Below are 112,487 nucleotides of genomic sequence, written 5' to 3'. Positions count from 1 at the left end.
GGTCGCGGCGGTCGTACGTATGACATTCATCCAGGCAACGTTGCTGACTCAGTGCTCGCATTCCGCACGGGTCCAGAAGCAACGCTACCTGCAGCACGCATGCCCCCAATCGCACGCAGCGTCGTGCACATTGAAGGTCATGATCTGTTGGAACAGTGGATTGGTAGCGTAGTGAAAGCAGACGAGAGCAAGTACCCAGGCTCGACTAGCTGCGCTAATTAAAAATCAACCTGCGCCGCCTCGTAGCAATACAACGCTACGAGGCGGCGCATTTTTTTGTGCCGGCTAAGCTTCGTCGCCGCTATCAGCGCCTAGGCGTGTAGCAAGCGCATACAGTTCATTCTTGCGACGACCGGTAATTTCAGCTGCAAGTTTTGCAGCCTGTGATGCGCCAAGCTCCTGCATCAGCACACGCAAAATACGTGTGGCCTCTGCATCATCGGCATGTGCATCGCTAGCCTCAGCACCTTCCAACACCAAGACGAATTCACCTCGACTGCGGTTGCTGTCTTGCTTGAGCCATGCGGCAACTTCTGTCGCCGTTGCAGTAATGCTCTGCTCAAATAATTTAGTCAGCTCACGCGCAAGGCAAAGCTGACGCGTAGGAAACACTTCGGCAATCGCATCTACAGATTCACCGATGCGGTGACTGGATTCATAAAACATCAGCGTACGAGTTTCAGCCGCCAATGCTTTCAAGCGCACCGCGCGAGCCTGCGCCTTGGGCGGCAGGAATCCAATGAAGGTAAAGCTGTCAGTCGCGATACCCGAAATCGATAAAGCCGCAACAGCCGCGCAAGGGCCCGGGATCGTGATAACAGTGACGCCCGCAGCACGCGCGGCGCGCACCAGCGCAAAGCCGGGGTCGGAGATCAGCGGAGTTCCCGCATCCGAGACCAGCGCCAACGATTGCCCATTCTTGAGCGCCTGCACCAAGGTCGACGCGCTCTGATCTTCGTTGTGATCATGCAAGGCCACCATGGGCTTGCGGATATTGAACTGCGCCAGCATCGAGCCCGTGGTTCGGGTGTCCTCGGCACAAATGCGGTCCACACCGCCCAAAACTGCCTGCGCGCGCGGGGACAAATCACCCAAATTGCCGATGGGTGTAGCCACAACGTAAAGATGTCCTGCAACAACGGCGGGTGCGGTCATGGAGAAAGCCAGAAGGGGGTAGCGGGAACAGAGGCCATGTCATACTTTACCGCGTATGAACATTGATCTTCGCCCACGTCGCTTGCTCTTACTCGCTGGCACCCTGTTGCTGGCATTTTCTACGGCCATTCACGCGGAGCCGCCGCCGTACGCAGCGCATGTGGATAGCGCCCGTAAGGCTTCCTATGACGGGCATTACGCTGAAGCCTCACGCGCATTTGAGGAAGCGGCCAAAACCTCTTCCGCGCCCTTCACTGCTGAGTTCTTATTATCAGCCGCAGAAGCTGCGCTGAAATCGGGCGATTTTGCACGCGCTGAACTTCTCTGCACGCAAATCCCCAGCGGCTCTCTTGATACCACGCAAATGGCGCGACTGAACGCCGTTCGCGCAATTGCACAGAGCACCGCGCCGACCGATGCGACGCCAGCCACTGCGCCAATTGCTGCACCTACACCAGCCCCCGCCTTACCTTCCCTGCCCGCTGGCAATGGCCTCGCCCTGATTCTACCGCTGACTGGCGCTTTGGCGCCTACCGCAGAAGCCGTGCGTGATGGCTTTATGGCTGCGGCGCTGAAGAATTCGAATCACCTGCCTGTGCGCCTATACGATTCAGGCAACAGCAACGAAAGTGCATTGGCGGCCTATCAACAAGCGCTGCGTGAAGGCGCTAGTTTTGTAGTCGGCCCACTGCGCAAAGAATCGATTGCCGCAATTGCCGCGCTCGGCCAAATACAGGTGCCCGTGTTGGCGCTCAATTATCTGGATGAAGCCACGCGCGTACCGTCTAACTTTTTCCAATTTGGTCTTGCACCAGAAGACGAAGCGCGCGCGGCTGCAGAACATGCTGTTGCACAAGGCAAAAAATTTGCCGTCGCACTCGTTCCACAAACGGAATGGGGTGATCGTGTGTTCGCCGCTTTTGAGAAACGACTACGCGAACTCGGCGGCGGTGTGCGTAGATCAGCACGCTACAAAGTCGGCACCGTGGATTTCAGCAAAAGCATTCAAGGTCTGATGAAGCTGGAACCCGTACCAGTTCGCAACGACGGAGTTGCTCCACCACCTGTTACCAATAAAAAGGCTGTCGAACTGCGCCCTCGCGGCGACTTTGACTTCATATTCATGCCGGCACGCGCAAGCGACGCCCACATGATCTGGCCGCAGTTCCGCTTCTATCGCGGCACAGGTTTATCGATCTACGCCACATCAATGATCTATAGCGGAAGCGGCGATAGCGAACTCAGCAGCGTGAGTTTCTGCGACATGCCGATGATGCTGCAGGCGGATAGCACTTGGGCTGGCGTTCGTGCCGACGCAGCTGATTTGCCTGCGATCAAAACGCAGCCACGTTTGTTCGCACTCGGCTATGACGCCTACAACCTGGTCGGCTTGATGCAAAGCGGCAAGATTCAAACAGGCGCTGTGATTCCTGCGGCCAGCGGCGGCTTGGTGATGAGATCGAACGGCGCGATTAACCGCACGCTCAACTGCGCGCAGTTCCGCGACGGCGGCATCCGCGCTTCGGACGCATCTTCATCAGCACAATGAACGGTGCTGCTGCCGAAGATCTGGCGCTGCGACATCTGCAAGGCAAAGGTCTGAAGACCATTGCACGCAACTGGCGTTGCCGTGGCGGCGAACTTGATTTGGTTATGCGTGAAGGCGAAACGTTGGTAATTGCCGAAGTGCGCAAACGAAGCAGCGAAGCATTCGGCGGTGCAGCGGCTTCAGTCGATGCACGCAAACGCGAACGCATCATTCAGTCGACGCAACGATTCTTAGTCGAACATCCACAATTTCTTGATGCACCGGTGCGCTTTGATGTGCTGACGCTGGATCGTGCGGACAAGATCGAATGGATCAAAGCGGCGTTTGATAGCAATGACTGAGTCACTTTCGTCTACGGAGCTCAAAGCTTGTCGCGAAATTTTCGGCACCGATCGTTTTCTTACCGACCCCGCGGATTGTCTAGCCTATGGCTACGACAACAGCCGTCGCGTCGCAATGCCGCAAGCCGTGGCGTTTGCTGCGAACCACGACGAGATCGCGGCACTACTGCGCGTTTGCACTGAACACCGCATTCCGCTGACAGCGCGTGGTCGTGGCACCAATACCACTGGCGCATCTGTGCCTATCGCTGGCGGCATCGTACTGACGCTGGAGCGCATGAATCGCATCCTGCGCATCTCGCCCGGCGATCGCATGATTGAATGCGAAGCAGGCGCGCTCAATGGCGATATCCAAGCCGCAGCGGCTAAGCATGGTTTGTTCTGGGCGCCCGATCCAACCAGCGCGGGTTTTTCCAGCGTGGGCGGCAACCTCGCCTGCTCATCTGGCGGACCACGCGCAGTGAAGTACGGCACAGCGCGTGACAACGTACTCGGCCTGCGCGCGATCACCGGCACTGGCACCTCAATCAAGACTGGCTGCTACACCACCAAAGGCGTTGTCGGTTACGACCTCACGCGCTTGCTGATTGGCAGCGAAGGCACCTTGGCTGTCATCACAGAAGCAACGCTCAAGTTACTGCCTAAGCCTGAAGTCACACGCACGTTGCGTGCGGCGTATCGCGATGTGAAGTCTGCGGCGGAAGCTGTTGCACGTCTCATGGGTCAGCCGCAGATTCCAAGCGCTTTAGAGTTCATGGATGGCGATGCGGTGATGCTCGCGCAGCAGCATCAGGACAGCGGGGTTCCACAAGGAACAGGCGCCCTGCTACTGATTGAAGCAGACGGCGCACCCGATTCGATTGAATCCGCAGTGCGTGCAATCTCAGATGCCGCGCGTGGCGATGGTCTGATTGAGCTGCGCACAGCGGCATCATCTGCCGAAGCAGAAGCACTTTGGTCTAGCCGCAAAGCGCTATCGCCTGCCCTGCGAAAACTCGCGCCAAAAAAAGTGAATGAAGATGTCGCCGTACCGGTGACGCGACTGCCGGAACTCATCGATGGTCTTGGTGAGCTGTCGCGCCGTCACAGCATTCGCATCGTCAACTTTGGCCATGCGGGCAACGGCAATATTCACGTCAATCTCTTGGCCGATCCAAGTGACGCGATGCAAATGAAAGCGATTGAAGCTTGCCTGCACGATGTATTCAAACTCGTGCTGTCGCTAGAAGGCACCATCTCTGGCGAACACGGCGTCGGTATCGACAAGCGTGATTATGTCGGCTGGGAAATCGACGCTGACACTTTGGCGCTGATGCGCCAACTCAAGCAGGTCTTCGACCCGCAATCTATTTTGAATCCGGGCAAAACACTACCGCCCTGAATTAATCAGGGCGGCGTGCCCCTTCCTCAGGCTACTTTCTGGAACAAGTGGTAATAGGTATCCGCGAACCGAGGAATGCCGATCTGCAGATGCGGATCGTCAAACTTAGGCGCACGTAGTTCCTGCTTGTAGCCTGCCTCCTCCAGCAAATTCATGAAATCTTTTCTGCTGCGATCCGATTCAATGCTGAACAAATCATGTTCAGCGCCGAGTGGACCTTTATTCGGTGCAATCAGCAGCCAGCGAATATTCAGCTTGCTGACCATATTGAGCCACCAGCGAATAGCTTCGTAATTACATTCAGTAAAGCTGTGAATGTTTACGGCAACATCAAACTGCGGCATTGCTTCCAGCTTGTGTAATTCATCAAGCGCAACCGCACTGGCCCGCGACTCAGGCAAACCGCGATGCTTGAGGTAATACTCAGCGAGAAACGTCGACTCTGGCACTGCGTCTACGCAAACATAGGACTTCAGATTGGGCAGCGCTTCGCACATGCGGTGCGCAAGACGGCCATAGCCTGCGCCGATATCAAGCACGCGCAGATCAGGTCGATCAAACAAACCAATCTGACGATCAAGAAAATAAATCTCATTGATTGAATCCAGCAGATCGCGGCTCATGCCGTGGCGACCTTGGTACTGGAAAGTGTGGCAACCGAAAGCGCCGTCTTCGACCAGCGCCGGCAACAAGCGGCGATGATCAATCCGTTCGATATAGAGCGTGTTGGCGAAATAGCGCATTTCCGCATCACCACGCGACTGACGCACCTGCCAGAGGTAAGCGTTGTCACCACGGAAATTCAGCAGCTCGACATTGTCGTTAACAAAGCTGGTCGTCCAATGGCTGTGTGCGGCAACCGGATGGTTCAGCGCAGCGTAACGACGACGCAGGTCCTGCAAGCGTGGGTGATCGCCGCGCAGATATTCACGGGCACCCGCTGGAACCGCGCTTGGGGTAAACGATGAGCCGATCAGTGGTTCAATATCGAGCGTATCTACCTTGGTGATTTGGTAGCCACTCTTCTGGACCAGAGATTTGATGGTGTTTTTTACAGGCCGCGTGAGCTGCTGCAGCATTTTGGTCTCTCCTCATGCCGCTGAAGCGGCTTATGAAGAGAAAACGCGCCAAAACATGATCGGTTGACGCGATTTGAATCGCGTCAGCTATTTCACTAGCTTGAGATGCGACCTGCCACCTGCGGGCTTGGTCGGCGGCTTTGGAGGTTCGGTAGGCGACACAGCATCGTCTGGATTGGCGGTTTCTACTTCGCCAAAGACAATGCCTTCACCGTTCTCGCGCGCGAATACGGCAAGCACTGCGCCGCTCGGTACGGAGACTTCAAATGATCGGCCACTGAAGCGCGCTGAAAACCAGAACGGTTCGATTTCGAGATTGAGTCCCTGCACAGCCATCGGTGCGATATTGAGCGTGATGCGGCCTTCCTGCACAAACTCGAGCGGCACGACGACACCGGGGTAATCAGCGGCGACCAGCATATGCGGCGTGCAGCCGTTATCAGTCGCCCAGTCATAAACCGCGCGGATCAGATATGGGCGGCGCGAGCGTGAAGTGGGACGAGAATTCATTTGATAGTTTTTTGGAAAGCCGGGCGTGCAAACAAACGTTCGGCATAGCGAACAATGCCCGCAGCTTCTGGTGAAAGTTTAATACCGAGACCGGGCAGGCGATGAAACAGCACGGCCCAAGCAGTATCGACAAGGTTGTAATCCAAACCGAGAAACCAACCACGCATCGGAACCATGCGCGCACTGGTGGTGAGGTGTTCAGTCAGCGTTTTGCGCGCATTTTTGACATCGCCCTTGCCGGACAGCAGCAGTTCGACCAAGGGAAACAAATCATGCTCGATGCGCATCAACGCCATACGTACGCGCGCTTTGGCCGCAGGATCTGCTGGCATCAAACGCGGCGCCGGATAGCGTTCATCGAGGTATTCAACAATGACGCGCGCCGGGTGAATCACGGTATCGCGATCCGTCAGCGTTGGCAGCGTCAGCTGCGGGTTAAGCACCAGCAAATCTTCACTAGGCTTGCCCGGTGTCGTCCACTCAAGGCGCGCACCATCGACTTCTTTTTCTGCCAATACCAAGCGCGCCCAATGGCTCTGCAAAGTATCGCGCTCACAAAATAAGGTAACGCCCGCGCGCACTGCGGGTTTGTTTTCAGGGACAAACTTACTGCGTGCGCGTAGTGACATAGACCCGCTTCAGAAATAAAAACGCCGTTCAAGGTAACAACTTACCATGAACGGCGTTTGGGTAACGCAGGAAAGACTTAGTGAATGTCTTTCCAGAACTCTTTCTTGAGTGCGTAGAAGAGCCAGGTCAGCACCAACAAATACAGAATGACCTTAGGACCAAGCGCAACGCGCTGTGCGCGGCCTGGTTCTGCTGCATAGACCATAAAGTTGGTCAGGTCAGCGGTGAACTTCTTGTATTCCTCAGGCGACAGCTTGCCTGGCTGAGCCAGTTCAAGGCCGGTGCCGTGCGCTTCACCATGTGAAGCTTCAGCCTTGGCTTCCGACTTCACCTGCCAGCCCTGCAACTCCCACAACACGTGCGGCATTGAAGCGCCCGGCAGTACGAGGTTGTTCACGCCAACAGGACGTGACTCATCAACGTAGAAGCTGTTGAGGTAGCTATAAACCCAGTCAGCGCCACGAGCGCGAGTTTCAACGGTGAGGTCAGGTGGAGCCTGGCCAAACCACTGTTGCGCTTGCACAACTGGCATCGACGAAATGATGTGATCGCCGATCTTGTCGGTGGTGAACATCAGGTTCTTCTTGACCAGATCTTCGGGAATGCCGAGGTCCTGAGCAATGCGCGAGTAGCGCAGATGCTTCATCGAGTGACAGCCCGAGCAATAGGCCATGTAGTCACGAGCGCCGCGCTGCACGGAAGGCAGATTGGCGGTGTCTGGCGTAAAGGCAAACGGCAACGGATGGCCGCTATTAGCAAACGCCGAAGCCGACAGAGTCAGACCCGCGAGGGCAATAAATAGGCGCTTCATCCCGTCACCCGCTCTGGTTCTGGCTTAGTTTTGTCGATCGCCGAATACCACGGCATCAAGATAAAGAAGGCGAAGTAAATAAACGTGCCGATACGTGACAGCAGCGTGCCCATCGGTGATGGAGGCTGCAGGCCGAGGTAGCAGAGGACAACGAAGGCAACCGTGAACAGTGCCAGCGCAATCTTGAAGATCGGGCCCTTGTAACGAATCGACTTGACTGGTGAACGGTCGAGCCAAGGCAGTGCGAACAGAATCAACACCGCACCAAACATGCCGATAACACCCATCAGCTTGTCCGGAATCGCACGCAGAATCGCGTAGAACGTACCGAAGTACCAAGCCGGAGTGATGTGCTCAGGCGTGACCAGCGGATTAGCAGGAATAAAGTTCGGCTTCTCGATGAAGTAACCGCCGCCATCTGGAGCGAACAGCACAACGCCGAGGAAGATCATCAAGAACACGCCAATGCCGACCAGATCTTTCACCGTGTAATACGGGTGGAAGCCAATGCCGTCGAGTGGGATCTTGGTGACTGGATCTTTGTGCTTCTTGATCTCAACGCCGTCTGGGTTGTTAGAACCCACTTCATGCAGTGCAATCAAGTGAGCAACCACCAGACCGACCAGGATGAATGGCAGCATGATGACGTGGAAGGAGAACAGGCGGTTGAGCGTTGCATCCGAAGGGATGTAGTCGCCCTGAACCCAAACCACGATATCCGGACCGATCTTAGGAATAGCACCGAACAGCGAGATGATTACCTGAGCGCCCCAGTAAGACATCTGGCCCCAAGGCAGTACATAACCGCAGAACGCTTCGGCCATCAGCACGAAGAAGATCAGCATGCCGAAGACCCAGATCAGTTCGCGCGGTTTGCGATACGAACCATATAAGAGCCCGCGATACATATGCAGGAACACGACGATGAAGAACGCCGAAGCACCCGTCGAGTGCAGGTAACGAATCACGTTACCCCATGGCACGTCGCGCATGATGTATTCAACGCTATCCCAAGCCTGAGCAGCGTCAGGCTTGTAGTGCATCGTCAGGAAAATACCGGTGAGCAATTGGTTGACGAGCACAAGAAGTGCCAACGAACCAAAGTAGTACCAGAAGTTAAAGTTCTTCGGTGCGTAGTACTCGGTGAGATGATCTTTCCACAGCTTGGTCAGCGGGAAACGGTCATCGATCCAGCCGAGCACGCCCGTCGTCTTATGCGGATTGGGGACGATAGCCATTACGCCGCTCCCTGGTGATCTTCACCAATGGTGAGGGTGGTGTCATTGATGTACTTGTACGGCGGCACGACCAAGTTGGTCGGAGCAGGTACACCGCTATAGACGCGGCCCGACAAGTCGAACTTGGAACCGTGGCAAGGGCAATAAAAACCGCCCTGCCAGTTGCTATCGACGTCCGGTGCCGGATGATCCGGGCGGAAGGTCGGCGAGCAACCGAGGTGAGTGCAAGAACCCACCATGACCAGCCATTCAGGCTTCAGTGCACGGACTTCGTTCTTGGCATAAGCCGGTTGTTCCGACTCATTGGAGTTAGGGTCACGCAGATTGGCGTCAACCTTAGGCAGGCTGGCCAGCATCTCTGGTGTACGGCGGATAATCCAAACCGGCTTACCGCGCCAAGCCACAGTCAGTCTCTGACCGATTTCGACTTTGCTGATATCGACGGTAATTGGCGCACCTAGCGCCTTTGCCCGCTCGCTAGGACGCAGCGAAGCCAAAAATGGCCAAGCTGCTGCCGCTGTACCCACGCCGCCCACGGCTACCGTGGTCAGCGTCAGGAACCGGCGACGCCCGGCATCCACGCCTTCATTACTCATTGAACGATGCCCCTTGAAAGGAGATTAATGAAATTCGAGGCGGCGCCATCCGGTGCTTCGGTGGATGGACATGACTCCCCGTCATGATCCGCCTGCCTATCCCCGTAAGTATAACTATTGGCTTCGCTATCCGTAAGGCTTTTATTTGATAAGTCCGCTCATCGAGCGGTCAAATTTTGCTCAAACTCGGCGGCGAAACAGGGCGAGCAAGACCAGCAAGGCGCCCGCAAACCACAAGGGGCCATCACCCCAACGCACATAGGGGGTACGTCCGCTGCGAGGCTGCGCATTTACGCGCAAGGTTTCTTGTGTAAAGAACCCGGCCCGCGCTTGCAGGCTGCCGTCGGGTCCGATCAAAGCCGAGACACCGGTATTTGAGGCACGCAAAGTCACGCGACCCGTTTCCAGCGAGCGCATGCGCGCCATCGCCAAATGATGATCCGCAGCGATCGAGCGCCCGAACCACGCGTCGTTGGTGACACTGACAATCAGCGCGGCATTATCCGTGCTGCGGCGAAATTCATTGGCAAAGACATCTTCAAAACAGATCACAACACCGAGACGCTGCCCTTTCACAACAAACGGCGGGCGATCCGCAGCCGATGAGCTAAGGTCTGAATACGGCGTACCGAGTACATCCAACATCGGACGCAGCCAAGTCGGCACGGGAAAATATTCTCCGAACGGCACCAAATGATGTTTGTCGTAACGTCCTTGCACCGCGCCCAACCCGATCACGCTGTTGAAGTAGTGCATCGAGCCAGGCGGCTCTTCAATCAGCATGCCGGCGAGCAGCGTCGTACCGTTCTGCGCGAGTTGCTCGCTCAGCGGATCGAGGTACTCATCTTTGAGCAGATTGTAGGTTTGCGTTAACGGCGCTTCTGGCCAAACGATGAGATCCGCATCGCGCGCTTCGAGCGTCATTCCGCGATATCGCAACAGTGTCGGTAGATCCATCTCCGGCAGCCATTTCAAATCTTGCGAAACATTGCCTTGAATAATGGCGGCCTTCAGCGGCGCGCCAGAGGCCTGCGTCCATTGCTCAGGCCCCGGCAACAAAAATGTTGTCGCACTAGATAACAACACAACCGCTGCGACTACACGCTGCGAACGCGAGCCCACCAATAATTTGAACAGCGCGTAGGCCAACACAAGCAGCACTGCAGAAATACCATGCACGCCGATGATGGGTGCCAAGCGCTGCAACGGCGTATCGAGCGAAATATCGCCCAAGCTCAACCAAGAGAAGCCATCAAAAACGAGCGTGCCGCGCGCGAGCTCAGCCAACAAGAAAAGTGCGGGTAATGCGAGCCAGCCCACAGCGCGCTGCCAAAGTCGCAACCATGTTGCGAGGCCCATCGCCAACGCAAACCAAGGCGCCATATAAGCCGCAGACAAAGTCAGCAACAGCAACACGCCCAACCACGCGGGCGCGCCGCCGTAGATATGCGTGCTGATGTAAATCCAGTAAATGCCACTGAGGAAATGGCCGATGGCGAACAGCCAGCCCAACAGAGCGCTGCGTCGAATCGTTGTTCCTTGCAGCAGCGCGAACAGCGCGGCCAACGCAAGCAAGCTGATGGGCCACAAACCAAACGGCGCAAAGCCCAGCGTCGTGAGCACGCCAAGCAACAGGGCCGTGGTTTTATCGAAGCGACGTGCGCAGGATTTCAGCGACTGCAAAAATGCCATGGGTTTGCTATCCGCCAAATGAGGCCAGCCGTGTTCAGCTCGGCGAGATGGTTACCTGCAACATGTGCACACGACGACTATCGGCGCGCTGCACATTGAAGTTGTAACGCTCAATACGCACGCTCTCGCCGCGCTTAGGCATGTGACCGAAGCGGTTCATCACCAAGCCGCCAACGGTGTCGAATTCTTCGTCTGAAAATTCAGTGCTGAAGTAAGTGTTGAACTCTTCAATCGGCGTCAGGCCGTTAACCAAATAACGACGCTCGTCCTGCTTAAGGATATGCGCGCCTTCGACTTCATCGTACTCATCGTCGATGTCGCCAACGATCTGTTCCAACACATCTTCAATCGTGACCAAGCCAGCGATGCCGCTGTACTCGTCCACAACAAACGCCATGTGATTGCGGCCTTTGCGGAAATCTTTCAGCAGCACATTCACGCGCTTGCTCTCAGGCACATAAACCGCGGGACGCAGCATGCTGCCCAGATCAAACGTTTCAGGATTTGCGCCGGGCACACCTGAAGCGTACTTAAGCAAATCTTTGGCGAGCAAAATGCCCACAACTTCGTCTTTGGAATCACCAATCACGGGAAAGCGTGAGTGGCCTGACTCAACTACCACCGGCAACAACTGATCCAGCGTCCAGTCGCGTTCAACAACGACCATCTGTGCGCGCGGCACCATGATGTCGCGAACTTGTGTATCTGCGGTTTCCAGTACGCCCTGAAACATATTCAGCGCGTCGGCATCCATCAGGTTGGCGTCGCGCGCCTCGTCCAGTACCTCCAGCAAATCTTCGCGCGTGCGCGGTGCGCCCGCGAAACGATGCGTGATGCGATGCCACCAACGACTCAAGGCCGTGTCGTTGTGGTGCGAGTTGGTACTACTGGGGTCGTCGTTCATGTTTCCTGATAAGGATTGTTAAATCCTAATTTCCCTAAAATGCGGATTTCCAATTTTTCCATGGTTTCCGCGTCGTTTTGATTCTCGTGATCATGGCCCTGCAAATGCAGGCAACCATGAACCACCATATGCGCCCAATGGGCACGCACGGTTTTATTTTGTTCGCTGGCTTCGCGCGCAACCACTGGCGCGCAGATCACCAAATCTCCCAACACGCCGCTTTCGTCGTAACCAAACGACAGCACGTTAGTCGGCTTCTGTTTGTGACGATAGCGACTGTTCAGCGTTTCACTTTCTTCTTCATCAACAATGCGAATCGTCAGCGCGCCTTTCTTACGCAGGGCTGACTGCGCCCACAATCGCAAGCTCGTTGCCGCAGGAATACCGGCAGCAGGAACGCAGCGTTGAATGACGATCTCACTCATTGCCCAGCTTGCGCCTCGTGTATTTCGTAAGCTTCAACAATTGCCTGCACCAGCGGATGACGCACCACGTCTTCTTTCTTGAAGTGACTGAAGGCAATGCCCGGCACACCTTCCAGCACTTTCATCGTGTGCTTGAGTCCGCTCTTTTCATGGCGCGGCAAGTCGATCTGAGTGACGTCACCCGTCACCACTGCAACGCTGCCAAAACCAATACGCGTCAGGAACATCTTCATCTGCTCAACGGTCGTGTTCTGAGCTTCGTCGAGAATGATGAAGGATTCATTAAGCGTGCGGCCGCGCATGAACGCGAGTGGCGCAACTTCAATCACGCTCTTCTCAACGAGACGTGCGACTTTTTCGAAGCCGAGCATTTCGTACAGCGCGTCATATAAAGGACGCAGATAAGGATTGATCTTGTCTGCCATATCGCCCGGCAAAAAGCCCAGCTTCTCGCCCGCTTCCACCGCAGGGCGCACCAGCACAATGCGGCGCACGCGATCACGCTCCAGCGCGTTCACCGCACTGGCAACGGCCAAATAAGTTTTACCAGTACCGGCGGGGCCGATACCAAAGTTGAGATCGTGCGTCGCGATGCTTTTCAGATATTGCTTCTGATGCAGACTGCGCCCGCGCACCACGCCGCGCTTGGTGCGAATAACGATTTCACCGTGCGGCGCTTCTTCTTCAACCGCCATCGCGTCATCAATCTGATCGCCGAACTCAATCAGTGCCAGATGTACCGATTCGCTGGTGATCGTATCTTCAGCAGCCTGATTGAACAGTGCCGTCAGTACCGATTCACCACGCGTGACATCACGACGCGCGCCAACCAATTGATAGCGGTTGCCGCGATTGCGCACCTCAATGCCCAGACGTAATTCAACCTGACGCAGGTTGGCATCAAACGGACCATTGAGATTGGCTAAGCGCGGCGCGTCATCTGGCTCTAACACCAAATCAATACGCGCCTGCGTAGTTCGAGTTGGCGAACTCATGAGAGCAAACGTCCGCGCAATGAGTTCGGCTGCGTCTCGGTGATGTGTACATTCACCAGTTGACCGATCAGCGACTCAGGGCCTTCGAAGTTCACCATGCGATTGGTCGAAGTGCGGCCCGCAATGCGGCCCTGCCCACGTACCGATGGTTTCTCGACGAGAATTTGCTGCGTGGTGCCGACCAGATTCTGCTTGAACTCATCATCAATCTGACGAATGCGTGCTTGCAGAATATGGAGGCGGCGATTTTTTTCTTCCAGCGTGACGTTGTCACGCAGATTCGCTGCAGGCGTGCCAGGGCGCGGGCTGTAGACAAAGCTATAGGCGCTATCGAAACGCGCTTGAGCGATCAGATCCATCGTCTCCATAAAGTCATCTTCCGTCTCTGACGGAAAACCAACGATGAAGTCCGACGACAGCGCAATATCCGGACGCGCCGCGCGCACGCGACGAATCTTGTCCAAATACTGCGCCTTGGTGTAATTGCGTTTCATCATGCCGAGAATGCGGTCCGAGCCGGACTGCACAGGTAGATGCAAGTAATTGGCCAACTTCGGTTCATCCGCAAACGCATCAATCAGCGCGTCGCTAAATTCGTTCGGGTGCGAAGTGGTGTAACGAATGCGTTCGACGCCCGGAATACGCGCCAGATAATTAATCAGCAGTGCCAGATCGCAAAGATCGGCAGTGCCTGTCATCGGTCCGCGATAAGCGTTGACGTTCTGGCCGAGCAGCGTGATTTCACGCACGCCTTGCGCCGCAAGCTGTGCACATTCCACCAGCACATCATCCAGCGGACGGCTCACTTCATGCCCGCGCGTATAAGGCACGACGCAGAAAGTGCAGTACTTGGAGCAGCCTTCCATGATGCTGACGAACGCCGTCACGCCTTCAGCGCGTGGCTCCGGCATGCGATCAAATTTTTCGATTTCGGGGAAGCTGATGTCCACCGCTGGCTTATGGCTGGCGCGGGTTTCTTCCAACAGCGCAGGCAAGCGATGCAGCGTTTGCGGGCCGAACACCAAGTCCACATGCGGTGCTCGTGCGGTGATGGTCTCGCCTTCCTGACTCGCAACGCAGCCACCGACACCGATGATGCGACCCGGACGCTCGGTTTTCCAATCGCGCCAACGGCCAAGTTCAGAGAACACTTTCTCCTGCGCCTTTTCGCGCACCGAGCAGGTGTTCAGCAGGAGGATGTCCGCTTCTTCAGGGACTTGCGTTCGTTCATACCCGTGCGATTGCTTGAGCACATCGGCCATCTTGGACGAGTCGTACTCGTTCATTTGGCAGCCGTAGGTAATGAGGAACAGCTTTTTGGGCGGCAGGGTAGACATTAAAGCGCAGGACAAAACGGCCCACGATTATAGCTGATGGGTCATCCCAACTTTTTCAGCCAGTCTGAAATGCCCAATTCGATATCCTGATAAGCCGTTTGAAAAGCCGATGGCGGGCCCTGATAAGGATCTTCAACATCCTTATTTTCTCGCCATTTCAATATCTTATGAACGCGACCACGGAACTGCGGGTGGCGCGAATTGATCCAATTGCTATGCGACTGATCCAGCGTCAGCACTAGGTCATTGGCGGTCAGCAGCTCAACTGTCAGCTGCCGCGCGCGGTGCGCGCTCATGTCCAAACCATTGGCTGTGGCCACCAAACAGGCCGGTGGATCGGCCGGCCAGTTGACCATCGCACCGACACCGGCGGAGCTGATATTGAATCCACGACCGGCCAATTTCTCGCGCAGCATGTACTCCGCGATCGGGCTGCGACAGATGTTGCCGGTACAAACGACGATGATGTTTTTAAACACTTATGGAACCAGAATGAGTTTGCCAGTCGCTTTACGCTCCAGCATGTCTCGCAATGCTTTAGGAGCATCCGCGAGTGGATATTGTTGAGACACATGCGGTGTCATTTTGCCCTCCAAGAACCAGGCAAAGAGTTGCTGGAAATTTTCAGCACTGACTTTGGGTTCGCGCGCAATAAACGCGCCCCAGAACACGCCGACGGCTGAAGCGCCTTTGAGCAACAGACGATTCACCGCGACTTCTGGAATCGTGCCCGAGGCAAAACCAATCACCAGATAACGACCGTTCCAAGCGATGCTGGAGAAACACTCCTGCGCCAGATCACCACCTACCGGATCATAAATAACATCAGCGCCCTGCCCCTTGGTCAGCTTCTTGACCGCTTCTTTGAGGCTTTCTTTGGAGTAGTCGATGACTTCATCCGCACCATGCTCACGGCACAGCGCTAATTTTTCTGGCGAGCTGGCCGCAGCAATCACGCGCGCGCCCATTAATTTGCCGATCTGCACCGCAGAAAGTCCGACGCCGCCCGCTGCGCCCAACACCAGCAAAGTTTCGCCAGCCTTGAGCTGACCGCGCTGCTTTAGCGCATGCATCGAGGTGCCGTAAACCAACGGGAAACCTGCAGCCTGCGCGTGCGTCATGCCTTTGGGCAGACGAATCACCACATCGCCCGCAGCAACCACTTCTTCGGCATAGCCACCCACCGGCACAATCGCTGCAACTTCATCGCCCACTTTGACGTGCTGAACCTTGGCGCCAACTTCAGTCACCGTACCGGCCACTTCCGCGCCCGGAATAAATGGTGGCTCAGCCTTCATCTGGTACTTGCCTTGGATGATCAGCGTGTCGGGGAAATTAATGCCCGCAGCCTTCACTGCCACGCGCACTTCGCTGGGGCTTATAGGACGGCTTGGAACCTCTTCCAGAACCAAGGCTTCTGGAGGACCAAAGACTTTGCAAACAATCGCTTTCATTTAGATCTCGTTCTTTGTCACAGCGATGGAAGGAAATGTGGGCCCGAATCTTAAGTGATTCCTGCCAGTTCTATTTTTAGATTCTTTTAGTCGACCCAAACATTGCGGCTTAATCGCAATGCACAATAATGACCTCCAAACGAGTATAGTTCTCGTTAACTATCCAGCCCGCCTCCGGCCGGTGCTCAAAAAATGAGCACTAAAACCTCTGCGCCAGCCAATTCTTCTTCATATTTCTACCGTCCATTAGATGAGCGCCAACGACATAGAACCTAGCTGGAGTACCGCGGACAAGGTCGTCATGGGCTTCATCGTTGGGCTTCATGCTGCAGCGATCGGGTACTTCGCGTATGCGCCTGCGCCGGAGCCAGAACCTATTCCGGTCGTCATGCAGGTCTCGATGATCAGGCCAATCGACGAGCCTCCTCCACCAGAGCCCGAGCCGCCTAAGCCGCCGCCACCGATTCCGCCGCCACCGGTTAAAAAACCGCCGCCGCCGATTCCTGTTGAGCAGCCCAAGGTTGTTACGGAAGTACCAGTGCAGGCGCCAATCCCGCCACCTCCACCTGCTCCTCCGGCACCGCCACCACCGCCTGCTCCGCCGCCAAAGCCGAGCAACGCCACTTATCTGATTGCCAAGGTGATGGTGAAGCCGGTTTATCCGCGCAAAGCAATGCGTGATGGCATCGAAGGTAAAGTGACTATTCTCATCACGGTTGATGAGAAGGGCATCCCGATTGAAGCCAAGGTCACCAAGTCCAGCGGCAATTTTGATCTCGACAACGCAGCACGTAATGCTGCGATGAAGTACATATTCGTACCGCAGATATTCAACGGCGTCCCGGTGAGAAGCCAGGGTCTCCAAGATTTTGTATTTAACCTTAACGAAGGATAAGTCTCATGCATTCCACCTCCGCATTGACCCAAATGGGCTTCGGCCACTTGCTGCAAAACGCAGATCTGATCGCTTTGATCGTTCTGGCGCTGTTGCTGCTGATGTCCGTTGCGAGCTGGTACTACATCATCACCAAAAGCATCCGCGCTTATGGGGTGAAAGCTGAAGCCGACCGCGTCGTGCAAGCTTTCTGGGATGCTCCTTCACTGCGCGAAGGCGTGGCATTGCTTGAGAAAGAATCTCCAACCGAACCCTTCTCCAAGATTGCACTCGACGCCGCCAACGCAGCGATCCAACATGATCGTCACTCTGGTGGTCGTCTCGGCGCCAGCATGAGCCGTGGCGAATTCGTGGTGCGCGCACTCACGCAGTCGGTGAATCGCGAAAACGCCCGCCTTGAAGTGGGTCTCACGGTTCTTGCCACCACCGGCAACACCGCACCTTTCGTTGGTTTGTTCGGCACGGTGTGGGGCATTTACCACGCGCTGATCAAAATCGGCATGACCGGCGAAGCCTCACTCGACGCCGTTGCTGGCCCAGTTGGTGAAGCACTGATCATGACCGCGATTGGTCTGGCCGTTGCCGTTCCTGCAGTACTTGGTTACAACTTCCTCGTACGTAACAACCGCGTCATCGCTGGCAAGTTCGACAGCTTTGCGCATGACCTTGAGCAGTTCTTTGAAATCGGTGCGGGCGCCGCAGCCGAAGAGACGGAGAAACGCTAATGGCGTTCAGCGCTGGCGGAGGCCAGAACAACAACCAGCCCATGTCGGAGATCAACGTCACGCCGTTGGTCGACGTGATGCTGGTGCTGCTGATCATCTTCATGATCACGGCACCGCTGATGACGCACAAGATTCCTATCGACCTGCCGCAAGCATCGACGGTGAAGAATCCAGAAGAGCCCAACATCATCACGCTGGCGCTCACTGCTGACGGCAATCTGTACTGGAACGATATCGCCATCAGCAAGGAAGATTGGAAAGCCCGTATCGAGCAAGCCGCGACGCAAAAGCCGCAGCCTGAATTGCAGCTCCGCGCCGACAAGATCACGCAGTACCAAGTACTGGCCGAGATCATGGCCGACGCGCAAAACGCTGGCATCAACAAGATGGGCTTTATCACCACGCCCGTTAAAGGCAAAAAGTAAACATACGTAAAACTAAGCACAGTTAAAGGGCGGCCCTAGGGTCGCCTTTTTTTATGGGGGATTTATAAGCCTCAGTCGCGGTAAAGTGCCGCAGTGAATAGCGAAACAAATACTGCACCAGCGCATATTTCAAACGAGCCAGAAAGCACGGCTGCACCGCATTGGGCCGCATATTTTTTATCGCGCGTCTGGCCTTACATCGTCGCCATCAGCGCCGTAGTCGTCAGCACCGCCCTCTCCAATGCACTGGATATCTGGCTGAGCGTCGGCAGTCTTACGCTGATTTATCTCACCGGCGTGTTAATCGTGGCGATGCGACTCGGCCTTGGCCCTTCGCTGTTATGTGGCGTGCTCAGCTACGCGGCTTACTCGTATAGCTTCTCGCTGCCGCTGCACACTTTCCATCTCGCCAGCTCGCAAGATTGGTTAGACCTCGGCGCATTCATGGTCGCAGCGATGATCACGGGCACGCTGGCTTCGCAGGTGCGCAGTCAACTCAGCGTCATTCAAGAAACCGCGCGACAGAATCATCAGCTCTACGATTTCACTCGCGGCATCGCCAGCGCCATCAATCGCGAAAAATTGGCTGAGCTAGTTTGCCAACACGTTTCTGCAACACTGAATTGCAACACCATCATGCTGTTCGCAAACAGCGCAGATCATCTCGAAAGCTCGGCTAGCTCTGCACTCTCAAAGGCCGACGCTCAAGCAGCAAAACACTGCTTCACCAACCGCGACATCATCCGTGCAGAGAGTGGCTGGAGCTTTGTACCGCTCGCGGGCAGTAAACAAACCCTCGGTGTGTTGGGCATCAAACTGTCGACGCCACGTGCCACGCTCAGCCAAAATCTCACTTATTTGTTGCTGGCGATGCGCGACCAAGCCGTGATCGCCTTGGAGCGCATCAACCTCGCTGCGCACATGGAACAAGCGCAACTGCTCAAAGAAACTGAGCGCTTGCGTGAAGCCTTGTTGTCGTCGGTCTCACATGACCTGCGCACACCACTCGCCAGCATCATCGGTGCTGCGACAACATTGCGTGATCTCGGCAGCGAGCTGCGCGACAGTCAGCGACATGATCTGCTCGACACCGTCATCGACGAATCCAGCCGCCTCAATCGCTTTGTACAAAACCTGTTGGATATGACGCGCATCGGCTACGGCGCACTCAAACCGCGTGCAGCGTGGGTAGACTTGCGTGAGATTGTCGGTCCCGCGATTCGCTCACTAAGCAATGCTTATCCCGAGCATCGCGTCACGCTCGATATCAGCGATGCGCTGCCGCAAGTCTGGACCGACGCCGTGCTGCTTGAACGCGTGTTCTTCAATCTGCTCGACAACGCCGCCAAGTACGCACCCGCCAGCAAACCCATCACGCTCACCATCCGCGCCGAAGCGCGGCAAGCCCCAGGTCAAGCAATTATTACGATTGAAGATCACGGCCCCGGCATTCCGCCCGCCCAGCGCGAACAGGTCTTCGACATGTTCCATCGCGTGCAGCGCGGCGACACCTCGCCCGCTGGCACCGGCATGGGCTTGGCAATTTGTCGTGGTCTGATGTTGGCACTTGGTGGCAATATCGTTGTCCAAGCAGGCGCCACCACGGGCACCCGCATGATTCTTACCCTACCGCTCACAGCCGCAGAGTCCGTATGAAATCCTCCCAAATCCGCATTCTCATCGTCGACGACGAAGCCCAGATCCGCCGCTTTCTGCGCATTGCGCTGGAAACGCAGGGGTATGAAGTCATTGAAGCCGCCAGTGGCCGCGAAGGCCTGAGCCAGTTCGCTCAGCACCCGCCGCAACTTGTCCTGCTGGATCTCGGCCTGCCGGATCTCGACGGCAAACAAGTGCTGAAAGATCTGCGCTCACGCAGCAATGTGCCGGTCATGATTTTGTCGGTGCGTGAAGACGAGGATGAAAAAGTCGCCGCACTTGATGCAGGCGCTAACGACTACGTCGCCAAACCTTTTGGCGCTGCCGAACTCTCCGCCCGCATCCGCGCCGTACTGCGCGCGCACAACGGCCATCAAGCTTCGCAGCCCGTACTACGCTGCGGCGATCTCACCATCGACGTCAGCCGCCGCGAAGTCACCGCCGCCGGCAAAGCCGTAAAGCTATCGAAGAAAGAATTCGAAATCCTGCACCTACTCACCCACAACGCCGGACGCGTGCTCACGCACAGCTACATCCTGCATACCCTGTGGGGCCCAGAACACGAACACGACACGCAATACCTGCGCGTCTACGTCGGCCAGCTTCGTGCCAAACTCAACGACGATCCGGCCAAGCCGCATTACATCGCCAATGAACCAGGCGTGGGCTATCGCATGTTGGATCACGCGGTTTAACAACTAAGCTCCAAGGAAATCCATCGTGGCCAAAGAAGAGTTCATGCATCTGCAGCACAGCGAATCGGTTGTTGCGCAAATGGCTGCAACAATCTTTTCTGGCCTCATCCAGAAGCAAGAGTTGGGCGCAGCAAACGAAGATGCACTCGTAGAGAAATCAGTCGCCATTGCCATCAAGCTCGCCAAACGCACGGATGAGCTGGTTAAAAGCGATGAAGAGTGGGTGAAGAAAGAATCAGGCTCATCGTTCTTAGCGGGTTGAAGATTCGACCCGCCCCTACTGAATGAAAGAATTCGGCAGCTACGACTACATCATCGTCGGCGGTGGCACGGCCGGCTGCGCACTGGCCAATCGACTATCGCAGGACCCGGATGTTTCGGTGTTGTTGCTCGAAGCAGGCGGCAAGGACAACTGGATCTGGATCCACATTCCAGTCGGCTACCTTTATTGCATCGGCAATCCGCGCACCGACTGGTGTTATCGCACCGAGGCTGAACAGGGCTTGGGTGGGCGTTCGATTCTCTACGCACGCGGTCGCGTGCTCGGCGGCAGCTCATCCATCAACGCGATGATCTACATGCGCGGCCAGACGCGCGACTACGATGAGTGGGCGCAACTCAGTGGCGACGATTCATGGCGCTGGGATCAGGTACTGCCGCTGTTCAAGCGCAGCGAAGATCACTGGCGTGGCGGTGACGACTTTCATGGCAGTGGCGGCGAACTGCGCGTTGAACAACAGCGATTGCGCTGGGACATCCTTGATCGCTTTGCCGACGCCGCAGAGCAGGCCGGCATTCCACGCACTGCGGATTTCAATACAGGCGACAACAACGGCTCTGGAAAATTTGAAGTCACTCAGCGGCGCGGCGTCCGCTGGAATGCCGTCAAAGCCTTTCTACGACCCGCGCTGAAACGCCCCAATTTGCGCATCGTCACCGGCGCGCTGATTGACCAACTGAGTTTTAACGGCACGCGCGTCAGTGGCGTGAAATTTTCACTGGGCGGTGAGACCTTCCAAGCGTCGGCACGCATCGAAACGGTATTGGCCGCCGGTTCAATCGGCTCTCCAGCAATTTTGCAGCGCTCCGGAATTGGTAACGCAGATCAACTCGCAACGCTCGGCATCCCACTACGCAGCGATCTGCCCGGCGTCGGCGCCAACCTGCAAGACCATTTGCAGCTGCGCTCGATTTACCAAATTGAAGGCATTCGCTCACTGAATCAGCTGGCCAACAGTCGCTTCGGCCAAATGCGGATGGGACTGGAATATCTTTACCGTCGTCGCGGGCCGCTGAGCATGGCGCCCAGTCAGCTCGGCGCTTTCACCCGATCGGATCCGACGCAAACGACGCCGAATCTTGAATATCACGTGCAACCGTTGTCGCTCGACAAATTCGGCGATCCGCTGCATCGCTTCCCGGCATTCACCGCGAGTGTCTGTGCACTGCGACCAACATCGCGAGGCAGCGCCACGATCGTTTCGCGCGAAGCCGCCGATGCACCGCAGATTGCGCCGCGCTATCTCTCCACCGATGTAGACCGCAAGATCGCAGCCGACGCACTGCGCCTGACACGACACATCGTCAGCATGCCCGCGCTAGCGCCATATAAGCCGAAGGAATATCTGCCCGGCCCGCACTACGACAGTGATGAAGCGTTAGCTGTCGCAGCTGGCCTTGTCGGCACCACGATTTTTCATCCGGTTGGCACCTGCAAGATGGGCCGCGCAGATGATGCCAGCGCCGTCGTCGACACGCGCTTGCGTGTACGCGGTGTCCAAGGCCTGCGTGTTGCCGACGCCTCAATCATGCCGACCATCACCTCCGGCAATACCAATGCGCCAACGCTGATGATCGCCGAGAAGGCAGCGCAGATGATTCGCGAAGACAGGCTCGCAAACACCAACTAGCCAAAATAAAAAACCGCGCAGATGCGCGGTTTTTTTATTTGAAGCGATGAATTCTTAGAAGGGAATATCGTCATCTTCAAAACCATGATCAGGCGGAGCCGACTGCTGCGGAGGAGCTGACGACTGCGGGCGTGATGACGAACCGCCGCGTGAGTAACCACCGCCGCCGCCATTGCCGCTTGGTGCAGCGCCGCCGCCATCCATGCTGCCGGTGCCGCCGCCTGGGCGACCATCCAACATCTGCATGTCGTTAACAATGATTTCGGTGGTGAAGCGATCCTTGCCGGTGTCTTTGTCCTGCCACTTGCGCGTGCGCAGTGAGCCTTCGACATACACCTTGCTACCTTTCTTCAGGTACTGCGCAGCAATTTCCGCCAGCTTACGACGGAAAACTACGTTGTGCCATTCGGTGTGTTCTTTCTTTTCACCAGAAGCTTTGTCGGTCCATGACTCGCTGGTCGCAATCGTGGCATTGGCTACGGCATCTCCATTTGGGAAATAACGCGTCTCCAGATCTTTGCCGAGGTTGCCAATCAAAATGACTTTATTTACGCCGCGTGCCATTGCCTCTTCTCCTTACTAGAGCATTTTCAAGTCAGCTGTTTGTAGCTGACGATTCGAAAAATGCGACAAACAAATAAAATTGAGCGTTTTCACTCCCGCTCAATATAAGAAACGCTCAATTTTCAATTTGTGCAGGAAGCGATGATTGCATCCCGTATGCGATGACGAGCCAGATTACCGGCAGGGCTGCTGCGACGGCAAGCACAGCGGCAGCGCCGTGGTGCGCCAGCGTCCAACCGCCTAATGCGCCGCCCAGCGGCTGACCCAGAAACTGTGCGGTGGCGTAAACGCCAAGAGCCGCGCCCTTTTGATCTGGCGGGGCCTGTCTCGAAACCCGCGAAGGCAGCAGCCCTTCTAGCAGGTTAAAAGCGAGGAAAAACAGTGCGAGGCCACCGATCAAGCCAACGGGGCCAGACCAGTTTCCAGCGATAAACAAGCCGAGACCCAAGGTAATGATCGCGCCCAACATCAGCTCGCGTGCCGATCCGCGATCTGCTTGACGCATCAGCGGCAAAGCAAAAATCAGCGTACCGACCAACACCGGCAAGTAAATCTTCCAATGCTGCGGCGCGGGCCAGCCAAACTGCTGTTCGATCAGCGAAGGCACCGCCATGAATACGCAAGGCACGATGGCATGCAGAATCATGATGCCGCCATTCAGGCGCAACAGTTCTTTGTCTTGAAACGCCCCGCCAAAACCACCGGCGCGATTCGTCCGCGTGGCCGTGACCTCGGGATTGGGAGCGGCCCACCAAATTAGCGGCAGCGACAACAGCGCCAACACCGCCGTCATCTGGAAAATACCCGGCACGCCAATCAGGCCATCTGCAACCGGCCCAAGGATCAGCGCCAATACAAAGGCAAAGCCCATGCCCGCGCCCATCACCGCCATCGCGGTGGTACGAACCTCGACACGGGTTACATCTGAGAGCAGTGCGGTTACAGCGGATGAAATTGCGCCCGCGCCCTGAAGCGCACGGCCCAAAGCAATGATTTCAATGCGATCCGACAAACCCGCCACGAGGCTGCCGACTGCGAAAACCGTCATGCCGATGGCAATCACCGGGCGACGACCAATGCGGTCAGACAAACGACCCAGCGGAATTTGGAATAAAGCCTGCGTTAAGCCTGAAACGGTCAGGGCAAAGGCGATGGTTTGTGGGCTTGGGTGTCCGGAAAGATCGTGCGCATAGAGCTCGAACACCGGCAAGATCATGAAGACGCCCAGCATTCGCAACGCGTAGATCGCGCCGAGAGTTAGGGTTGCACGCCATTCCAGGGAGTTCATCAGTATTTTGCGTTCTATAAGGTGCCGGCAACGATTCTGCGCGGTCTGGTCGGTTGGTATGGGTATTGCCCTATGGCTTGCGTATAGTAGTCGATTCGTTTGTTTTAATGGCGTCGAGAATGGATAAGATCAGCATCCGCGGTGCGCGTACGCACAACCTCAAGAACATCTCGCTGGACTTGCCGCGCGACAAGCTCATTGTGATCACCGGCCTCTCGGGCTCAGGCAAATCCTCCCTCGCCTTTGACACCCTCTACGCTGAGGGCCAGCGCCGCTACGTGGAGTCGCTGTCTGCCTACGCACGCCAGTTCTTGAGCATGATGCAGAAGCCCGATGTGGACAGCATCGAAGGCCTCTCGCCCGCCATCTCGATTGAGCAAAAATCAACCAGTCACAACCCGCGCTCAACCGTTGGCACCGTCACCGAGATTTACGATTATTTGCGTTTGCTGTTCGCCCGCGTCGGCACGCCGCGCTGCCCGGATCATGACGTCACGCTGGAAGCGCAGTCCGTCAGCCAGATGGTCGATCAGGTCATGGCGCTGCCCGAGAACAGCGCGTGGATGCTGCTCGCACCCGTCGTACGCGGTCGCAAAGGTGAACATGCTGAATGGTTTGATCAGATGCGCGCACAGGGTTTTGTGCGTGCACGCGTCAACGGCAAAGTTTATGAGCTGGACGAAGTGCCAGAACTCAACCGCAAGCTCAAACACGATATCGAAATCGTGGTTGATCGCTTCAAGGTTCGCGCCGATGTGAAACAACGCCTCACAGAATCTTTCGAAACCGCACTGCGTTTGTCCGATGGCCTCGCCATCGTCGTGCCGCATGGCGCAGGCGACGAAACTTTCACCTTCTCCTCACGTATGTCCTGCCCACATTGCGGCTACTCGTTAGAAGAACTCGAACCGCGTCTGTTCTCGTTCAACAATCCAACCGGCGCTTGCCCCAAGTGCGATGGCCTTGGCGCAATGCAGGTGTTTGCAGAAGATCGCGTTGTTGCGCATCCAGAACTCTCGCTCTCCGCAGGCGCAATCCGCGGCTGGGACAAACGCAATCCTTACTACTGGCACTTCGTCAGCTCACTCGCCAAGCACTACAAGTTTGATCCGGATGAGCCGTTTGAAACGCTGTCAGAAAAAACACGTCAAGTTCTTCTGTACGGCAGCGGCGAAAACAAACTGCCGTTTGATTATCCAGATGAGCACGGCAAGATCAGCACGCGTTCACATAAGTTCGAAGGCATCATTCCCAATCTCGAACGTCGCTATCGCGAAACTGAATCTGATGCGGTGCGCGAAGAACTGTCGAAATATCTCGCAAACCAATCTTGCCCCGAGTGCAAAGGCGAACGTTTGAATCGCGCCGCACGCAATGTGTTTGTGGCGGGTCGCAATCTGCCATCGCTGACACAGCAATCCGTACGCGAGTCCGAAGCCTTCTTTAAACAAATGAAGTTGCCCGGGCACAAGCAAGAAATCGCAGAAAAGATCATCAAGGAAATCGGCGCACGTCTGGGCTTCTTGAATAACGTCGGCCTCGATTACCTCACGCTCGCACGCAGCGCCGAAACTTTGTCCGGTGGTGAATCGCAGCGTATTCGTCTCGCTTCACAAATTGGCGCGGGCTTGGTCGGCGTGATGTATGTGCTCGACGAGCCGAGCATCGGCCTTCATCAGCGCGATAACGAACGCCTTCTTGAAACCTTGTTCCGCCTGCGCGATCTCGGCAACACCGTGATTGTGGTGGAGCATGACGAAGATGCCATTCGCAGCGCTGACTACGTCATCGACATCGGCCCCGGCGCTGGCGTGCACGGCGGCCGCATCGTTGCACAAGGCACGCCAAAGCAAATTGAAAGCGCACCAGAATCTGTCACGGGTCATTACCTCTCAGGCGCAACCAAAATCGAAGTGCCAAAAATCCGCACCCCGCGTCAGCCCGGTAAAGATGTGATCTTGCGCGGCGCACGCGGCAACAATCTCAAGCGCGTCACCGCTGAGATTCCTTGCGGCCTCATCACTTGCGTGACCGGCGTCTCTGGCTCCGGCAAATCAACGCTGATCAACGACACGCTTTACGGCTACGCTGCACGCATGCTCAACGGCGCTGGCACGCAACACGCGGCTTGCGATTCGATTGAAGGCCTCGATCATCTCGATAAAGTCATCGACATCGATCAATCGCCGATTGGCCGCACACCGCGCAGCAACCCGGCAACGTACACCGGTTTGTTCACACCGATTCGCGAATTGTTCGCAGGCGTTCCTGAAGCACGCGCACGTGGCTATGAAGCCGGACGTTTCAGCTTCAACGTTAAAGGCGGCCGCTGCGAAACCTGCGAAGGCGATGGCGTGATCAAGGTAGAGATGCACTTTCTGCCTGACGTCTACGTCACCTGCGACACCTGCAAAGGCAAACGCTACAACCGCGAGACGCTGGAAATTCGCTACAAAGGCAAGAGCATCAACGAAGTGCTTAACCTCACGGTTGAAGACGGCCTCGAATTCTTCAAAGCCGTGCCTGCACTGCGTCGCAAACTAGAAACGCTGATGGACGTTGGCCTGAGCTACATCACACTCGGCCAGAACGCGACCACACTCTCTGGCGGCGAAGCACAGCGCATCAAACTCGCCAAAGAACTCAGCCGACGCGATACCGGCCAAACGCTCTACATCCTCGACGAACCCACCACCGGCCTGCACTTCCACGACGTTGCGCAGTTGCTCAAAGTGCTGGAGCGTCTGCGTGATCACGGCAACACCGTCGTTATCATCGAACACAATCTCGATGTGATTAAACGCGCCGACTGGATCATCGATCTTGGCCCTGAAGGCGGTAATGGTGGCGGCGAAATTGTTGCAGCAGGAACGCCAGAAGAAGTTGCGAAGGTGAAGCGCTCGCATACGGCGCGCTTCCTCAAGCCACTCTTGAAAGCATAGTAGGGTGAGTTAGGCCGCAAGCCGTAACCCACCAATAGCGCAAACGGTGGGTTACGCGATGAAGCCGCTAACCCACCCTACGTTGCAGCAATCACGATGAATGCCCACATTACAAATACGATCAAGCTTGCCGAGTTTTCTTCGGTCGTGTTCTTCGTTGGCGCAGGCATGTCCGCAGAGTCCGGCGTGCCCACCTACCGCGGCGCAGGCGGCATCTGGACGCAGTATCGTTATCAAGACTTTGCCTGCCAGCGCGCTTTCGATGCAGATCCGCAAGGCGTGCTGGATTTTCACGAAGTCCGTCGCGAAGCGGTGCTGACCTGCAAACCACACGCAGGTCATTACGCTCTAGCCAAATTGCAGGCCGCGCATCCACGCCTGCATGTCATCACCCAAAACATCGACGGCATGCTGCAACGCGCAGGCGTCCACGTCGACGCTGAGTTGCACGGTTCACTCTGGAGAATGCGGTGCGCGAAACACGGCATTCGAGAAGATGCCGCTACAGGGCAATTCAGTACGCGTCGTTGTCCGGACTGCGATGCATGGCTTCGTCCCGATATCACTTGGTTTGAAGACGCCGTTAATGAAGATGTTTTCACCAAGGCCGGAGAATTGATTGCAACTGCAGAGTTGTTTATCTCCGTAGGCACTTCAGCCGCAGTTTATCCGGCCGCCAATTTCATCCCGCTAGCCCGCCGCGCCGGTGCACGCATGATTGAAATTAATCCTGAACGCACTGAAGCGTCGACGCTGTTCGAGCGCTGCTATGCGTTGCCTGCAAGCGAAGCGCTGACGACATTGTTCGTCTAACGCGCGAACCTCACCGTAGGGTGGGTTAGGCCGCAGGCCGTAACCCACCGATGGCGCAAACGGTGGGTTACGCGATGAAGCCGCTAACCCACCCTACAACTGCAGGCCATCCATGGCCCGGCGTTCGCAGGCTCCGCGAGCAGTGCTCGCGAAGCGAGCCTGCTCACCCCCCTCTTTGGGCTGCTTGCAGAAGCCGTTGATTCCGCTAATGTAGAAGCCAGTAATGAGCCTCATCAGAAGGCCCATACGCGGTATTGCATTAACTTGGGAGTGACCATGACGGGCAATCAAAGTCTGACAATAGAGCAGGCTCTGCAACTGCATAAAAAATTCCTGCAGGATATTTTGCAGGATGTCTTAAAAGTTCTTGAGGCAGGAGAGCCTGGCACGGCTCGCGTGATCGAGGGCCTCAACAAGTACTGGGACGCGAACCAGCAACACCGCGAAGCGCGACGCAAAGTACAAGAAGTAATTGCTGGCACATCACATAAACAAGACGCCGAGCGAATGGGGCGACCTTTTCTGTTGATGCTGCGCGCCGAGCTGCTAGCCAGTAACGCGCAAAACATTGACGCGCTCTCACAAGAAATCTACGACTCAGCGCTCGAGATTTCATTGGTGGAAGCAACGTCAGGAGAACGCGACGTAGCTCGTCGCGAAAAAGTTATCGCACGTATCCAAGCGGCAACCACATAACCGAACCATCTCGTAGGGCGGGAGCATCCCGCCTTCCGCGTTTGCAATCAGCAGCCTAAAAGATGGCGGGATACTCCCGCCCTACGCTGTTACTCAGGCCATAACCACGCTGCCCCACGCACGCCGCTGCTATCACCATGCATTGCCGGCACCAGCTTGGTGGTAATGATGTCGGAGAAAATCCACTCATCCCATAGCGCTGGGACATAGCGATAAAGTCTCTGCACGCGCGACACACCGCCGCCGAGCACGACGACTTCGGGATCCAGCACGTTGATGATTTGTGCGAGTGATCGTGACAGTCGATCTTCATAACGTGAGAGCGTTGCGCTACAACGTTCATCACCCGCCTCTGCACGCGCAACAATTTCCTCGCCGGAAATTTTCTCTTGCGTGACTCGCGCATGATCTTCCGCAAGGCCAACGCCCGAGAGCCATGTCTCGATACAACTCTGTTTTCCACACCAGCATTGAGTGCCGGTCGCCTCATTGACTTCAGGTCGTGGCCACGGCAAAGGGTTGTGACTCCACTCACCCGCAATTCCATTGGCGCCCATCAGCAACTCGCCATTGATAACAACGCCACCGCCAACACCCGTGCCGAGAATCACCGCGAACACACTACGCGCGCCTGCAGCGGCGCCATCGCTGGCTTCCGAGAGCGCCAGACAATTCGCATCATTCGTCATGCGGATGCCGCGACCTAGCAGCGCTTCAAGATCACGCTGAAGTGGTTTGCCGTTAAGGCAGACGGAATTCGAATTTCGCATCAAGCCATTCACTGGCGACACAGAACCCGGATGCCCAAGCCCCACTCTCAAATCTTTTTGTCCCACCAACTCTTCGAGACGATGAACAAGCGTAACGACTGCCGCGACCGTACCCGTGTAATCACCTTGCGGCGTATTGACGCGCACGCGCTGCAGAATCTCAGAGCCCGGGCCCATGACAATGCCTTCTATCTTGGTGCCGCCTAGGTCAATCCCAATTCTCATTAAGCAGACTTCCTCTTTGCCCGATATCGCCATACCCACACCATCGTGATCAAGCTGCCCACGGTGGCGAGAAACATATCTTTGTGTGCATCCCAAACATCGCCTTGCGTGCCCAGATACGCTTGACCGAGATCACCACCAAAAAATTCCGCAGCGGCCCACTCAAATAATTCAAACGTCATCGACGCTGCAGCAACAATCGACACCGGCACCCACCAACGTGCGCGTCCATTAATCTCTTTGCCTTGGTCCAACATTTCTTGAATCGGCACAAACAATAAAAATCCAAACAGGAAGTGCACAACGCGATCAAACATATTGCGTTCAAATCCAAACGTGGCATCCACTGAAAAACCACCGAGCATCTGCGCCCACTGTTCGTACGGCACTTCGGAATAGGTGTAATGCGCACCCACCTCATGCAAGCTGCCAAACAAAAATAGCAACACATAAGACAGCGTCGACAATGGCGCGCGGCGATGACGCACGATCAACCAAGCGCAAACCAGCAGGGCCAGAGCGTTCTCCAGCAACCAGTCATGACGATCCAAGGGCTGCAAAGCCAACAGCACCCATTCGATAGCAAAAAGCACCGTGAGCACTAATGGCCAGCGACTCTTGGTCGCATGGGAATCCAGCGTTGTATTCATAAGCTTCAATTCCGTCTGGTATTAGTCGAAGAATATAACCGTAGGGTGCGCTGTGCGCACGCGGTTCTTCATGGCGCGAGAACGCGTGCGCACAGCGCACCCTACACTTCAGTGATCGCATGCTGAAGCGGTAAACTCTACAAATGATTTCCGAACCAACGACCACTGCTGTTGATCCCGATGTCACGCCCATTTCGGCGTTGCCGTCGGCGGCGCTGCAAAACTTGTTGCAGCCTTATGGCTTGCAGATTGCAGATGTTGCAGATGGCGCCGAAATTCCCGGTAGCTATTGGGGTGAACGTGAAGCCGGTTTGATTGGCAATATTCTTTACCTGCGTGCCGACACTCCCGTGCATTCAGCCCTGCATGAAGCTTGTCACTTTATTTGCATGGACGAAGCCCGCCGCACGGCGCTGCATACGGATGCCAAAGGTGATGACATCGAAGAAGTTGGTGTGTGCTATCTGCAAGCACTGCTCGCTATGCGCCTTGATGGCTTCTCACAAGCGCAGCTGTTCACCGATATGGATGCCTGGGGCTACACCTTTCTACTCGGTAGCGCACAAGCATGGTTTGAGCGCGATGCAGAAGATGGCCGCGCTTGGCTGTTGCGCCATGGCCTGATCGATAACAACGACGCGCCACAAGTCGTCACACGCCCCGGTTAACGTCCTCAGCATCCGCATTTCATATCCGCGCGTACAAATCATGAGTGCACAGCCCCATCATGCAGACGTGATGGCGTAGATTGCACTGGTGATTTACCTGCGGAGTTTGTCCATGAGATTTTCTTCCTTTGCATTGGCACGTCGTGCTCGCCTTCTTCTGATTGCTTCGGCAGTTTCACTATCTGCCTGCGGTATCTCACAAGCCGCCACACTTCCCGTTGCAGAACCCACGACTGACGCAGCGCTTTCTGCGACATCCGGCAAGGCCAGCATCGTGCTTTCAGGCGGTTGCTTCTGGGGCGTGGAGGCTGTGTATCGCCATGTGAATGGCGTGATCAGCGCCACCTCGGGTTACGCCGGCGGCAGCGCCGCAAATGCACGCTATGACAAGGTCAGCGATGGAGATACCGGCCACGCCGAATCCGTACAAGTGGTTTATGACCCCGCGAAGATTTCACTCGGACAATTGCTACGCGTGTTCTTCTCAGTGGCGCACGATCCCACACAACTCAATCGCCAAGGCCCAGACACCGGCACGCAATATCGTTCAGCGATTTGGTTTAGCGATCCTGATCAACAACGCATTGCAGCGGCGTATATCCAACAACTCAATACCGCCAAAACATTTCGCACACCCATCGTCACGCAGCTGAGTCCACTGACCAAGTTTTATACAGCAGAGGATTATCACCAGAACTACGTGCGGCTCCATCCTTACGAGCCTTACATCGTGATGCATGACCGGCCTAAGGTTGCGAATTTGAAGGAGCAGTTTCCGAAGCTTTACGTCGAAGTTCGGTGAAACAAAAAACACCGCGTGATTCTTCATCACGCGGTGTTCATTACTGAAATAAAGATGCTAAGGAAGGCTAGTGCCAACCAAAGCGAACAGTCCAGTCTGCACCCAAGGATCGGAAGAACCGTACAGTACTCCGCAGCTATTGGTCTTTGTACGAGTCGCGGCAACATGGGTCGAAACCGTTACATTAACTGAAGCACTTTGCCCGATTTGCTCAGCTCCGAGATACGCCAATCTTCCATATACAGTCATCAACTGCAGATCGACAAGACTAACGGCACTGACAACGCTTGCTGGGAGATTGACGCGCATTGCGGGCGAGAGAACCAGATAGCTGAATGGATAACCCGGGAAATAACCACCACTCTCGAGTTGAAAACCGGTCATGTGAATGCCGTATGTCACGCCATCAGAACCCTTGCCCGAAGCTACAAATTGCTGAAAGAGCGAATAGGGAGGACTCCCCGTTAATTCCGTCTGCGCACAATCAAGCGAAATGGCGACTGCCTTGCTGGCCCCTGGAGCCACGTATATAGCCGGTTGCGAAATCTTCTGTAGCCCCAACTGCACCAGCAGAGAATTAGCAGCAGTCAGGTTTGGCAATGGCAGCACAAGAATGCTCTGATCCGCCAACTGTGCGGCGCCAATCACCATTCCTGAATTGGGATAACCACCGGCCTGCACCACACCTGTCGCACCTAATGTCGCCAACATCAAACCTGCACGCAGCATTAACTTAAGCATATCGACTCCTCCCTTTTATATTTATGCCTTGATGCTATCCCTCCGCTCACAAAACGTCCAAATTTTTATAGCCTCGCCCCTCGAAAAACAGACAACTTTCATAAAAAAAGCCGCGCAATCTGCTGATTGCGCGGCTTTTTTACAAACCGAAAACTTACTTAGCCGACTTAGCCTGATTCGCCACAGCCTCAGCAGCTTTCTTCGCAGCCTCTGGATCACCGAGGTAGCGGAAGTTTTTCACTGACAGGTTGTCGTGCAGTTCAAACAACAAAGGAATGCCGGTCGGAATGTTGAGTTCAACAATCTGATCGTTAGCGATGTTGTTGAGGTACTTGTACAGCGCGCGCAGTGAGTTGCCGTGTGCTGTTACCAAAACGGTTTGACCTGCTTTGAGCTGCGGGGCAATTGCGTCGTGCCAGTAAGGCAACACGCGGTCGAGTGTGGTTGCGAGTGACTCGGTGCCCGGCAATGCCGTTGCATCGAGCTTGCTGTAACGACGATCAAAGCGTGGGTGGCCGCCGTCGTTCTCATCCATTGTCGGAGGTGGAATGTCATACGAACGACGCCACACTTTGACCTGCGCTTCGCCGTACTTGGCGGTGGTTTCGGATTTATCGAGACCTTGCAGTGCGCCGTAGTGACGCTCATTCAAACGCCAGCTCTTGTTCACCGGAATCCACAGCTGATCCATTTCGGCCAGTGCGGTGTGCTGCGTGTTGATGGCGCGCTTGAGAACGGAGGTGTGGGCCACATCAAACATCAGGCCTTCATCGCGCATCAGCTTGCCGGCGTTCTGCGCTTCAGCGCGGCCCTGCTCGGTGATATCCACATCCACCCAACCGGTGAAACGGTTGTCGAGATTCCACTGGCTCTGGCCATGGCGCAGCAGCACGAGTTTTTTGGTCATACCTGTTCTTCCCTATATCTGAATTTTTAAGCGATGACCGGTGCGCCGGTCTTTTCGCGCACTTCTTGGGCCGTTACGCCCGGTGCCAACTCCACTAGCTTAAGCCCCATCGGCGTCACATCCAACACACAAAGCTCGGTGATGATGCGGTTGACGACCTTGAGGCCCGTCAGTGGCAGCGTGCACTTTGTGAGGATTTTATGCTCACCACCCTTGGCCGTATGCTCCATAAGGACGATGACGCGTTTGACGCCTGCGACCAGATCCATCGCACCGCCCATGCCTTTGACCATCTTGCCCGGGATCATCCAGTTGGCGATGTCGCCAGTGTCGGTGACCTGCATCGCGCCGAGAATCGACAGATTGACGTGGCCGCCGCGAATCATCGCAAAGGAATCTGCGCTGCTGAAAAAGGCACTGCCCGGTACTGTGGTGATGGTTTGTTTGCCGGCATTGATCAAATCAGCATCAACTTCATCTTCACCTGGAAACGGACCAATGCCGAGCAAACCATTTTCGCTCTGCAACCACACGTCCATGCCTTCAGGAATAAAGTTTGCGACCAGCGTCGGCAAACCAATTCCCAAGTTCACATAAAAGCCATCGCGCAATTCACCTGCCGCGCGTTGAGCCATCTCATCACGGTTCCAGGCCATTACGCTTTCCTCATCGTTTTCTGTTCAATACGTTTTTCCGGATTCGCATTCAGCACCAAGCGCTGCACGAAAATTCCCGGCGTGTGAATGTTGTCTGGATCAAGCGAACCCACCGGCACAATCTCTTCTGCTTCCGCAATCGTGATGCGACCCGCCGTAGCCACCATCGGATTGAAGTTGCGTGCGGTTTTGCGAAAAACGAGATTGCCAGAGGTATCGGCCTTCCACGCTTTCACTAATGAAATATCAGCACGCAGGCTACGTTCCATCACGTAATGATCGCCCTCAAACACGCGCGTTTCTTTGCCTTCAGCAACGATGGTGCCGTAGCCCGTCTTGGTGAAGAACGCTGGGATGCCTGCACCACCAGCGCGCAGTTTTTCTGCGAGCGTGCCTTGTGGTGTGAATTCGAGTTCCAACTCGCCTGCCAAATATTGGCGTTCAAATTCTTTGTTCTCGCCGACGTAGGACGAAATCATTTTTTTGATCTGACGCGTATTCAACAACATGCCGAGGCCAAAGCCATCGACGCCTGCGTTGTTGGAAATTACGGTGAGATTTTTTTTGCCGCTGTCGCGTAGCGCAGCGATCAAGGCTTCAGGAATACCACAGAGACCGAAACCACCTACAGCCAGCGTTTGCCCATCTGCAACAACATCGGCCAACGCCTCTGCGGCGCTGGGATAGATCTTATTCACGGCGTGCTCCCCTTTAACGAGGCCGCGATTTTACCTATCTTTTGACGCGAGCGAGTTTACTGGCAGGTAAGCGATCAAGCTGACCGGACATCCACACGGCTGTATCGACCAAGGCATCCAGATTAACGCCGGTCTCAAATCCCATACCGTGAAGCATATAGATCAAATCTTCGGTCGCCAGATTGCCGCTGGCACCATTTGCGTAGGGACAACCGCCTAGGCCGGACACTGAGGCATCAACCACGCGGACGCCTTCTTCAAGGCAAGCCAGCACATTGGCCAGCGCCTGACCTCGCGTGTCGTGGAAGTGGGCCGCGAGCTTGTCCATGCCAACCGCATCGGCGCAGGCGCGCAACATTTCGCGCGCTTTCTTAGGTGTGCCGACACCGATCGTGTCACCTAATGAGATTTCATAGACGCCTTGATCCACCAAAGCCTTGGTGACTCGTACTACTTCTGATACCGGCACATCGCCCTGATACGGGCAACCGAGCGCGGTGGAAACATAAGCACGGACTTTGACGTTCTTGGCCAAGGCCTGCTCAATCACTGGCGCAAGACGCGCCAGCGATTCTTCAACCGTCGCATTAATATTTTTCTGCGTGAATGCGCTGGAAGCCGCGGTGAATACAGCGATCTCTTCAACGCCTGCCGCAAACGCGCGCTCAAGGCCCTGCACGTTCGGCACCAGCACTGGATAGCTCACACCTGCTTTGCGACGAATGCCTGCGAGCACTTCGTCTGCGTCCGCCATTTGCGGCACCCACTTGGGGCTGACGAAGCTAGTGGCTTCAACAACAGGCAGTCCTGCATCAGCAAGGCGCTGGATCAATTCGATCTTGGTTGCTGCGGGGACTAATTGCTTTTCGTTTTGCAGACCGTCACGGGGTCCGACTTCAACTACTTTGACGTATGGCTTCATGCGCTCGCGAGATATTTATTTTTTAGCCGCACGTAATGCGCCGCTGAATAACGAAGATTATCGCGTTCTGCTTCCGTAAGCTCGCGCACTGCCACAGCTGGCGTGCCGCGATAAAGCCAACCGCCCTTGAGGCGTTTGCCCGGCGACACGATCGAACCCGCCGCGACAAAACATTCGTCTTCCAACACCACGCGATCCAACAAGATGGCGCCCATGCCGATCAAGCAACGATCGCCAATAGTGCAAGCGTGCAACATCACCGCATGCCCCACGGTGACTTCTTCGCCAATGATTAGCTCAACGCCACCGGGTGTGTACGGACCATCGTGGGTCACGTGGAGGCAGCAGTTGTCCTGTATGTTGGTACGCGCGCCGATAGTGATCTTGTTGACGTCACCACGCACCACCGTCAGCGGCCACACTGAGGCATCTTCCCCCAGCGTGACATCGCCAATCACCTGCGCCGATTCATCAACATAAACACCCGGTGCTAGCTTGGGCGTGATGTTCTGAAACGATCGGATCACGGAGTCACCGGCGTTGGTTCTCCAACCGGCGGCATGTCTTCCACAATCAAAGGAGCCTGATTAACAGGGATGGCCTGATTTTCCGGAATCGTCTGCACGGCATTCGGCAGAATCGGTGCCACCGCACCCACACCGCTGGCGCGACGCTTAATGAATTCGCTGATGCCTGCCAGCACATCCGACTGCTTACGCAGCGGTGTAGAAATGGTCGCCAAAATACAGCTATGGCTGTTAAAAGCCGGGCAGCTCACTTTGGGATAAGTCAGCGTTTCAACGGGGCCGCCTGCTTTGGCCACGGCGCGTGAAAGGTTGCGCGTGTTCTTGATCAGCACCACTTCGTCGTCTTCTGCAGCCAACAACAACATCGGCGGATTCTGGCCATCAACAAACAGAATCGGCTGCGACTGTTCATAACGATCCGATGGACCAAACATGTCACGCATATCTGGTGCCGTCAGCGGCATAAAGTCATAAGGACCAGCCAGGCCGATCATGCCTTTGAGCCAGCTGCGGTTGCCACCCACGGCTTTGAGATAGCTATCGTTCAGCGCCAGCATCGCTGCGATGTGCGCGCCGGAAGAATGGCCCATCACGAAAATCTTGCTTGGATCGCCGCCAAATTTCTGAACGTTTTCACGCGTCCATTTCACTGCCTTGGCACCGTCCTGCACAAAAGCCGGGAAACGCACCTGCGGATATTTGCGGTAGTCCGCAATCACCACGACGAAGCCCTGCGCAGTCAGCGCCTGACCAACAAATTTGTATTCTTCCTTGGTGCCCGTGGTCCAGCGGCCGCCGTAGAAAAATACGACGACTGGCGCGTTCTGCGCCTGAGGAAAGTTGTACACATCCAGGGCTTCGCCAGTGACGCGGTCGTACTGGAGATTGCTGGTGACGTGATAACCCTCATTCGAGGTCAGCGAATTGATCGCGCCAAGTCCGGTGCAACCAGACAGCAGCAGGAGGGCGGAGATCAGCGGTACAAACCACAAAAACGACTTGCGCACAGGACACCTTTGTTCAATTTTGACGCGTGGGATACGCGGACTCAGTCACTTCAGACGCTATGGTAGCGCGCAGGTTCCATTTCCTTCATCCTTTGCCTATCAAAAAAGCATCGATTCAGGGACTCAGGGGATGGTTATGACGTATATCTGGCTTGCCGCCATTGCAGTGGCTGTGCTCTACGGCATCGTTATTTACAACGGTTTGGTCAATCTCAAGCATGGCATCGGCAAGGCTTGGAGCAATATCGACATCCTGCTGGTGCAGCGCCACAGCGAGCTGCCCAAGCTGGTCGAAACCTGCAAGCAATACATGCAGTTTGAGCGCGAAACCCTGTCTCAGGTCATGGCCGCCCGCTCCGCCGCCGACGGCGCCCGCCAGAACGGCGACGTTAAAGGTGTTGGTGCCGCGCAGACTGCACTCACGGCAGGTCTGGGCAAAATCACCGCCACGGTTGAGGCCTACCCTGAGCTGCGCGCCAATCAATCCATCCAGCACCTGCTGGGCCGCATCACCGGACTGGAAAACGCCATCAGCGACCGCCGCGAGTTCTACAACGAAACCGCCAACGCCAACAACGTGCGACTGGAAGAATTCCCAGACGTCTTCATTGCGCGCTTCTTTGGTTTTAAACCAGCCGTGCTGCTGGAGTTCACCTCAGCAGAAAAGAGTGACGTTGACGTCGGCGCATTGTTCCGCGGCTAAGCTTTGACGGCACTCACGCACGCCATACTCAACGCCAGTAGCGGACACCTGCTACTGGCGTTGCTAATTACGGTGCTCGGCGGCCTCGTGCTGCTCGGCCTTGGCTTCATGTACATCTACCGCGCGCGCCTGCTGGAAGACACGCCATCTTCCTTGATCCGCTCTGCCGCACAAGGCTATGTAGAACTGAACGGCCATGCGCGTCTATTGCCCGGCCCACCAATTGTCTCGCCACTGTCTGACACACCGTGCGCGTGGTGGTCATTCCGCGTGCAAGAGCGCGACCGCAACGGCAAAAATAATCACTGGCGCACGGTTGAAGAAGAAACCTCTGGCGAATTGTTTTTGCTCGCCGACCCCACTGGCGAATGCATCGTTGATCCCGACGACGCCAGCGTTACCCCATCACTGAGCCGCAGTTGGAGCGGCCCGGTGCGACGCCCACATCGTCCGCCCGATGGCTCAGGCTGGCTCAGCTTTGGCGACTTTCGCTACACCGAAAAATTAATCCTGATCGGCGCCCCGCTCTACGCCACCGGCTGGTTCCGCACACAAACCGCGATTCTCGATCTCAACGAATCACGCGACGTCAGCGAACTCATGGGCGAATGGAAACGCGATAAGTACAACTTGCTTAAACGTTTCGACAGCAACAACGACGGCCAGATCGACATGCAAGAGTGGGAAGCCGCCCGCCGCGCCGCACTCGAACACGTGCGCGCACAGCACGTTGAGCTATCCCTTGATCCGGATTTGCATGTGCTCAGCAATCCACCAGATCGCCGTCCTTTTATTCTCTCCACCCTCACGCAGAAAAGCATGACGAGGCGTTATCGCTTTTGGGCTTTGCTGAATTTGTTGGGAGCGATTGGGTGTGGGTGGTTGTGTGCTTATGCGCTGCAGTTGAGGGATTTGTTTTGAAAATTAAAGCGAACACTTACCTGTTATTAATTCTTGGCCTGAGCCTTCTGCTAAGCGCTTACACAGTAGTTCTTTCCTTAAAAGGTGTAGAGGCAAGTGACGGACTAACAGTTACTTGGACATTTGTTTTTGCAGCATTGGTGGCCTGTTGGGCACGCGTAGATGCCGCCACACAAAAAGTTCATCGCACGCTGGATTTTTCCTTTTACTTTTTAGCGATTTGGCCAATTGCGCTGCCCTATTATTTAGTTAAAACGAGAGGGATCGAAGGGCTAGTTCTATTTTTTGGCTTTTCAATTCTATATTTCTCTCCGTTCATATCTGGGCTCATCACCTACGTTTATTTCGCAACTGAGTAACCACATAGGGCGGGAGCATCCCGTCTTCCGCGAATTTAGATCACGCAATCAACGCGGCAAGCGGCGGGATACTCCCGCCCTACAAAACTTTCTGACGATGGCCGTGTCCATCTAACGAGACTGCGGATTAATCTAGACAGTCCGTCCCATTTTCTAAAACGAGATAACGCAAATGAAAGGTCATTGTTTGTGTGGCGCCGTAAGCTTTACGTCAGCCGATACAAAAGAGATTGGCGCATGCCATTGCGGCTTTTGTCGTCGATGGGGTGGCGGGCCGTTTCTGGGTGTTCATTGCGGGCCCAATGTTGAATTCAAAGGCGCTGATCAGATCACCGTCTTTTCATCATCCGAATGGGCCGAGCGCGCTTTCTGCAAACAATGCGGCACGCACCTTTATTACAAACTGTTGCCGACGGGCGAGTACTTTGTGCCTGCGGGTGCATTTGATTCAAACGACTTTGAACTCGCCAGCCAGATCTACATCGACAACAAGCCCGCGTATTATTCCTTCGCCAACCAAACCGCCATGCTCACTGAAGCGCAGGTGCTTGCGCAGTACGCGCCGCCAAGCGACGACAGCGCACCGTAAAAGGTTTAGCGCACAAGGAGATTTTTGATGCCCGCTACGTTGATTGAAGTCCGTTGCAACCATAATCAGGCGCAGGAAATCGCCATGATTGAGGCCGTTCACTCCGCGCTCGTGTCTGCATTTCGCATTCCACCTACGGACAAAACTGTGCGCCTGGTTGTGCATGAACCGCATCGGATGTACTGCTCACCTAAACTGACGCAGCCAGAGTTGTTCACGCTGGTCAGCATTGATGCTTTCGCAGGCAGATCTCTCGACGCAAAGCGCGCGCTCTACAAAGCGATCGTCACCAATCTTGAACCACTTGGCATTCCGCCAAACCACGTCAAAATTCTTTTGCGCGATCTTCCAAAAGAGAACTGGGGAATTCGTGGCGGCCAAGCAGGATGCGATGTTGAGCTTGGATTTACCGTAGAAGTTTAACGACGAGCGTGTGAGGCCGAGATGACAATCAAACGTCCAACTACGATTGCTGAATACATCAAAGCGGCTCCCAAAGAGGGTCAGCCTCATTTGCGTCAGTTGTACGCGATCCTCAAAAGCGTTGCGCCGAAAGCGGAGGAAACGCTCAAATGGAACACGCCATTTTTCGTAGAGCCGCGCTTCGTGTTCGCCTTCTCCGGCAACAAAGCGCATCTCAGCTTTGCACCCGTTTTGTCGGCGATGGACGTGTTCAGTAAAGAACTCGCCAAACAGCAAACCACCAAAGGCATGCTCAAGGTTCCCTACAACGAACCGCTGCCAGAAGCCCTGATCCGCAAGATGGCGAAGTACTGTCTCCGCAGCGTGACCGAGCGCAAAGACGATAATTTTTGGTGAAGCATCCGAACATCTGAATGCCATCCAAAGCGCATAGGTGCTCACAACAATTCAATCGTTACAAGACTGTTTCTTCTAACTCTAAGCGCTCAGAATGCAGTGGCCATTTAGAGCGGAGAAGCATCATGAATCACTGGATATTCTTAGGCATTGCAATTATCGGTGAGGTAGTCGCAACCTCCGCACTCAAAGCAAGCAATGAATTCACCAAGCTTGGGCCATCCGTAGTTGTCATCGCCGGATACATCATCGCCTTCTACTTTATGTCGCTGGCCTTGCGATCCATCCCCGTGGGCGTTGCGTATGCAATCTGGGCAGGACTTGGCGTTGTGCTGGTGGCGGCCATTGCCTGGATTATTTATGGGCAGAAGCTGGATCCCGCAGCGATTGTCGGAATGACGCTGATCGTCACCGGCGTCGTAGTGATGAATTTGTTCTCGAAAGTCAGCGCACACTAGCCTGTAGGGTGCGCTATGCGCACGCGTTGCCGAATGCAGCGCCAATCTTGGTGCGCACGGCGCACCCTACAAAACGCACTGTATTCGTAGGGTGGGTAGAACGCAGTGAAACCCACCGTCTCTGATGTCGCGACAACGGTGGGTTTCACTGCGTTCTACCCACCCTACAAAGAAGCCCCATCCTCCGTCACAAAAATCAGGCAAACTTCGCCCCAATTTAGATTCCCGGAGCCTTTTGATGTCCCGTAACTTCCCCGCTGTAGACCCTGAAGGCCTGCAGGAATACTCCGTCGTCTTCACCGACCGCTCCGTCAACCACATGTCGAAGCTGTTTCAGCAGGCGATGCGTGACGTCTCCTCGATGCTGAAAGAGGTCTACAACGCAGACGCGATTGCAATTGTCCCGGGCGGCGGTTCATTCGGCATGGAAGCAGTCGCGCGACAGTTTGCGACGGGCAAGAATTGCCTTGTGATTCGCAACGGCTGGTTCAGCTATCGCTGGTCGCAAATTTTTGACGTCGGCAACATCCCTGCTCTCACAACCGTGCTGCAAGCCAAAGCGATTGCCAGCGGCGAGCAACAACCTTTCGCGCCACCCGCGATTGAAGAAGTTGAAGAAACCATCCGTCGCGAAAAACCAGATTTGGTTTTTGCACCGCATGTTGAAACCGCCTCCGGCATCATCCTGCCCGACGACTATCTCAAGCGCGTCGCTGCTGCCGTACATGAACACGGCGGTTTGTTCATTCTCGATTGCGTTGCTTCCGGCGCCATCTGGGTCGACATGAAAGCTTGCGGCGTCGACGTGCTCATCAGCGCACCGCAGAAAGGCTGGAGCTCAACACCTTGCGCCGCACTGATCATGTTCAGTGCCGCAGCACGTCAACGTCTTGCCGAAACCACCAGCAGCAGCTTCGCCGCTGATCTAAAAAAATGGCAGCAGATCATGCAAGCCTTTGAAGACGGCGGCCACGCGTATCACGCAACAATGCCAACAGATGGCTTGTTAAAGCTACGCGATGCGATGAACGAAACACTGGCGATCGGACTTGAAAAGGTTCGCGACGCGCAGTGGACGCTAGGCCGCGAAGTCCGCGCGATGCTTGCTAAAAACGGCTACCCCAGCGTCGCCGCACCGGGCTTCGAATCCCCCGGCGTTGTGGTGTCGTACACAGAAGATGCCGATATCAGCAACGCAAAGAAGTTCATCGCACTCGGCATGCAATCTGCTGCTGGCGTGCCACTGATGTGTGGCGAGTCCGTAAACTTCCGCACGTTCCGCGTGGGCTTGTTTGGCTTGGATAAATTAAAAGATGTCGGCGCCGCTGTGCAACGACTGACGACAGTGATTGAGCAATTAAAATAATCACAATGAACAGAAGCTTCTGGCCTGATGATCCGACCGGCGAAGTGCTGCGTGATCTCGAAGCAGGCGGCTTTGATTTCGACGCTGAATACACCATCGACTTCAGCGTCGACTTCGATGCATGGCCACCATCAAAAGCCTTCATCAAAAAACTAAAAGCGATCTACCCTTCTGCCGAGATCAATGCGCCAGAAGGCGACAACCCGGGCGATGTTCGATTCGTCATTGAGGCCAAACTCAGCTACGAACAGGTCACGTCCATTCTGGAATCCGTGTCTGCTCTCGCAGAACCTTATGGCGGTTGGTGCGAGTCGTGGGGAGTGGTGCATGAGCAAGAGTCCGACTAGGTAAAGGCACAAGGAGCATAAGTTGAGCGCGCAATATCCAATCTCTGGCGAATGCCAATGCGGCGGCGTGAAGTACAAACTATTGGAAGCGCCAATCGTTGTCGCTGCCTGTCACTGCAAGCAATGCCAAAAGCTATCGACGAGTGCCTTCAGCATTACTGCGATGGTCAATGCGAGCGCCATTAAGTTTGAAGGCGAGATGCGGGAGTGGAGCCGAGTTGCTGATAGTGGAAACATCAGCACAGCCAAACTCTGCACCACCTGCGGCAATCACATGTATCACTTCAACCCAAATGACCCAAGCAAGATTTTCTTAAAGCCATCTACTCTTGCTGACACAAGCGTAATCAATCCGACCATTCATGTTTGGGTTAGTGAGAAACAGGATTGGTATTCAATTCCAGAAGGCGCGATTGTTTTTGAAACACAGCCATAGATTGGCTACGTTAAGGAATGAAAAATGACTGAAAGAACCGGCCACTGTCTTTGTGGCGCAGTGAGTTTCAAGCTCACGGCAGAACCACTGGCGACACGCATCTGCTGGTGTCGCGACTGTCAGCATCTTGCCTCGAATGGAACCGTCAACCTTCTCGTTCCAACTGAAGCACTCGCCATCTCCGGAACGCTCTCCGATTACATCAAGATCGCCGATAGCGGCAACGAGATCACTCGCCAGTTTTGCCCAAGCTGCGGCACGCACCTCTTCGCGAAGTCCTCGGGCCGCCCTCAATTCAGAGTGGTACGCGTAGGCAACTTGGATGCGCCATCAAGCATCCAGCCTCACATGAATATCTGGGCCTCAAGTGCACCGACGTGGGCGTGTCTTGATGTAGCGCTGGAGCGAGTGGAGCAACAGCCGCTGCCACCGAAACCGTCTCCAGCACAGTGAGTCGCAAATCCAAACCAATGATTGCCGGACGCTTTGCTGAATGAAGCAACAACGAATCGCGATCATCGGCGCTGGAACCGCAGGACTTTCCGCAGCGACGTTACTCGGTCGCCAAGGGCATAACGTCACCATTATCGAGCGCGCCAAGTCTTTAACGACGGTGGGCGCTGGCATTCTGTTGCAGCCTTCTGGCATCGGCGCACTGCGTGAACTCGGCTGTCTCGAGCATATGCAGCAATACGGCCATCGAATTGATGCGCTGTATGGCTGGATAAAATCTGGCCGCGCGATCATGCAGGTTGAGTACGCACACTTAAATTCTGATCAGGAATTGTTCGGCCTTGGCGCTCATCGCGCAGCGCTTTGCCATGTACTCGACACAGCACTCTCTGCAGTTCCGCATCAGCGTTGGTTCGGTTGTGAAGTCAGCGCAATTGAGCAGAGCACTCATGAAGCCATCGTTATGTTTGTACGCGATGGACAAATTCACCGCGAAGCATTCGATGCAGTTCTCGTAGCGAATGGAAGCGCTAGCCAATTACGTCCACAGTCACTGGTTCGCTACGACCGGCAATACCCTTGGGGCGCAATGTGGTTGATTCGCCCACTGACTGACGATCTCGCTTCGCTGAACAAGCCTCACCTGCAACAACGCTACGATAGTTCATCTGTGATGTTGGGAGCGCTGCCGACTGGCTACGTGCCGGGTGATGCCGAGACCCGAATGCTGAGCATGTTCTGGAGCCTGCCTGTTTCAGAAATGTCGCATTGGCAAACAGAAAGTTTTGATCTTCAAGGCTGGAAATATCGAGTCACGAATCTGTGGCCGGAACTCTCGCCACTGATCAACAACATCAAGAGTCAGTCCGAACTGTTACCCGCCACTTATCGCGACGTAATCATGTCGCGCTGGGGCACAGGCCGCATCGGCGTCATTGGCGACGCCGCACACGCAATGAGTCCACAACTTGGGCAAGGCGCAAACATGGCGCTCTTGGATGCATCCGCAATCGCTCAATCTGTAGCTACAAACGATAACTGGGAAAGCGTTTGGGAACAGTTTCATGCATCGAGAAGTGGCTCCATCCGTTTTTATCAAATCATGAGCCGCCTCCTCACTCCGATGTTTCAATCAAACATTGTTGGCGCGGGATTTCTACGTGACATGGCACTACCTATCGCACACATGGTTCCGTGGTTGCGGCGACAGATGGCTGAGACTGTGGCGGGTGGGAAGCAGAAATGGATTTAGTGCCGGGCAAGCTTGCTATATATGTGTCAGGTCCCGTTCCATGTTAATTTTTCGCCATAGAAATAAAGTCATGACGAAAATGGATATTTTTATTCCTCACTCAGAGTTACATGGAACGACTGCCGAGTTATACGGCGTTCCGTGTTCCATCTAATTGTTGTTAGGCGACTAAAGAACGAGGATGGCAGTTCGAGTGAACCACAAAGAACTCATCGAAGAAGGCCATATTCAACATGAGGCCCACCGTTATGTTGCAGCCCTCCCGCTCTTTCGACGAGCGTTGAAGCTAGCGCCTACTTGCCTCGTCGCCGAATACAACGTCGCGAACACACTTCACATGCTTGGCCGGGATGTGGAGGCTGACGCAATTCTTAGGCGACTGATTGCTGCCAGTCCTGTGGCGCTCCGCGGTAGATGCCACGCCCATCGAGCGCGAAGTGTGCAGCTAGATGCCTACCAGTTGCTGTTTTGGGTGACGCTGTACAAGCGCGGCTTCTGTAAGGAAGCATTCGCATTTGGCGAAGCGCACCTGCGCCGACGGCGCCGGGGCGTTCGGTCGGCATGGACGGCGCGACAAGTCCGGCAGGATCTTGCGTCAATACTTCAGCAATGGCGCGAGCTAAAGTGATCCACGTACCAATGAGTAGGCGCTTTAAGAGTGGCGGCGATCGTCGCCTAACCAGGCGCTGCAGTGGGACGTCACAAAAAATGCGTGGCATTTTTTGTGGCGCCCCTGAGCTTAGGCGTTAGGCCGCAAAGCATTCCATGCCAGTCCCTCCACATCTTCAAACATTCTGGAACGAGTTCCTTCTTGTCACTGGGACAACCGACGCGGACCGCTACTACGATGTGTGCGTCTTCGGAGACAACAAACAACTCGCCGACGATCTGGGCAATCTGGTGCTACGCGGCATCAAGCGAGCTACAGCGGGATCGTTAGCATCGTACGAGGACCAAGGAATACATGTCCCAAGGGCGGGCGATCTCAGCATCGTCACAGACTGGTCTGGCAAGCCGCTGTGCATTATCGAAACGCAAGTGGTCGAGGTCGTGCCTTACAACGAAGTCACGGCGGAGTTTGCCGCAGTGGAGGGAGAAGGCGATGGATCACTTGCCTTTTGGCGCGAAGCGCACAAGCAATACTTTGAGCGGGAATGTGTCCAAGCCGGTCGGATCTTCGGCGAAGACATGTTGCTCGCTTGCGAGCAATTCAAAGTCGTCTATCAACCTCGGCTAAATGCGGCCTAACACCTCGTTCAACCGGAGCGCCAACGGCAGGCCACGAAGCCCGGTTAACTCAAACGTTAGATGCTTGCAGTCATCCGCAAAAATTACGCTCGCGACCACAACAACTAAAATAAAATGAACCATAAAAATGACCAACAATCCACGAGCTCTGGACGCAGTCGCATCGGTATCAGCGTAGGTCTTGGAATTGCCTTGGGCGCTGCGTTTGGCGCAGCGTTCAATCATGTTGCGATGGGCATAGTCATTGGCATCGTTGTGGGTGCGGCGATGCAACGACGAAAGCAGGACGGGAAGTAGTCTGCGTAGGGCGGGAGTATCCCGCCTTCCGCGAATTTAGCTCGCGCGATTGGCGGGATACTCCCGCCCTACGTTCACGGCGCTTAGCGCGCTTCGCTGAGCAATCCAGACAGTCGGTAAATCCCCAACACGCGTTTGGCCATTTCGCCGGCCATGACTTGTTCTGCCATCAGTGCAATCCCCACACCATCACGCTCCAAGAACGCTTGTTCTTCTTCGCTGTGCGTGCGGACAACAGTGTCTACGTTGGGGTAAATTTTGCGTGCGGCTTCGAGGATTCGGCGGGCGTGGAAGCCGTCTGACACGGCAAGCACCAACAACTTGGCTTGTGGGAGTCGCGCTTGAGTGAGGAAGTCGCCTACTGCGGCATCGCCGCTGATCGCGGTAATTCTTTTCTTGCGTAGACGTGCCACATGCTCGCGATTGTTGTCGATGACGATCAAGGGAACATCTTGCTGTCGGAGAATTTTGGTGAGTGCTCGGCCGACTCGGCCATAGCCTACCAACACGACGTGATCGTGCAGTTCAGGAATGACTTGTTCTGTATCTGACAAAGTGATTCGTGCCTGACCCAAGCGCCCGAGCCACGCCAAACTTTTATGCCTTGCGACAAGACGTTCGATAGGCGGAATCAGTTTGAACAGCACTGGGTTCAGCGCAATAGATAGCAGCGCGCCGGAGAGAATCAGGCTCTGTGCTTCTGGCGTCAGAATCTTCAACTGCACACCAAGTGCAGCAAGGATGAATGAGAACTCGCCGATCTGCGCCAAGCTCACAGCAACCATCAACGCAGTTTTGAGTGGATAACCAAACAACAGCACGATCATCACGGCTGCAGCGGATTTGCCGACGACGATGACGCCGAGCACCGCCAACACTTGCAGCGGCTGATTCACAAGAATCGATGGATCAAACAACATGCCGACTGAAACGAAGAACAGTACGGTGAAAATGTTTTGCAGCGGAACCGACTCGGCTGCAACGCGGCTGCTCAGCTTTGATTCGTTGATAACGACGCCTGCGAAGAAGGCACCCAGTGCAAACGACACACCAAACAATTCTGCCGATCCGTAAGCAATGCCCAGCGATGAGCCGATCACGAATAGTGTGAGAAGTTCGCGGAATCCGGTATGTGCGATCTGCGCAAAGATCCACGGAAAGACGCGCAGACCAACCACGTACATCAGCACGAAGAACAGTCCGATTTTTCCGATGACGATGGCTAGATGCTGAAGCGGTGCGACGAGGTCCGCCATCGTGGTGCCCGTCGATGCGACACCGGGCGTGCCCATGAACTCGACGGCAACCGGCAGCAACACCAAGGCGATAACCATCGCGAGATCTTCAACCACCAACCAACCGATCGCGATGCGGCCGTTGAGAGAATCGAGCTTGCCGATTTGTTCTAGTGCGCGCAGCAGCACCACGGTACTGGCAACGGAGAGCGACAAACCAAAGCAGAGACCGGCGGCGAATGACCAGCCCCAGTAGTCCGCGATGCCGACACCGATGGCGGTGGCGACGAGAATTTGCACGATGGCACCGGGAATGGCGATACGACGCACCTCGATGAGGTCGCGGATCGAAAAATGCATGCCAACGCCGAACATCAGCAGGATCACACCGATTTCGGACAACTGCGCAGCGAGTCCCTTGTCTGCCACGAAGCCCGGAGTGAACGGACCGACCACGATGCCCGCGACGAGATAGCCAATCAGCGGCGGCATTTTCAGCCTCACAGCTAACACTCCACCGAATAGCGCCAATGCCAGGGCTACTGCGAGCGTGGAGATCAGCTGTGTTTCGTGCGACATACTTTAGGAGTCCTTCCTGGGCATCAACAGCGGCCCGTTATTGTTTTCAGCGTTAGAGCAGACAGTGTCGGCGGGGCAAGGTTCCTCGCCTGCTGGCACCAGTTTAACTGCTTAACCACAGTAGGGCGGGTTAGCGCAGCGTAACCCGCCAATCGCACAAGGTGGGTTACGCTGCGCTAACCCGCCCTACTGTGTGATTTCGTTTAAATGGAATCAGCAACACATATGCCAACAGCGCAGCAGCCAACGAGGTGAGATAGGGATATTCAAACTCATAGAAGTAGTTGCCGATCACATAGACCGTGAGGCTGGCGATCAACGCGCCGTAGGCACTGGCGGCGCCACCGAGGCGTTCGCCCCACAGCGCGAAGATCATCGCGACCAGAATGCCGGACGAGCCAAACGCGGCGCTTTCTTGCACGAGGCTGTAAACGCTCTCGCTGCTCAGTGCGATCAGATACGAGAGCACGCCGAAGAAAACCACCGCGCTGCGATTGAGGCGCAGCTTGGTCGCCTCCGTGAGATTGGGCTTGAGCGGCATGATCACGTTGTGCGCGGCGAGTGAACCTGCGACGAGCAAAGCGCCAGAGAGCGTGGAGAGAATTGCTGAGACCAGCGCGCCGAGAAACAGAATGTAGAACGGCAAACTCAGATTCTCTTTCGCAAAGCGCGATAGCACTTGCTCTGGATCAACGCCTGTACCGAGGTGCTGCACCGCCACCAAGCCCAAGGCGACCGGCACGAGGCCCACCATCAGATATACCAAACCCGCTGTGATCGTGGCGCTGCGTGCGAGTTGTGGGCTGCGCATGGCAAGCACGCGCGAGATCAACTCCTGCGCTGCAATCGATGACAGCACCGGCACACTGAATATCTCAATGGTCTGCAACCAACTTCGATCACCCTGAATGCTCAAACGCTCTGCGGGCAAACTCGCGAGATCAGCAAAGCCACCCTTCATCGCCAACACCACGGCAAGCGCAAAGACACCGATGATCAGCACGATGCCTTGCAGCAAATCAGTGATCGCATCTGCCCACATGCCGCCGATCGCGGTGTACATGATGACGACGCCAGCGGCGAGAGTGATCGCGGCAAAAATGCCGAGCTCAGAAGTGGACGCCAACACCTGACCAAAAGCGCGAATCTGCGCGGCGGCCCACAGCAGCGACGTTGGGATCATCACAATCGCCGCGAGTCGCTCAACACCGATGCCGTAACGCTTGCGGAATAAATCTGCCATCGTGACAAGGCCGCGCTTCCACAGCGTGGCGGCGAAGAACACACCGAGCAGCACAATGCCGAGCGCGTAACCAAATGGATCTGTGATGACACCCGAGAGGCCATGCTTGTAAGCCTCGCCACTCGCGCCGATGCAGGTCTCAGCGCCAAACCAAGTCGCGAACACACTGAAGGTCGCCAGCCACGGGCCGAGGCTGCGGCCAGCGAGCAGATAGTCCGATTCTGTTTTCGGCTTGCGTGCAAGCGCCATCGCCAACGCGAGGTTGGCGAGGATGTAGATCAGGATGCAGACCAGAATCAGGTTCATCGTTAAGGCGTTAAGCTCTTATTTTTTAGGCGCTGATTTTCTCATGCGAGATTATTTTCGGCGATCATCAAGCAAGTGCCATTGTTTTTATTTGCTTAATAATGATTTCTTAGTGACCGCTATTTAAACATCTTCTTCTAGCTTGAAAGCTAGAATACTCACCGCATCTTCTTTGTATCTCTAAGCATTCTCACGCGATTCCAACGACGCCACTGACGCCCACTTATGTCCAATCCGCTGCTTATCGACACCCCCAACTCCCTGCCCGCTTTTGATCGCATCACACCCGAGCTGGCCGAGCCCGCGCTGGACGATGTGCTCGCACGCAATCGTGCGGAGCTGAAAACCCTGCTGGAGCGCAACGCCGCGCCAACTTGGGAAAGCTTTATTGAGCCGTTGGAAGAAATGGGCGACCGCGTCTCGCACGCATGGGGCCCAGTGCAACATCTGTTCGGCGTGAATAGCACGGCGGATTGGCGCAAAGCGTTTAACGCTTGCCTGCCCAAGCTGACGGAATATGGTTTGGAAATGTCGCTGTCCGAGCCGCTGTATCGCGCTTACAAAGCGCTGGCCGATAGCGACGCGTTCAAGACTTTCTCAGCGCCACGCAAAAAAGTGGTGAACGACGCGCTGCGCGATTTCAAACTCTCCGGCATCGCATTGCCAGACGACAAGAAAGAGCACTTCAAGAAAATTGCGTTGCGCCTGTCTGAGCTGCAGAGCAAGTTTGAAGAAAACTTGATGGACAGTACGCAGGCTTGGAGCAAGCTGGTCACTGATGAATCCCTGCTCGACGGCATGACCGACGCCGCCAAGCAGGCTGCGCGCGACAAAGCACAGGCGAAGAATCAGGAAGGCTGGTTGTTGACGCTGGATTTCCCCAGCTACGACTCCGTCATCACCTATTCCAAGAATCGCGAACTGCGTCGCGAGCTGTACGAAGCCTACGCCACGCGCGCCTCCGATCAGGGCCCGCTTGCAGGTCAACACGACAACACGCCGCTGATGGGCGAGATCCTCGCGCTGCGTGATGAAGAAGCCAAGTTGCTCGGCTTTAATAATTTTGCAGAGCTCTCACTCGCCACCAAGATGGCGGAGTCGCCGAACGAGGTTGAGCACTTCCTGCTTGATCTAGCGAGCCGCGCAAAGAAAGGTGCGAAAGCAGAATTGGAACAGCTACGCGCTTATGCGTTGAAGCTCGATGGCCTCAACGATTACCAACCTTGGGATTCCCCTTACTACGCTGAAAAATATCAGCAAGACGTGCTCGGCATGTCGGAAGAAGAAGTGCGCCCGTACTTCCCTGCTGCGCGCACGATCGAAGGCATGTTCACACTGGTACAGCGTCTGTATGGCATCAAGATTGAGCAGACGCATGATGTCGCGACCTGGCACAAAGATGTCACCACCTACGCACTGAAAGACAAAGACGGAAAAGTCTTCGGCGGTTTCTATCTTGATCCTTACGCACGCGCTGATAAACGTGGCGGTGCGTGGATGGATGAATGCCTGTCACGTCGCCAGACGCCGCAAGGCTTGCAGCGCCCTGTCGCTTATCTGGTCTGCAACTTCACGCCGCCACTGCCCGGCAAACCTGCGCTGCTGACGCATGATGAAGTCGTCACGCTGTTCCACGAATTTGGCCACGGCCTGCATCACTTGCTGACGCAGGTGGATGAAGCGGCTGTCTCTGGTATTCGTGGTGTTGCGTGGGATGCGGTAGAACTGCCGAGCCAGTTCATGGAGAACTGGTGCTATGACCGCGAGACGCTGCTAGAGCTGGGTCGCCATTGGGAAACCAACGCACCGCTGCCCGATCATTTCATCACCAAACTCAAAGAAAGCCGCAGCTTCTTGAACGGCTTGGCAACGCTGCGTCAGGTTGAATTCGCGTTGTTCGATCTGCGTATGCACCGCGATTACGACAAGGGCGTCGCTACGCTTGAAACACTCGCGCAAGTACGCAAGGAAGTCGCCGTGATCGTGCCGCCTGCAATGAACCGCATGCCGAATAGTTTCTCGCACGTATTCGCTGGCGGTTATGCAGCGGGTTACTACAGCTACAAGTGGGCAGAAGTGTTGTCGGCTGACGCGTTTGCAGCGTTCGAAGAAACTGATTTCTCACCCGAGACCGGCGCCCGTTTCCGCGACACCGTGCTGGCCAAGGGCGGCTCGCGTGAAGCGATGGAATTGTTCATCGAATTCCGTGGCCGCAAGCCGAGTATCGAGCCCCTGTTACGACACAGCGGCCTTGCGGCCGCTGCTTGATCCGCGTTACGTAGGGTGGGTAGAGCGCAGCGAAACCCACCGTTTTCGCAATCTGAGAGACGGTGGGTTTCGCTGCGCTCTACCCACCCTACGAGTTTATTGCTGCGTTGGCGGCGCCTCACCAAACGAAATCAACTCCACCTCAAAAATCAGCAAAGCATTCGGTCCAATCTGCTTGCCCACGCCGCGATCACCATAGGCGAGTTCTGGCGATAAAAAGAATTTGTACTTGGCGCCGGGCGCCATCAGTTGCAGGCCTTCGGTCCAGCCTGCAATCACGTTCTCCAGCACAAACTCCACCGGCACGCCGCGCGCGTAGGAGCTATCAAACTCGGTGCCGTTCTCAAGCGTGCCGCGGTAGTGAACCTTGACGTTACTCTGCGCATTGGGATGCGCGCCTTTAGCGGCGGTAAGCACTTCGTACTGCAAACCGCTGGCAGTGGTCTTTACGCCTTTACGCTTGGCGTTCTTCGCTAGAAAGGCTTGCGCAGCTTTGAGATTTGCCGCGCCTTCAACTTCAAACTTTGCTTTCATGCGAGCCTGCAACAACTGACCCATCTCGGTCTTGGCCGTCAGCATTTCGTCTTCGGTATAAGGGCTGGGCTTGCTCGCCGCGCCATCATCGATGCCCTGCTTGAGCACGCTGATATCCACCGCCTCTGGAATAGGCGTAAGGCCTTTGCCGAAATCACGGCCGATCGCGTAGCTGAATTTCTTTTGCAGCTCTGGCGATGGCAGGTTGGTCGATGCGGCTGGCGCATCAGAGGTCACATCATCGGCCTGCGCCAGCACTGGCAGGAGGGCGCATAAAGTAATCGCAAGGAGTTTTTTGTTCATGTGAATAATGTTGTACGGATTCGTGGCCGGAGATTAGCATTCCGCCTACAGCTTACGGACTGGCTATTTCCTACCGTTACATATCGTTACTAGCGCACAATCACGCTGCCCGCCGCACCCAGAACATCACCGGTCTCTTAGCTCTATGAAAATCGCCACCTGGAACGTCAACAGTCTCCGCGTCCGCCTGCCCCATCTACTGGACTGGCTCACCGCCGTGCAGCCGGATGTCGTCGGCCTGCAAGAGCTCAAGTGCGTCGACGAGAAGTTTCCGTTTGATGAGCTGCAAGCCATGGGCTACTACTCCGTCGCCAATGGCCAGAAGACTTACAACGGCGTTGCGATTCTCGCGCGTCATCCCATCGAAGACGTCAGCCGCGACATCCCCGGCTTTGAAGACGAACAGAAGCGCGTGATCGCTGGCACCGTCAACGGCGTGCGCATGATCAATGTCTACGTCGTTAACGGTCAGGATCTCGGCACCGACAAATACGCTTACAAACTGCGCTGGCTAACGGCACTCACGGCGTATGTCGCCGAAGAGATGAAGAAATATCCAAAGCTCGTCGTAGTCGGCGATTTCAACATCGCCCCCACCGGCGAAGACACGCACGACCCTGCGATCTGGGAAGGCAAGATTCTATGTAGCGAACCTGAACGTGCAGCGTTGCGTGGCCTGATTGATCTCGGACTCAAAGATAGCTTCAGGCTGTTTGATCAACCGCCGGGCAGTTTCACTTGGTGGGATTATCGAATGGCTGGCTTCCGTCGCAACCTTGGTCTGCGTATTGACCATGTGTTGGCATCGCACCCGCTTGCCGATGTTTGCCGTAGCTGTGCAGCGGATTTAGCGCCGCGTCGACTGGAGCGGCCTTCGGATCATGCGCCGGTGGTTGCTGAATTTGAGCTTTGACTCGACCCGCATGAAAAAGTATTTACTCTGCCTAGCTCTGTGCATGCAAGGCTGCAGTGGAGGCATGACAGCGCCCGGTTCGGGCAACATCGTCACTTTTGTGGAAACCAGTAAAACTGGTCACGTCGTTCAAGAGCTCACATTTGAACTCACTAATCAGACTGGGAAAGCGTGCATCGGCGGAGAATGGAAAAAAGCACAGCCGATAAAGGATCCCAATAAGTACACAAGAGATCCCGTCTACAAGATAGAGAATGGAAAATTCGAAGTTTTACTAAAAAACGGTTTCTGCGACGCATACGACTCTTACGTCGGCCAGTTTGTAGATGGCCGGTTTAGTGGAGAGCACATTTTTTACGGGTGGAGCGTCGAGACACTCGGTGACGTCACGGGATCTCAAATCAAGTAAATACATCGTGGCCTTCGCATACAAACGCGACAATCAAGCACGAGCTTAGAAATCAACGCAACTCTGTTTCAAACTCAATCGGCACAATCAATTCTGTTGCTTTGTCACGAGTAGGCAACGGTGATGCGCGAGCAAGCAGATTCAACGCTTCGCTATCCAAAGCCGCATCACCAGAACTCTTAGCAACACGCACATCACTCACCGCACCCGTCGCGGAGAGTTTGAAGCGCAGCTCCACTACGCCGCGCGTGCGAATGCCAGCAGGCAACTCTCGGCGAAACTTTGCGAGATGTGCACGCACGCGAGCGAAGTACATATCGCCGCCGGGTTTTCCGCCCGGTTTGATTTCCATGCGCTTGGCAACGACAGGCTCAGGCAGGGGCGGCAATGGCGCTGCATCTGCTGTGATTTCAGTGGGTGGCAGTGGCGGTGTTTCCGTTGGCTCAGTGCTGACGTCTCCTGAACCGGCCACTAGTTCCAAACCAACGCCATCACCACCACTACCCGCAGGGCTGCGGGGAATCATGGTGAAGCCGATGATCAAGACAACGATGATGGCATGCACCAGCAGCGCAATCGCCAGTGAGAAACGCTGACGCAAAACACCCGGGGTCATGGCGTGCCGCGTGCGGCGAGCAGGCTGACGTGTTCGATGCCGGAAGCACGCAGGCGCTGAAGGATATTGATCACGCGCGTTGCATCGACTGCTGCGTCGGCTTTCACGCGTAGAGACTCTTGCGGATGTTCTTTGCGCCACTCTGCGATGCGTGTTGGCAACTCGGACTCAGGCAACAACTCCGTACCAAAACCTACGCGGCCGTCGGAAGCGATAAGCAAAACATTGCCGGAAGGATCAGCTGGCGTTGCCAATGTAGAACGCGGTGGATCAATCGGATTTTTCTGCGCGGGCACCAGCGTGCCAGCGAGCATGAAGAAGATCAGCAATAGAAACGCGAAATTGATCATCGGCACCATGTCGATGTCTGTGCGTTTCTCGCGCTTGGGAACAGGCAGCTTCATGGCGCTGCGCTCGCATGGCCCAGCGTGAGGCTCACGCCAGCGGCCTTGAGATGATCGATCACACTGATCATGTCTTGTAGTGGCACGCCAGGCTGCGGCTGTACAACGACACGTGAATCGGGTTCCAGGTTTGATGTGAGTTGCGTCAACGCGATGGGCTTTCCATCCAGCTTGAGCTGCGCACCCGGCAGCAGTTGCAGCTGATGCACATGACCCGGCACTGGCATGGTCGTTTTGGATTCGCCACTGCCGATGTTCACATCCAGCGCGCCCCAGTCGAGATAGCTCGACGCCAGCATGAAGAAGAACAGCAACACGAACATCACATCGACAAGCGAGGTGATAACAATCGTGGAGTTCTTACGCCGCGCGGGGCGTGCGATGCGCATTGCGCTGACTTACAGCGGCCGCGTAAAGATGCGCGTGAGCGCACCTTCCATATCGTGATGCAGGCGCTCGACAGCGCGATCCAGTACATGGAAACCTGCGAGCGCGATGATTGCGACGGTGAGACCCGCAGCAGTAGTGAGCAGCGCTTCCCACAAGCCACCGGACAAGATCGATGGATTGACGCGATCACCTGCGGTTTGCAGACGCTGGAATACTTGGATCATGCCGAGCACAGTGCCAAGCAAACCGAGCAGCGGCGCGAGGTTGGCGATGACTTCCAGCGGGCGCAGCAAACGTCGCGCGGATTCCAATTGTTCAGAAGCAAGCTGCGTGATTTGTTCACGCACTTCGGCTTCAGGGAGTGCGGTGTTGTTGCGGCCTTTGATAGCAGCTGCCATCACTTTCGCTAATGGCGTGACCTGCGCGCTTAACAACGCGATTGCTTCATCAGCGCGGCCACCATGCCAAGCGCTCAGCACGCCTGCGACGAAATCGCGCTGGCCGATTTTCAGTTCCCAGAATTCCCAAGCCTTGACCAGAATCAGCGTCACAGAAGCGATCGAGAGGCCCAACAGAATCAACATCGCAGGCCCGCCTAAGCGGAGCCATTCCAGTGCTTGGGACATCGTTGTGCCTCTTGGTTTGTGTTCGCGCTAGTTGGCGCTCTTGGTCAACACCACACTGCCTTCACCCAAGGCACGCGGATCAGATGCCGCTTTCAAAGTGCGTGTCTTCGGATCCCACGTCACAACGTTCATCAAACCGTAGCTGCGCGAGACAGGTTCCAGCGTGTGTCCACGCGCACGTAGAGCGGCTTGTTCACTGACACTAAACGCATTGGCTTCAAACTGAATGACGTCAGGCAGATATTGATGGTGATAACGCGGCAGTGCGACGACTTGTTGTGCGTCGAGTCCATCGAGCCAACCGAGAATGCCGAGCGCGACCATCGTGATGATGCGACTGCCACCGGGTGTGCCGATGACGAGCAGACCGCGTGGGCCTTCAACGAATGTTGGGGTCATCGACGACAGCGGGCGTTTGCCCGGTGCAACCAGATTTTTTTCCGAACCGATCAAGCCGTAGGCATTACTAGCGGTGGTGGATGCAGCGAAGTCATCCATCTCATCGTTGAGCAACACGCCAGTGCCGGGCGCCATGAAGCCGGAGCCGAAAGGCAGATTGATCGACAAGGTTGCGGCGACGCGATTGCCTTCGGCATCGACGACCGAGAAGTGCGTGGTGTGATTGCCTTCTGGCACCAGCGCAGCAGGCGGCAGACTTGCGCTTGGTGTTGCGCGCTTGGGATCAATGCTCGCCACCAGATCACGCGCGTAGCTGCGTGAGGTGAGACGGAACACGGGAATGTTAACGAAATCCGGATCAGCCAAATACGCGGCGCGATCGCGATATGCGCGGCGCAGTGATTCGACGATGAGATGTTTGCTGTCGACGCCTGCATCGCTGCGATAGCCCAACAGCTCCAGCTGATTGAACAGCTCTGCCAAGGTTACGCCGCCAGCAGAAGGTGGTGGTGCTGTGACGATGCGCGTATCGCGAAACCAAGTGACCAAAGGCTTGCGTTCAACAACAGCGTAACGGCGCAGATCTTCTTCCGTCCAAATGCCACCAGCAGCACGCGACGCGGCTACGAGTTCTGTTGCGGTTTCACCTTCGTAAAATCCGGCGCCGCCTTGCATGGCAATCAGTTCGAGCGTGCGTGCAAGTTCGGTTTGTCTCAGCACTTCGCCTTCGCGTAGCGCGCGGCCATCTTGTGCGAAGGTGGCTTTTGCATTGATCGACAGACGCGGCCATTGGCTGGCGAATGCTTCTGCGAGTTTGCTGTTAACGGTGAAACCTTCACGCGCCAAACGCACGGCAGGTGCGAGGCTGCGCTTAAGTGGCAGTGCGCCGTATTTCTTTGAGATCAACTCCAGCGCGGCCGGTTCGCCGGGAATTGCAGCAGCTAGCGCACCATCACGCGACAAGGCATCAACGGCCTTGCCGTCTTTGTCCTGATACATCTTGGCATTGGCAGCATAGGGCGCGGTTTCGCGGCCATCGACAAATACTTCCATGCCGTCGGATTCGCGATGCAGCAACCAGAAGCCACCACCACCGAGGCCGGAGCCTGTCGGCTCTGTGACGGCTAGTGCTGCGCTAACAGCAACCGCAGCATCAAATGCATTGCCACCCGCAGCAAGCACTTCAAGCCCAGCCTTGGTCGCTTCTGGCGTTGCGCTAGAGACGGCATAACCCGGCAGCTTGTCGCCTGCAAAAACCAGCGCGGGCAGAAGCAGAAAACCTGCAATCAATAATTTTTTCATATCGGCTTACCCACCAATTGGCGGTATTTCAGATCGAGCTGTTCTTTGCTCTCGACGTGATCAGGGTCCAAGGGAATGCAATCGACCGGGCAAACATCCACACATTGCGGCGTATCAAAATGACCGACGCATTCGGTGCAGAGTTCCGGTTTGATCTCGTAGATCTCAATGCCTTGAAAGATCGCCTTGTTCGGGCAGACCGGCTCGCAGACATCGCAGTTAATGCACTCGTGGGTAATTTTCAGTGACATACAGACGCTGCGGCGCAGTGCGCGCCGCGAACCTTACTTACCTTTGTCCTTGCGGCCAAAACGTTCCAGCAGCATTGGGATCACTTCTTTAGGCACCAGTTTTTTCACTGGAGCGCCGAGGCTCGTCAGTTCGCGCACGAGTGAGGATGAAAGATGTTCGTACTGCGGCGACGGTGCCAACATGATGGTATCGAGCGATGGATACAGATCGCGATTCATGATCGCCATCTGCTTTTCGTAATCCACATCACCAACGGTGCGCACACCGCGCACCAACACGGTGACGCCATTTTCTTTGGCGAAGTTTACGACCAAGCCATCAAAGCTCATGACTTTGACGTTGGGCAAATCTTTGACACATTGCTTGATGAGTTCAACGCGCTCATCAATATTGAAGCGCGGATTCTTGGTGACATTGAGGCCCACGGCCACGATCAACTTGGGGAACATCTTGGAGGCGCGGCAGATGATGTCGTAATGACCGAGCGTAATCGGGTCAAACGTGCCGCTATATGCCGCTACAACGCTCATGATTTCTCCAGAGAATATGTCGCTAGGCCGTAGCATACCTTGCCGGCCTTCTTTTCCTTGAGCCAGCTAAAACCCGTAGGCAAAGACGGTTGTTTGCCCTCGGGCCATTCAATGTAGATGCGATTGAACGGTGCTAGTACTTTCGGCAGGTCTTCCAGCGCGCTTTCGAGCAGGCCGCTGGCAAACGGTGGGTCTAGAAAGACCACGTTATAGCGATGCCAGGTTTGCGAGATGTAAGACACCGCATCCAGCATCGCGACATCAAAACGTTGATGCGGCACTTTGAGCATCAGCAGCGCACTTTTAATCAAAGTGTTCTGACGCATACCAATTTCAACAAAGCTGGTGTGCGCAGCGCCGCGTGAGATCGCCTCTAAGCCGAGTGCGCCACTACCCGCGAAGAGATCAAGGCAGCGCGAACCATCGATGATCGGAGAGAGCCAATCGAACACAGTTTGACGCACGCGATCAGGCGTTGGTCGTACGCCACTCTCGGCGTCGAACTCAACGAGACGGCTGCGATGCTCGCCGCCGATGATGCGTAGTTTTCCGAGAGGACGTCTGCTCATACCAACAGTTTACGAGTCGCGCAGATTTCAGCAAGCCCCACCCTGTTCGATCAGGGAGTTCGCTGCCCAAAGGTTTGGACTAAACGCCGATGGCGATGCCGGAACAGAAAGCTAACAACAGCCCGCGTTACCGGGGCCATGAAAGCGATACGCGGCTCAATAATTAATTCGTCAGTGACGACACAGCCTTCGCCGGCAGAAACAACACGGCGGCGATGAATCCAGCTCTTCTGCATCCAAGATGTTGAGTTTTCATCAAAACCTTCACCGGCCTGGACCTGATCCAGATGCAAGGCATGCACGTCGAAAGGAATGAAGTGCAGCACCAGCAACACGCTGCGGAACAACACGCCCTTGAGCTGCTCTGGTGTTGCCTCTTGCAGAGAACGATTACCAAACGACGACGGCACTGTCATATGCACCCAGGGGTGCAGCTCGTGATTGACGCCGGCCATCGTCGACACTTTCGCCCAAACCACATCGGATGACGCCGAGAGTTCGCTGCGAAAGTGGAGATGGATCATTGCTGGGTGCCACCGACGGTGATGCCGTCGATCTTAAGTGTCGGCTGACCAACGCCGACTGGGACGCTTTGGCCTTCTTTGCCGCAAATGCCGACGCCGCTGTCGAGGCTGAGGTCGTTGCCGACCATGCTGACGCGGTTCAGCACTTCCGGGCCGCTGCCAATCAGCGTTGCGCCTTTAACCGGACGCGTGACTTTACCGTCTTCGATCAGATAAGCCTCGCTTGCCGAGAACACGAAGTTGCCGGAAGTGATATCGACCTGACCGCCGCCGAAGTTCACGGCGTAGATGCCCTTCTTCACCGACTTGATGATCTCTGCCGGATCATGCGGGCCTGCCAGCATGTAGGTGTTGGTCATGCGTGGCATGGTCAGCTGCGAGTAAGACTCGCGGCGGCCGTTGCCGGTGGGCGCCACGCCCATCAGGCGCGCGTTGAGTTTGTCTTGGATGTAACCGCGCAGGATGCCGTTCTCGATCAGCGTGGTGCATTGCGTCGGCGTGCCTTCGTCATCCACCGTCAGCGAACCGCGACGATTCACAAGCGTGCCGTCGTCAACAATCGTGCAGAGTTCTGAAGCCACCTTTTGACCAACGCGGCCGGTGAATGCAGACGTGCCTTTGCGATTGAAATCGCCTTCAAGGCCGTGACCAATCGCTTCGTGCAGCAACACGCCGGGCCAGCCGGAACCGAGCACGACGGTCATTGCGCCTGCGGGTGCAGGCACTGCTTCCAACGCCACCAGTGCCATGCGCACGGCTTCGCGCGCATAACGTTCTGGCTGACCAGAGCCAAAGAAATCTGCGAGTGCACCGCGACCACCGCCACCTGCGTGCGCCTGTTCGCGACGACCGTTCTGTTCGACGATGACGCTGACATCCATACGCACCAGCGGGCGTACATCGCCTGCGAGCGTGCCGTCGGTCGCAGCGATCAGGATCACTTCATGATTCGCCGTGAGCGAAGCCATCACCTGAATCACGCGAGGATCCGCCGCGCGTGCAGCAGTATCAGCGCGCTTGAGTAGATCCAACTTCTGATCCGTGGTGAAACTCTGTAGCGGGTTCAGCGATGGATACAAGGCAATGGCGCCCTGTCCTTTCCACGCTTGAATCTGACCTTCCTGACCTTGGCGCACGATGGCGCCAGCGGCACCAGCCGCGTCGGTCAATGCGTTCAAACGAATTTCGTCGGAGTAAGCCAAGCCCTGCTTCTCACCCGAGATTGCACGTACGCCCACGCCTTGCTCAACGTGATGGCTGCCGGATTTAACAATGCCGTCTTCCAGCGACCAGCTCTCGCTGAGCGAGTGTTGGAAATACAGATCTGCTGCATCAATGCCCGGCTTCATCAAACCAGAGAGCACGCGCTGCAAGCTGCAATCATCCAGCTCAGCAGGATCGAGCAAGGTTTTGCGAGCAAGGGCTAAGGCTTCAGTCATTAGAGTCTGCGGTGATTCAAGCTAGGAAAAGAGGAACGAACTTTGGTTTGCGCCTCAGCATCTAGCGTGGCAAGTACAACGCCCTCACCTTCTGCGCGCTGCGCGAGAATCTCGCCCCACGGGCTGATGATCATCGAGTGACCCCAGGTGCGGCGACCACCAGCGTGAGTGCCGGTTTGATTGGGTGCGATGACTGCACAAAGATTTTCTACTGCGCGTGCACGCAACAGAATTTCCCAATGCGCTTCGCCCGTTTTCTCGGTGAATGCTGAAGGCACGCACAACAGCTGCGCACCTTGGCTGCTCAGTGAGCGATACAGCTCTGGAAAGCGCAGGTCATAGCAAACGCTCAAACCCAACACACCAGCCGGTGTCTCAGTGAAAGTGGGGCTGACGCTGCCAAATGCAATGCTGTTGGACTCGCGATAGCTCTCGGTTTTGCCGTCGCGCAGCACATCCACATCAAACAAATGAATCTTGTCGTAATGCGCAACGCGCTGGCCTTGATCGTTGAAGACCAAACTGGCGGCGTAAACCTTGCGCGCATCATCAGGCACTGCGAGCGGAATGGTGCCGCCGACTATCCACATCGATAAGGCTTTGGCGGTGTCTGCAAGAAACGATTGAATCGGACCACTACCCAGTGGCTCGGCATGAACAAGCTTGGCCGCTTCATGCGCGCCCATGAAGGCGAAGTTTTCTGGCAACACCGCGAGCTTTGCACCGCCAGCCGCAGCTTCTGTCAGCAGACGTTTCGCCGCGGCAAGATTAGCGGCGACGTCAGCGACCGAGTTCATCTGGATGGCGGCGACGGTAGTAGTCATAAACTCATTCTACTTTGGGATTGTCCCAAGGTCCGGTTAAGCGGTAGGAGAATTGGGTCAGCTTATCGAGCGGCTTGCCCAGCACCTGCTGTGCGAGCAGCACCAGCGCGCCCGCGGCCGGTCCACCAACAATGGTGGCGCCAATCGCGACACCGGTCGAGACACGCGGATGCACCGTCACTTTTTGATCGAAGTCGCGAGCCGCAAGACCAATCTTGCCGCGCACTTCCATATCAATCGATGCGCCCTTGATATCGAGATCGTTAGTCGTGGCCGTGCCATTGGCCAAATCGTAATTACCCTTGATGGTGTCAAAGCCCAAGCCCGAACTCACCACATCGCGGAAGTCCAGCGTAAAGCGGCGTGGCAAGGCGTAGAGATTAAGCAAACCCAGCACGCGACCCGCACCTGGCTCAATCGCGCGCAGTGATCCCTCTTTGACATCAATCGCAACTTTGCCGCGCGCTTGTGCCCATGAGATGCCGCTTGGTTCCAAGTTCCAATTCAGATCGCTGTTGAACTTGCTTTGCTTCGCATCAAGGTTAGGCGCAAAACCCAGCGCCTTCAGCGTGCCAGCGGAATCTTCGCTGCTCAGATCAAACTTGAGTGCAGCGCTCGACAAACTCTTTTCGCGCTTCCACCAGCCATCTGCGGTGAGCGTGGTTTTTCCGCCGCTCAGATTGAGTCGCTCAATCTTCTGACCGCCGGGCACGCGCTGCGTGACCAGTGCGAGCTTGCCGAGATCGAATCCGCTCATCGTCAACTGATCGCAAACCATATCGAGAACAGGGAACTGGTTGGGATCAAAAACAGTTTCGTTCTTGTCGACCACCGCATTGGCTGCGCCGTTGCTCGGAGGCAATGCAGCGCTTTGGAAATCCACTGCGAGATGTTTGAGCTGTGCGCTCAGTGCGCCATTCGCAGCATCACGCCAAATCAAATCGCCTTCTGCACCAGCACCACTCAGCTTGGTCGACCAGCCGTCTGCATTAGGGATCATCACGCCGCGCACATCACGCACGACTTGGCCCAGATACGTAACACGATCCGCGTGCAGCTCTGCACGATTGAGTGTCATGCCGCTGCCGCGTGCAGTGCCCAACACAGCACCCCATGCAGCCAGATCAATCGAATCGACATCGCCATTGATATTCATGCCGGTGCCATCCACCAACGGCGCTATTCCACGACCGAAGAACAGATTGATGCCGCGCACACGTTGCGTACCATCTTCAGCAGAAGCCAGCGCGATATCCGTATTCAAACGATCGCGATAATCAACGCGAACATGCGTGCTGCTGGCGTTGCTACTAGCACCACCGATGACAACGCGCAGCGGCGCGGTTTCTTCTGCGGTCTTGCCCAGTGGCTGCGGCATCGAAACCGCCACGCCCTGGAGATCACTCAGCAGATGCAATGCGGTTTCATCCTTGCCCAGCGGCAACTCAAGACTCCAGCGCGAACTGCCCGTCATGGTCTTGCGAACAATCTCTGGCACAAACGAACTGACGCCGCTGCCATCTTGTTTCAGCGCATAGGAGAAGTCAGCCGCAACTACGCCATAGGTGTTGATGCGCGGCAGAATACGCGCGACCAGATCGACGTCTTCAAACTTTGCGGCGAGTTTGTCAGCAGTCACGCCGGTGTTGTTGAAGTTGAGGCTGCCGATGATGTTACGAATCGGTTCTTGCAAACCCTTGTAGCGCAGCTCGACATCATTCAGCACAACCGCACCCGCAACTTCAGTCTTGTTGCCGTCATGCAAAGGAACGTTCAGATGCACCGCCACCTGCGACGGACCTTTTGCGCTGGTGTTGTTGACCAAACCGGCCAATGTTTTCTTGAGCGGTGAGGCCTGCAAGAAATCGTAGAAGCGTGAAGTCTCGCCGCTGCCCGCAACATCGATCAGCAATATGCCATCGTGGAAATCGGCAATGCTTGCGCTGGCTTTTTCGATGCTATTGCCCATCACGCTGGCACTGTCAGCCTGAATGTCGAGACCGTTGCCAACAAAATTCAGCTTCGCTTTGATTTGATCAACCGACGGCCAGTCCGGCAAATAAGCGAGCTTGGCATTTACGACATCGATATCCAGTTTCCAAGAACCGGTGCCGCGTTTGGTAAACGGAAAATCTGCCACCGCGCCATGAAACTCCAACTGCGCCCGCGGCACGCGAGCACTGACGATCGCGCGATTCAGCCAATCGTGCAGATTGTCATGCCACACCAAGGGCATGAACGGCTTGGCTTGATTGACGTCGCCCACGGAGAAATTGGCGCTGAGATTCAATTCTGGCGAAGCGCCTTCTGCTGAAGGCAACAACACATTCACCTGACTCGTGCCGACGATGCTCTGCACTCTCCAAGCCAACGCGGGCAAATCAAATTGCCAACCTTCAGCACGACGATTCCAACGCGCTTCACCGCTCAGACGATCAAACGGCACCGAGCTGCGCAGCGCGTGTGGCAAATCGACACGCACGGCATGACCATCCAGTTTGAAACGACCGCTGTTTTCATCTGCGGACAATTCGCCCGAGAGCCCATTGAAGCCGACTGCGCCATCCCCGGGTTTGAGCGCAACATCTTTGAGCGTTGCCAATACCGAGTAACGTGATTCTTCTTCGCCTTTCTGCAAACGCAGAACCAAACGATTGATGTCGCCACTGGCGCGTGAGGCCATCGACAGCGCATGTGGCGCGTCCCTGAAGTAAGCCAGCCACGGCATGATCTGCGTCAGGCGCAGAAAATCAGCGTCGGCCTTGATCTCATACCCTTCCGTCTCTGGCTGTGCGGCGTAATGGAAATCGCCGCGCAGTTGATCTTCGCCATCCATCAAAAACTTCTTGATGTCTAACTGCCAGCCATCTGTGTCCGCGCTAATGTTCGTGAGGAAGTCGAGCGACTTCGCCGTGACTGTCTGACCCGCGCGGCTGATTGCCAGCGCATCTGTTTCTGCATGAGCAACTAGCGCAGTGACACGGCCACCCAACAACTTGCCGCGAATATCGACGTTGCCATCTTCAACAGCGACACGCGTGCCCGGCAGCAATAGCGCGCGCAGCCAAGGCTGCGGCTGCAACTCACGTGCGTTGATCTTGAAATCACCACGCCACGTCGCAGGCTTGGTGATCGGGCCTTCGACTTCGCCCTCAAAATCAATTGATTTTCCGTATGCCGCTGGCAGCAACAACTCGGCTTCGCCCTCAAGGCCGCTGCTGGTATGCGATACCTCGGCGCTAGCCAGCGTTAGGCTGATGTCGTCTTCTGGTAGTTGCGGTGCGCTCAGTTCAATCTTGCAATTGCTCAGACGTACGCGCTTAAAGCGCGACACCTCGCGCAACAATTTTTCGTAGTTGGTTTTCTGATTAGGATTTTGTTCAAGGCCAACGATGCTGACCTCGCCGTCTTCATCGATGTTGACGCCCAATTCCAAACCCGACAGCTCAATACGCGTCGGCATGAAATCACCGCCCGCGATATGCAGGAAATTGAAACCGAGTGAGAGACGTTGCGCGGAAAGCACTTCTTCGTCTTGACCATCGTCGCTGTAGAGCGTGATGTCAGAGAGATCGATGCGCGGATAGATGCCATGCCAGACGAGACTGATGCCGCCGATATCTACCGGACGACCTGCAACTTTGGTGACCCAAGTAGAAAGATCTTCACGATAGCTGGGCAGCGCTAATACTGCCGCTTGGAAAAGCGCGCTGACGGTCGCCGCAAGAATCACCAGAACGGCGACAACGGAAACGGTCCACGTCCACCAGCGGCGCCTTACACGCTCCATTGCACTCCGCTCAGGCGCATCACGAGATCTAATCAAAAAACTAAGGGCCGCTATTGTCGCCCTAGCGAGCGGCGCAAGCTAGTGAAAATCTTGCAAAAAATTAGACCTGTGAAGGTTAATTTTTGTGAATGTTTGTTTTTATTTACTTTTGCTTTTTATGAGTAATTTAATAAAACATTTGCATCAGTTTGTAGGGTGGGTAGAGCGCAGCGAAACCCACCAGCTTTAAACGCGTTACTTCCCTCTCCCCATGCTTTTTATGGGGAGAGGGATCGACGAGGGCATGGATGCCCGAGGTAGAGCAACGCAGGAGCAGTTGCCGAGGGTGAGGGGCAAGCTTTTCACGCGCTTCGCGGGCTACTGCCTGCGCTGATTGAGATGGCGTGTTCCGCACTGTGGTGCGGGTTACTTTCTTTGGCGCAAAGAAAGTAACCAAAGAAACATCACAAGCCCACTTCTGCGGTGCTTGAGAAGAGGCCCTATACGTTCGCTAACTAATTTCTCGATGCGAGAAACCGGTAACCGCTTCAGCGTTTATGCGAACGATGAATGCGCGCGGCACATTCGCTACAAGTGGGCTGATCGTAGGGTGGGTAGAGCGCAGCGAAACCCACCGTGTCGCATGGGAGAGATGGTGGGTTTCGCTGCGCTCCACCCACCCTACAGTGGCACCACGTCGAAGCTGTCTTGCCCGTATGACGATTCGGCTTGCAGACGGATCGGTCGATGCAACTGCGCTTCAAGCTCGCCCAGACCCAGCGACTGCTCTTCCATAAATCGCGTGATGACATGTGGAGCGGCGAGCACCAAAAAGCCTTTGGCTTCGAACTGGCGTGCGGCGCGTTGGATATCGCGGGCGATTTCGTGGCAGACGGTTTCGACGGTTTTGACTGTGCCGCGGCCGTTACAGGCGGCGCAGGGTTCGCAAAGAATGTGGCCCAAAGATTCGCGCGTGCGTTTGCGGGTGAGTTGTACCAAACCCAGTTCAGTAAACGGATAAACCTGTGTGCGTGCGTGATCGGCTGCTAGCGCACGCTCCAATGCACGCATCACTTGCGCGCGATGGTCAGCACCTTTCATATCGATGAAGTCGATGATGATGATGCCGCCGAGATTGCGTAGGCGCAGTTGACGCGCAATCGCCTGCGCAGCTTCGAGATTAGTTTTGAGCACCGTCTCTTCGAGATTGCGGTGGCCGATGTAAGCGCCGGTGTTCACATCAACCGTGGTCATCGCCTCGGTCTGATCAATCACCAAATGGCCGCCGGATTTCAGTTCAACACGACGATCAAGCGCACGTGCGATATCGTCTTCGACGCCGTACAAATCAAAGATGGGTGCGGAGCCTTCGTACAGCTCAACCTTGGATGCAGCATTCGGCACAAACACCTGCGCAAACTGCTGCAGATTGCGGAATTCATCCATGTTATCAATGCGCACGCGCTCAACGTCGGTGCCCATCAAATCACGCAGAATTCGCATCGACAGCGGCAGGTCGCCGTGCACCATCGTTGCTGCTGGTGCGACCTTGGCTTGCTCGCTGATCGAGCCCCACAAGCGCATTAAGAAACGTAGATCGTTAGCTAAAGCCTCAGCGTCTGCGCCTTCAGCTGCGGTGCGCGCGATGACGCCAAAGCCTGGCGCCTCGACACGCTGCGTCTCATCAAGAATGGCTTTGAGGCGATCGCGCTCCACTTCATCTTCAATGCGCGCCGATACACCGACATGCGGCTCAAACGGCAACAACACCAGATAGCGTGAAGGCACTGACAACAAGCTGGTGAGGCGTGCACCTTTGGTGCCCATCGGATCTTTAACGATCTGCACCAACACCGACTGACCATCGTGCAATAGCTGCGTGATCTGCGGCGTTGGCTTGTTGGGGTCGCCATTGTTTGCACAAACCATATCGGCGACGTGCAGAAACGCGGTGCGATCCAAGCCGATCTCGACAAACGCGGCCTGCATGCCGGGCAGCACGCGCTGCACCACGCCTTTGTAAATGTTTCCGGTCAATCCATGACGCGATGCACGCTGCAAATGAACTTCTTGCGTGGAACCGCCTTCAACCAGCGCGACACGGGTTTCTTGCGTGCCAATGTTGACCAAAATTTCGGTGCTCATGGTTCTTCTTATTTTTCGTTTTACAGAGTGTGGATGCCAAAGCGCAGCAAGAGTTCTGTCGTCTCAAATAGCGGTAAGCCGACAACGCCACTATAGCTGCCGTTGATGCCTTTAACGAACTGGGCACCAAGACCCTGAATTCCGTAAGCGCCAGCTTTATCCGCTGGCTCGCCACTGTCCCAATAAAGCGCCGCAGCTTCCGGCGTGATCACGCCAAAAGAGACATGAGTCACGGACAGCATTACCTCTGCGCGTGAGCCCTGCACCATGGCGACAGCGGAATAGACCTCGTGCTCACGATTCGACAGCGCAGCCAGCATCGCCAGCGCATCAGCGCGATCTCGCGGTTTGCCGAGAATGTGGCCGTCCAGCACCACATCCGTGTCTGCGCCTAAAACCGGCAAGGACGAGCCGATTCTGGCCTGCGTCGCCAGCGCTTTTTCCAGCGCCATACGCCGCGCGTAATCGGCAGCAGTTTCTGATGACATCGGCTGCTCAACAATATCTGCTGAGCGCACATCAAAGTGCAGACCCAGTTGCTGCAACAGTTCTTGTCGGCGCGGCGATGCAGAAGCGAGATGAAATTGGATATCGGGCATGTGCGTTCGACTTATTTAGGCATCACTTCTAGCGTGCCGAGTTCCAAGTGCGCGTGATGCAATTCGTAGTCGAAACGACCGCTGTGCTCCGCTTTGAACGCCAGCTTCGCAGGCACACCGGCTTGCAGTTTCAGATGCAGGTCGTAGCCGTGCATATGCAGGTCGTCGGCGTGGTCGGAGGTAATCAGCAACTCCACATCGTCGCCTTCTTGCACTTGAATCGACGCAGGCCCGGAAACACGCTGGCCTTTACTCACGACGATCTCGAACAACTTTGGCTTGGGCAGCTCTGGCACTGCGGGCGCGGGTGCTACGGTCATCGGCCCACTTTGCACCACTAACGCCGAATTCTGCGTAGGCGCCGACGCTGGGCGCATGACCTGAGACAGGCCGACAAGTACTACAAGCGCCAGAGCCAGAAATAACAGGGCTTTCTTATTCATACGAATTCATTAACTCGAAAAAGTGGCGATCAGGCTGATCGCGGGACAAGCCGTTTTTACCATATCTGCTCATAGGTCCGCCGCCGTATAGTCGTGACCACAAAAATGACTACAAGACCCTGAATACAGGGCTACATACCTAAGGAGTTAAATCATGCGTCAATCTGTATTTGTGCTGACCGCTGTGAGTGCAGCCTTGTTGTTGTCGGCGTGCGGCCGTTCAAGCTCACCCACTGGCAGCGAGAACAATGGCGGCAACGGCGTGTTACCTGCCGGCGTTGCGCCAGAAACGCGCTATGACTTGGCCAACGGTTGCTACGCGTTGAAGTCTGTCCCCAAGAATGCTTTTGCCGCTAAAGCCAGCGGCGGCACTTACGCTGTCACGGCAGCGAAAGTGGATGACGCCGAACCGTTTTACATGAAGCCAACGGCGCTCGGTAAATATCTGTTCTACGCAAAAGACAAAACCTTTCTGGCTGCCAATGGCGGCACTGTCGGCAGCGCAGGCGCAGCGAGCGATGCTGCGGATTGGACGATTGATACCGATGCCAACAAGAACTACACCGTGTTCTCGGCCTCAGCCAACAAGGCTTTGGCTGTAGATGTTGCGACCGGCAAATTGATTCTCGCGGATGCCGCCAGCGCAGCTGATGCTGCCAAGTTCGGTTTCACCGCAGCTAAAGACTGCACACCATTCCCTGAAGCAGAGCTCAACGCCAGCGGCCCTAACTACAAAGGCACCGGCGTTGATAAACCTGTGATCGGTTTTGCCGACGTACATCAACACATCAGCGCCACCACCTTCCTCGGCGGCGCGCATTACGGCAGACCGTTCCATCGCTTTGGCGTCACTGAAGCGCTGAAGAATTGCGCAGCCACTCACGGTCCCGATGGCCATCTCGATCTGCTCGGCAATCTCTACGCTACCGATCCGCTGGCAACGCATGACACCGTAGGCTGGCCAACGTTTAACAGCTGGCCTGCACCACACTCGCTGACGCACGAAAGCACGTATTACAAGTGGATTGAACGCGCATGGCGCGGCGGTTTGCGCATCATGCTCAACAACCTCGTTGAGAACGAAACGCTATGTAATCTCGAAGCCGTCGCCCAGCTCCAGCCCGGCAAGAACTGCAACGAAATGGACAGCGCCGTCACGCAGGTGCAGTACATGCGTGACCTGCAGGACTACATCGACGCGCAGGAAGGCGGCCCGGGTAAAGGCTGGCTGCGCCTCGTCGACAATCCAGTGGACGCACGCAAGGTGATCAACGAAGGCAAACTCGCTGTCGTCACCGGCATCGAGATTTCGCATCTGTTCAACTGCACGGTTAAACAGGTTGCGCAGGTCGGCGGCGTCACGGTTCCTGACATCAACGGTTGCACCACGGCAGATATCGACACGCAGTTCGATCGTCTCTACAACCTCGGCGTACGCCAGATGTTCCCATTGCACGAGTTCGACAACGCACTCGGCGGCAACGGCATCTTTGATGGCTTGGTGTTGAACGTCGGCAACTTCGTCGACACCGGCAAATTCTGGGGCACGTACAGCTGCCCAACGGATGAAGCAGGCGGTTACAGCACCTACCTCTACACGCCTGGCGCGGTGATGACGACGTCAGATCCAACGGGCGTCACAGCTCCAGCCAATCCATTGGTTGAAGCACTGCTCGCAGGCAAAACCATTCCTCTGCCGATCTACCCAACCACGCGCCAGTGCAACGCACGTGGCCTGACGGATCTGGGCAAATATGCGTTCAAGAAAATGATGGATAACAAAATCATCATGGAAGTCGATCACCTTGAACTCTCGATCAAAGAAGATCTGATCAAGCTTGCAGAAGAACAGACTCCGGTTTACCCACTGGTCTCAACGCACGGCGGCCATGGCGGCATCAGCAACGATCAAGCCAAACGCATTCTTGACCTGGGCGGCATCGTTTACCCGGGCGGCGGTGGCGGTACCGGCGCGCAGTTCTACGACTTTATTCAGAAATTGTTGCCGCTTAAGAGCAGCAAGCATCTGTTCGGCGTGGGCATCGGCTCTGATACCAACGGTCTGGCTTCACAGCCTGGCCCGAGTGGTTCAGAAACCCCTGTGCAATACCCGTTCACCTTGTTCAAAGGTCCAGGTTGGGGCTCGCAGTTCAGCCACATCAAACCAGTCACCTTTGATCGCCAAGTCAGCGGCGAACATGTTTACGATCTGAACACCGAAGGTCGTGCGCACTACGGCATGGATGCAGATTGGGTAGAAGAAGTGCGCTTGGGCGCGATCAGCGAAGCGAAGAAGCACAACGAATATGTTGATGCACATCCAGAACTGAATCTGAAGAAACAAGATCCACAGAAGCAAGCACGCGAGGCCATCACCCATCTGTTCAACTCAGCAGAAGTTTATCTGCGCGCGTGGGAAGCGACGGTTAATCGCTAAGCAACGTTCATAGAAAAAGCCGGCTCTGATCATCAGAGCCGGCTTTTTTTATTTCAGCGATGTAGCCCGGGTGAAACCCGGGAAGCGCGATGATGAAATGGTGCAAGACCCGGGTTGCACCCGGGCTACAAATCACGCGCGGTGATAAGGGTGATTGATCAACAAACTGTGTGCACGGAATAACTGCTCCGCTACAAGCACACGCACCATCCCATGCGGCAACGTAAGTTTTGAGAGCGCCCATTTACGATCAGCGCGCGCTAAAACTTCTGGCGCGTGACCGTCGGGGCCGCCGACGAGTAGGCAAACATCGCGGCCCATTTGCATCCAGGATTTCATCGCATCGCCCCAGCCGGTGCTGGTGAGCGCGTCGCCATGTTCGTCCAGCGCGATTACATACGAATCACGTGGAATGGCTTTGAGGATTTTTTCGCCTTCGGCTTGTTTAACGCGAGCAATGTCGGCGTTTTTGCCGCGCTGTCCGGGCGCAATTTCGATGAGATGCAATGAGCATTCACGCGGCATGCGCCCGGCGTAGTCAGCGTAAGACGTTTCCACCCATGCCGGCATGCGGTTGCCGACGGCAATCAGGTGGATACGCATCTACAAGAAAATTACAGACGCGTTCTTTTCTTGATGTTCGACTTCTTCGCAGCTGGCTTTGCAGCCGGCTTGGAAGATGCTTTAAACGCGGGCTTAGCACCTGACTTGAAACCAGCCTTGGTTGCTGCTGGCTTGGCGCTTGGTTTGAATCCGGCTTTGCTTGCGCTTGGCTTGGACGCAGGCTTGGCGCTCGATTTGAAAGCAGGTTTAGCAGCTGGCTTCGATTTCGATACCGTCTTCTTCGCAGCGGAAGCCGGTGCGTTCTTCGAAACAAACTTACGGCCTGCAGCAATACCGGTCTTCTTCGGCTTGTCAGCCAAACGTGCTGCTGAACGCGAAACTGGCTTGTCGTCGCTCTTAGGCTTCACGCGCTTGGCTGGCTTCAAAGCTGCCTTGCCTGCGCTGCCCTTGCTGGCGAGCTTGCCCATCTTCTTGGCGCGCAGACCTGCACGAGCCAGTGGCGCTTTGCCACGAACAGCCTTCGGCGCTTCTTGCGGTTCTGGTGGCGCAACATCCCACAGTCTTTCGAGCTGGTAGAACGCACGAGCTTGAACCTGCATGACGTGAACCACCACGCCGCCGAGGTCAACGAGTACCCACTCGCCTTGCTCAATGCCTTCGATACCAATCGGGCGGTTGCCAAAATCTTTGGCCATTTGAATTACGTTGTCAGCCAGTGACTTCACGTGGCGATTCGACGTGCCCGTGCAAACAATCATGTGGTCGGTGATGGTAGTGAGCTTCATCACGTCGATGACTTTGATGTCGATCGCCTTCATGTCTTCGAGCGCGGCGACAGCAACCTGCAAGAGAGTCGAGGGCTTGGCCTTGACGGGCTTGGCAGTGGTTTTAGTGAGTCGTGGCATCTTCGTCCTGGGTCAGCACCGCGATATCTGCGGCAGTTATATGGTTGAGTATCGCATCCGGCAACAGACCGCGCACGGACTGTTTTTTCTTCAGTAGACGGCGAATACGGGTTGAGGAAATGTCCAGCAGCGGTAGATCCAGCTGCATCCACAGGCCCGCAGGCGCGTTGTGCAGCGCGTCCGGATCGGTGGTGCGCAGGCCTTCCAGCGTGCTGGCGCACTCGGCAGACGCATCAAGTTTGGCGCCCTTGCGGGCGATCACGACCAGATGCGCCAGATTCAATAGTTCTTTCCAACGGTGCCAAGTGTGTAGATGCGCGAACGCATCGGCACCCATGATCAGCACTAGCGATGCTTTTGGATACTGCGCACGCAGCTCCGTCAGCGTATCGAAAGTAAACGATGTGCCTTGACGCAAAATCTCGCGATCATCGGCGACAAAGCCTTTCTCTTTACGCAGCGCCAAACGCAGCCATTCCAGACGACGCTGCGCGCTAACGCGTGCGACCGTGCGGTGTGGTGGATTGGCCGTAGGAATCAGATGCATGACAGATAGATCGAGACGCTCACGGCATTCGATCGCGACGCGCAGATGCCCGTTATGGAAAGGAGCAAACGCGCCGCCGAAAATGCCAATCGCTTTCATGCGTGACGATTAGCGAACATTGCCATCGCCAAACACAATCCACTTCTGCGAGGTTAAACCTTCAAGACCGACTGGTCCGCGTGCGTGGAACTTGTCAGTGCTGATGCCGATTTCGGCGCCAAGACCATACTCATAACCATCAGCAAAACGCGTTGAGGCATTAACCATCACCGAGCTCGAATCCACTTCGCGAATGAACTGACGCGCGCGGCTTAAGTTTTCAGTGATGATGGCGTCGGTGTGTGCCGAGCTGTACGTGTTGACGTGATCAATCGCTTGATCAACGTTATCGACAATCTTGATCGACAAAATCGGCGCGAGATATTCCGTGCGCCAGTCTTCTTCCGTCGCAGGACGAATGTCTTTGAGAATCTTGCGCGTGCGGTCACAGCCGCGCAGTTCAACGCCAGCCTCTACGTAAATGTCTTGCAGACGTGGCAATACTTTTTCTGCAATCAGTTTGTCGACCAGCAGCGTCTCCATCGTGTTGCAGGTGCCGTAGCGCTGCGTCTTGGCGTTCACCGCCACTGCAATTGCTTTTTCAATATCAGCCGCTGCGTCGATGTAAACGTGGCAAATGCCATCGAGATGTTTGATCACCGGCACGCGAGCATTTTTGCTCACGGCCTCGACCAGACCCTTGCCGCCGCGCGGAATGATGACGTCGATAAATTCTGGCATCGCGACCATTTCGCCAACGGTGCGACGGTCGGTGATGTCGAGCACTTGCACGGCGTCTTCTGGCAAGCCAGCAGCGCCGAGTGCGCGTTCAATGCAACGCGCAATCGCTTGATTGGAGTTCATCGCCTCAGAGCCGCCGCGAAGAATCGCAGCGTTGCCAGACTTGAGGCACAGCGCCGCTGCATCAGCAGTGACGTTAGGACGAGATTCGTAAATGATGCCGACGACGCCGAGTGGCACGCGCATCTTGCCGACTTGAATGCCGGATGGGCGCATCTTCATGTCGGTGATTTCGCCGACGGGGTCAGCCAGATTGGCGACCTGCTTCACACCGTCTGCCATTGCAGCGATGCGGTCTTCGTTCAGCTCAAGACGATCCAGCAGCGCAGCGTCGAGCTTGGCAGCACGACCACTTCGCATGTCTTCAGCGTTGGCCTGCAGCAAGCTGCGGGTTTCGTTGATCAGGATTTCGGCGAGCGCGAACAAACAGGCGTTCTTGGTGCCGGAATCAGCCTTGGCCATTTCACGTGCGGCAACCCGGGCTTTTTTGCCCTTGTCCTGCATGTAATTAGCGATCGCTTGATCGTCGCCTTTGCTCTTTACAGCTTTAGTTGCGGTACTCATGGGACTCTACGAGAGGCGGCGCCACTGGCCGCGAGCGTCAATATTAACAATTCCTCCCATGCCTGTTCCTTTCCGCCGGTCGATTTAGCCGCCGAATCGATGGTGGCGCAGCGCCTGAGCCAGCCGTAAACCTGCGGTAAACGGGTGCGAATCAGCGCCTTAGACAGCTGGGCCTGGTTTTTTCGGGGCACGCCAGCCTGCTGGCAGGCACTGCCCGCATCGCCAGATTGCGCATAAGCGGCCTGCGCTTTGGCCCAAGTGCGCAGGCTCCAGAGCAGCGCGCCGAGGATTTCCATCACCTCAAAACCCTCTTCGCGGAGGCGATTCAGGCTGCGGACGGCGCCGGGGGCGTCGCCCTGTTGCATAAGCGCAATAAAGTCGAAGGCCTCATAACGGGCGCTGTCGGCCACCGCGTTTTCGAGCTCATCAACGGTGATGCGGCTGTTCGGATAGAGCAGATTTAGCTTGTAGATGTCCTGCGAAGCGGCGAGCAGATTTCCTTCGGTGCGCTCAGCGAGCAGCGAGAGTGCTTCTGGCTCCAGGTCTACACCCGCCAATTTCATCCGCGATTCCAGCCAAGGCTTGAACTCACCTGCCTGCATCGGCTCGAAATAAAGCGCCGCGCCATTGGTTTCAAACGCCATGTACCAAGCGCCGGAACGGCTACGCCATTCAATCGCGCCACAAATCAGGATCAGCAAAACATCTTGCGGCGGCTTGCTCGCCAACTGCTGCAACACCTTGCTGCCTTCAACGCCCGGCGCACCGGAGGGCAAATTGATCTCAACAATGCGACGCGTCGCGAACAGCGACATGCTGGCGCAGGAATCGACCACCCGCTGCCAGTTGAAACTCTTATCGACATCCAGCGTCTCGCGCTCGCTGTAACCATCCTTGCGAGCTTTGGCACGGATTGCGTCGAGCGATTCTTGAATCAGCAAAGGTTCTTCGCCAGCCACGATGTAGATGGGGGCTAGGCCTCTGGTGAGATGCGAGGAGAGTTGGCTGGAGCTGAGGCGCACGGGGATAAAACTGGTTATTGAAAGGCCATTCTACCGGTTGGGGCGATGGTGGTCATGTTCAGTTAGCGCTGTCTGTTGCTATTTGAGGTGGCGTCTTTCGCGCTGTGGCGCGAGTGACTTTTCTTTGCGTGCCCAAAGAAAAGTAACCAAAAGAAACGGCACCCTGCGACTACGCCGGAACAAAAAGCGTTCCGGTTCCCTGCGCTTCTCGCACTGATCGGGGTGCATGACAGGCCATCCATGGCCAGGCATGCACGCTCGGCTCCTGCCTCGCCCGACGCGAAGCGTCGGCAATAACCGATCAGTGCTGTGATGCTCGGCGTTGTCGAAGGGAACCCGGCAAAGCAAAGCCACTTGTACATCTCATTAGCTAGCGAGCGAATGTGCCGTGATGAAGTGATTGATGTGATCAAAAGTGCTGCTAACACTTTTACTGTTCTCAAGAACCGCTTAAGCCTTTGAGGAGATCCCCGCAACATTCACAGCAAGAGTCGCTTTGCTTTTGATGTCGGGCCCCTTCGGCAGCGCCGAGCATCACAGTCTTGTCCGGTTATTGCCGCGCAACGACGCGGGCGAGGCAGGAGCCGAGCGTGCGTGTCTGGCCATGGATGGCCTGTCACGCACCCCGGTCAAGACGAGAAGCGCAGGGTGCCCGCACAGCTTCATCGTGCGGGCGTAGACGCAGGGTGTGCTTTCTTTTGGTTAGCTTTTCTTTGCACAAGCAAAGAAAAGTAACTCGCGCCTCAGCGCGAAAAACGCCATCTCAAAGAAGAACAGGCAGTAGTTAAAAAAGCAAAAGCAAAACTGGATTGCCGCCTACGCGGGAATGACAGACAAAAAAGAAACGCGCCTTGCGGCGCGTTTCTTTCAATCAATCCAGCATGGCTCAACCTTTAGACCATAAGCTCCATCTGAAAATCCCCCTTGGAAGCCCCGCAATCCGGACAGGTCCAATCCTCGGGAATATCTTCCCAGCGAGTGCCCGCAGCAATTCCATCCGCCGGCCAGCCAACTGCTTCGTCATAAACGTAGCCACATCCGGCGCACTGCCATTTACGCAATTTCACTGCGTTCTGGTTCCAGTGACCGCAACAAAATCCACCTTCTCTCTCACCGCACAATCCGGACAAGGCCATGCATCTGGAATCTGCGACCAACGCGTGCCTGCGGCAAAACCTTCACGCGGACAGCCCTGCGCTTCGTCGTAGATGTAACCGCAATCCGTGCATTGATAACGCGCAGCATCCGCAGCCGTTGCAGGTTTGATCGCCGCGTGACCACCGGGGAACAGCGCCGGATTGCCATCACTAGGCACTTGGTTGTTCCAGCGTGCGAGCAGTTCTGCGCGCTTCGGCGGATAGATGTTGGCTTGGCTCAAATCGCCTTTGAAATGCTTGGCCACCAACGGATCCATCTGGCGGAACCACAGGAATGGGATGTAAGCCGGAATCAGCATCGACGCATAACCCGATGGCAGCTGTGGGCTTTCATCAAAGTGGCGCAGTGCCTGGAAGCGACGCGTTGGATTCGCGTGGTGATCCGAATGACGCTGCAGCTGATACAGAAAAAGATTGGTAACGATGTGATTGCTGTTCCAAGAATGTTTTGGTTGGCAACGCTCGTAACGACCATCAGCGCCCTTCTTACGGAGTAGGCCGTAATGCTCGATGTAGTTGATGACTTCTAGCAACGATGCGCCGTAGAACGCTTGCAGCAACAGGAACGGCAGCGCCGCCCAACCCAGCCACAGCACGATGGCGCCGAAGAACACCCAGGTCATTGCCCATGATTGGAGGTTGTCGTTATCCAAACTCCACACGCTCTTGCCAGTGCGCGCGAGCCGTTCTTTCTCGATGCCCCAAGCGGATTTCACAGCGCCGATCATTGTGCGCGGCAGAAATGCCCAGAAGGATTCGCCCATCTTGGAGCTAGCCGGATCATCTGGCGTCGCGACATTCTTGTGATGGCCACGCGTGTGCTCAACATAGAAATGGCCATAGGCCACTGGTGCCAAAGTGATCTTGGCGAGCCAACGATCAAGCGACTCTTTCTTGTGTCCTAGTTCATGCGCCGTATTGATGGCAATACCGTTTGCAGTACCCACCGTGAAGATCAAGCCGACCAGTTCAAAACCCGACACGTGATTGTTCACCACCAGCCATGCGCCCCAGATGGTGGCGAGGAATTGCGTAGGGATATAGGCGTAAACGATGGCGCGGTAGTAGAGGTTGTTTTCCAACTCTGCCACTGCAGATTCAGGCGGATTATTTTTGTCTTCGCCAATCAACCAATCGAGCAAAGGGATCAAGCCGTATACGAGCAGCGGGCCGCCCCAAGCCCAAACCGTCCAGCCCGTCCATTGGAAGAGACCAATGGCGGCGAGCACCAAAACTGGAATCAAAGGACTCAGCAACCAAAGATAGAATTTACCGTCGACCCAGTGTTCTTTAGCTGGTGTCCCGGCTTGGTTCATGACTGTGCTCATGTCTCTCTCCACCTTGTCGCCCGACTATGGTCTCGGGCTGCCACGACGGTATATGCCCGGCGCGGTGGTATAGTCAATGCCATTGCACAATGGCGGAATACGCTGCACTCCGGCAAACCACAGTCAAACGCCGCCGCCTGCGCCAAACGCCGGAAAAATCTATTAAAACGCCGCTCAGCGGCCGACTGACCCGATGGAACACATAGATACGCTGAGTCTGATCCTGAACGACATCCGTCTACACGGCGCGGTTTTCCGCGAGTCGCAGATGTCGGCGCCGTGGGCGATGCGACTGCATACGCCAGGGCTCACCAGCTTTCATATCGTTACCCGTGGCGAAGCTTGGCTGCTGCGTGCGAATGCTGAGCCGCTGAAATTGCAGGCGGGCGATATCGTGACGCTGCCCAGTGGCGTTGAGCATCGCGTACAAGACGATCCCGCCACGCGCGTAACACCGCACGACTTGATGCCAGAACTCAGCGGCTTGCAGGTCGAGCCGGTGCGCCTTGGTGCCGACGGCACCACGACCGGATTGCTCAGCGGTCATTTCCGTTTCGATATTGATCTGGCGCGGCCGTTGATTGCAGCGCTGCCGGATGTCATGCATCTGCGCAGCATCACCGGGACGCCCCCGCTCTGGCTGCGCATTGGCTTGCAGTTCATTGCGCAGGAAACGGCAACCACGCAGCCCGGCCAACAAGTCATCATTAATCGCATCGCTGACATTTTGTTGGTGGAAGCTTTGCGCGATCACGTCGCCTCACTGCCGGAAGGCGTTGGCAACTGGCTGCTGGCCTTGCGTGATAGCTCCTTATCCGCCGCCCTCGCCGCCATGCATCAAGCGCCAGAGCGCAATTGGACGGTGCCGGAACTGGCCGAGATCGCGCATCTGTCGCGCTCCGCGTTTGCCGAGCGTTTTGCGCAGGTGATGGGTCAGCCGCCGCTGTCGTATCTCACCGAACACCGCATGCGTCTGGCCGCGTGGAAACTGACGCAGACGCGACTGACGATGGCACAAATTGCTGCACAGGTCGGTTACGCCTCAGAAACCGCGTTTAGTCAGGCTTTTAAGCGCGCCCACGGACAATCTCCGTCCGGCTTCCGAAAGACTTAAAATAGGCCCCATGGAACGCAACTACACCCCCGCCGATCATTTGTTGATGCGCCTGCAACAGGGCCTGTCGATTCTTGCGCCGCGCAACGACATCGGTCGCAAAAATCCTTCGCAGCACACCGAAGAACCGGAGCTGCAGGATCGCGAACGTCGTCATGCCGCAGGTTTGATGCGCGTGAATCACGCGGGTGAAGTTGCAGCGCAGGCGCTGTATCACGGCCAGGCACTCACTGCGCGTAACCCACAGGTGCGTGAGCATCTGCTGAAAGCTGCTGCGGAAGAACAAGATCATCTGCGTTGGTGCGAAGAACGTTTGGGTGAACTCGGCGAAGGCCCGAGCAAACTCAAACCACTTTGGTACGCAGGCTCGTTTGCGATTGGCGCTGCTGCAGGTTTGGCTGGCGACAAGTGGAGCTTGGGTTTTGTTGCTGAAACCGAGAAACAAGTTTCTGAACACTTGGGCGAGCATCTGCAAAATCTGCCCGAGCAAGACGAAAAGAGCCGCAGCATCATCAGTACCATGCAGGCTGACGAAACCCGTCACGGTCATGAAGCTGAAGAAGCGGGCGGTCGCCAACTGCCCTTGCCTATTCGCGAGCTGATGAAGCGCGCCGCCAAGGTCATGAAGCGCGCTGCTTATCGCTTCTAAGCTGGATCCGTAGGGTGCGCTGTGCGCACGCGGTAATGAGTACGCGTGCGCACAACGCACCCTACATCGCTTTATAAAGTACGAACGGGCATAAGCGGCGAACGATCAGCCGCAGTGCACACCCAGCGATAGGTCTAGTATTCCCTCATCGGCGAAAGCCCTCCAGATGAGGACAGCAAGATGAAAAGACGTGAACTGATGCGCCATGGCCTTGCCGCAATTGGCATCGCTGCTTTTGCAAAACCACTGTCTGCCATCGCCGCGCAAGTGAGCGCCAAACTCAGCAAGAGCAAAGCCGAGTGGCAAAAACTTTTACAGCCTGCGCAATACGACGTGCTGTTTGAAGAAGGCACGGAGTATCCAAATAGCAGCCCGCTGTTGAAAGAAAAACGCGCCGGGAAATTTATCTGCGCGGCCTGCTATCTGCCGCTGTTTGATACCAGCACCAAATACGAAAGTGGCACCGGCTGGCCAAGTTTTTATGCAGCCCTGCCGGATGGCGTAGCAACAAAAGTTGATTTCAAACTTGTATTGCCACGCACCGAATATCACTGCTCACGCTGTGGCGGTCACCAAGGCCACGTGTTCGACGATGGCCCTCAGCCGACCGGCAAGCGCTACTGCAATAACGGCGTGGCGCTGTTGTTCGTACCTAAGGATCAAGACCTGCCCGCACTCCGAAGCTAGTCATCACGTATCAACGAAATGACCTGCTGAATCCTGAAACAAAAAGCCCCGCAATTTGTGGGGCTTCTGTTTGCAACAACTCAAGCAACAATCTTTCAGCGCTCGAAAACCAACAGCGTCGAAGTCGCTGACGCGTAGAGCCTTCCTTGCGCATCGCACAGACGCGCCTCCGCAAATGCAGCGCGACGACCGATCGACAACACCTTACCCTCAGCGCGCAACACGCCGGAATCTTTGCTGATCGCCTTGTGGTATGCGACCTTCAACTCCAGCGTTGTGTAGCCCTGCGTTGGACTCAAGCGCGAATGCACTGCACAGCCACAAGCGGAATCAAGCAGCGTCGCGGCGTAACCACCGTGCACGCTACCGATTGGGTTGTAAGCACGCTCGCTCGGCACACCAGCAAAGACTGCAAGGCCCGCTTCGACTTCGACGAAATCGAAGTCGAGTGCGCTGAGAATGCCCGGCTTGCGGCCGGACGCCATCAACGCGCGCAGCTGCGCAAGACCATCCAAGCCGGGCGCCACTTCATCAGCGAGCCCAGCCATTACGCACCTTCCAGAATTGCGACTGCGCCTAAGCCACCTGCGGCACACAAGGAAACTAACGTGCGTCCAGATTTACCTGTCTTGGCGCGATGCGCCGCCAACTGCTTGGCTGCACCTGCCAATACGCGTGCACCGGTTGCAGCAAATGGATGGCCCACGCCCAGAGATCCACCATTGACGTTGAGCTTGCTGCGATCAATCTTGCCAAGCGCCGCATTCAAACCGAGCTTGTTGCGACTGAACTCGTCGCTTTCCCAGGCTGCGAGCGTGCACAGCACTTGTCCGGCAAACGCTTCATGAATTTCGTAGTAGTCGAAATCCTGCAGCGTTAAACCATTGCGTGCGAGCAAGCGTGGCACGGCGTAGGCAGGTGCCATCAACAAACCTTCTGCATCAGGCCCAAAGAAGTCCACTGCGGCTGTTTCTGCATCCACCAGGAATGCTTGTGGCTTGTGGCCATTCGCAGCCGCCCATTCTTCAGACGACAACAACAACGCAGCAGCGCCATCGGTCAGCGGTGTCGAGTTACCTGCGGTCAACGTGCCCTTGCCTGAAGTCTTGTCGAATGCAGGCTTGAGCTTGGCGAGCTTCTCGGCCGTGGTGTCGGCACGCAGATTGTTATCGCGATCCAAGCCCTTAAATGGCACCAAGAGATCGCTGTAGAAACCTTCCTTGTATGCACGCGCAGCGTTGAGATGACTAGCCAGCGCCAGTTCATCCTGCGCCTCACGCGTGATGCCCCACTGCTTCACCATCAATTCAGTGTGTTCGCCCATGCTCATGCCCGTGCGACGCTCGTTCACGTTCGGCACTGAAGGCTTGAACATGGAAGGACGCAATTGCGTGATTAGCGAAAACTTTTCACCATTGGTCTTGGCGCGATTGATCTTCAGAATCAATTTGCGCAGAGAATCTTGCAGCGACACTGGGGCATCAGAAGAAGAATCAACGCCGCCTGCGATGCCGACTTCAATCTGTCCCGCTGCAATCTTGTTACCAACGGCAATCGCTGTTTCTAGCGAAGTCGCACAAGCCTGTTGCACGTCGTACGCCGGTGTCTGCGCAGAAAGCCCGCTGTCGAGCGTGGCTTCGCGGCTGATGTTGGCATCACGCGAATGCTTGAGCACCGCGCCTGCCGCGACCTCACCGATGCGTTGGCCTTTGAGACCAAATTTATCAACCACGCCACGCAGCGCTGCGGTCAACATTTCAATATTGCTGGCCTCGGCGTACTGGGTGTTCTGACGCGCAAACGGTATGCGCTGACCACCTAAAATTGCGATTCTCTTTGAAGTTTTCATGACACACTCCTAGCTAGTGATAGCCAACAATTAATTCTTGTAACGAGCAGCAGCCTGATTGCGCGAAAGATTCGGGCCGAGCTTGAGACGCGCTGCTGTAGCGTTATTCCAATCTTCGATGTTCGGCAATGACGGAATCGTGACGACCTCACCTTGGTCGTAGCCAGACAATGCTGCGTCCACCATTTCATCCACGTCCATCAGAATTTCCTGCGGCAGATTGTGAATGCCGGTGCCTGAGCGTTCCCAAATTTCAGTGCGCGTCGCGCCCGGCAAAACGGCCTGCACTTGAACGCCCTTGCCTGCCAACTCTTGCTGCAATTTGAGCGTGAGGTTGAGCACGTACGCTTTAGTGCCGCTATACGCACCGTTAAACATTTCTGGGGCCAGCGCCAATACCGAACTGATATTGATCAGGCTGCCTGCTTTGCGCGCGACAAAACCCGCCAGCGCGGCGAGCGCCAAACGTGATGGCGCGGTGATGTTGAGCTGGATCATTTTCTCCAGCACCGCCGGATCGGCATCAATCAGTTCGCCACTCATGGCGACACCGGCATTATTTACGAGCATCGTGATCTGGCTGTTCTCGCGCAGCTGTTGTTCAACGCGTGCCAGATCGGCCGCGACGGTCAAATCGGCTTGAATCACTTCAACCGGAACGCCGCTCTGTTGACGCAGTTTGCCTGCCAGCTGCTCAAGACGTTGCAGGTCGCGGGCGACCAGAATCAGCCCGTAGCCGCGCTTGGCGAGGCGATCGGCGTATGTCGCGCCAATACCTGTTGAGGCGCCGGTGATCAGGGCAAAACCTTTGTTCTGTGCTTGTGTCATTTCCGCTCTCCAGTGATTCATGCCTATTTACATGATGGTCATCATGATTAATTATATGACGACCATCATGTATAATGTCAAGCATTGGAAGTGAGGAGACTGAAATATGAAAGTCAGCAGAGAACAGGCCGCGGAGAACCGGGAGAAGATCCTGTCGGCAGCGGCGGCGCTTTTCCGGGAGCGCGGCTTTGAAGGCATCGGCGTATCCGATCTGATGAAACAGGTTGGGCTGACGCACGGTGGCTTTTACGGCCACTTCAAATCCAAAGAGGACTTAATGGCGCAGGCCTGCACCTATGCCTTCGAGGAAAAATTGCGCGCTTGGGGCGCACCGCTCGCTCGCAAGAGTGAAAAGCCACTCGTTGATTTCACCAATGGCTATCTGACGACGCAACACCGCGACAGTCCGGAGAACGGCTGCGTGATTGCTGCGCTGGCGGTGGATTCGACACGCCAAGGCCCCGCCGTGCGCAGAGCCGTTACAGAAGGACTCAAGCAGCAGATCGAAATGTTGTCACTGATGGTGCCCGGCAAAACCGCTAAAGAACGTCGCGATAAGGCGTTGGCAACTTACTCCAGTCTGATCGGCGCTTTGATATTGGCGCGTGCGGTCGATGAGCCTGAGCTGTCAGCGGATTTTCTGCGTGCGGTGAAGGATTCAGTCACCGAATCCGCCTAAAGCTCTGCAAACAAAAAACCCACCTGACGGTGGGTTTTTTGTTACATCCAGCAGGTTAACGCTGAATGTTATTACCGTAATAAATTTCCATGATTTCGTGGTTCACGTTCTCACGGATTTTGCGGGCTTCGCGTGGTGGCAGTTCTGACGCACCTTCACCGAACAGATAGGTATCGAGGTCCAGTTCCTTCAGGCGCATCTTCGTGTGGAAGATGAATTCCTGATAAACGTTGACGTCGATCATCTGGTAACGATTTTTGATGTCGGCCGAGATGAAGCTCTGGATCGAATCCACGTTGTGGTCGATGAAGTGCTTCATGCCACGCACGTTGCGGGTAAAGCCGCGCACGCGGTAGTCGAGCACGACGATGTCGCTCTCGAAGGACTTGATCAGATAGTTCAGCGCCTTCAACGGCGAAATCTTGCCGCAGGTGGAGACGTCAATGTCTGCACGGAAGGTCGAGATGCCGTTATCCGGATGCGTTTCTGGATAGGTATGAACCGTGATGTGGCTCTTGTCCAAATGGCTGACGACCGAATTTTTCGGCGTCGTCAGGCCATCGTGGTGACCTTCCGAGATCAGCATCGTCACCGACGCGCCCTGTGGATCGTAATCCTGGCGCGCAATATTGAGGATGTTGGCGCCAATGATGTTGGCCACTTCCGTCAGGATCGCGGTCAAACGCTCAGCGTTATACGCCTCGTCGATGTACTCGAGGTACTCCTGCTGATGCTCTTTGCTGCGGGCATAGCAGATGTCATAAATGTTGAAACTCAAGGACTTAGTGAGGTTGTTGAACCCCAGCAGCTTGAGTTTCGGATTATTAGTTGGTTTGGGCTTGGGCTTGGCCAATGCAGGAACCCCTCAGATACAGAATAAAAAGGCGCGCCTATCAGCGCGCCCACTGCTGTCTATTATCCAATAAATCGCCCGCCGGTGTATGAAGCTTTCGAGTCAGCCTTTTAAGCCGTTTCGCGGACTTCGTAATCATGGGTGATATTGCAGCCACCCTTGGCCAGCATGATCGAGGCCGAGCAGTACTTTTCTGCCGACAGTTCCACCGCACGCTTCACGTGGTTCTCGCCCAACTCTTTGCCGGTCACCACAAAGTGCAGGTGGATATCGGTAAATACTTTCGGGTCAGTGTCGGCGCGCTTGGAGGTCAGTTCGCAATAGCAGTCCGTAACGTTCTGACGAGACTTCTTAAGAATCATCATCACGTCCACTGAAGAGCAGGCACCAACGCCCAGCAACAACAGCTCCATCGGACGCGGGCCGAGGTTGCGGCCGCCGATTTCCTGAGGGCCATCAATCACGATGGCATGGCCACTGCCGGTTTCACCGATAAAGGCTGCGTTTTCTGACCACTTGATCCGGGCTTGCACGATTTTCTCCACAGAGTGAAGAACAAGTATTGTGGTATTTTCGAAAAAAACAAGCGCCTACATCAGGCGAGGGAGAAGTTTCGGAATGCTTGACAAGCCAGTCGTGCAAGCCTTTATCACTCAGGCGCACAAACGTAGTTACCCAGCAAAGCACACACTCATTCACACGGGAGATGTTCCGCAGACGCTGTACCTGATTCTTGAAGGCTCTGTCAGCATCCAGCTTGAGGATGAGCAGGGCCACGAAATCGTACTAGCCTATCTTGGAGCAGGCTCATTCTTTGGTGAGCTCTGCTTGTTTCCGGAACAACAAGCACGCACCGCCATTGTTCGCACGCGGAGTCCAACGCTAGTCGCTGAAATTGGATATCAAAATTTCCGTCTGTTTAACCAGAAGCATCCGGAAATCATGTTCGAGGTCGCGGGCCAACTCGCAGCGCGCTTGCGCGATACCAGCCGCCGCTTGGGCGATCTCGCCTTCCTCGACGTCTCAGGCCGTATTGCGCGCACCCTGCTGGAACTGTGCCAACGACCAGAAGCCGTGCAAAGCCTACGCGGCACAACGGTCCGCATCAGTCGTCAGGAATTAGCACGCAATGTTGGCTGCTCGCGCGAAATGGCGGGCCGCGTTTTAAAGAAGCTGGAAGAAGATGGCGTGCTCACCAGCAAAGGCCGAAGCATCCATATCAACAAGATCAAAGGCGTGGCGGCTTAGCGTAGCCCGGGAGAAACCCGGGTCACCGCCATTTTCTTGATGACGCCTCCCGGGTTTCACCCGGGCTACGGATTTACGCGATCAAATCCTTCAGCGCTTTGCCCGGACTTGGCTGGCGCATCAGTGATTCGCCAATCAGGAAACGATGCACGTCCGAGTCACGCATGCGCGCAACGTCATCTGGCTTGGCGATGCCACTTTCGGTAACCACTTCGCAGCCTTTCGGCAGCAGCGGCAATAAATCCAGTGTCGTTTCCAGACTCGTTGCGAAGGTACGCAGATTGCGGTTGTTGATGCCGAGCAGATATTCGTTGCCAAGACCGGCGTCGAGCACTTGATCGAGTTCAGCGCGGTCGTGAATTTCAACCAGCACATCTAACTTCAACTCACGCGCACAGGCGTGGAGTTCGTTGAGTTGTTGTTTGCCTAATGCGGCAGCAATCAGCAGCACGCAGTCGCCACCGATGGCGCGCGCTTCCATGATCTGCAGTGCGTCGATCAAGAAATCTTTGCGAATCACCGGCAGCGTGCAAGCTGAGCGTGCGGCTTTCAGATAATCGTTATGGCCTTGGAAGAACTGCACATCGGTGAGAACGGACAAACAAGCAGCGCCTCCCTCTGCGTATTCATTCGCGATCCACGCCGGATCAAAATCTGCACGGATCAGACCCTTGCTTGGCGATGCTTTTTTGATTTCAGCAATCACGCCTGCACCGCCAGCTTTTACCTTGGCGTTCAATGACGCTGCAAAACCACGCGGTGCGCTTTGCTCAGAAATCAGATCTTGCAGCGCAGTCTTCGAATACTGTTTTTTCAGCGCGCCAATTTCGTCTTTCTTAACCGCCAGAATTTTGTCGAGAATGTCGCTCATGCTTTCAGTCGCTGAGTAGTTTTAATGAATTGATCGAGACGAGCGCGTGCCGCGCCGCTCGCGAGGGATTCGCGTGCTTTGGTCACGCCGTCACCAATCGAATTGGCCAGGCCTGCTGTGTAAAGCGCAGCGCCGCTGTTGAGAATGACAATGTCACGCGCAACGCCGGGCGTGTTGTCCAGCACTTCGAGAATCTTGGCGCGTGATTCATTGGCATCCGCCACTACTAGATTGCGGCTGGAGGACATCGGCAAACCAAAATCTTCTGGCTGAACTTCGTACTCGCGTACGACGCCATCGCGTAGCTCACCGACCATCGTCGCTGCGCCTAATGTGATTTCGTCCATGCCGTCTTTGCCCCAGACGACCATCGCGCGCTTGGTGCCGAGGCGTTCGAGAACACGAACTTGAATACCGACGAGATCAGCATGAAACACACCCATCAAAATGTTCGGCGCACCAGCTGGATTCGTCAGCGGACCGAGAATATTGAAGATGGTGCGCACACCCATCTCTTTACGAACAGGCGCAACCGCTTTCATCGCTGGATGATGGTTCGGTGCAAACATGAAACCGATGCCGGTTTCTGCAATGCACTCCGCCACGCGCTCTGGCGCAAGATCAATCACAACGCCAAGTGCTTCAAGCACATCGGCGCTGCCAGACTTTGATGAGACGCCGCGATTGCCATGCTTGGCCACGCGCGCGCCTGCTGCTGCAGCAACAAACATTGAACAGGTCGAAATATTGAAGCTGTGGCTGCCGTCGCCACCCGTGCCGACGATGTCGACAAAGTGCTGGCTGTCAGCAACCTGCACCGGACGCGACAATTCGCGCATCACTTGCGCAGCAGCCGCAATTTCGCCAACTGTTTCTTTCTTAACGCGCAGGCCGGTGAGAATCGCCGCCGTCATCACGGGCGAAACTTCGCCTCGCATGATCTGGCGAATCAGATCCATCATCTCATCGTGAAAAATCTCACGATGCTCAATGGTCCGCTGCAAGGCTTCCTGTGGCGTCATTTGTTCTGCTCCAGAAAATTACGCAGCAGCGCATGACCGTGCTCGGTCAGAATCGATTCCGGGTGAAACTGCACACCTTCAATCGGCAATGTCTTATGGCGCATGCCCATGATCTCGTCGCGCGAGCCATCGGCGTGTTGCGTCCACGCAGTCACCTCCAGACATTCCGGCAGATCGCTCTTCTCGACAATCAGCGAGTGATAGCGCGTTGCGGTGTACGGACTCGGCAGACCTTTGAACACGCCAATATCGCTGTGATGAATCGGCGAAACCTTACCGTGCATGACTTCGCGCGCACGCTTGACCGTGCCACCAAACGCTTGGCCAATCGATTGATGCCCGAGGCAGACACCGAGGATCGGAAACTTGCCCTTGAGCTGATCAATCAGCGCCAAGCAAATGCCCGCTTCATTTGGCGTGCAAGGTCCTGGCGACAAGATGATGTGCGAAGGGCGCAGTGCGGCCACTTCATCCACCGTAATCTTGTCGTTGCGATGCACCTGAACTTCTGCACCCAACTCGCCGAAGTACTGCACGAGGTTGTAGGTGAATGAGTCATAGTTGTCGATCATGACAATCATGACGCGACTCCTTCTGTTTTGATCCACTGAACAATTCGCGCAACCACGTCCTTGTTCTGCTTGATCCAGTTGTAATGATTCAAGCGCGCGCCGCTGTCTTTCTCGCCTAAGGCAAGATGCGTCACACGTGCTTGCGTGAGTTTGTTGAGCAGATTTTTCTGCGAGCGATGTGGCGCCAGCGTGTCGTGATCAAAGCTCAATCCCAGCACCGGTTTCTGCAACGTGCCTAAAGCCGCTTCATAGTCCGCGCCAACGCCGGCCAGATCCAGCCGACCCGTGCGGCCAAAACGCGCCCAGTCTTGCATCAGTGTTTTTGCTTCAGTGCCGCCGAAGCCGACTCGCTTGCCTGGGAAATAACCCAGCGCACCGCTCAGCACGCCAGCGAATTGCGTGAACGCGAGAATGCCGAGTGCCTTCGCGCCTTTCCAACTCCGGAAATACACGCTGCCGCTGGCGACAATCACCGCGCCAGCAACATCGGCTGGTTGAGTTGCCGCGTGCATCACCGACACTTGCCCACCAAGACTATGGCCGAACAAATAGATCGGCGAAGTAGCGAAACGCGAACGCAATGCAGACAAGGCAGCAGTCCAATCTTTTTCAATCAGATCGCGATAACCGTAATCCACGCTTTTACCTGCACGCAGACTGCTCGAACCAATACCGCGCAGTTCAATCACCGCAGCATTCACGCCTGCCGCAGCGAAAGCTTCCGCCAGCGGCGTATAGATGCGCGCAGGCGTGCCCATCGCAGGGCCGATCAAAAGCAGCGGTGCGTTTGCAGATGCAGAGAAGATCGTGAGATCAAAAGCGTGACCATCCGCAGCAGTGACTTTCAAAGTCTCGCTCATGACGACGTTCCCGCTTGCGCAGCAGCTTTCATCATCGCGCGCGCCTTGTTCATGGTTTCTTCCCACTCGGAATCAGGCACGGAGTCGGCGACGATGCCTGCGCCGGCTTGCACATAAATTTTGCTGTCCTTGATCACAGCGGTGCGAATCGCAATCGCCATGTCCATATTGCCGTCCCAGCCGAGATAGCCAACAGCACCACCATAGATGCCGCGCTTGACCGGCTCCAACTCGTCGATGATTTCCATCGCACGAATTTTCGGTGCGCCAGACAAGGTGCCAGCGGGGAATGCGGCCGCGAGTGCATCGAGCGCATCAATCTCTGGATTCAATTTTCCGGTGACGTTGGAAACGATGTGCATCACATGCGAGTAACGCTCAATCGCCATCTTCTCGGTGAGCTTGACGGTGCCGGTGCGTGAAACGCGGCCGGCATCGTTACGGCCCAGATCGATCAGCATCAGGTGCTCGGCGATTTCTTTCGGATCTGCGAGCAGCTCCTGCTCTAACGCAAGATCTTCTTCCTTCGTGGCGCCGCGCTTACGCGTACCTGCAATCGGACGCACAGTGATCTCACCATCCTGCACACGCACCAGAATTTCTGGCGATGAACCGACGACATGGTGATCGCCCAGATGCATGCAGTAGAGGTACGGCGAAGGATTGAGTCGACGAATCGCGCGATACAGTGCGGCTGGCTCTGCAGTGAACGGTGCCGTCAAACGCTGCGACGGCACAACCTGCATCACGTCGCCTGCTGCGATGTACTGCTGGATGCGTTCAACCGCTGCGCAGAATTTCTCTTGCGTGAACTCGGAAACAAAATCCGGCGCGTGACTATCACGTGGGAGTGGTGAACGAGTCTGCGTTGCTGGCTGAGCAAGCTGCGCTTCGATTTCATCGAGCCGCGCATTCGCGCGCTTGAGGTCTGCTGCATCGGCCGGATCAGCGTGCACGACCAGCGTCAGCGTTGCGCGCAGGCTGTCGAACACGACGAGTTCATCTGCAACCATCAGCAGGATGTCTGGCGTACCGAGTGGATCCTGCTTCTGCGTCTTGGCGAGCTTAGGCTCGAAGTAACGCACACAGTCGTAACCGAAGTAGCCGACAAGACCGCCAGCAAAACGCGGCAGTGAAGGTTCCGGACGCACGCGCAGACGCTTCGCGTATTCGCGTACGAATTCGATGGGCTCTTGGGAATTCAGTTCTTCAACGATCTTGCCGTCGCGACTGACGCTGACCTGCTGGCCATGAACGCGCAGCACTTCGCGACAAGGCAAACCGATGAAGGAGTAACGGCCCCACTGTTCGCCGCCTTGCATCGATTCGAGCAGGAAGGAATAGGGGCGGTTGCCGAGTTTGAGATAGGCGCCGACGGGTGTATCGAGGTCGCCCGACAGTTCGCGGGTAATCGCGACGCGGTTGTATTGTGACGATGACATTTGAGACGTTTTCCTAGCTACACCGGAATCTGCCGCTCTTATGCGTTAGTCATTCCGATGTGTGATTATTTAACGAATTGATTTAATAGTTAAACAAATAATCACAGTTGCCATCGCCAAGAAGGCGATAGCGGCAAACGAACAATGGCAGTTAGAGCGGTCATCAGGCGCCTATTTTGCCCCAGCAATCGCTTCGCGCATAGCGCGGATTGTTGCGGCGTAATCTTTGGAGTTAAAAATGGCCGAACCGGCGACGAAAGTATCGGCGCCCGCAGCGGCGATTTCAGCGATGTTATCGATCTTCACGCCGCCGTCGATTTCGAGGCGGATATCACGGCCACTGCTATCAATGATCGCGCGTGCATCAGCCAGTTTGCTCAAGGCCGAAGGCAAGAAGCTCTGACCACCGAAGCCAGGGTTCACCGACATCAACAGAATCATGTCGACCTTGTCGAGCACGTAGTTGAGGATGTCCAGCGGCGTTGCGGGATTGAAGACCAAGCCCGGCTTGCAGCCCGCATCGCGGATCGCCTGAAGGCTACGATCAACGTGGCGCGTGGCTTCTGGATGGAACGTAATGTAGGTCGCGCCAGCCTTGGCGAATTCCTGCGCCAGCGCATCGACCGGCTCCACCATCAAATGCACATCCAGCGGCGCGGTGATGCCGTATTTGCGCAACGCGGCAGCCACGGCCGGTCCAAACGTCAGATTCGGCACGTAATGGTTGTCCATCACATCGAAGTGAACGATATCGGCGCCCGCGGCCAATACGCGCTCGACGTCTTCGCCAAGACGAGCGAGGTCGGCGGACAAAATACTGGGCGCAATCAAGGGAGCGAGTGGGCTCTTGGACATGGTTTTGGCGATCGAAACAAGGTCAGGATTGGCCGTCATTATCCCCGGGCGGCGGGCAAAGTGCGATTGCTTGGCCAATTTTCTGCTTTAAATGCTTTGACCCGCACCCTCCCCTCGCATAAATTGGCGGCCCATTTCTAGCGGCCGCCGCTTTCGGGCCCCAGCACATGACCTCATCAGCACTTCTCGAATCGACCATCAGCAGCCTCCCCCGCATTCACCGCGGCAAAGTGCGTGACATCTACGCGCTCGGCGACGACCACATGCTGATTGTCACCAGCGACCGTATCTCCGCCTTCGACGTCATCATGCCGCGGCCGATTCCCGGCAAAGGCGCGGTGCTGAATGCAGTGACGGATTTCTGGATGAAAAAATTCTCTTCACTGATCCCAAACCACTCTTCCAACGTGCGCCTCGCTGATTACCTCACGCGCGAAGAACTGGCTCAGTGCGAAGGCCGTGCGGTTGTCGTCAAGCGCCTCAAAGCAATCCCAGTGGAATGCGTCGCACGCGGCTATTTGATTGGCAGTGGCTGGAAGGATTATCAGAAGACTGGCGCTGTCTGCGGCATTCCGCTGCCAGCCGGTTTGCAGATCGCCGACAAATTGCCCGAACCGATCTTTACGCCTGCTGACAAAGCACCCGTTGGCCAGCACGACGAAAACATCAGCTTTACTGAAGTTGAAAACAAAGTCGGCAAAGAACTCGCCGCACAGCTGCGCGACATCACGCTGCGCATTTATAAAGAAGCATCCGAATATGCGCGCGAGCGCGGCATCATCATTGCTGACACCAAGTTTGAATTTGGTCTCGATAAAGATGGCACGCTGCATTTGATTGACGAAGTACTGACGCCTGACTCTTCACGTTTCTGGCCTGCCGACACGTATCGTCCTGGCATCAGCCCACCTAGCTTCGACAAACAAATCGTTCGCGATTATTTGGAAACACTGGACTGGGACAAGAAAGCGCCTGGCCCTTGGTTGCCGGATGAGGTCGTAGAAAAGACTGCGGCTAACTACGCCAAAGCGCAGCGCCTGCTCACGACTTAATCGCGATACGCCTGATCCTTGCTCACAAACAGCGAGTAGGCAAAGCCTGCACCAAAGGCATAGTTGAAACTGTTCTTGAAGAGCGGGCTGTCGGCGTTGGCAGAACCCTTGCCCAAAAGCAGCTGATTCGCCACAAACACGGACAGGCGAGGCGTCGCCGCAACGAACAGGCGTGTACCTAGCGAGCTGTATAGGTAACCGTTTTTGGAAGAATAAGCCGGTCGTGTCGGCGTGGCGTATTTAGGAATAACGTCATAGTAGTAGTCGTTGAATCCGTCGAAGCCAAATTTGGACGCAAGATCGATGCGAAGTTGCATACGCGGATGCAGAAAAGCTCGTCGGTCATAGGTCAACTGCGGCTCAGCGGTGATGCCGATATATTTAATATCGCTACGCGCCGCAAAAGCAGTACGCACCTGACCAACAGCCGTCAGCGTGCTGCGATCCCAGATGCCCAATTTGTATTCGAGTGACGGGCCAAGCTCCAGGATGAAATCAAGATCCGGCATCCCTTTGCGATCAGCATTCCTGTCGGATTTGGTGGAGAACCCTGCACTCGCCCCCACGTTCAATTCCCAACGATTCGTTTTCGCCAACTTGCTACGCACACCATCTTGATCGGCACTGAGCAGGTTACTGCGATAAATGCCGAACGGCAGCACCACCGTGTTGCGATGATTTTGATCGCTGCCCGGATAATCAAAAACATAAGCACCGAGGGCAGCAACGCCGATTTCCCATTTGGGCTTGGCTGCAAGTGCAGGCTTTAAATCATCAGGCGCAGATGTGAAAACATCATCGGCGTACGCGGGCTGCAGCAACACCGTGCTAGCAATAGCCAGCGAGCAACAAAACGATTTCATGTGTGAACTTGCTCAGTAGGAATACAGTCAGTGAGACGCATTTGGCAAAGAGTAGCCCGTACGACAGGGTGCTTGCCACTGGCTTGCTCAGCGCTGCCCAATCGCGTACAGATACTCCCCGCTCTGCTTGCTTTCATCGCCTCATAAACTTTCCAAAGAACAAATCATGCTGAAAAAAATTCTCACCTTAAGCCTACTCATCGTCACCGGACTCGCACAGGCGCAGACATTGCCTGAACCGGTCACGGCGTATATCAATGAACTGGATCGCGTTGAGAAATCCATCAGCCCGGTTTCAATGGAGCCGCTGTTTACCGCCGCTGATGACGCTGGCACTGCGCTGATGAAGATTGTTAGCGACGCGGTTGTCGTTATGGACTCGTTCTCTGACGCCGAATACAAAGCACTGCAAACCAAGCTGCGTGGCATTCAGCTCAATCGTGGCGAAGAGGTTTACGCACAGATTGATGGCCGCGTGTTGCTGCCGATTGCTGAGGCACACGGCCGCCCTGAGGACATTGCTTTCTTCAAACTCTACCGCGAACTGTGGGGCGAAAAGCTGTTCCCGATTTATCTCAAACCGCTCGCACAACCCACACCTTGCGTGCGCTTCGGCGAAGGCATCATTCCCGAGCTTTACGAGAATTGGTTAGGCTATGCGCGCAAGTATCCCAAGGCATACACCGAGCTGGTGCAGCAGACCATTCGTGATCTTGAAGAAACTGAAGTTGAAGGCGTATGCGCCTGCGATGATCTCAACAGTGTATTGAGTGATCAGCGTACTTTCCTCAAGCGCTATCCCGACGCGCCACGCGCATCGCTGATCAAAGCCCGTATGCAGCAACTCAAAACAGATCCGTACAAGCGCCCACTGCGCTGCCACTAAGCCATCGCACTGATAGATAAAGGCCAGTCGAAATCTGCGGCGAAGCTGCTATTCTCATCTCAAGCGCTGCGCAGATAAACGCAATGCACCATTCAATAATTGCCGAGAGGACCTGACATGCAGATCAAAATCGAAATCGACGTCAAGCCCGAAGAACTGCGCCGCTTCCTTGGCCTGCCGGATGTGTCAGGCATTCAAGATGAGATCATCACTTTTCTGCGCGACAAAGTTGGCCAGGCCAGTGAGTTTGATGCTGGCAGCTTCGTCAAAGGCAACTTTGATTTGCTGAAGAACATCGTCTCGAAAGTGACGGTCAAGGATTCTTCGGCTGAAGAGGCTGCGCCGGAAAAGACTCGTGTGCGTCGCCGAGCTAAAAAAAGCTAAGCCTCAGATATCTTGTCCGTAAAAAGGAAAACCCGCCGTGGATGAATCCACGGCGGGTTTTTTGTGCGTCCATTCACTGCTCCGCACACATCCTGTGCTTGGAACATTCAGGCATCCTGCCCTCGCCCTCAGGTTTCGGTTTCAGCAACCTGAGCTGAAAAATCTTTAACAACACCGCGCCAGAGTTCCCGACGTACGCGTTGATCGCGTGCCATGCGGTTGCGTGATTCTGGCAACAAATCAATTTGGTCACGAATCAGTTCGCCTGCATCGCGAGCGCGACGTGCGACTCTGAATCGAACATCTACATCAGTCCAGTGACCACGGAGCGTTCCGGCTTCGTGCACTGCAACCAGAGCGATGCCACTAAGGGCACGATCCAGATAATGACCTACGCGATTATTGAGCTCGCGTAGAGCAGGTACTGCTTTTGTGTGGTTCATATCCACCTCTTCCATTTACAACAACGGCGCTATCTAAAAAGGACCTGATGAACAGGTGATAGCCAAACGTGTGTGCTGCTTTTGTGTTTGCAACGGGGTGTCGCTAAATCTTTTTTGGGGCCGCTCCTTCGCAGTCCACTTAGAGGTGGCTTTGCTTGGGGAGAGGCCTCTCTCTTCGCAGCCTTTTTGAGAAGCCAGCTCGTGAGGTGAGGCCTCCGCTCTTTCGCATCCATGCGACCGCGGAGGTACAGAACATCCTGTTCATAATAAAAAAAAGGCCGGGGTTTTATCCCCGGCCTTTTAGTGCCAGCGCTTGCACGCTGTGCGGGGGACTATTAAGCAGCAGCTTTAACCGTTTTCTTGGCCTTAGCAGCAACTTTCTTAACCGTGGCCTTCGCTTTGGCAACTACTGGCTCGCCAGCGATGACGGCGTTGATGTTGTCGAAGCCTGACTTGAAGGTCTTCACCAGCTCGTCGCTGGTCTTGGTGACGAGCGAAACGCTGTCGTTGTAAGCAGAGATAACGCGCTCTTTGCCTTCTGGCAGGTATGCAACTGGGTTAGCAGCAACGGTTTTGATGCCGTCAGCCTTGGCCTTCTCGAAGCTGGTCTGGGCAGCAGCAAAGAGGTCTTTGCCGGCTTCAACGTTCGACTTCACGAGGGTCTGCACGCCTTCTACGACGATGCTGTTCGCGCTCTTCAGGGTTTCAAAACCCGTCTGAACCACTTCCTGGCCCTTGGCGATAATTGGTTCAACTTTGCCCTTCACATCGCTAACAATCGTTTCTACGCTCATGATGCACTCCATTAAGTAATTGAAAAAAGACAGACTTTCACTAAACTTGCTGCAATGCAGCATTTGTTGCAGTGCATCATATTGATGGAAACGAAGGCTGTCAAGCCGAGACCCATAACTTATCTGAATGTCAATATAGCCAAGCCCGAGTGCGGCTCAGGAGACAGCAGGACGACGGGTTGACTCAATAAGTAACGGTCACCGTGACGGTGTCGTTATAGGTTCCAGCGCGCGGCGATTGCGGTGGAACACGTCCATAAACCGTAAAAGTCTGGGTGCCGCCAACTGCAGTGCCATTGACGGTACTGCTGCTGACCGTATTACCCCAAACCACGCTGCGGCCGGTATCGCTGTACATCTGATAGCCGATGTAATTCGCGCTGCCGTCGGTCATCCGCCGGGTATTCACATCGCCAGCAGTGCTCGGATTGCTTCCTGCATTGAGCCCGACGTTATAAGGAGAGCGTTTGGTGCAGGTGAGACTGAGCGTAGAAGTTTGATCGGCATTGCTGGTGATCAGGCCCTTGGTCCCAAAATCCAAAGCAGTGCCACTGACTGCCGTGCAAGACGAAGCCACATTGGCGAGCACCGAGAACGAAAGGCTTCCGGTGCCAGATCCCGTCGTTGCGCCGCCACTCGAACCACAAGTTGAGTTGGGAAAAGTGCCGAGCCCCAACAAGGCCTCGTTATAAGCGTAGTTATAAGTGCCACCAAATCCGCTCGCATAACTGCCGACGCCGAGACTGGTCTGGCCGGTGGGTACACGTCCATAAACTGTCGTGGTGCCAATCTTGGCGGTGCCACTTCCTAGAATCGTGAAATTGGAAGTGCCTGATATTTGCGCCGCCGATGCCGTGCCCCAGATACTGGTTCGCCCAGCATCGCGATACATCTCGTAAGACATGAGTTCGCTACTACCTGCCTCAATCATTTTGCGTGGATTAAGACTCGCGCTGGCGCTGCCACTGCCCGCGCTGAAACACATCTGAATGTAATCACCGTAAAGACTGCTCAGCAGGCCGGTGTACGTGCAGGTCCAAGTGATCGTTGCGGTGACGTTAACCGCAGCGCCGGATGGCACAACATCGCCAAAACTCATATTCGTCATCGTGGCAGAGCAAGTTGTTGCTGCGTGTGCGCGCTGCGGCACAAACAACAGCAGTGGCAGCAGCGCCAGAATCATCAACAGTGTTTTCCGCGTCATGTGCGCTCCTAACGACATAGCAAAGGCCCAATCGCCGGCACACCGGTCGCGTTCTTGGGATAGAGCAATTGCACAGTACAGCTTGTACCGTCCGGCCTCACGGCCTTGATGTGATTGCTGGACTGCAGGTTCTCAAAATAGACCTGCCCATCGTAGCCAACCATTGCTGTCTCAATCTTGCTGAGATTGAGGAACACGCGGGTTCCCAATGGCAAGAAGTCCCCTTGCGTGTCCTTCAGCGTCACCACTGCGCCGTGCACTTCGTGAATACCAAAATCCACAATTACACCCGTGCGATCGGCGGGCACCGTTGCATTTTTCACCGAAGTCATTTGCATCTGCGCGGGCAGATCCAAGGCATCAATTGAAATGCGATTCGGCTGCCAAGCGTTCAATCCGGTCAGTAAATAATGTCCGTTAGCATCGGTGCGCCCAATCGCGCGGTTTTCCAATTGCACCGGGATGTTCGCAACGCCATTGGTAGTGACCAAGGCAAACGCATCGTCAATTCGACGCGTGACAAAAATGGATTGATCCATCGCCACCAAACTGCCGGACAAGCCCGCATAAAAATTCTTTTCGCCATTGATGTAATAAGCACCGCCGGTGCTCTGACCCCAATCCGCGCGATAGCTGGCTTCTGCCTGATAGTTGCTGATGTCTTGCCCACGTTGCGTGCGTAAGTTCCAACCCACACCGCCATCTTGCGACACCGCATGTGAAACACCCGCGCCGAAGACATTCTGCTTGCCCTCATGCTGCCAAGATGCATTGGCCGATGTTGCATTGCCAAAGCTCCATGAGAGGCCTGCAAACAAACTCGTATCACTCTCACTATCAAAGCTACGCGACGCGTTGGCATACACATTCATATTGCGCCCAATGCTGACGCTGTAACTGATTCCCGCAAAACGGAAACGTCCGTCTTCAATTGTTTCCAGACGCGTGTAGTTGATGGATGCATTGCCCATCGTGCCCAGCGCTAATCCGGCTAAAACGCGGTCATTGCGCCGAGGCGGTGCACGACTATCGAGACTCGCCACGTCCTGATAATTGCCAAACGTACGTGTCGAACCGATCTCAAAATTAAAGCTGCGATAGAGCCAGCTATAAGTCAGCCCCGCCTGCTGGCCAACGTCGTCACCTTCACTGCGCGCATAAGACGCACTGATCAAACCCAGCTGCTGGATTTGCACAACGCTGCCGACGCCACCGAGATAAAGACCGTCGGACGCTTCACCATGCGTCTCCAGCGTCAGCCAATCCGTGATGCCTTGGCGATAACTACCAACGGCCGCGGGCTTGTTGTTATAGCGGAATGAATCAAGGCCGTAAGCGCGGCGCACGGCGCCGATTTCTGCCGACCAATCACTCAAGCCCGCACGCAATAATTGGCTGGAGTTGTAGAAAGAAAAATCAATCGCGCTGCGACGACCCAAAGCATCCGTCACCACCACTTGCCCCTGCCCTGCACCATTGATGTTGGGCATGCCGGAAATCTGATACGGGCCCGGCGCAATTTGTCCGCTGTATTGGCGCACGCCATTCATATATAACTCGACTGAAGAGGGCAGCGCCGCTTGGCCAAAAAATGCAGGCAGCGGAAACGTAATGATCTGCGGCTGCAAACCAAAATTGCGTCGCAGCTGAATGCCACCGAGTCGCGTCGCGCGTGACCAACTCAGACTGCCGCTGACAACGTCGCCGACATTAAGCGTCAGCAGATCATCCTGAAATGAACGGCTCCATGTGGTGTCCAAGCGACGGTAGCCAATGCTTTCGCCCGTCGACTGATAGTTGGAGTAAGCCGTGCTGCTCAACACGCCGCGCCCACTAAAAGCGCGCAACTCAGTGTTCACGCCGAGTGACCGACTCCCACCCGCCGTCGCAGTGCCGTAGAGATCGTAATTGAGTAGCGCACCCGAACTGGCACTAACGCTATAGGTCTCGGGCGTATCCGCATTGAGCGTTTGCGTGGCTACGTTCAAACGCTCAGCCGCCACTTGAACCTGCATACGCTGCGCTAATTCGTCGTAGGCAAAAGTTAAACCCGGCACTTGCGTCAAATTGACGTACTGCGACAAAGGCAGGCCATCGGTATCGATGCCCGCATCCTGCAGGTTTTGTGTCCAAGCGTAGAAGTGCCCATCGGGCTTGCGTATGAAGTGCATCACGCGACGCGTGCTGACATCGTTGAGGATCACTTCAAGATAGAGATCAACCACATCACCGGCGATGCCGGGACCGCGCGGCAAAATGATGTCTTCGCCGGCGTCCGCCGACGCGGTGAGTTGCAATGGCGCAGCCGTCAACGCGGCGGGCGCCAGCAATACACTAGCGAGTGCCAGTCTCCACGCGCAGATTTTGACGGACAGGTTCACCATTGATCCGTCCCTGGATGGCGGTGGCCGCAGCAGCATTTGCTGCGGTGAGAGAAAGCGACCAGCGACGCGTTGCGCCTGCGAGTACATAACCGAATAAGCCCGGCTGCTGCTGCAAGATTTTACCTTGCGCGTCTAACAACTCGAAATCTGCGACTTGCACACGTTGCGTTCCAGCGTTAATTGCTGTCAGCACAAACTTGTCGCCTTCTTTGATGATCTGCCAATCCAAAGGCGCTGCGACCACCGCGCCCTTCGGCTGATCAAGTGCCAATGCAAACACCGGCACAGAAAACTGCATGACGAAATTCAGACCATTTTTCTGTGGCTTGCTCGGGTCCGGTAATTCGTCAATCAAAATGCGATAACTCTTCTCACTCGATGCATTGGCACCGGTGCGAATAACACGTACCAACTGCTGCTGACCGGGACCCAGCGTCAGCATCGGCGGGCTCAGCACCAACTCTTGCGTGGGCTGAAGCGCATCGCTGCCTTCACCCTGACTCCAAGCGTAAGCCCGGAGTTGTGCACGCATCGGCTCGCTACCGTTGTTGCTCAGCCAGAGCCCTTGCGCCGATTCTTTGGCCGAGAGCTCCACCATGATTGGAGAGACTGTAAGACCGCCTGCGAAAGCCGAGCCGGTAAACAGCAGGCCTGCCATAACGGTCAGACCTGCTATCCACGTGCGCCGCATCCTTGCAACCTGATCAATCATGGCTTGCCGCTATGCCTTAGTAAGTAACGGTGACCGTAACAGTATCAACATAGTTGCCAGCTGGGGGAGTGGCTTGTGGCGGTACGCGGCCATAAACCGTCGTGGTCTGTGCAGTACCCGTGCCGGTGCCGGCCTGAGTGTCCGTACCCACGGTGTCGCCCCACTGTGCGCCAGTGCGGCCAGTCGCGGTGTACATCTGATAAGCAACATAGTCTGCGGTGCCGTGCTTCATACGACGCGTGGTGACATCACCAGCCGATGAAGCATTGGCGCCAGCGTTCAGACCAATGTTGTAAGCCGCACCACTGGTGCAGGTGAATGAGATTGTCGAAGTCGTATCGACGTTGGCGCTGAGTACGCCCTGGGTGCCGAAGTCCAAATCCGTTGGAGCCGTGAGATTAACCGCGCAAGTGTTCTGGATCACGATCTTGGCTTGGAAGGTGTTTGTCACCGTAGCTGCCATAGCGGGGATAGCCAGCATTGAGACTGCGGCGCCGATCAAAATGGTGTGAATCTTTTTCATGGTTGCATCCTGCATGTGTAGGTGGGGCGAAAGAATCCTCTCACCACTTTTGCAGGATTTAGGCGATAACCTACCGGCGGTCTTTAATGCGAGATAGACGGACTAAAGTTTCCGTTCACGGCATTTTTCCCTACGTTGGTCGGCTCCAAAGGCAAACGCTTTCGACGACTTGCGCAGAAAAATGTCTGGAAACAGGGTTTCCCCATCGCCACGTCAATAGTATGGTGCGCTCATGAACAACTTCCTTGAACGCCTACGCCAGCGTCTCTGGCAACAGACCAGTGCGATCACTCGCACCGAGCGCTACTTGGTCAACATTGGCCGCCATATCTTCGCTTTAGCCCGTGATCTGCTCGAAGGCCAGATCTCAATGCGCGCGATGAGCTTGGTCTACACCAGCTTATTGTCGCTGGTGCCGATATTGGCTTTGGCGTTCTCGGTGCTCAAAGCTTTTGGCGCGCACAACACGCTGGAACCGCTGTTATATGAGTTTCTACGACCACTCGGCGGTCAGGCTGACGAGATCGTTGCCAACATCATGGGCTTTGTCGACAAGATGAAAGTCGGCGTACTCGGCTCACTCGGCATCAGCTTGTTGCTGTATTCGGCGGTCTCGCTGATTCAGAAAGTGGAATCCAGCTTCAACTACATATGGCGCATCTCGCGGCCACGGCCGGTGTCACAACGCATCAGTGACTATCTTTCCGTGCTGATGATTGGGCCTGTGTTGGTGTTTTCAGCGCTAGGCCTCACCGCCACCATCAGCAGCAATTCCATCGTCGAAAAGATTATCTCAATCGAACCTTTCGGCTTGTTGTTCTACAGCCTCACCCAACTCCTGCCGTACCTGCTGATCGTCGCCGCATTCAGTTTCTTGTACAGCTTCATTCCCAACACTCGCGTGCGTTGGCGTGCAGCGTTGGGCGGTGGCTTGTTTGCAGGTATTGCTTGGCAAACCAGCAGCGTGTTGTTCGCCTCCTTTGTAACGGGCGCGACCAACTACAACGCCATCTATTCTGGCTTCGCGATTTTCATCTTCCTGCTGCTCTGGCTGCATGTCGGCTGGTTGATTCTGTTGCTCGGCTGTCAGCTCTCGTATTACCTGCAGCATCCATCGCAGCTATCGCCAGATCGCGTAGCACCGGCACTCTCGGGCCGTGGCGCTGAGTACCTGACGTTGATGATCATGGCGCTGAGCGGCCGCCGCTTTATCAATGGCGAAGCCGGCTACACGCAAGAAGAACTTGCACGCGCACTGAATGCGCCACCCGAACATGTCGCGCAAACCGTAGAAACTTTATTGCGCCAAGGTTTGCTGATCGAATCAGGACGCAAGCGCACGCAACTGCACCCGGGCATGGACCTCGATACGATTCGCCTCACGCGTCTGTGGCGCTTGGCGCGCGCAGGCAATTCATCGATTCCGCATAACACCGAGGCACATGCTGTCGCGGTGACGCAGTTGTTGGACGAAGCCGAATCGCGCTTTGAAAAAGCGCATCAAGATTTAAGCCTTCGCGCTTTTATCCTGCATCCAGATCGCGACGCCTGATGACGAGGTCTAGTTTGTCTTAGCGACTATCTGTTTTATTATTTTTAGTTATGAAATTAATATTAACTAAAATAAAACACTCTTCGTAGGCAAGCACGACAAGATGGGCTGCGTAAAACCAGCCCATAGCGATTCCTCCAACGTTGGAATTCACCTATCATCCGCCCACGCTGGCCTCGCTGCCGGCAGACATTAGATCTATACGTACAGAGAGGGGAGCGGTATGGCGAAGCAGTTGACGTCTGCGGACAAAATTTGGCTTAAAGAATATCCGCCGGGCGTACCTGCTGAGATCGACATCCATGAGTTTTCCTCGATTGCCGATCTGCTCGAAAAAAGCATTGAGAACTATCGCAATCTGGTGGCCTATGAATGCATGGGCGTTGAGTTCACCTACGATGATCTCGACCGCAACAGCCAAGACTTTGCTTCTTACCTGCAAAACGTCCTCGGCCTGAACAAGGGCGACCGCGTTGCGGTGATGATGCCCAACCTCTTGCAGTATCCCGTCGCAATTTTCGGCATCCTGCGCGCCGGTCTTGTGGTGGTCAACGTTAATCCGCTCTACACGCCACGCGAGTTGGAGCATCAACTGGTCGACAGTGGCTCACGCGCTATCGTTATCGTTGAAAACTTCTGTAGCACACTGCAGCAAGTACTGAAGAAAACACCGATCGAGACCGTGATCACCACGCAGCTCGGCGACATGCATCCCTTCCCCAAAAACCTGCTGGTCAACGCAGTGGTGAAGTACCGCAAGAAGCTGGTGCCGAAGTGGAACATCCAAGGCACCGTGCCTTTGCGGGCTGCGCTCGCACGCGGCAAGGCGCAGCTCTATCACCGCGTAGAACTCACGCATCAGGACACCGCATTCCTGCAATACACCGGCGGCACCACCGGCTTGTCCAAAGGCGCGCAGCTTTTGCACGGCAATATCGCCGCCAACATCTCGCAAATGAAAGCGTGGATGAATGTGCTGAATGATCCGGGCAAAGAGTGCGTGATCACCGCGCTGCCGCTGTATCACATCTTTGCGCTGTCAGTGAATTGCCTGATCTTCCTCGCCATCGGCGGCAAGAGCGTGCTGATTCCCAATCCGCGCGACATGCCGGGCTTTGTCGCAGAACTCAAACGTCATCGCTTCACCGCATTCACTGGCGTCAACACCTTGTTCAACGGCCTGATGCACACGCCAGGTTTTGACGAGATTGATTTCAGCGCATTGAAGATGGTGATTGGTGGCGGCACCGCCGTGCAGCAAGCCGTCGCAGAACAATGGCAGAAGCGCACCGGCACGGGTCTCACTGAAGGTTATGGCCTCACCGAAACTTCGCCCGGCGTCAGCTTTAGCCCGCTCAACAAACCAGGTTGGAACGGCACCATCGGCGTGCCCTTGCCCTCTACCGATGTCAGCCTGCGTGATGACGACAACAATGTCGTCGCACTCGGCGAACCGGGCGAACTGTGCGTGAAAGGTCCGCAGGTGATGGTCGGCTACTGGCAGAAGCCAGAAGAGAACGCCAAGGTATTTACGGTCGATGGTTATCTCAAAACCGGCGACGTCGCCGTTATGGATGAGAATGGCTACCTGAAAATTGTCGATCGCAAGAAAGACATGATCCTGGTCTCCGGCTTCAACGTTTATCCCAACGAAATTGAAGGCGTGGTCGCGATGCATCCCGGCGTGTTGGAATGCGCATGCATCGGCATCCCCGATGACAAGACGGGCGAAGCGGTAAAAGTTTTTGTAGTCAAGAAAGATCCCGCACTCAGCGTTGAAAGTTTGCGCGAACACTGCAAACAACAGCTCACAGGGTATAAAGTACCGAAACATTTTGAGTTCATTGCCGCCTTGCCTAAAACACCGGTCGGCAAAATCCTGCGCAAAGAATTAAGAAACATATAGCGTTGGGCTGTTGAATAAGACTTGTAGTTCGCATGGATGCGAAGGTTAACGCCCAATCTCCAAGCATTTTTTAGTTGGCGGGCGCAATGCGGAAGCGCTTGAACGCCTTGAATTAATCCGCACAGCTTGGACAGGTGAACTTTTGGCGGAGTTGCAATCACGTACCGTTAAAGCTGGAGAACTGTTGTTCGCAGAGGGCGACGAGGCCGACTGCGCCTACGTGATTGAATCCGGCGAAATCGAAGTCACCATGCGCATCGAAGGCATCATGCGCTGCGTCGCAGTCCTTGGCGCAGGCGAACTGGTCGGCGATATGGGGCTTGTTGATGACGAGCCGCGCTCCGCTTCTGCGATTGCCACCGCCGACAGCCGCCTCACCATTATTAGTCGCGCTGATCTGGCATCCAAACTCGCAGTTGCTGATCCCTTACTGCGTCTGTTGCTCGAAGTGTCGGTCAAACGCCTGCGCGCCAAACTCGAGTCACTCAGAGCAGCAACGCCGATTCCGATTAATACCGCGGCGGCCGTTGAAGTGGCGCGTCTGGAAGGCGAACTCAAAGCCGGAATCAACTCCGGCCAAATGCAGCTGTATGTTCAGCCGATTGTGGACATGCGCAGTCACCAGATCATTGGCTTTGAAAGCCTTGTGCGCTGGATGCATCCGATCACCGGTTTGGTGCGCCCTGACTTCTTTATTCCACTGGCAGAAAGAAGCGGCTTGATCGTGCCGCTCGGTCGCTGGGTACTGCGCGAAGCCTGTCACGCCGCACTGCGTTTTGATCGCGAACAGAATCACGCCAAGATGGCTGGAAAAAGCGGCTTCATCAGCGTCAATGTTTCCGCAGGTCAATTTCACGATCCGGAATTCATTCCAGAGCTCGCCAGTATTCTGCGTGAAACCAAACTCAATCCCGAACGACTTCAGTTAGAAATCACTGAAAGCATTCTTAGTGACACCTCCGCCGCAAAACGCTGGATTGCTGGCTGCAAAAAACTCGGTGTGCGCATTGCATTGGATGACTTTGGCACCGGCTATTCATCGCTCAGCTATCTGCACGAATTCGATATCGACACGCTCAAGATTGATCAGAGTTTTGTTCGTCGCATTCTTGAAGATAAACGCAGCGAAAAGATCATCATCACGATCATCCAACTCTCGCAAGCACTGGGATTGGAGATCGTTGCCGAAGGCATCGAAACCCAGCCTATGTTTGATCGACTCGCTGCATTGGGTTGCCACTATGGTCAGGGCTATCTGATCGCACGCCCCAGCCCAATCGACGCCTACTTCGCGGCGCGCTGATTACTCAGCGATCAAGCTAAGTAGTGCGCGACGGCCTTAAAGATTTTGTCGTCGTCATTTACAAAGAAAACTTCTGCCGCCAAACCGCTGCGATTGCTGCGGTAAATCAGCGTGACGCTGCCCGGTGAATACAGAACATGTTGCGACTCAAATTGCAGATCTGGAAATTTCTCCAGTGCCTTCTGCCAATAAGCACCGACTGCGGCCTTGCCGCGCAGCGTGCCACTCGCGTCACCGGTGATTTGCACGATGTAAGGCGAAGTCATTTCAAAGTCATCGCTGTAATGCGAGAGGATGCGCGGAAGATCGTGTGCATTCCATGCAGCAACCCAACTCTCAGTTAATGCTTTGGCTTGTTCGCTATTCATGTTCAATCCTCACATAAAGAAACGGCCAGCAATGCTGGCCGTTTCTTATTCAGCTGAATCTTAGTTGTGCTCCGGCAACGCGATGTTCATCTCGAGCACCTCGAGACCATCTTCACGTTGCACGTCGATTCTCACGGCGCTGTCCGGCACTTGCACGTACTTGCGCACCACGTCGAGGATTTCCTCGCGCAGACGCGGCAAATAAGTGGGGCCAGTCCCCATACGACCTTCGCGCTGATGTGCGACCACAACTTTCAGGCGATCTCTCGCCAGATTCGCCGTGTTCTTGGGCTCACCGCGGAAAAATTTTAGCCAATCCATGGGAGACTCCTTCAATTGCCGAACAGTCGGCCTAGCAGGCCTTTCTTTTCAGCGTGAATGAAGCGCTGTTCGCGCTCTTCGCCGAGGAAACGAGCAACGATATCGTCATACGCTGAACCCGCATCGCTTTCCTTGTTCGCAATCACAGGCGTACCCGCGTTGCTGGAGGTCAGTACCGTTGCCGATTCTGGAATCACGCCAAGCAATGGGATCGCGAGAATATCGCGCACGTCATCCACTGAAAGCATTTCGCCTTTGAGCACACGCGCAGGGTTGTAGCGCGTCAGCACCAAATGTTCTTTCACGCGACCTTCGCCCTTCTCGCTTTTGCGCGTCTTGCTGGAGAGCAAGCCGAGTACGCGATCAGAGTCGCGCACCGAAGAAACTTCCGGGTTGGTCACAACGAGCGCTTCATCGGCGAAGTACATCGCCAGATGCGCGCCGCGTTCAATACCGGCGGGTGAATCGCAGATGATGTAGTCGAACTCTTTAGCGAGTTCATCAATCACGCGGCCCACGCCTTCTTCCGTCAGCGCGTCTTTGTCGCGCGTCTGGCTGGCGGCGAGAATAAATAAATTCTCGTTGGCTTTGTCCTTGATCAGCGCCTGGCGCAGCGTCGCTTCGCCATGAATCACGTTAACGAAGTCGAACACCACGCGGCGTTCGCAACCCATGATCAGGTCGAGGTTACGCAGACCCACGTCGAAGTCGATAACGACTGTTTTCTTGCCGCGCTGAGCGAGGCCAGTTGCGAACGATGCGCTGGTGGTGGTTTTACCCACACCACCCTTACCGGAAGTAACCACAACGATTTTTGCCACGGGAAATCCTCTGTTCGGTTACAAAACCTGACTAATCCAAACGATCAAGACCGCACTGACCGCTTACTCGATAACAATCGTTCTACCAATACCCTTGTACCGGAAGTAACCACGGCCATTTATTGGCCACGGGAAATCCTCTGTTCGGTTACAAGTAAAAAATCAGTTACAAAATCTTACCAATCGAGACGATCAAGCTTGAGCTTGCCGTCCACTAAATACGCTTGCGCAGGTTTGTTACGCAACTCGCCCTGCATTTGTTCCGCTACCGCATAAATGCCACAAATCGCGACCAGATCCGCTTCAAATCGACGGCAAAACACGCGCGCGGTGGTGTCGCCTTTGGCGCCAGCAATGGCGCGACCGCGCAATGTTCCGTAAACATGAACGCAGCCGTCGGCGATGACTTCCGCGCCAGGGCTCACGGTATTGATGATGATTAAATCACCACCTTCAGCATAAATCTGCTGACCGGAGCGTACCGGCGTGGTGATGATTTTGGGTGGTTTGGCGGCAACAATCGTTGGCGCAGCGGCGGCAGCGGCAGGCGCTGGAGCAGCAGCTTCAGGAATGGCGCGGGCCGTCTTGCCGGTATCCGGCGGCAGCACGGGCAGACCCCAGTTACGAGCCGACTCCGCCAAAGGGCCATCGCTGACGCCAACTGGCTGCATTCCAACGGATTTAAGGATAGAAAGCAGACCGCCGAGGTCCAAAGCCGTGTCGGACTCCAAAATCACCGGCATGCCCGCAACCGCTTGCGGCATCTGTTTAGCGAACTCCCGGAGCTGAGCCTCGATCGCGTGGGGGTCGGAGTCGAGCACGCGTACACGCGTTAACGACAGCATGCGACCTTTGAATTCGAGTACTTTCTTAGCTGAGGGCATTGTTTGCATCGTAGGAACTTTAGTGATTTTATCACTACAAATGTGAATTGGCCCATGTTTTGCTTGGGCTGGATGTAGAGCTACCTAAAAAGGCAAAAACATGGCGATTGACTGGCAGCAATACCGCTGCGAAGAGTTTCACGACGAATTGTTCAAAGCCCCTGCGCAACCACGCGCTGCAGCCAAGCAATTAACGGACTATCTCGACAGCCTTTCTACCGCTGATCTTGCCGAGCGTCGCCTTGCCGCAGAGCTGGCGATCAAGGTCATGGGCGTCACCTTCACGGTCTACACCGAAGGCCGCAATGTTGATCGCGCTTGGCCTTTCGACATTATTCCGCGCGTTATTGATCGTCGCGAGTGGGAAAAGACCGAAGCGGGCCTCAAACAACGCGCCGCCGCGCTGAACCTGTTTATTCAGGATTTGTACGGTGAGCAAAAAATCATCAAGGACAAAATCTTTCCAGCTGAAGTGCTTGCCGACTCGGTGAACTTCCGTCCGCAGTGCAAAGGCATGACGCCGCCCAATGGCATCTGGGCGCATATCTGCGGCAGCGACCTTGTGCGCGGGGGCGACGGCACGGTCTACGTGCTGGAAGACAATCTGCGCGTACCTTCTGGCGTGTCGTACATGCTGGAGAATCGTCTCGTCACCAAGCGCGTGTTCCCGGAATTATTCGAGACCACCAACATCTTGCCGATCGATGATTATCCGACGCAGTTGTTCGACACACTCGCAGCAATGTCTCCACGTCAGGGTGATGAGCCCAACGTTGTGCTGCTCACGCCAGGCATCTACAACAGCGCTTACTTCGAACATTGCTGGCTCGCACAGCAGATGGGCATCGAATTAGTCGAAGGCCCCGATCTCACCGTTGGCGATGACGACTGCGTTTATATGCGCACGATCTACGGCCCACGTCGCGTCGACGTGATCTATCGCCGCATCGATGATTTATTCCTCGATCCCGAAGCATTCAATCCAGACTCCATGCTCGGCACCAAGGGCCTGATGCGCGCTTGGCTCAAAGGCAAAGTGGCGCTGGTCAACGCGCCGGGCGCTGGCGTTGCAGACGACAAAGTCGTCTACACATTCGTGCCGGCGATGATCAAATATTACTTGGGCGAAGAACCGATTTTGCCCAACGTACCTAGCTATCTGTGCATGGATCCCAAGCAGCGCAAATATGTGATTGAGCATCTCGACGAGTTGGTGGTGAAACCCGCGAACGAGTCGGGCGGTTACGGCATGCTGATCGGCCCACGCTCAACCAAAGCTGAGCGCGAAAAATTCAAGAAATTGATTGAAGCCAATCCGCGTAACTACATGGCGCAACCAACACTGGCACTCTCGACTGCACCGACGATCACCGACGAAGGCATTGAACCGCGTCACCTTGATCTGCGCCCATTCATTCTCTCGCGTGGCGACAGCACTTACGTCACCACCGGCGGCCTCACGCGCGTAGCGATGGTGAAAGGCTCGCTCGTGGTTAACAGCTCGCAAGGTGGCGGCAGCAAAGACACATGGATTGTTGATCTGGAAAACGACATGGATCCGAAGTCACTGATTCAGATCCAATCGCAGTCCCAATCGCATAAAAAGAACGGGAACGGCAATGGAGGAAAAGCCTGATGCTGTCGCGTGTAGCTGACAATCTGTATTGGTTCGGGCGCTATCTCCAGCGCGCCGAAAACACCGCCCGCGTGGTCAATGTTCACGCCAACCTGTTGCTGGATTTACCCCGCAAAGTTCAGTTCGGCTGGACGCCGCTGGTGGAGATTTTCGGCTCGCATTCGAGCTTCCACGAGCATTACAACGAATACAGTGAGGCCAATGTGGTGCGTTGGCTGCTGCTCGATGCACAAAATTCGGGCTCGATTCTGTCGTCCCTCAACTCCGCCCGCGAAATCCTCAGAACCACCCGCGAGCACATGCAGCGCGAGGTCTGGGAAAAGCTCAACGATCTGTACTTTTTTGTGCAGGAGCGTGGGGAAACCGCACTAACGCGCTCCAAACGCCAGGAGTTTTTAAGCCGCATTATTGATGGCATTCAGCTGATCTACGGCATGCTCGTCAGCAATATGTCGCACGACGTCGGCTTCCAGTTCCTCCGCATCGGCACCAATTTGGAGCAGGCCGACATGACCACGCGCATCATTGATGTGCGTTCATCCGACCTGTTCAGCACGATGAGTTTTGAGGATCTGCTGCCCTTCCAGAACATTCAATGGATGAGCGTGCTGCGCTCACTGACGGCATATCAGATGTACCGCCGCCATGTTCGTATCCGCGTCACCGGCGCCAGCGTGCTGCGCTTCTTGCTGCAAAACCGCGAGTTCCCGCGCAGTGTCACCTACTGCCTCAACAGTATCGCCACGACGCTGCCGCAACTGCCGAACAATCGTCCGATTGAACGCGCAGTCGACCGCACGCGTGCGTTAGTGCACGACGCGAATCTGGAAAAACTATTGGAGGCGGGTCTGCATGACTTCGTTGATGAAGTGCAGATTGGTTTGGGCGAAGTGCATGCGGCGGTAAGTGAGGCTTACTTCAGGCTTTGAGTTGTTCAACGTAGGAGCGCCTCTTAGGCGCGATGGCTCTATCGCCAATCGCGCCTAAGACGAGAGCATGGATGCTCGAGGTAGAGCAATGCAGGAGCAATTGCCGAGGCGCTCCTACAAACCCAATAATCGGCGGTTAAATCAAAACAACTGCTGGTTCTGATTCTGCCTACTAGCCCCAAGGTTTTCCCATTCAAACTTGGGCAGAGCCTCGCGGAAGATACGCTCAAGCTGCTCGCCCCAAGCTTTCTTCAGCGACGCGTAGTACGGCGTATCGAGATCAAGGCGTTGTTTGTGTTCGACACGCAAACCATCTTTCAGAATGATCGCCAAATCGAGCGGCGGACCAACCGTAAGATTCGATTTCATTGTTGAATCCAGCGACACCAGCGCGCATCGCGCGGCATCAGCCAATGAAATGTAAGAGCGAATGATGCGATCCAAGATCGGCTTGCCGTACTTGCTCTCGCCAACTTGCAGATACGGCATGTCTTGCGAAGCCGCAATGCAATTGCCTTCCGGATAAATCAAATACAGCGCTGGCTCTTCACCCAAAATCTGGCCGCCAAGAATCAGCGTGGTGCGATAGTCGACCGTGCTATTTCGAAGTTGACCCAGCGCCGCAGAATCCTGCTGGGCGCGCACCGACAGATTGCCGACATATTCGGCAGCGTCATACATATGACGCACATTATTGAGATTCACCGGCGCCATCGGATCAGCCATGTCGCGCTTGATCTGATTTATCACCGACTGTGTCGTCGCCAGATTGCCCGCCGACTGAATCGCGAAGACGCGTTCGCCCGTCGTCTCAAAAATATGCAACTTGTTGTACGTGCGCACGTCGTCGACGCCCGCGCTGGTGCGCGTGTCGCTGGCAAATACCAGTCCGTCGTCCACTTTGATGGCAACGCAATAAGTCATGGGGGATCAGTCAGAGTTACGAAATTGTTACGACGTCCATTCTACGGCCTGAGCGACGACCACGTAATGGGTCAATCTACCCCTAGTCACTTGCATAGCTTGTGCCAGTACCCGCCCAAGTGCAGACTCGACCCACAAAAATTACGGAGAAACACATGTCACAGACCATCGAATTCTTTTGGGAACCCGGCAGCCCCTACACCTACCTCGCCGGCACACAGATCGAAAAAGTAGCCGCCGCAACGGGCGCCAAAGTGGTCTGGAAGCCGTTTCTGTTAGGCAAAGTGTTCGAAAACCGCGGCATGAAAATGCCCGCCTCGATCCCCGCCAAAGCCAGTTATATGTTCAAAGACTTAGCCCGCTGGGCACAGATCTACCAAGTGCCACTAACCATGCCCACGGTTTTCCCCATCAGCAGCCTCATCGCCAGCCGTGCGGCCATTGCCGCCAGCCAGCTTGGCTTTGAAGCGGCAGCGGCCAAGGCCATTCTCCAAACCTATTGGGGCGAAGGACTTGATATCTCTCAGCCAGAAGTGCTGAGTGCGGCTTTTACTAAA

The 112,487-nt window shown here is 55.5% G+C and carries 122 protein-coding genes (2 of these 122 cut by a window edge); 49 read left to right on the top strand and 73 right to left on the bottom strand.

Annotation, left to right across the window (positions count from 1 at the left end):
- On the top strand, positions 1-222 hold the 3' end of the coding sequence (locus tag CJD38_RS00850; protein WP_107938414.1) for a parallel beta-helix domain-containing protein. The gene continues 2,769 nt to the left of window position 1, outside the view; the window shows 222 of its 2,991 coding nt (coding positions 2,770-2,991); its start codon lies beyond the left edge, outside the window; the stop codon is at positions 220-222.
- A 63-nt stretch (positions 223-285) separates the two neighbouring features.
- On the opposite strand, the gene rsmI is transcribed toward CJD38_RS00850, so the two are convergent.
- Positions 286-1,155, bottom strand: coding sequence for a 16S rRNA (cytidine(1402)-2'-O)-methyltransferase (rsmI, locus tag CJD38_RS00845; protein ID WP_107938413.1), 870 nt, complete (start codon positions 1,153-1,155; stop codon positions 286-288).
- A gap of 55 nt (positions 1,156-1,210) precedes the next feature.
- On the opposite strand from rsmI, the gene CJD38_RS00840 reads away from it, so the two are divergent.
- The 3 genes from CJD38_RS00840 to CJD38_RS00830 are packed head-to-tail and all read left to right on the top strand — an operon-like array spanning position 1,211 to position 4,426.
- Complete coding sequence (locus CJD38_RS00840) at positions 1,211-2,704, top strand: penicillin-binding protein activator (RefSeq protein ID WP_107938412.1); 1,494 nt, start codon at positions 1,211-1,213, stop codon at positions 2,702-2,704.
- Positions 2,701-3,045 carry a YraN family protein gene (locus CJD38_RS00835; RefSeq protein ID WP_107938411.1) on the top strand — a complete coding sequence of 115 codons (345 nt, stop codon included), beginning with the start codon at positions 2,701-2,703 and terminating at the stop codon, positions 3,043-3,045. Before CJD38_RS00840 ends, CJD38_RS00835 begins: the two co-directional genes overlap by 4 nt.
- Positions 3,038-4,426, top strand: a complete 1,389-nt coding sequence (locus CJD38_RS00830; protein WP_107938410.1) for an FAD-binding oxidoreductase — start codon at positions 3,038-3,040, stop codon at positions 4,424-4,426. The genes CJD38_RS00835 and CJD38_RS00830 overlap by 8 nt, the downstream gene beginning before the upstream one ends.
- A 26-nt stretch (positions 4,427-4,452) precedes the next feature.
- On the opposite strand, the gene CJD38_RS00825 is transcribed toward CJD38_RS00830, so the two are convergent.
- The 13 genes from CJD38_RS00825 to CJD38_RS00765 form a co-directional block, all read right to left on the bottom strand.
- The gene (locus CJD38_RS00825) at positions 4,453-5,505 is read right to left on the bottom strand and encodes a putative sugar O-methyltransferase (protein ID WP_107938409.1); all 1,053 of its coding nucleotides are present in this window, start codon (positions 5,503-5,505) and stop codon (positions 4,453-4,455) included.
- An 87-nt stretch (positions 5,506-5,592) separates the two neighbouring features.
- Positions 5,593-6,015: a ClpXP protease specificity-enhancing factor gene (locus tag CJD38_RS00820; protein WP_107938408.1), complete on the bottom strand. Its 423-nt coding sequence runs from the start codon at positions 6,013-6,015 to the stop codon at positions 5,593-5,595.
- Entirely contained in the window at positions 6,012-6,644 is a 633-nt protein-coding gene (locus CJD38_RS00815; protein WP_107938407.1) for a glutathione S-transferase N-terminal domain-containing protein, read from the bottom strand. The genes CJD38_RS00820 and CJD38_RS00815 overlap by 4 nt, the downstream gene beginning before the upstream one ends.
- Before the next feature lie 77 nt (positions 6,645-6,721).
- Positions 6,722-7,456, bottom strand: coding sequence for a cytochrome c1 (locus tag CJD38_RS00810; protein ID WP_107938406.1), 735 nt, complete (start codon positions 7,454-7,456; stop codon positions 6,722-6,724).
- Entirely contained in the window at positions 7,453-8,694 is a 1,242-nt protein-coding gene (locus tag CJD38_RS00805) for a cytochrome b (protein ID WP_107938405.1), read from the bottom strand. The genes CJD38_RS00810 and CJD38_RS00805 overlap by 4 nt, the downstream gene beginning before the upstream one ends.
- Positions 8,694-9,290, bottom strand: coding sequence for a ubiquinol-cytochrome c reductase iron-sulfur subunit (gene petA, locus CJD38_RS00800; RefSeq protein WP_107938404.1), 597 nt, complete (start codon positions 9,288-9,290; stop codon positions 8,694-8,696). The genes CJD38_RS00805 and petA overlap by 1 nt, the downstream gene beginning before the upstream one ends.
- A 180-nt stretch (positions 9,291-9,470) precedes the next feature.
- Entirely contained in the window at positions 9,471-10,982 is a 1,512-nt protein-coding gene (gene lnt, locus CJD38_RS00795; protein ID WP_107938403.1) for an apolipoprotein N-acyltransferase, read from the bottom strand.
- Between the two features lie 34 nt (positions 10,983-11,016).
- Positions 11,017-11,886, bottom strand: a complete 870-nt coding sequence (locus CJD38_RS00790) for a CorC family transporter (protein WP_107938402.1) — start codon at positions 11,884-11,886, stop codon at positions 11,017-11,019.
- Complete coding sequence (ybeY, locus tag CJD38_RS00785) at positions 11,883-12,311, bottom strand: rRNA maturation RNase YbeY (RefSeq protein WP_107938401.1); 429 nt, start codon at positions 12,309-12,311, stop codon at positions 11,883-11,885. Before ybeY ends, CJD38_RS00790 begins: the two co-directional genes overlap by 4 nt.
- Positions 12,308-13,306: a PhoH family protein gene (locus CJD38_RS00780; RefSeq protein WP_107938400.1), complete on the bottom strand. Its 999-nt coding sequence runs from the start codon at positions 13,304-13,306 to the stop codon at positions 12,308-12,310. The genes ybeY and CJD38_RS00780 overlap by 4 nt, the downstream gene beginning before the upstream one ends.
- Complete coding sequence (miaB, locus tag CJD38_RS00775; protein ID WP_107938399.1) at positions 13,303-14,643, bottom strand: tRNA (N6-isopentenyl adenosine(37)-C2)-methylthiotransferase MiaB; 1,341 nt, start codon at positions 14,641-14,643, stop codon at positions 13,303-13,305. The genes CJD38_RS00780 and miaB overlap by 4 nt, the downstream gene beginning before the upstream one ends.
- Positions 14,644-14,684: 41 nt before the next feature.
- Positions 14,685-15,122: a low molecular weight protein-tyrosine-phosphatase gene (locus CJD38_RS00770; protein WP_107938398.1), complete on the bottom strand. Its 438-nt coding sequence runs from the start codon at positions 15,120-15,122 to the stop codon at positions 14,685-14,687.
- Entirely contained in the window at positions 15,123-16,097 is a 975-nt protein-coding gene (locus CJD38_RS00765; protein WP_107938397.1) for an NADPH:quinone oxidoreductase family protein, read from the bottom strand.
- Between the two features lie 250 nt (positions 16,098-16,347).
- Between CJD38_RS00765 and CJD38_RS18405 the strand changes: the two genes are divergently transcribed.
- The 7 genes from CJD38_RS18405 to CJD38_RS00725 all read left to right on the top strand — a co-directional run bounded on the left by CJD38_RS18405 (position 16,348) and on the right by CJD38_RS00725 (position 22,403).
- A complete protein-coding gene (locus CJD38_RS18405; RefSeq protein WP_161554116.1) occupies positions 16,348-16,992 on the top strand; it encodes an energy transducer TonB in 645 nt (214 codons plus the stop codon).
- Positions 16,993-16,997: 5 nt separating this feature from the next.
- Entirely contained in the window at positions 16,998-17,717 is a 720-nt protein-coding gene (locus tag CJD38_RS00750) for a MotA/TolQ/ExbB proton channel family protein (protein ID WP_107938395.1), read from the top strand.
- On the top strand, positions 17,717-18,142 hold the full coding sequence (locus tag CJD38_RS00745) for an ExbD/TolR family protein (protein WP_107938394.1): 426 nt from the start codon (positions 17,717-17,719) through the stop codon (positions 18,140-18,142). Before CJD38_RS00750 ends, CJD38_RS00745 begins: the two co-directional genes overlap by 1 nt.
- A gap of 93 nt (positions 18,143-18,235) precedes the next feature.
- On the top strand, positions 18,236-19,798 hold the full coding sequence (locus CJD38_RS00740; protein WP_107938393.1) for an ATP-binding protein: 1,563 nt from the start codon (positions 18,236-18,238) through the stop codon (positions 19,796-19,798).
- Complete coding sequence (locus CJD38_RS00735; RefSeq protein WP_107938392.1) at positions 19,795-20,493, top strand: response regulator; 699 nt, start codon at positions 19,795-19,797, stop codon at positions 20,491-20,493. Before CJD38_RS00740 ends, CJD38_RS00735 begins: the two co-directional genes overlap by 4 nt.
- A gap of 25 nt (positions 20,494-20,518) precedes the next feature.
- A complete protein-coding gene (locus CJD38_RS00730; protein WP_107938391.1) occupies positions 20,519-20,755 on the top strand; it encodes a hypothetical protein in 237 nt (78 codons plus the stop codon).
- 22 nt (positions 20,756-20,777) lie between these two features.
- Positions 20,778-22,403, top strand: coding sequence for a GMC family oxidoreductase (locus CJD38_RS00725; protein ID WP_107938390.1), 1,626 nt, complete (start codon positions 20,778-20,780; stop codon positions 22,401-22,403).
- Positions 22,404-22,457: 54 nt separating this feature from the next.
- On the opposite strand, the gene ssb is transcribed toward CJD38_RS00725, so the two are convergent.
- Together ssb and CJD38_RS00715 are read right to left on the bottom strand one after the other, a co-directional pair.
- Positions 22,458-22,967 (bottom strand): single-stranded DNA-binding protein, encoded by a 510-nt coding sequence (gene ssb / locus CJD38_RS00720; RefSeq protein ID WP_107938389.1) that lies wholly within the window; start codon positions 22,965-22,967, stop codon positions 22,458-22,460.
- Positions 22,968-23,082: 115 nt separating this feature from the next.
- Positions 23,083-24,255 carry an MFS transporter gene (locus CJD38_RS00715; protein ID WP_107938388.1) on the bottom strand — a complete coding sequence of 391 codons (1,173 nt, stop codon included), beginning with the start codon at positions 24,253-24,255 and terminating at the stop codon, positions 23,083-23,085.
- Between the two features lie 119 nt (positions 24,256-24,374).
- On the opposite strand from CJD38_RS00715, the gene uvrA reads away from it, so the two are divergent.
- The 3 genes from uvrA to CJD38_RS00700 all read left to right on the top strand — a co-directional run bounded on the left by uvrA (position 24,375) and on the right by CJD38_RS00700 (position 28,706).
- The gene (uvrA, locus tag CJD38_RS00710; protein WP_107938387.1) at positions 24,375-27,197 is read left to right on the top strand and encodes an excinuclease ABC subunit UvrA; all 2,823 of its coding nucleotides are present in this window, start codon (positions 24,375-24,377) and stop codon (positions 27,195-27,197) included.
- Between the two features lie 96 nt (positions 27,198-27,293).
- A complete protein-coding gene (locus CJD38_RS00705) occupies positions 27,294-28,010 on the top strand; it encodes an SIR2 family NAD-dependent protein deacylase (RefSeq protein ID WP_240625560.1) in 717 nt (238 codons plus the stop codon).
- Positions 28,011-28,286: 276 nt separating this feature from the next.
- Positions 28,287-28,706, top strand: a complete 420-nt coding sequence (locus CJD38_RS00700) for a hypothetical protein (RefSeq protein ID WP_107938386.1) — start codon at positions 28,287-28,289, stop codon at positions 28,704-28,706.
- An 89-nt stretch (positions 28,707-28,795) separates the two neighbouring features.
- Here CJD38_RS00700 and CJD38_RS00695 read toward each other — a convergent pair whose 3' ends face one another.
- Together CJD38_RS00695 and CJD38_RS00690 are read right to left on the bottom strand one after the other, a co-directional pair.
- Positions 28,796-29,701 (bottom strand): ROK family protein, encoded by a 906-nt coding sequence (locus CJD38_RS00695; protein ID WP_107938385.1) that lies wholly within the window; start codon positions 29,699-29,701, stop codon positions 28,796-28,798.
- On the bottom strand, positions 29,701-30,351 hold the full coding sequence (locus CJD38_RS00690; RefSeq protein ID WP_107938384.1) for a DUF2238 domain-containing protein: 651 nt from the start codon (positions 30,349-30,351) through the stop codon (positions 29,701-29,703). The genes CJD38_RS00695 and CJD38_RS00690 overlap by 1 nt, the downstream gene beginning before the upstream one ends.
- Positions 30,352-30,494: 143 nt before the next feature.
- Between CJD38_RS00690 and CJD38_RS00685 the strand changes: the two genes are divergently transcribed.
- Entirely contained in the window at positions 30,495-31,019 is a 525-nt protein-coding gene (locus tag CJD38_RS00685; RefSeq protein WP_240625558.1) for a hypothetical protein, read from the top strand.
- 112 nt (positions 31,020-31,131) lie between these two features.
- Positions 31,132-31,821: a peptide-methionine (S)-S-oxide reductase MsrA gene (gene msrA / locus CJD38_RS00680; RefSeq protein WP_107938383.1), complete on the top strand. Its 690-nt coding sequence runs from the start codon at positions 31,132-31,134 to the stop codon at positions 31,819-31,821.
- A gap of 57 nt (positions 31,822-31,878) precedes the next feature.
- On the opposite strand, the gene CJD38_RS00675 is transcribed toward msrA, so the two are convergent.
- From CJD38_RS00675 to CJD38_RS00645, 7 genes are all read right to left on the bottom strand, one after another.
- Positions 31,879-32,562: a hypothetical protein gene (locus CJD38_RS00675; protein ID WP_107938382.1), complete on the bottom strand. Its 684-nt coding sequence runs from the start codon at positions 32,560-32,562 to the stop codon at positions 31,879-31,881.
- 154 nt (positions 32,563-32,716) lie between these two features.
- Positions 32,717-33,469: a 2,3-diphosphoglycerate-dependent phosphoglycerate mutase gene (gpmA, locus tag CJD38_RS00670; RefSeq protein WP_107938381.1), complete on the bottom strand. Its 753-nt coding sequence runs from the start codon at positions 33,467-33,469 to the stop codon at positions 32,717-32,719.
- Between the two features lie 26 nt (positions 33,470-33,495).
- Positions 33,496-34,125: a CoA transferase subunit B gene (locus CJD38_RS00665; RefSeq protein WP_107938380.1), complete on the bottom strand. Its 630-nt coding sequence runs from the start codon at positions 34,123-34,125 to the stop codon at positions 33,496-33,498.
- Complete coding sequence (locus CJD38_RS00660; protein WP_107938379.1) at positions 34,125-34,823, bottom strand: CoA transferase subunit A; 699 nt, start codon at positions 34,821-34,823, stop codon at positions 34,125-34,127. The genes CJD38_RS00665 and CJD38_RS00660 overlap by 1 nt, the downstream gene beginning before the upstream one ends.
- Before the next feature lie 34 nt (positions 34,824-34,857).
- The gene (locus CJD38_RS00655; RefSeq protein ID WP_107938378.1) at positions 34,858-35,745 is read right to left on the bottom strand and encodes a hydroxymethylglutaryl-CoA lyase; all 888 of its coding nucleotides are present in this window, start codon (positions 35,743-35,745) and stop codon (positions 34,858-34,860) included.
- Entirely contained in the window at positions 35,742-36,272 is a 531-nt protein-coding gene (locus CJD38_RS00650; protein WP_107938377.1) for a gamma carbonic anhydrase family protein, read from the bottom strand. Before CJD38_RS00650 ends, CJD38_RS00655 begins: the two co-directional genes overlap by 4 nt.
- A complete protein-coding gene (locus CJD38_RS00645; RefSeq protein ID WP_107938376.1) occupies positions 36,269-37,279 on the bottom strand; it encodes an alpha/beta hydrolase in 1,011 nt (336 codons plus the stop codon). The genes CJD38_RS00650 and CJD38_RS00645 overlap by 4 nt, the downstream gene beginning before the upstream one ends.
- Before the next feature lie 130 nt (positions 37,280-37,409).
- Here CJD38_RS00645 and CJD38_RS00640 point away from each other — a divergent pair, with 130 nt between their 5' ends.
- The 15 genes from CJD38_RS00640 to CJD38_RS00570 all read left to right on the top strand — a co-directional run bounded on the left by CJD38_RS00640 (position 37,410) and on the right by CJD38_RS00570 (position 46,527).
- Complete coding sequence (locus tag CJD38_RS00640; protein ID WP_107938375.1) at positions 37,410-37,982, top strand: LemA family protein; 573 nt, start codon at positions 37,410-37,412, stop codon at positions 37,980-37,982.
- Between the two features lie 3 nt (positions 37,983-37,985).
- Positions 37,986-38,903: a GIDE domain-containing protein gene (locus tag CJD38_RS00635; protein WP_107938374.1), complete on the top strand. Its 918-nt coding sequence runs from the start codon at positions 37,986-37,988 to the stop codon at positions 38,901-38,903.
- Positions 38,900-39,262, top strand: a complete 363-nt coding sequence (locus tag CJD38_RS00630; RefSeq protein WP_107938373.1) for a hypothetical protein — start codon at positions 38,900-38,902, stop codon at positions 39,260-39,262. The genes CJD38_RS00635 and CJD38_RS00630 overlap by 4 nt, the downstream gene beginning before the upstream one ends.
- A gap of 172 nt (positions 39,263-39,434) precedes the next feature.
- Entirely contained in the window at positions 39,435-39,851 is a 417-nt protein-coding gene (locus tag CJD38_RS00625) for a GFA family protein (protein ID WP_107938372.1), read from the top strand.
- A 27-nt stretch (positions 39,852-39,878) separates the two neighbouring features.
- Positions 39,879-40,274 (top strand): tautomerase family protein, encoded by a 396-nt coding sequence (locus CJD38_RS00620; protein ID WP_107938371.1) that lies wholly within the window; start codon positions 39,879-39,881, stop codon positions 40,272-40,274.
- A 21-nt stretch (positions 40,275-40,295) separates the two neighbouring features.
- A complete protein-coding gene (locus CJD38_RS00615) occupies positions 40,296-40,670 on the top strand; it encodes an iron chaperone (protein WP_107938370.1) in 375 nt (124 codons plus the stop codon).
- Between the two features lie 125 nt (positions 40,671-40,795).
- Positions 40,796-41,128: a DMT family transporter gene (locus CJD38_RS00610; RefSeq protein ID WP_107938369.1), complete on the top strand. Its 333-nt coding sequence runs from the start codon at positions 40,796-40,798 to the stop codon at positions 41,126-41,128.
- 238 nt (positions 41,129-41,366) lie between these two features.
- Entirely contained in the window at positions 41,367-42,494 is a 1,128-nt protein-coding gene (locus tag CJD38_RS00605) for an aminotransferase class V-fold PLP-dependent enzyme (protein ID WP_107938368.1), read from the top strand.
- A gap of 5 nt (positions 42,495-42,499) precedes the next feature.
- Positions 42,500-42,841 (top strand): ribonuclease E inhibitor RraB, encoded by a 342-nt coding sequence (locus tag CJD38_RS00600; RefSeq protein WP_107938367.1) that lies wholly within the window; start codon positions 42,500-42,502, stop codon positions 42,839-42,841.
- Positions 42,842-42,863: 22 nt separating this feature from the next.
- The gene (locus CJD38_RS00595; RefSeq protein ID WP_107938366.1) at positions 42,864-43,277 is read left to right on the top strand and encodes a GFA family protein; all 414 of its coding nucleotides are present in this window, start codon (positions 42,864-42,866) and stop codon (positions 43,275-43,277) included.
- Between the two features lie 24 nt (positions 43,278-43,301).
- Positions 43,302-43,730 (top strand): GFA family protein, encoded by a 429-nt coding sequence (locus tag CJD38_RS00590; protein ID WP_107938365.1) that lies wholly within the window; start codon positions 43,302-43,304, stop codon positions 43,728-43,730.
- 40 nt (positions 43,731-43,770) lie between these two features.
- Complete coding sequence (locus tag CJD38_RS00585) at positions 43,771-44,982, top strand: FAD-dependent oxidoreductase (protein ID WP_107938364.1); 1,212 nt, start codon at positions 43,771-43,773, stop codon at positions 44,980-44,982.
- 181 nt (positions 44,983-45,163) lie between these two features.
- The gene (locus tag CJD38_RS18840; protein ID WP_107938363.1) at positions 45,164-45,610 is read left to right on the top strand and encodes a tetratricopeptide repeat protein; all 447 of its coding nucleotides are present in this window, start codon (positions 45,164-45,166) and stop codon (positions 45,608-45,610) included.
- Between the two features lie 137 nt (positions 45,611-45,747).
- A complete protein-coding gene (locus CJD38_RS00575) occupies positions 45,748-46,230 on the top strand; it encodes an ASCH domain-containing protein (RefSeq protein WP_107938362.1) in 483 nt (160 codons plus the stop codon).
- 114 nt (positions 46,231-46,344) lie between these two features.
- Positions 46,345-46,527, top strand: a complete 183-nt coding sequence (locus tag CJD38_RS00570) for a glycine zipper domain-containing protein (protein WP_107938361.1) — start codon at positions 46,345-46,347, stop codon at positions 46,525-46,527.
- A gap of 83 nt (positions 46,528-46,610) precedes the next feature.
- On the opposite strand, the gene CJD38_RS00565 is transcribed toward CJD38_RS00570, so the two are convergent.
- Together CJD38_RS00565 and CJD38_RS00560 are read right to left on the bottom strand one after the other, a co-directional pair.
- A complete protein-coding gene (locus CJD38_RS00565; RefSeq protein WP_107938360.1) occupies positions 46,611-48,341 on the bottom strand; it encodes a cation:proton antiporter domain-containing protein in 1,731 nt (576 codons plus the stop codon).
- 166 nt (positions 48,342-48,507) lie between these two features.
- A complete protein-coding gene (locus tag CJD38_RS00560; protein WP_107938359.1) occupies positions 48,508-49,890 on the bottom strand; it encodes a high affinity choline transporter 1 in 1,383 nt (460 codons plus the stop codon).
- 225 nt (positions 49,891-50,115) lie between these two features.
- Here CJD38_RS00560 and CJD38_RS00555 point away from each other — a divergent pair, with 225 nt between their 5' ends.
- Positions 50,116-52,158: a M3 family metallopeptidase gene (locus CJD38_RS00555; protein WP_107938358.1), complete on the top strand. Its 2,043-nt coding sequence runs from the start codon at positions 50,116-50,118 to the stop codon at positions 52,156-52,158.
- 96 nt (positions 52,159-52,254) lie between these two features.
- On the opposite strand, the gene CJD38_RS00550 is transcribed toward CJD38_RS00555, so the two are convergent.
- Entirely contained in the window at positions 52,255-52,995 is a 741-nt protein-coding gene (locus CJD38_RS00550; protein ID WP_107938357.1) for an FKBP-type peptidyl-prolyl cis-trans isomerase, read from the bottom strand.
- Between the two features lie 145 nt (positions 52,996-53,140).
- Between CJD38_RS00550 and xth the strand changes: the two genes are divergently transcribed.
- Together xth and CJD38_RS00540 are read left to right on the top strand one after the other, a co-directional pair.
- Complete coding sequence (xth, locus tag CJD38_RS00545; RefSeq protein ID WP_107938356.1) at positions 53,141-53,908, top strand: exodeoxyribonuclease III; 768 nt, start codon at positions 53,141-53,143, stop codon at positions 53,906-53,908.
- Positions 53,909-53,972: 64 nt separating this feature from the next.
- Positions 53,973-54,317, top strand: coding sequence for a hypothetical protein (locus tag CJD38_RS00540; RefSeq protein WP_146165888.1), 345 nt, complete (start codon positions 53,973-53,975; stop codon positions 54,315-54,317).
- A 52-nt stretch (positions 54,318-54,369) separates the two neighbouring features.
- Here the strand turns inward: CJD38_RS00540 and CJD38_RS00535 are convergent, their stop codons facing one another.
- The 15 genes from CJD38_RS00535 to CJD38_RS00465 form a co-directional block, all read right to left on the bottom strand.
- Positions 54,370-54,933: an energy transducer TonB gene (locus CJD38_RS00535; RefSeq protein ID WP_107938354.1), complete on the bottom strand. Its 564-nt coding sequence runs from the start codon at positions 54,931-54,933 to the stop codon at positions 54,370-54,372.
- Entirely contained in the window at positions 54,930-55,337 is a 408-nt protein-coding gene (locus CJD38_RS00530) for an ExbD/TolR family protein (protein WP_107938353.1), read from the bottom strand. Before CJD38_RS00530 ends, CJD38_RS00535 begins: the two co-directional genes overlap by 4 nt.
- The gene (locus CJD38_RS00525) at positions 55,334-55,726 is read right to left on the bottom strand and encodes an ExbD/TolR family protein (RefSeq protein ID WP_107938352.1); all 393 of its coding nucleotides are present in this window, start codon (positions 55,724-55,726) and stop codon (positions 55,334-55,336) included. The genes CJD38_RS00530 and CJD38_RS00525 overlap by 4 nt, the downstream gene beginning before the upstream one ends.
- 9 nt (positions 55,727-55,735) lie before the next feature.
- Entirely contained in the window at positions 55,736-56,353 is a 618-nt protein-coding gene (locus CJD38_RS00520) for a MotA/TolQ/ExbB proton channel family protein (RefSeq protein WP_107938351.1), read from the bottom strand.
- Positions 56,354-56,380: 27 nt separating this feature from the next.
- Positions 56,381-58,054 carry a gamma-glutamyltransferase gene (gene ggt / locus CJD38_RS00515; RefSeq protein ID WP_107938350.1) on the bottom strand — a complete coding sequence of 558 codons (1,674 nt, stop codon included), beginning with the start codon at positions 58,052-58,054 and terminating at the stop codon, positions 56,381-56,383.
- Complete coding sequence (locus CJD38_RS00510; protein WP_107938349.1) at positions 58,051-58,305, bottom strand: YfhL family 4Fe-4S dicluster ferredoxin; 255 nt, start codon at positions 58,303-58,305, stop codon at positions 58,051-58,053. Before CJD38_RS00510 ends, ggt begins: the two co-directional genes overlap by 4 nt.
- A 33-nt stretch (positions 58,306-58,338) precedes the next feature.
- Entirely contained in the window at positions 58,339-58,836 is a 498-nt protein-coding gene (gene coaD / locus CJD38_RS00505; RefSeq protein ID WP_107938348.1) for a pantetheine-phosphate adenylyltransferase, read from the bottom strand.
- Complete coding sequence (gene rsmD / locus CJD38_RS00500; RefSeq protein WP_107938347.1) at positions 58,833-59,405, bottom strand: 16S rRNA (guanine(966)-N(2))-methyltransferase RsmD; 573 nt, start codon at positions 59,403-59,405, stop codon at positions 58,833-58,835. The genes coaD and rsmD overlap by 4 nt, the downstream gene beginning before the upstream one ends.
- A gap of 50 nt (positions 59,406-59,455) precedes the next feature.
- Positions 59,456-59,929 (bottom strand): Rv1443c family protein, encoded by a 474-nt coding sequence (locus CJD38_RS00495; RefSeq protein ID WP_107938346.1) that lies wholly within the window; start codon positions 59,927-59,929, stop codon positions 59,456-59,458.
- The gene (gene tldD, locus CJD38_RS00490) at positions 59,926-61,368 is read right to left on the bottom strand and encodes a metalloprotease TldD (protein WP_107938345.1); all 1,443 of its coding nucleotides are present in this window, start codon (positions 61,366-61,368) and stop codon (positions 59,926-59,928) included. Before tldD ends, CJD38_RS00495 begins: the two co-directional genes overlap by 4 nt.
- Positions 61,368-62,192 carry a carbon-nitrogen hydrolase family protein gene (locus CJD38_RS00485; RefSeq protein ID WP_107938344.1) on the bottom strand — a complete coding sequence of 275 codons (825 nt, stop codon included), beginning with the start codon at positions 62,190-62,192 and terminating at the stop codon, positions 61,368-61,370. The genes tldD and CJD38_RS00485 overlap by 1 nt, the downstream gene beginning before the upstream one ends.
- Before the next feature lie 4 nt (positions 62,193-62,196).
- Positions 62,197-65,982, bottom strand: coding sequence for a YhdP family protein (locus CJD38_RS00480; RefSeq protein WP_107938343.1), 3,786 nt, complete (start codon positions 65,980-65,982; stop codon positions 62,197-62,199).
- A gap of 660 nt (positions 65,983-66,642) precedes the next feature.
- On the bottom strand, positions 66,643-68,106 hold the full coding sequence (gene rng / locus CJD38_RS00475) for a ribonuclease G (RefSeq protein ID WP_107938342.1): 1,464 nt from the start codon (positions 68,104-68,106) through the stop codon (positions 66,643-66,645).
- Positions 68,107-68,126: 20 nt separating this feature from the next.
- Positions 68,127-68,705, bottom strand: a complete 579-nt coding sequence (locus CJD38_RS00470; protein ID WP_107938341.1) for a Maf family protein — start codon at positions 68,703-68,705, stop codon at positions 68,127-68,129.
- 11 nt (positions 68,706-68,716) lie between these two features.
- Complete coding sequence (locus CJD38_RS00465) at positions 68,717-69,148, bottom strand: cupredoxin domain-containing protein (RefSeq protein WP_107938340.1); 432 nt, start codon at positions 69,146-69,148, stop codon at positions 68,717-68,719.
- A 154-nt stretch (positions 69,149-69,302) separates the two neighbouring features.
- Between CJD38_RS00465 and CJD38_RS00460 the strand changes: the two genes are divergently transcribed.
- Positions 69,303-71,585: a peptidase M19 gene (locus tag CJD38_RS00460; RefSeq protein WP_107938339.1), complete on the top strand. Its 2,283-nt coding sequence runs from the start codon at positions 69,303-69,305 to the stop codon at positions 71,583-71,585.
- A gap of 132 nt (positions 71,586-71,717) precedes the next feature.
- Here CJD38_RS00460 and rlmH read toward each other — a convergent pair whose 3' ends face one another.
- The 7 genes from rlmH to CJD38_RS00425 form a co-directional block, all read right to left on the bottom strand.
- On the bottom strand, positions 71,718-72,188 hold the full coding sequence (gene rlmH / locus CJD38_RS00455) for a 23S rRNA (pseudouridine(1915)-N(3))-methyltransferase RlmH (RefSeq protein WP_107938338.1): 471 nt from the start codon (positions 72,186-72,188) through the stop codon (positions 71,718-71,720).
- A gap of 11 nt (positions 72,189-72,199) precedes the next feature.
- Complete coding sequence (gene rsfS / locus CJD38_RS18835; RefSeq protein ID WP_206362832.1) at positions 72,200-73,054, bottom strand: ribosome silencing factor; 855 nt, start codon at positions 73,052-73,054, stop codon at positions 72,200-72,202.
- Positions 73,038-73,700 (bottom strand): nicotinate-nucleotide adenylyltransferase, encoded by a 663-nt coding sequence (gene nadD / locus CJD38_RS00445; RefSeq protein WP_107938337.1) that lies wholly within the window; start codon positions 73,698-73,700, stop codon positions 73,038-73,040. Before nadD ends, rsfS begins: the two co-directional genes overlap by 17 nt.
- 9 nt (positions 73,701-73,709) lie before the next feature.
- Positions 73,710-75,005 (bottom strand): glutamate-5-semialdehyde dehydrogenase, encoded by a 1,296-nt coding sequence (locus tag CJD38_RS00440; RefSeq protein WP_240625553.1) that lies wholly within the window; start codon positions 75,003-75,005, stop codon positions 73,710-73,712.
- Positions 75,002-76,027, bottom strand: coding sequence for a DNA polymerase III subunit delta (gene holA / locus CJD38_RS00435; RefSeq protein ID WP_107938336.1), 1,026 nt, complete (start codon positions 76,025-76,027; stop codon positions 75,002-75,004). The genes CJD38_RS00440 and holA overlap by 4 nt, the downstream gene beginning before the upstream one ends.
- A gap of 893 nt (positions 76,028-76,920) precedes the next feature.
- Positions 76,921-77,088: a rubredoxin gene (locus CJD38_RS00430; RefSeq protein WP_107938973.1), complete on the bottom strand. Its 168-nt coding sequence runs from the start codon at positions 77,086-77,088 to the stop codon at positions 76,921-76,923.
- Positions 77,089-77,090: 2 nt separating this feature from the next.
- Positions 77,091-78,512 (bottom strand): fatty acid desaturase, encoded by a 1,422-nt coding sequence (locus tag CJD38_RS00425; RefSeq protein ID WP_107938335.1) that lies wholly within the window; start codon positions 78,510-78,512, stop codon positions 77,091-77,093.
- A 193-nt stretch (positions 78,513-78,705) separates the two neighbouring features.
- Here CJD38_RS00425 and CJD38_RS00420 point away from each other — a divergent pair, with 193 nt between their 5' ends.
- The 3 genes from CJD38_RS00420 (at position 78,706) to msrB (ending at position 80,962) form a co-directional block, all read left to right on the top strand.
- Positions 78,706-79,626 (top strand): AraC family transcriptional regulator, encoded by a 921-nt coding sequence (locus tag CJD38_RS00420; protein WP_107938334.1) that lies wholly within the window; start codon positions 78,706-78,708, stop codon positions 79,624-79,626.
- 10 nt (positions 79,627-79,636) lie between these two features.
- Positions 79,637-80,275, top strand: a complete 639-nt coding sequence (gene coq7 / locus CJD38_RS00415) for a 2-polyprenyl-3-methyl-6-methoxy-1,4-benzoquinone monooxygenase (RefSeq protein ID WP_107938333.1) — start codon at positions 79,637-79,639, stop codon at positions 80,273-80,275.
- A 180-nt stretch (positions 80,276-80,455) separates the two neighbouring features.
- Positions 80,456-80,962, top strand: coding sequence for a peptide-methionine (R)-S-oxide reductase MsrB (gene msrB / locus CJD38_RS00410; protein WP_107938332.1), 507 nt, complete (start codon positions 80,456-80,458; stop codon positions 80,960-80,962).
- Between the two features lie 95 nt (positions 80,963-81,057).
- Here the strand turns inward: msrB and CJD38_RS00405 are convergent, their stop codons facing one another.
- The 3 genes from CJD38_RS00405 to CJD38_RS00395 are packed head-to-tail and all read right to left on the bottom strand — an operon-like array spanning position 81,058 to position 83,639.
- Positions 81,058-81,510: a PaaI family thioesterase gene (locus CJD38_RS00405; protein WP_107938331.1), complete on the bottom strand. Its 453-nt coding sequence runs from the start codon at positions 81,508-81,510 to the stop codon at positions 81,058-81,060.
- Positions 81,510-82,811 (bottom strand): acetyl-CoA C-acetyltransferase, encoded by a 1,302-nt coding sequence (locus CJD38_RS00400; RefSeq protein ID WP_107938330.1) that lies wholly within the window; start codon positions 82,809-82,811, stop codon positions 81,510-81,512. Before CJD38_RS00400 ends, CJD38_RS00405 begins: the two co-directional genes overlap by 1 nt.
- A 30-nt stretch (positions 82,812-82,841) precedes the next feature.
- Positions 82,842-83,639 (bottom strand): SDR family NAD(P)-dependent oxidoreductase, encoded by a 798-nt coding sequence (locus CJD38_RS00395; protein WP_107938329.1) that lies wholly within the window; start codon positions 83,637-83,639, stop codon positions 82,842-82,844.
- 106 nt (positions 83,640-83,745) lie between these two features.
- On the opposite strand from CJD38_RS00395, the gene CJD38_RS00390 reads away from it, so the two are divergent.
- The gene (locus tag CJD38_RS00390) at positions 83,746-84,318 is read left to right on the top strand and encodes a TetR/AcrR family transcriptional regulator (protein ID WP_107938328.1); all 573 of its coding nucleotides are present in this window, start codon (positions 83,746-83,748) and stop codon (positions 84,316-84,318) included.
- A gap of 55 nt (positions 84,319-84,373) precedes the next feature.
- On the opposite strand, the gene speD is transcribed toward CJD38_RS00390, so the two are convergent.
- Both speD and CJD38_RS00380 read right to left on the bottom strand, forming a co-directional pair.
- Positions 84,374-85,171, bottom strand: a complete 798-nt coding sequence (speD, locus tag CJD38_RS00385) for an adenosylmethionine decarboxylase (protein ID WP_107938327.1) — start codon at positions 85,169-85,171, stop codon at positions 84,374-84,376.
- A gap of 110 nt (positions 85,172-85,281) precedes the next feature.
- Positions 85,282-85,704, bottom strand: coding sequence for an OsmC family protein (locus CJD38_RS00380; protein WP_107938972.1), 423 nt, complete (start codon positions 85,702-85,704; stop codon positions 85,282-85,284).
- A gap of 85 nt (positions 85,705-85,789) precedes the next feature.
- Between CJD38_RS00380 and CJD38_RS00375 the strand changes: the two genes are divergently transcribed.
- Positions 85,790-86,419, top strand: coding sequence for a cyclic nucleotide-binding domain-containing protein (locus CJD38_RS00375; RefSeq protein ID WP_107938326.1), 630 nt, complete (start codon positions 85,790-85,792; stop codon positions 86,417-86,419).
- 73 nt (positions 86,420-86,492) lie between these two features.
- On the opposite strand, the gene trpC is transcribed toward CJD38_RS00375, so the two are convergent.
- The 6 genes from trpC to rpe all read right to left on the bottom strand — a co-directional run bounded on the left by trpC (position 86,493) and on the right by rpe (position 92,041).
- Positions 86,493-87,290: an indole-3-glycerol phosphate synthase TrpC gene (trpC, locus tag CJD38_RS00370; RefSeq protein WP_107938325.1), complete on the bottom strand. Its 798-nt coding sequence runs from the start codon at positions 87,288-87,290 to the stop codon at positions 86,493-86,495.
- A complete protein-coding gene (gene trpD, locus CJD38_RS00365; RefSeq protein WP_107938324.1) occupies positions 87,287-88,312 on the bottom strand; it encodes an anthranilate phosphoribosyltransferase in 1,026 nt (341 codons plus the stop codon). Before trpD ends, trpC begins: the two co-directional genes overlap by 4 nt.
- Positions 88,309-88,893, bottom strand: a complete 585-nt coding sequence (locus tag CJD38_RS00360; RefSeq protein ID WP_107938323.1) for an anthranilate synthase component II — start codon at positions 88,891-88,893, stop codon at positions 88,309-88,311. The genes trpD and CJD38_RS00360 overlap by 4 nt, the downstream gene beginning before the upstream one ends.
- Positions 88,890-89,744 carry an alpha/beta hydrolase family protein gene (locus CJD38_RS00355; RefSeq protein ID WP_107938322.1) on the bottom strand — a complete coding sequence of 285 codons (855 nt, stop codon included), beginning with the start codon at positions 89,742-89,744 and terminating at the stop codon, positions 88,890-88,892. Before CJD38_RS00355 ends, CJD38_RS00360 begins: the two co-directional genes overlap by 4 nt.
- Positions 89,741-91,186 (bottom strand): anthranilate synthase component I, encoded by a 1,446-nt coding sequence (gene trpE, locus CJD38_RS00350; protein ID WP_107938321.1) that lies wholly within the window; start codon positions 91,184-91,186, stop codon positions 89,741-89,743. The genes CJD38_RS00355 and trpE overlap by 4 nt, the downstream gene beginning before the upstream one ends.
- A gap of 171 nt (positions 91,187-91,357) precedes the next feature.
- On the bottom strand, positions 91,358-92,041 hold the full coding sequence (rpe, locus tag CJD38_RS00345) for a ribulose-phosphate 3-epimerase (protein ID WP_107938971.1): 684 nt from the start codon (positions 92,039-92,041) through the stop codon (positions 91,358-91,360).
- A 167-nt stretch (positions 92,042-92,208) separates the two neighbouring features.
- On the opposite strand from rpe, the gene CJD38_RS00340 reads away from it, so the two are divergent.
- Complete coding sequence (locus CJD38_RS00340; protein ID WP_107938320.1) at positions 92,209-93,093, top strand: phosphoribosylaminoimidazolesuccinocarboxamide synthase; 885 nt, start codon at positions 92,209-92,211, stop codon at positions 93,091-93,093.
- On the opposite strand, the gene CJD38_RS00335 is transcribed toward CJD38_RS00340, so the two are convergent.
- Positions 93,090-93,956 carry a MipA/OmpV family protein gene (locus CJD38_RS00335; RefSeq protein WP_107938319.1) on the bottom strand — a complete coding sequence of 289 codons (867 nt, stop codon included), beginning with the start codon at positions 93,954-93,956 and terminating at the stop codon, positions 93,090-93,092. The genes CJD38_RS00340 and CJD38_RS00335 overlap by 4 nt on opposite strands.
- 166 nt (positions 93,957-94,122) lie before the next feature.
- On the opposite strand from CJD38_RS00335, the gene CJD38_RS00330 reads away from it, so the two are divergent.
- Both CJD38_RS00330 and CJD38_RS00325 read left to right on the top strand, forming a co-directional pair.
- Positions 94,123-94,842 carry a hypothetical protein gene (locus CJD38_RS00330; RefSeq protein WP_107938318.1) on the top strand — a complete coding sequence of 240 codons (720 nt, stop codon included), beginning with the start codon at positions 94,123-94,125 and terminating at the stop codon, positions 94,840-94,842.
- A gap of 117 nt (positions 94,843-94,959) precedes the next feature.
- A complete protein-coding gene (locus CJD38_RS00325) occupies positions 94,960-95,226 on the top strand; it encodes a DUF6489 family protein (RefSeq protein ID WP_107938317.1) in 267 nt (88 codons plus the stop codon).
- Positions 95,227-95,354: 128 nt separating this feature from the next.
- Here the strand turns inward: CJD38_RS00325 and CJD38_RS00320 are convergent, their stop codons facing one another.
- From CJD38_RS00320 to CJD38_RS00295, 6 genes are all read right to left on the bottom strand, one after another.
- Positions 95,355-95,669, bottom strand: a complete 315-nt coding sequence (locus CJD38_RS00320; protein ID WP_146165887.1) for a hypothetical protein — start codon at positions 95,667-95,669, stop codon at positions 95,355-95,357.
- Between the two features lie 335 nt (positions 95,670-96,004).
- Positions 96,005-96,463, bottom strand: coding sequence for a phasin family protein (locus CJD38_RS00315; RefSeq protein ID WP_107938970.1), 459 nt, complete (start codon positions 96,461-96,463; stop codon positions 96,005-96,007).
- Positions 96,464-96,647: 184 nt separating this feature from the next.
- The gene (locus tag CJD38_RS00310; protein WP_161554115.1) at positions 96,648-97,667 is read right to left on the bottom strand and encodes a Csu type fimbrial protein; all 1,020 of its coding nucleotides are present in this window, start codon (positions 97,665-97,667) and stop codon (positions 96,648-96,650) included.
- Positions 97,668-97,675: 8 nt separating this feature from the next.
- Complete coding sequence (locus tag CJD38_RS00305) at positions 97,676-100,051, bottom strand: fimbria/pilus outer membrane usher protein (RefSeq protein ID WP_161554114.1); 2,376 nt, start codon at positions 100,049-100,051, stop codon at positions 97,676-97,678.
- Positions 100,002-100,763: a fimbrial biogenesis chaperone gene (locus CJD38_RS00300; RefSeq protein ID WP_107938313.1), complete on the bottom strand. Its 762-nt coding sequence runs from the start codon at positions 100,761-100,763 to the stop codon at positions 100,002-100,004. The genes CJD38_RS00305 and CJD38_RS00300 overlap by 50 nt, the downstream gene beginning before the upstream one ends.
- A 16-nt stretch (positions 100,764-100,779) precedes the next feature.
- On the bottom strand, positions 100,780-101,286 hold the full coding sequence (locus CJD38_RS00295) for a Csu type fimbrial protein (protein ID WP_107938969.1): 507 nt from the start codon (positions 101,284-101,286) through the stop codon (positions 100,780-100,782).
- 232 nt (positions 101,287-101,518) lie between these two features.
- Between CJD38_RS00295 and CJD38_RS00290 the strand changes: the two genes are divergently transcribed.
- The 3 genes from CJD38_RS00290 to CJD38_RS00280 all read left to right on the top strand — a co-directional run bounded on the left by CJD38_RS00290 (position 101,519) and on the right by CJD38_RS00280 (position 106,047).
- Positions 101,519-102,838, top strand: coding sequence for a YihY/virulence factor BrkB family protein (locus tag CJD38_RS00290; protein WP_107938312.1), 1,320 nt, complete (start codon positions 101,519-101,521; stop codon positions 102,836-102,838).
- Between the two features lie 223 nt (positions 102,839-103,061).
- Positions 103,062-104,744: an AMP-binding protein gene (locus CJD38_RS00285; RefSeq protein WP_107938311.1), complete on the top strand. Its 1,683-nt coding sequence runs from the start codon at positions 103,062-103,064 to the stop codon at positions 104,742-104,744.
- Positions 104,745-104,886: 142 nt separating this feature from the next.
- Complete coding sequence (locus tag CJD38_RS00280) at positions 104,887-106,047, top strand: EAL domain-containing protein (RefSeq protein WP_107938310.1); 1,161 nt, start codon at positions 104,887-104,889, stop codon at positions 106,045-106,047.
- An 11-nt stretch (positions 106,048-106,058) separates the two neighbouring features.
- On the opposite strand, the gene CJD38_RS00275 is transcribed toward CJD38_RS00280, so the two are convergent.
- From CJD38_RS00275 to minC, 4 genes are all read right to left on the bottom strand, one after another.
- Positions 106,059-106,415, bottom strand: a complete 357-nt coding sequence (locus CJD38_RS00275; RefSeq protein ID WP_107938309.1) for a nuclear transport factor 2 family protein — start codon at positions 106,413-106,415, stop codon at positions 106,059-106,061.
- 60 nt (positions 106,416-106,475) lie between these two features.
- Positions 106,476-106,736, bottom strand: a complete 261-nt coding sequence (minE, locus tag CJD38_RS00270; protein ID WP_107938308.1) for a cell division topological specificity factor MinE — start codon at positions 106,734-106,736, stop codon at positions 106,476-106,478.
- A gap of 11 nt (positions 106,737-106,747) precedes the next feature.
- The gene (gene minD, locus CJD38_RS00265; RefSeq protein WP_107938307.1) at positions 106,748-107,557 is read right to left on the bottom strand and encodes a septum site-determining protein MinD; all 810 of its coding nucleotides are present in this window, start codon (positions 107,555-107,557) and stop codon (positions 106,748-106,750) included.
- Between the two features lie 176 nt (positions 107,558-107,733).
- Complete coding sequence (minC, locus tag CJD38_RS00260) at positions 107,734-108,441, bottom strand: septum site-determining protein MinC (RefSeq protein WP_107938306.1); 708 nt, start codon at positions 108,439-108,441, stop codon at positions 107,734-107,736.
- Positions 108,442-108,541: 100 nt separating this feature from the next.
- On the opposite strand from minC, the gene CJD38_RS00255 reads away from it, so the two are divergent.
- Together CJD38_RS00255 and CJD38_RS00250 are read left to right on the top strand one after the other, a co-directional pair.
- Positions 108,542-110,077: a circularly permuted type 2 ATP-grasp protein gene (locus CJD38_RS00255; RefSeq protein WP_107938305.1), complete on the top strand. Its 1,536-nt coding sequence runs from the start codon at positions 108,542-108,544 to the stop codon at positions 110,075-110,077.
- Positions 110,077-111,006, top strand: a complete 930-nt coding sequence (locus tag CJD38_RS00250; protein WP_107938304.1) for an alpha-E domain-containing protein — start codon at positions 110,077-110,079, stop codon at positions 111,004-111,006. Before CJD38_RS00255 ends, CJD38_RS00250 begins: the two co-directional genes overlap by 1 nt.
- Before the next feature lie 141 nt (positions 111,007-111,147).
- Here the strand turns inward: CJD38_RS00250 and CJD38_RS00245 are convergent, their stop codons facing one another.
- On the bottom strand, positions 111,148-111,930 hold the full coding sequence (locus CJD38_RS00245; RefSeq protein WP_107938303.1) for a proteasome-type protease: 783 nt from the start codon (positions 111,928-111,930) through the stop codon (positions 111,148-111,150).
- A 155-nt stretch (positions 111,931-112,085) separates the two neighbouring features.
- Between CJD38_RS00245 and CJD38_RS00240 the strand changes: the two genes are divergently transcribed.
- Positions 112,086-112,487 carry the 5' portion of a 2-hydroxychromene-2-carboxylate isomerase gene (locus tag CJD38_RS00240; protein ID WP_107938302.1) on the top strand. 198 nt of this gene lie beyond the right edge of the window, so only the first 402 of its 600 coding nucleotides appear in the window; the start codon lies at positions 112,086-112,088; its stop codon lies beyond the right edge, outside the window.

Source organism: Stenotrophobium rhamnosiphilum (genome assembly GCF_003052265.1).
Lineage (GTDB): Bacteria > Pseudomonadota > Gammaproteobacteria > Nevskiales > Nevskiaceae > Stenotrophobium > Stenotrophobium rhamnosiphilum.
This window is presented reverse-complemented; position numbering and strand designations above follow the sequence as displayed.

Excerpts from the sequence above, each read along its gene's own strand:
- rsmI (WP_107938413.1), bottom strand. The coding sequence starts at position 1,155 with ATGACCGCACCCGCCGTTGTTGCAGGACATCTTTACGTTGTGGCTACA.
- CJD38_RS00840 (WP_107938412.1), top strand. The coding sequence starts at position 1,211 with ATGAACATTGATCTTCGCCCACGTCGCTTGCTCTTACTCGCTGGCACC.
- CJD38_RS00835 (WP_107938411.1), top strand. The coding sequence starts at position 2,701 with ATGAACGGTGCTGCTGCCGAAGATCTGGCGCTGCGACATCTGCAAGGC.
- CJD38_RS00830 (WP_107938410.1), top strand. The coding sequence starts at position 3,038 with ATGACTGAGTCACTTTCGTCTACGGAGCTCAAAGCTTGTCGCGAAATT.
- CJD38_RS00825 (WP_107938409.1), bottom strand. The coding sequence starts at position 5,505 with ATGCTGCAGCAGCTCACGCGGCCTGTAAAAAACACCATCAAATCTCTG.
- CJD38_RS00820 (WP_107938408.1), bottom strand. The coding sequence starts at position 6,015 with ATGAATTCTCGTCCCACTTCACGCTCGCGCCGCCCATATCTGATCCGC.
- CJD38_RS00815 (WP_107938407.1), bottom strand. The coding sequence starts at position 6,644 with ATGTCACTACGCGCACGCAGTAAGTTTGTCCCTGAAAACAAACCCGCA.
- CJD38_RS00810 (WP_107938406.1), bottom strand. The coding sequence starts at position 7,456 with ATGAAGCGCCTATTTATTGCCCTCGCGGGTCTGACTCTGTCGGCTTCG.
- CJD38_RS00805 (WP_107938405.1), bottom strand. The coding sequence starts at position 8,694 with ATGGCTATCGTCCCCAATCCGCATAAGACGACGGGCGTGCTCGGCTGG.
- petA (WP_107938404.1), bottom strand. The coding sequence starts at position 9,290 with ATGAGTAATGAAGGCGTGGATGCCGGGCGTCGCCGGTTCCTGACGCTG.
- lnt (WP_107938403.1), bottom strand. The coding sequence starts at position 10,982 with ATGGCATTTTTGCAGTCGCTGAAATCCTGCGCACGTCGCTTCGATAAA.
- CJD38_RS00790 (WP_107938402.1), bottom strand. The coding sequence starts at position 11,886 with ATGAACGACGACCCCAGTAGTACCAACTCGCACCACAACGACACGGCC.
- ybeY (WP_107938401.1), bottom strand. The coding sequence starts at position 12,311 with ATGAGTGAGATCGTCATTCAACGCTGCGTTCCTGCTGCCGGTATTCCT.
- CJD38_RS00780 (WP_107938400.1), bottom strand. The coding sequence starts at position 13,306 with ATGAGTTCGCCAACTCGAACTACGCAGGCGCGTATTGATTTGGTGTTA.
- miaB (WP_107938399.1), bottom strand. The coding sequence starts at position 14,643 with ATGTCTACCCTGCCGCCCAAAAAGCTGTTCCTCATTACCTACGGCTGC.
- CJD38_RS00765 (WP_107938397.1), bottom strand. The coding sequence starts at position 16,097 with ATGAAAGCGATTGTTTGCAAAGTCTTTGGTCCTCCAGAAGCCTTGGTT.
- CJD38_RS18405 (WP_161554116.1), top strand. The coding sequence starts at position 16,348 with ATGAGCGCCAACGACATAGAACCTAGCTGGAGTACCGCGGACAAGGTC.
- CJD38_RS00750 (WP_107938395.1), top strand. The coding sequence starts at position 16,998 with ATGCATTCCACCTCCGCATTGACCCAAATGGGCTTCGGCCACTTGCTG.
- CJD38_RS00745 (WP_107938394.1), top strand. The coding sequence starts at position 17,717 with ATGGCGTTCAGCGCTGGCGGAGGCCAGAACAACAACCAGCCCATGTCG.
- CJD38_RS00735 (WP_107938392.1), top strand. The coding sequence starts at position 19,795 with ATGAAATCCTCCCAAATCCGCATTCTCATCGTCGACGACGAAGCCCAG.
- CJD38_RS00725 (WP_107938390.1), top strand. The coding sequence starts at position 20,778 with ATGAAAGAATTCGGCAGCTACGACTACATCATCGTCGGCGGTGGCACG.
- ssb (WP_107938389.1), bottom strand. The coding sequence starts at position 22,967 with ATGGCACGCGGCGTAAATAAAGTCATTTTGATTGGCAACCTCGGCAAA.
- CJD38_RS00715 (WP_107938388.1), bottom strand. The coding sequence starts at position 24,255 with ATGAACTCCCTGGAATGGCGTGCAACCCTAACTCTCGGCGCGATCTAC.
- uvrA (WP_107938387.1), top strand. The coding sequence starts at position 24,375 with ATGGATAAGATCAGCATCCGCGGTGCGCGTACGCACAACCTCAAGAAC.
- CJD38_RS00705 (WP_240625560.1), top strand. The coding sequence starts at position 27,294 with ATGAATGCCCACATTACAAATACGATCAAGCTTGCCGAGTTTTCTTCG.
- CJD38_RS00700 (WP_107938386.1), top strand. The coding sequence starts at position 28,287 with ATGACGGGCAATCAAAGTCTGACAATAGAGCAGGCTCTGCAACTGCAT.
- CJD38_RS00695 (WP_107938385.1), bottom strand. The coding sequence starts at position 29,701 with ATGAGAATTGGGATTGACCTAGGCGGCACCAAGATAGAAGGCATTGTC.
- CJD38_RS00690 (WP_107938384.1), bottom strand. The coding sequence starts at position 30,351 with ATGAATACAACGCTGGATTCCCATGCGACCAAGAGTCGCTGGCCATTA.
- CJD38_RS00685 (WP_240625558.1), top strand. The coding sequence starts at position 30,495 with ATGATTTCCGAACCAACGACCACTGCTGTTGATCCCGATGTCACGCCC.
- msrA (WP_107938383.1), top strand. The coding sequence starts at position 31,132 with ATGAGATTTTCTTCCTTTGCATTGGCACGTCGTGCTCGCCTTCTTCTG.
- CJD38_RS00675 (WP_107938382.1), bottom strand. The coding sequence starts at position 32,562 with ATGCTTAAGTTAATGCTGCGTGCAGGTTTGATGTTGGCGACATTAGGT.
- gpmA (WP_107938381.1), bottom strand. The coding sequence starts at position 33,469 with ATGACCAAAAAACTCGTGCTGCTGCGCCATGGCCAGAGCCAGTGGAAT.
- CJD38_RS00665 (WP_107938380.1), bottom strand. The coding sequence starts at position 34,125 with ATGGCCTGGAACCGTGATGAGATGGCTCAACGCGCGGCAGGTGAATTG.
- CJD38_RS00655 (WP_107938378.1), bottom strand. The coding sequence starts at position 35,745 with ATGAAGCCATACGTCAAAGTAGTTGAAGTCGGACCCCGTGACGGTCTG.
- CJD38_RS00640 (WP_107938375.1), top strand. The coding sequence starts at position 37,410 with ATGGTTATGACGTATATCTGGCTTGCCGCCATTGCAGTGGCTGTGCTC.
- CJD38_RS00625 (WP_107938372.1), top strand. The coding sequence starts at position 39,435 with ATGAAAGGTCATTGTTTGTGTGGCGCCGTAAGCTTTACGTCAGCCGAT.
- CJD38_RS00620 (WP_107938371.1), top strand. The coding sequence starts at position 39,879 with ATGCCCGCTACGTTGATTGAAGTCCGTTGCAACCATAATCAGGCGCAG.
- CJD38_RS00615 (WP_107938370.1), top strand. The coding sequence starts at position 40,296 with ATGACAATCAAACGTCCAACTACGATTGCTGAATACATCAAAGCGGCT.
- CJD38_RS00610 (WP_107938369.1), top strand. The coding sequence starts at position 40,796 with ATGAATCACTGGATATTCTTAGGCATTGCAATTATCGGTGAGGTAGTC.
- CJD38_RS00605 (WP_107938368.1), top strand. The coding sequence starts at position 41,367 with ATGTCCCGTAACTTCCCCGCTGTAGACCCTGAAGGCCTGCAGGAATAC.
- CJD38_RS00600 (WP_107938367.1), top strand. The coding sequence starts at position 42,500 with ATGAACAGAAGCTTCTGGCCTGATGATCCGACCGGCGAAGTGCTGCGT.
- CJD38_RS00590 (WP_107938365.1), top strand. The coding sequence starts at position 43,302 with ATGACTGAAAGAACCGGCCACTGTCTTTGTGGCGCAGTGAGTTTCAAG.
- CJD38_RS00585 (WP_107938364.1), top strand. The coding sequence starts at position 43,771 with ATGAAGCAACAACGAATCGCGATCATCGGCGCTGGAACCGCAGGACTT.
- CJD38_RS18840 (WP_107938363.1), top strand. The coding sequence starts at position 45,164 with ATGGCAGTTCGAGTGAACCACAAAGAACTCATCGAAGAAGGCCATATT.
- CJD38_RS00575 (WP_107938362.1), top strand. The coding sequence starts at position 45,748 with ATGCCAGTCCCTCCACATCTTCAAACATTCTGGAACGAGTTCCTTCTT.
- CJD38_RS00570 (WP_107938361.1), top strand. The coding sequence starts at position 46,345 with ATGAACCATAAAAATGACCAACAATCCACGAGCTCTGGACGCAGTCGC.
- CJD38_RS00565 (WP_107938360.1), bottom strand. The coding sequence starts at position 48,341 with ATGTCGCACGAAACACAGCTGATCTCCACGCTCGCAGTAGCCCTGGCA.
- CJD38_RS00560 (WP_107938359.1), bottom strand. The coding sequence starts at position 49,890 with ATGAACCTGATTCTGGTCTGCATCCTGATCTACATCCTCGCCAACCTC.
- CJD38_RS00555 (WP_107938358.1), top strand. The coding sequence starts at position 50,116 with ATGTCCAATCCGCTGCTTATCGACACCCCCAACTCCCTGCCCGCTTTT.
- CJD38_RS00550 (WP_107938357.1), bottom strand. The coding sequence starts at position 52,995 with ATGAACAAAAAACTCCTTGCGATTACTTTATGCGCCCTCCTGCCAGTG.
- xth (WP_107938356.1), top strand. The coding sequence starts at position 53,141 with ATGAAAATCGCCACCTGGAACGTCAACAGTCTCCGCGTCCGCCTGCCC.
- CJD38_RS00540 (WP_146165888.1), top strand. The coding sequence starts at position 53,973 with ATGACAGCGCCCGGTTCGGGCAACATCGTCACTTTTGTGGAAACCAGT.
- CJD38_RS00535 (WP_107938354.1), bottom strand. The coding sequence starts at position 54,933 with ATGACCCCGGGTGTTTTGCGTCAGCGTTTCTCACTGGCGATTGCGCTG.
- CJD38_RS00530 (WP_107938353.1), bottom strand. The coding sequence starts at position 55,337 with ATGAAGCTGCCTGTTCCCAAGCGCGAGAAACGCACAGACATCGACATG.
- CJD38_RS00525 (WP_107938352.1), bottom strand. The coding sequence starts at position 55,726 with ATGCGCATCGCACGCCCCGCGCGGCGTAAGAACTCCACGATTGTTATC.
- CJD38_RS00520 (WP_107938351.1), bottom strand. The coding sequence starts at position 56,353 with ATGTCCCAAGCACTGGAATGGCTCCGCTTAGGCGGGCCTGCGATGTTG.
- ggt (WP_107938350.1), bottom strand. The coding sequence starts at position 58,054 with ATGAAAAAATTATTGATTGCAGGTTTTCTGCTTCTGCCCGCGCTGGTT.
- CJD38_RS00510 (WP_107938349.1), bottom strand. The coding sequence starts at position 58,305 with ATGTCACTGAAAATTACCCACGAGTGCATTAACTGCGATGTCTGCGAG.
- coaD (WP_107938348.1), bottom strand. The coding sequence starts at position 58,836 with ATGAGCGTTGTAGCGGCATATAGCGGCACGTTTGACCCGATTACGCTC.
- rsmD (WP_107938347.1), bottom strand. The coding sequence starts at position 59,405 with ATGAGCAGACGTCCTCTCGGAAAACTACGCATCATCGGCGGCGAGCAT.
- CJD38_RS00495 (WP_107938346.1), bottom strand. The coding sequence starts at position 59,929 with ATGATCCATCTCCACTTTCGCAGCGAACTCTCGGCGTCATCCGATGTG.
- tldD (WP_107938345.1), bottom strand. The coding sequence starts at position 61,368 with ATGACTGAAGCCTTAGCCCTTGCTCGCAAAACCTTGCTCGATCCTGCT.
- CJD38_RS00485 (WP_107938344.1), bottom strand. The coding sequence starts at position 62,192 with ATGACTACTACCGTCGCCGCCATCCAGATGAACTCGGTCGCTGACGTC.
- CJD38_RS00480 (WP_107938343.1), bottom strand. The coding sequence starts at position 65,982 with ATGGAGCGTGTAAGGCGCCGCTGGTGGACGTGGACCGTTTCCGTTGTC.
- rng (WP_107938342.1), bottom strand. The coding sequence starts at position 68,106 with ATGAGCACCGAAATTTTGGTCAACATTGGCACGCAAGAAACCCGTGTC.
- CJD38_RS00470 (WP_107938341.1), bottom strand. The coding sequence starts at position 68,705 with ATGCCCGATATCCAATTTCATCTCGCTTCTGCATCGCCGCGCCGACAA.
- CJD38_RS00465 (WP_107938340.1), bottom strand. The coding sequence starts at position 69,148 with ATGAATAAGAAAGCCCTGTTATTTCTGGCTCTGGCGCTTGTAGTACTT.
- CJD38_RS00460 (WP_107938339.1), top strand. The coding sequence starts at position 69,303 with ATGCGTCAATCTGTATTTGTGCTGACCGCTGTGAGTGCAGCCTTGTTG.
- rlmH (WP_107938338.1), bottom strand. The coding sequence starts at position 72,188 with ATGCGTATCCACCTGATTGCCGTCGGCAACCGCATGCCGGCATGGGTG.
- rsfS (WP_206362832.1), bottom strand. The coding sequence starts at position 73,054 with ATGCCACGACTCACTAAAACCACTGCCAAGCCCGTCAAGGCCAAGCCC.
- nadD (WP_107938337.1), bottom strand. The coding sequence starts at position 73,700 with ATGAAAGCGATTGGCATTTTCGGCGGCGCGTTTGCTCCTTTCCATAAC.
- CJD38_RS00440 (WP_240625553.1), bottom strand. The coding sequence starts at position 75,005 with ATGAGTACCGCAACTAAAGCTGTAAAGAGCAAAGGCGACGATCAAGCG.
- CJD38_RS00425 (WP_107938335.1), bottom strand. The coding sequence starts at position 78,512 with ATGAGCACAGTCATGAACCAAGCCGGGACACCAGCTAAAGAACACTGG.
- CJD38_RS00420 (WP_107938334.1), top strand. The coding sequence starts at position 78,706 with ATGGAACACATAGATACGCTGAGTCTGATCCTGAACGACATCCGTCTA.
- coq7 (WP_107938333.1), top strand. The coding sequence starts at position 79,637 with ATGGAACGCAACTACACCCCCGCCGATCATTTGTTGATGCGCCTGCAA.
- msrB (WP_107938332.1), top strand. The coding sequence starts at position 80,456 with ATGAAAAGACGTGAACTGATGCGCCATGGCCTTGCCGCAATTGGCATC.
- CJD38_RS00405 (WP_107938331.1), bottom strand. The coding sequence starts at position 81,510 with ATGGCTGGGCTCGCTGATGAAGTGGCGCCCGGCTTGGATGGTCTTGCG.
- CJD38_RS00400 (WP_107938330.1), bottom strand. The coding sequence starts at position 82,811 with ATGAAAACTTCAAAGAGAATCGCAATTTTAGGTGGTCAGCGCATACCG.
- CJD38_RS00395 (WP_107938329.1), bottom strand. The coding sequence starts at position 83,639 with ATGACACAAGCACAGAACAAAGGTTTTGCCCTGATCACCGGCGCCTCA.
- CJD38_RS00390 (WP_107938328.1), top strand. The coding sequence starts at position 83,746 with ATGAAAGTCAGCAGAGAACAGGCCGCGGAGAACCGGGAGAAGATCCTG.
- CJD38_RS00375 (WP_107938326.1), top strand. The coding sequence starts at position 85,790 with ATGCTTGACAAGCCAGTCGTGCAAGCCTTTATCACTCAGGCGCACAAA.
- trpC (WP_107938325.1), bottom strand. The coding sequence starts at position 87,290 with ATGAGCGACATTCTCGACAAAATTCTGGCGGTTAAGAAAGACGAAATT.
- trpD (WP_107938324.1), bottom strand. The coding sequence starts at position 88,312 with ATGACGCCACAGGAAGCCTTGCAGCGGACCATTGAGCATCGTGAGATT.
- CJD38_RS00360 (WP_107938323.1), bottom strand. The coding sequence starts at position 88,893 with ATGATTGTCATGATCGACAACTATGACTCATTCACCTACAACCTCGTG.
- CJD38_RS00355 (WP_107938322.1), bottom strand. The coding sequence starts at position 89,744 with ATGAGCGAGACTTTGAAAGTCACTGCTGCGGATGGTCACGCTTTTGAT.
- trpE (WP_107938321.1), bottom strand. The coding sequence starts at position 91,186 with ATGTCATCGTCACAATACAACCGCGTCGCGATTACCCGCGAACTGTCG.
- rpe (WP_107938971.1), bottom strand. The coding sequence starts at position 92,041 with ATGTCCAAGAGCCCACTCGCTCCCTTGATTGCGCCCAGTATTTTGTCC.
- CJD38_RS00340 (WP_107938320.1), top strand. The coding sequence starts at position 92,209 with ATGACCTCATCAGCACTTCTCGAATCGACCATCAGCAGCCTCCCCCGC.
- CJD38_RS00335 (WP_107938319.1), bottom strand. The coding sequence starts at position 93,956 with ATGAAATCGTTTTGTTGCTCGCTGGCTATTGCTAGCACGGTGTTGCTG.
- CJD38_RS00330 (WP_107938318.1), top strand. The coding sequence starts at position 94,123 with ATGCTGAAAAAAATTCTCACCTTAAGCCTACTCATCGTCACCGGACTC.
- CJD38_RS00325 (WP_107938317.1), top strand. The coding sequence starts at position 94,960 with ATGCAGATCAAAATCGAAATCGACGTCAAGCCCGAAGAACTGCGCCGC.
- CJD38_RS00320 (WP_146165887.1), bottom strand. The coding sequence starts at position 95,669 with ATGAACCACACAAAAGCAGTACCTGCTCTACGCGAGCTCAATAATCGC.
- CJD38_RS00315 (WP_107938970.1), bottom strand. The coding sequence starts at position 96,463 with ATGAGCGTAGAAACGATTGTTAGCGATGTGAAGGGCAAAGTTGAACCA.
- CJD38_RS00310 (WP_161554115.1), bottom strand. The coding sequence starts at position 97,667 with ATGACGCGGAAAACACTGTTGATGATTCTGGCGCTGCTGCCACTGCTG.
- CJD38_RS00305 (WP_161554114.1), bottom strand. The coding sequence starts at position 100,051 with ATGGTGAACCTGTCCGTCAAAATCTGCGCGTGGAGACTGGCACTCGCT.
- CJD38_RS00300 (WP_107938313.1), bottom strand. The coding sequence starts at position 100,763 with ATGATTGATCAGGTTGCAAGGATGCGGCGCACGTGGATAGCAGGTCTG.
- CJD38_RS00295 (WP_107938969.1), bottom strand. The coding sequence starts at position 101,286 with ATGAAAAAGATTCACACCATTTTGATCGGCGCCGCAGTCTCAATGCTG.
- CJD38_RS00290 (WP_107938312.1), top strand. The coding sequence starts at position 101,519 with ATGAACAACTTCCTTGAACGCCTACGCCAGCGTCTCTGGCAACAGACC.
- CJD38_RS00285 (WP_107938311.1), top strand. The coding sequence starts at position 103,062 with ATGGCGAAGCAGTTGACGTCTGCGGACAAAATTTGGCTTAAAGAATAT.
- CJD38_RS00275 (WP_107938309.1), bottom strand. The coding sequence starts at position 106,415 with ATGAATAGCGAACAAGCCAAAGCATTAACTGAGAGTTGGGTTGCTGCA.
- minE (WP_107938308.1), bottom strand. The coding sequence starts at position 106,736 with ATGGATTGGCTAAAATTTTTCCGCGGTGAGCCCAAGAACACGGCGAAT.
- minC (WP_107938306.1), bottom strand. The coding sequence starts at position 108,441 with ATGCCCTCAGCTAAGAAAGTACTCGAATTCAAAGGTCGCATGCTGTCG.
- CJD38_RS00255 (WP_107938305.1), top strand. The coding sequence starts at position 108,542 with ATGGCGATTGACTGGCAGCAATACCGCTGCGAAGAGTTTCACGACGAA.
- CJD38_RS00250 (WP_107938304.1), top strand. The coding sequence starts at position 110,077 with ATGCTGTCGCGTGTAGCTGACAATCTGTATTGGTTCGGGCGCTATCTC.
- CJD38_RS00245 (WP_107938303.1), bottom strand. The coding sequence starts at position 111,930 with ATGACTTATTGCGTTGCCATCAAAGTGGACGACGGACTGGTATTTGCC.